Genomic DNA, 98552 nt, shown 5'->3' on the forward strand with positions numbered 1-98552 from the left:
GGACATGTACGTTCCTGCAAAGAAGATGTGAGAATTCTCTTTGAAGGATGGCATGTCCACACTTTTTTATCCATCCGTCGTAACTTCCGCGACTTCAAACCCGGCGCACGCTTTAGTCGGATGAGCCGAATTTAGTTGTTACCGACGGAATTGCGGTCGTAGTTTTTGCTGAATTGTGACTGTATGGATTTGGAACCTCCGATCGTCCTTTTGCAGAAAGAGGGCCACCCACTTTTCAGCTCGGCCTGCGGCTTGTTTTTCGGCCGATTCAACTACGATCCGGTCCTCGCAGAATGCCGCCACCGAGCATCGGGCTCATTCTGATCCGATTTTCGAATATCGGCGCAGTAGCGACCCCGGATGGAATCAAAGTGGAAGGTTTTCCGAAGACGGTCAGGCCGAAGATATCCCGAGTGGGTTGTCACGGGCGCAGAGCCAACCTTGACCGCGACGGCTGGCTTCCTCGGCGAGGTGTTCTGGGCTACCCGCTGCCCGCTTGAACACCCGCCCAAATCGGCTCACGACGTCGCACCAGACATGGGTATCCAAGCCCATACGTGTGAGGATCGGCCGCAAGTGCGCGGGGATCGCACTGACCTTGTCACTGCGGAGTTGACGTCCCGTCCAGTCGAGCTGTTACCGGCCTTTTTGATGTCGCATTTTTGGCCGAATTGAGACTGTAGGGATTTGGCGGTGATTTTGGCGTGTTGGCCGAATTGTTGCGAATTTTGGAGAAGGATTTCGCGCCGCACTTTTTGGCCGATTTGGTGTCGGAGAGCTGGATGATCCTGGACCGACTTTGTGAAGGATGGATGGCGCCGATTGATCTGCTCGGCGATTCGGACTCTTGATCGAAATCCGATTGCGATCGCTAGGGAACGATCAATGCCAACTGCGCAGCAAAAAGCTAACCACGCAGCAAAAATGCGATCGTTCTGAGCGAACGATCGCATGGACGTTGGTTCCAATTCGATGATGCTGAACCGATGCTCGGACTCAACTCACGATGTCAGCATTCGCACACAGTGACTGCCATCACTCACGATGTCTGCAAGGAATCGGAGTTGGCCGATGGCGTCGGATCGCCGAGGTCATCTCGGTAGTCTTCCAACCAACGACGCAGGATCGTGACCGCCGGGACGAAGTCGTGACCCTGCAGTAACATCAGGTCGATGTTGTTGGTGTTCTTCTGACAACAGAAGCAATGGGCCAAGTTGTTCTTCGGATTCACTGTCGCTCGCAACTCTTTGCAATGGGGACACTGAAAACGAAAGTAGCCATCGCTCTGCTTTGAAATCGGACCGTGCTGACCAAGTCGAGTGACCGTCAACTTCATCGGTAAGTCGTTGCGAAGAAATCAAATGGGTCAGGTCTCTTTGATGAGTACGCCACCAGATGCACTAACAAGATTAAGGTGTCCGGTACCGATTAACCAGACACTGCACCGGAGGTGAGCATTGAAACGGTAGCCGGACAAGAGTAAGGTGTCCGGTACCGATTATGATATATACCATCCTCTGCGCCGGAGTAAAGCAGTACTTTAACAGGCCACCGCACGGTGGCCTTTCTTGTTGGCGGACAGGAAGTCCGCCATCTTCTGCGGCACGAAGCCGCCCAGTCGTTGGTTCTTCCGGCCTGCGAAGCGGGCGACGCACACGACGTGCGTCGCGGCTGTTTCGGCTGGATGCCGCCGCCCTGGATAGATCGCTGAACGACGGCGACACGGATGTCGCCGCATGACTAAGCCCGGTGGCAGGATGCCGCCCGGCGACCCGGAGAAGATAACGGGACGGGGGTTGAATCGACTCGTCCACCTCCCTATTCTGGGGGCTCGTTCGCGAGCTGCTATCGAGTCATATCAATGCCACGTCAAAATCGAGATGACCGTGCCGGTCAAATCTATCATGCTCTGAATCGGGGTAATCAACGACAGGAAATTTTTCACAAGCCGGAAGACTTCCAGGCCTTCATTCGGGTGTTGGCCGAGGGACTTCAGAAATACTCCGTCGAACTGTTTAGTTTTACGTTGATGCCCAACCACTGGCATCTGGTTCTTCGCCCAGTCAAGGATGGGCAGATGGGACGATTGCTGCGATGGGTCACGGCGACTCACACCCTTCGCTACCGCGGTCATTGCCATAGTCGCGGCGGCGGGCACCTCTATCAGGGCAGATTCAAGAGTTTTCCGATCGCCGACGATGAGCACTTCTACGTCGCTTGTCGCTATGTGGAGCGGAATCCCTTGCGTGCCAAGCTTGTCGATTCCGCAAAAGATTGGCAGCATGGATCGCTCCATCGGTGGAATCAGCCGAAGGAGCCCGATCCGGCAATTCTATCGCGATGGCCGATACCTCGACTTCGGGGCTGGAACAAGCGAGTCGATACGGCGTTAACTGCTGGAGAACTTAAGTCGCTGCGAACATGCGTCGATCGCTCTCGCCCCTATGGCAGCGAGGAGTGGGTCGAAGAGATCGCCGAACGTCAGGGCTTGTGGCACCCGCTACGTCCGGCAGGCCGTCCACGCAAGCGTCCCCGGCCACAAAAGGACATCAAATGAACGATTCGACCCCCGTCCCGTTTTCTTCCCCCGTCCCGTTTTCTTCCCCCGCGTTGATGACGCTCGCGTACCACCGACAAACAACCTTGCCGAGCGGGCGTTACGTCCGTTGGTGATCCTTCGCAAGATCACGTTTGGTCATCGTAGTGAAGCGGGAGCGGACCAGATGGCGAAACTAATGAGCGTCGCCGAGACTGCGCGGCGTCATGGACATCGGGCGAGCGACATCTACTTCGAGTTGCTGACACGTCCACCCGATGCAGCATTGAAGCGGCTCTACGCCAAACCGGTTGCTTAAGCGGAGCGATGCGTTGGCGTCAAACGATTTTGTTCAATGCTTATGCGGTCACCTTCCGCCGCACAACGCTGCACGACGGACTACTGCAAAAGCAATTCAATTTGATTGAATTGCTTTGGTTTGGATGCTGCGCGATCTCTACTTTTCCGAACCCGACTACCGCAACCGATTTCTCCTATGCGACGGAAGTCAGTTTGAATGATCCCATTGCAACAAACCATGGGATCTTCCAAATTTGAATGCTTGTGCGGTCATCTCGAAGATCACTGGTAAATGCGAAGCTAGATGGCCGGGGACTAAACTGTTACCGTTCCCCACGCTCAAGAGTGCGCGGTCGATACGCGTGGTCAGTATCCCTCCGAAAAGCAGACGGGCATCCAGACCACCAAGAAGAAAATGTGCCTTGCAGCAATCTAATGAAGCCTCGTTTCAGTCCAACGCATCGGGCGAAACATTGAGCAAAGACGCCTGACCCATTTGCTTCTTCCCGGCAGTGCGATTGATCGTCAATTTCCATAGAAGCCATCCTAAGCCCGCGGGAAAACCTGGCCGTAAATAAAATTCTCAAAGTTATCTTCGCCGATGCATTGGCAGCCGTTCGCGGATGCTAAATCGATAGCTGATTTTGTGAACTTGCTGTTGGTGACGACCGAAGTTTGCGAGCATTGATGGAGCTTCATTCCGGCGACCACCTCTTGTACAGCGGAATTACCGACCGAGTGATAGTAGCCCTTTATTTGCACAGCCAAGCGTTTAGTCCCTGCAATTACAATGAGGTCAACGCCTTGGTCGCCCGTTGTCGGTGTTTCTTCGACCTGATATCCGAGATGCTGAAAAACTCTAGCAACGTAGTTTTCGAAATCGATTCCACGCAGTTCACGCCATCGCTCCTCGTAGAGAGTTTTCGACAGGTTGTCGAAAGCATTCTTGCGTCGAGTCTCGTCCTCCTGTGCTCTCTGTCTAGCAAGTTCAGGTTCCCAGGCGGACAGTTGAGAAAGTGTTCCGGTGATATCTCGGTTCACTAACTTCAGTGAATCCTGAAGTCTATCCAACTGTTGTTTCGCTTGGTTTTTTGCGAGCTCATGATGATCAACTCGTAATCTTGTCGTCTCGTCGCTTCCGCACAAAACGAAATAGTAGGCAGCGAATGCAACGGCAGCCGAAATGAGTCCGACGACAATGCCTGCGACGGGTTGTCTGAGGATTGCAGCGACGAAGGCGAACGGCAGAACCAAGGATGCAAAAAGGCCTCCAATCAAGACAAAAGTCCGCACGTCGTGCTCGTCAACCCAACGCCTGCATCGTTGCTTGGATTTTTCCCAAATTACCGCATTGCTGGAACGCTTAATCTGAGTCGCGGCTGATTTTTGTTCCGCCAGAATCGCATCCTGACTTGCTTGAAGGTCTGCCAGTTTCCCTTTGGCTTCTCTGATTTTCTGCTGGATCAATTCCGCGGCCCCACTTGGCAAGTCATCGGTTGCATATCGTGTGTCGTGTCGTTCTGAAATGAACAATCAGAGGCTAGTTCGCATCTTCGCAACTACTCTCCGCTGCGATAGCGGGAAGTTGCTCTTTAGGAAGCATTCCCGCAAATAGATTGTTGATTCTCTGCTTTGCTTCTGGATGTACAGTGACATCTTCGCCCTCGATTAGAAACACCTTGGAGCGACCCGCAAGAAAGATCGCATCCCAATTCAACCGATCGCGACCCAGTAAACGAACCGGCGTGGGCAAAACCTCCCAGGCGGGGTCAATGACGTTCGCTTTGTACTTGGCATCGTCGACGATAAATGGCTTTCCTTTCTTGGCGGCCAGAGTGGCATATCGCAAAACCGTCTCGCAAATGCTGTCACCGTACTTGCCCCAGACGGTGCCGACTGAATTGGTCGCAAGAGATGTTGACGCTAACTTGGTTTGATTGGCAGCGGTCTTCAGTTTGTTAAGAAAGCTCATGTTGCTACTCTGGTGGACAATTTGCCAATCGGGGTTTTGAGTGAAGTGTGAAGCGACGATCGTCTCTGAGTCCAATTTCGATCTGTTGCCTCTCAGTGCGGTGATAGCTGCGGAACTAGGACGGCTGATCCGTCGGTGTGAGTCTAGCAGATGCCGATGATCACGGGGGGGCGTCCAATAGCACCGAGCGCGGTTTCGGCGACATCGTGGGCTTGAGTGCCTTTTAGCGGTTAAGGCATGGCATGCGGGGACGTCGCATCCGAGCTACCGGTGCTGATCCATGATCGACTGAACGTGTTGGCGGAAATATCGTTGCTCTGATACGGCTACGTCATGGGCAAGTTCGATCCGCTGAGCGTGCTCGTTCACTCGCTCTGCGAAATCTACGTTCTCCACAATGTTTTCAATTATCATCGACGGCGGCGTCTTGAGCGTTTTTATTTCGCACCTCCCTTCACGCCACTTTTCGCCTTCTTGGGCTTCGGCTTCCTGCTTTCCACCATGCCCGAACATGCTTGCAGACGTCGCGTATTCGCTGGGGGTCGATGCCTTCACGGTAGACGTCGGCCATCGTTGCGTCAAAGTGTCCTATCACGTAGATGGTCGCGATTTGATCTTTGCAGTTGCCCCCGATGGTTTCGAACTTGTGCCGTGGCGAGTTGAACCCGACTCCTTCTCGGTAGCATCCGACCTTGGTTGTCAGTTTTTTGAACTCTGCGGATAGAGGCTCGGCGGAGCGACCTTCGTGAAACCACGCTTGACGTCGCTTGGTCACGGACACATTGTCTGCCAGCGAGTTAGGGAGATTCCCGTACCGGTTTTCGATCGCCACCTTCAACGCGGCTCTTGTCTCCGGCCACAGCCAAGCGGCTCGCTCCACGGCGGTTTTCTCTCGGAGTCCTTCGATCCACGCTTTTGAAAAGTCGATGCTCGAGATTTGCATTCTTCCGCAGTCTGCGTTCCCGTACCCGGCATTGATGCCCAATAGGATCATGGCGCGCATCTGGAAATTGGCGGCGTCGAGCAGTTGGTGCAGTTCCGCTGCCGAGAATAGCTTTTTCGGCTTGGTCGCTCGGTGCAATCGTTGTCGCTTCTGGCTTACCCGTTTGAAATTGGGGCCGGTGCGGAGCGGCTTGTTGACCAGTTCGACTTCGTAGGCGTATTTGAGCACGACTCCCAGTCGCGTTATCTCGCTGTTGATTCGCGTTGGTCCCCATGTCTTCGGAAACGATGACCGGTACCGAGCAAAGTCGGCCACTGTCAGCCCGTCCAGGAAACGACCCTTGCCGATAAAGTCCGCAAACCGCTTGCAAGCATCGTGGTAGTCGTTCAGCGTTCGCAGGGATAGGTCGCCTTGTTCCCGCTGCTGATCCTTGGAATCCAAGAACGTATTGCACAGCCTCGCGACGTCGGCCCGATCGTCGTTGCGTTTTGGATCCGCCCCGCCAAGCAGCTCGTCGCGGACTTCCAGCCACTCCTGCAGAGCAGTGTCGGGATCATCCCACGTCCCAAAGTAGTGGATCTTGCCACGCACCTTCGTGCACCACTTTCCGGATGCATGAGCCGTCAGCGGAATATCGGCATACGGTTTATTGGGCTTCTGCGGCTTCGCAGCGCGGCGATTTTTGGATAGACTGCGGGCATTCATGGCCAGGCTTCTGAAAAGCTTGGTGGTGGAGCCCGTTCGACGTTACCGCGTCGATTCGGGCGTTTTTGTTTGGCAAGCTATTAAACCGGTTGTAGTCTGGTTGTAACAAGCCTCGCAAAAACACGTCGCGCCCGTAGCTCAGCTGGATAGAGCATCGCACTTCTAATGCGACGGTCGCAGGTTCGAATCCTGCCGGGCGTACTTGCGGAAATAGGGAGTTAATGGTCGGCCGCAAATGCAATCAGTATTTTTGAAGGCAGAAAAGGCCGTTGTTTTAATTTCGAGCACCTCGATAGAGTCTGGCAAAATCCGCGACGCTGACAACGCCTTCATTGGTCAGGAAGACATCGAGATGACTGGGTGCGGTGTCGCCAGCGAGCAGTGCTAATTCGTCTCGGGCGGCCAGTGCGTGGGGAGTGAGTTGCTGGGCTGCGGCGGATTCCGCTGCACGGGTCAGTCGTGTTTTGGCTTGTTCGAGTATCTGCCCGCGATCACCCGAGAAGACTTCGGGATACCTCGCCATGGCGAGGCCCTCGATCAAGTTGGCCTTCAAATCGGCTGCGTCGAGTCGTTGTCGGCGCAGCAATTTGATCAGCTTTCGGAAATTCTTCTTTGTGTGCGAACTGGGATGCGATAGAAGCGAAAGCGTCGCGATCGCGCTGAGTTCGGCAATGAGCGTCTTCATGAGCTGATTGCGGTAGAGCACCGATCTGTCGCACTGCTGGGCGATTTGTGCGAGTACTCGCTCAGTTTGCCTGGGTTGGTTTTGGTAGATTGCACGAAGTAGGCTCTCAAACTGCATCCCCATGCCGAAAGCGTCTTCACCAATATCTTGCAAGCTCGGCAGTAGCTGCGAGTTTCGATCCCGCAGCGATTCCAGATCGTTCCGCATTAGGAATGCGACGGAGCTATAACCGAGGGAACCCATTGCCAGTACAAAGCAGTCGTTCATCGTCGCGCCCTCGGCTTGCATGTCCTCAACCATGTCCGCCAACGCGGTTAAATTACCCATCTGAAAATAGCACGCTGCTTCGAGGCAACTTGTATGGGCCAGTTCAAAGCCGTGGTGCAATTCGCTGTCGGCGTAACATTTGCGGGCTTGCAGGATATGTTGGGTCGCCTGTTGAAACTGGCCGCTCATTCCATTCGCCCACGCCAGCCCGCACTGAACGTCTCCGTGGTAGCCAGGAGGATCGTTTTCGCTCAGCGTCTCCTGGAGATGGGACAGGGTATGAGCCGCTGCGATACGTTTGCGACCCGGTCGGTAGGAATCGAACACGCAGGTGCCAATGATCAGCTCAATTTGTTCACCCCGCGATCCAAATTGACGGACCAGGCCGCGATTGAACACATTCAGTTCGGCCGCCAACCAATTGTCGAGCATGCTGAGGGGACGGACGAGGGCCCCGCAGACCGCGATCTGGTTTCCCAACAATTCAGGACGCTGAGGTGGCGCGTAGGAGTCGTCCAGATCCCGTGCCGATGTAAAGATAGCTTGGCGAGTCAACTGCCAAGCTATCGAGAGTTTCGTCGCCCATGCTTGCTTGCGTCGCGGCAGTTTCAACCTTGCCAAGAGTGGATCGAGACGGTCGACGGCGTGGGCAAATCTGCCCGAGCGGATGAAACACTGAACTTGCTCGAGTTCGGTATCAAGTTTGGCTTGACCCGAAAGCAGTTCAGCAAGCTCTTGGTAAGTTTGAGCTGCTTCATACAGGCGTCCTGATCGCTGCAGGCTCTCTGCCGATGAACGCAGTGCATCAATGCGATCGACACCGGAGCTGTAGGATGCGACGCTGCGATGCCAGCGGGCCGCCTCTAAATGAGCATACACCTGCTGGGCCTGCATGGCGGCTTGATTCGCCCATTTCACGAACTCGGGAATGTCGCCGGCTTGCTCATAATGTTCGGCAATCCGTCCAGCGGAGAGCGGAACATTGACTAGGCATTCGGCCCATAGTCGATGTAAGCGTTGTCGCTGCTCGGTCGGAATCGCCGAACGCAGTTGGATTGCGAGGCGGTCGTGCCAGACTCTAATAAATTGCTCATTGAACCCATCTCGGACAATCAGACGATTCTCGACCAGTTCATCGAGTTGCGTTTCGAGCAGTGCGGAGTTGTTCTCGATCGAGCACAATTGATCGAACGTGATTTGGCGTCCGGCGACGACGATGATATTCAATAAAGCTTTCACGCTCGGGCTGAGCTGATCACTACGATGTTGCCAAACATCTTCAATGGAGGGAGCGTCAAGCTGAGATGTGGCGGCGGAATGATTGTGGGAAGAGGCCTGGGGTTTTCGAGTTAGACAATCGTGTAGCAGTCCCGATGGCGATAGTTCACTGAGATAGGCCTCGAGCCGGTACGGTTGCCCCTCGATCTGCTCGTTCAGGGCTTCCAGACGGGCATCATCCAGTTCGATTCCCTGCAACTTCGCTTCGCTGCGGATTGCTTGAGAGGTCACCTCACTTGTCAGTGGCTCAATCGTGATGTTGGCATCGGGAGGGAATTGCTGTCGATCTCCTCCCGCCCGCGAGACGGTGATTAATCCCAGTCCTTGGTAGAGCGGCGGTCCCATGCGGCTGGAGGCGCTGGATTGGAAGTGGTCGAGGGTCCGGAGCGTGTCTCGGTCGGCCCATTGAACGTCGTCGATCACAAAGAAGACGGGGCCAACTTCGCGGAGTTGGTTGCAAACTTTGATTGCTGCCTCCAACCCGCCGGTGCGTTTGTCCGAGGTCACGATTGGCGGTTGCGACCAGTCGACTTCGAGAATTTCACCGAGTCCGGGCAGAACTCTTTGCAGAATGGACTCACTCACCGAGTCAACTTTGATTTTCTCAAATCCACCTCGGCGATAGCGGATCACAATCTCGTCGGCGATCTGGCTGAAGGCTTGCAGCGGGATCTGCTCGAAACGTTGGCAGCGAGCAACAAAGACCAGCGGCCAGGACTGGGACCGCAGCTCATCAATTGCCAATTGCAGGAAGGTGGATTTGCCGATGCCGGAGGTTCCGTCCACATGGAGACGCTTCACTTGACCGCCCAGTATGAGGTGGCACCAGCGTCGGAACTCAATGAGCTGCTCGGCGCGAGCAACTTTGGTGATTCTCTCCGCCCGCGTGGAAGCATGGCTTTGTGTGGAGATCGCAACCAGCGGCGTGCTCTCACGTCCGACACGCGACACAGCCATCGCGGTCGGGCGATCGGGAACCTCAGGTGACAGCATTTCGTGAACGCACTCGAGCAAGCATTCGGGGATATCGGAGTGAAGTCCGACCATCGCCGAAATAATGTATTCGCGATCGCTTTGGCTGCTCCGCTCATCGCGGGGGATCATGTCATCCTCGTGATCGGTCGTGGCCGCATCGCCCGGGTGGATCGGCGAGTTTTCCAAAGCGTCACGATCTCGACGACGCTGAGCGGAAGAAAACATTCGCAGCGCTTCCAAAGCGACCATGCCGAGACTGAAAATGTCGCTCGCGGGGCAGTAGGACTGGCGGAATAGCACCTCCGGAGCCACGTACATTGGCGTCCAAATGAGGTAGCTGCGAATGTTCTGCGGATCACTCTCAGCTTCGAACTCGCCGGCGAGGTCGCAATCGACAATGACAAAGCGATTGCCATCGTTTGTCATCATCAGATTGGTGGGTTTGATGTCTCGATGGACGAGCTGTTGGGCATGTATCCAATTTAAACCCGCTCCAACCTGACGGAGCATCTCGAGCAGACGCTCGCAACTCTCGTGCAGCGGCAGCGACTTCCAGCGGCGCAGTACCTGCACTAAGTTGTCGCCCTCGATCAACTCCATCGAAAACGCGAGTGCATCGTCATCCTGCAGGATCCGGTAAAGTCGTACCAGACCGGGGTGGCGTAGTTTGCACATTCGTCGAAAACCGGTCTTGGACCGGACCGCGTCTGCCGGATCAATTGTGGGGATCAGCTTCAACGCGACCGTTTTACCGGTTTCGGTTTCGCGAGCTTCATAAACCCACCCATGTGACCCGCAGTCGATCGCGCGGAGCAGTTCGAAACCAGCTACGATTTGACCAATTTTCCACGGCGAATTTTTCAGACGCGGACGCTGGGCGTGGCCTCGGGTCGCGTGGGCGCCATCGTTCTTGCTCTTTTGCGTCTCTTGAGAGCTGCTGGGACGCATCCAATCGTCACCGCTATAATCGTCCCACTGGGCCATGATTGCAAAAAACCTTGGTGATGAATATGGTGTGCAGTCATTCAATCATATTTCATGTACATCCGCTCCAGTTTTCGTTCGAGAAACGGAAAAAATGCCAGATATTGGCCTCTTTTTTCGCCTATCTCCGGCATTGACCGCGCGGCGGACAATCGATATTGTTGGGCTCGTCGTGAGCGGCGATTTCCAACGCCTGCTCTCAATGAGCACACGGTGGCTATAGCTCAGTTGGTTAGAGCGTCGGATTGTGATTCCGAAGGTCGAGGGTTCGAGCCCCTTTAGCCACCCTTTTCTTAAAAAATATCGAGTTCCTTGGCTGGAACGCCCGTCAGACCAGGTGACGATGGCCCCTTTTGGCAAAATCCTGATCGCCCTGGTAACGGTGACGGTCCTGCATGCCCACTTCAATTTAGGGATGCTGCGTTCCAATTCCGCTTCGGCGCGACCGGGAGAGGCTGCCGTTGGCAAGTCACTGCGTGTCGGTCATTTGCCCGTCACGTGTCATTTGACATGTCCAGTAACCAGCTGGGTGAGTCGGCATTCGCCTGATCATTCTGACTTCGTGTCGTGGCGATACACCAATTTTCCGGCGATGACGGAAGATATCGACGCCGGGAATTTGGATGCTGCGTTCATTCTCGCGCCCCTCGCGATGGTCATGCAACGCCAAGGTACCCCGGTCAAAATTGTGCATCTGGGGCATCGCGATGGAACGGCCATCGTCGTCCCCACGCAATCGACCTACCAGACGTTCGCTGATCTGAGAGGCAAACGCATTGCCATCCCTCATCGATATTCGAATCAGCGGATTCTGATCGAGAAACTGAAGGATCAATTTCAGTTTTCAGATGATGATATTACCCTGATCGATTATCCGCCCCCAGAAATGCCCGCTGGACTGCAGGCGGGACAGTTTGATGCGTACATCGTGGGAGAGCCGTTTGCCGCCAAAGCCGAAATGGATGGGTTTGGGCGCGTGCTCTATTTTACAAAAGATATCTGGCCGAACTTTATCTCCTGTGCTTTGGTGGTAACCGAGCGATTGATCGAGCGCGATCCCGATTTGGTGCGGGAGCTCGTCCAAGGAATCTCGGCATCAGGAAAATGGCTCGATGAGGGTGACGACCAGTTGATCGCTGGGATGGCCCCTCTGGGTAGCCAACGCAGTCGCGATGCGGCCAGCACCGTGATTCCCGAGGGATTCGGTCACTCGCCACGCATGCAAGCGGCTTTGATCGCAGCCCGGCAGGAGTACTACAACCAAGATCCAGAGCTGCTGAAATTTGTGTTGACACGGCCACCTGATCGGGTCCGCTATAGCCAGCTCGATCTCGCACGCGAGGATTTTGTTGAAATTCAACGCTACGCTGAGCGACTGGGTTTTTTCAGTTTCCGACCGGTGACAGCCGCCGATCCGTTCGGCTTTGACGATTATGCTGACCCAACGTTTGAAAAATCCGGAGTGTGGACGTTACCGCTGGCAGAGGATGCGGCGGAGCTACATCCTCTGAACAGGGATGCAGCTCGCTGGCAGGCTCAGCCGTGATGCGGGCGCGTTCGCTCCTGCTCGGCGTGTTAGGGATCGGCTTGTTTGCGTTGCTGTGGCAGTTGGCGACATGGGGTAACGGGCGCACGGATGTTCCGGGACCCTACCTAGCCGTCACCGGGCTTGCCGAGCTGGCTCGCGAGGGAGTGTTGTGGCGTTACATCATTGCTTCGGTTTTCCGGGTGATGTGGGGGTTCGCACTGGCGGTCGTGATCGGTATTCCCTTGGGGCTGGCGATCGGATGGTCGCGGTGGGTTCGCGAATTGCTTAATCCGCTGGTCCAATTGCTGAGGCCCATTTCGCCCATCGCTTGGCTGCCAATTTCCGTATTGGTGTTCGGTGGCGTGAAGTGGTGGGAGCCGAGCGACCTGTCGGCCATATTTCTAATCTTTTTGGCGTCGATCTTTCCGATCATCACTGCGGCGACTTCTGCCGTCGAAGGGATTGACGAAAAGTATCTGCGCGTGGCAACCAATTTCGAGATTGGCGGAATTGCGATGTTGTTCCATGTCATTCTCCCAGCGGCGCTTCCGCAAATATTGACGGGGCTGCGGTTGGCCCTCGGAATTGCGTGGGTCGTGTTGGTTGCTGCGGAAATGCTCGGCGTTCAATCGGGTTTAGGATTTCAGATCAACGATTCACGCAATAATCTGCGCTACGATCGGGTCGTCGCGGCGATGATTGTGATCTCTATCATTGGTATCGGTTTGGACTCTGCGATGGCGCGGATCGAGAATTCAGCACTTGCCCGGCGGGGGACGGCGAAGCGATGAATAGAGTCGTTCCCAAAATCTTGGTTGAGGACCTGTCACTTGAATTTCCCGCAAAGGACGGCACCCGCACGCAGGTGCTTCGTTCGATCGACTTGGAGGTGCAAGCGGGCGAGTTCATTTGCATCGTGGGTCCATCAGGATGTGGCAAGTCGACGTTGCTGAACATCGCTTGCGGGTTTCTCGCACCGTCGCGAGGGCGGGTGGTCGTTGATGATGTTCCCGTCACCAAACCCGATCGGCGACGAGTGTTCATCTTCCAGGACAATGCCGTGTTTCCATGGTTGACGGTCCGCGAAAATATTGGCTTTGGCCTGCGTGATCGGACTGCTCCGGAGAGCACCGCGACGATTCAGCGGTACATTGAAATGATTGGTTTGGCAGGGTTCGAGGACTCCTATCCGCGAGATCTTTCTGGCGGAATGAATCAACGCGTCGAGATTGCGCGGGCGCTTGCGTCGGATCCAGATATCTTGTTCATGGACGAGCCCCTCGGTGCGCTCGACTTCCTGACACGCCTGAAGATGCGAGCGGATTTGGTCGAGATCTGGCGACAGGAACGGAAAACGATTTTGTTCGTGACTCACGATGTGGAAGAGTCCGTTCAGTTGGCCGATCGGATCGTCGTGATGAGCAGTCGGCCGGCTGAGATTCGCTCGGTAATCCCGGTCAAGTTGCCGCGGCCTCGCAATCTGGATGATCCGGAGTGCCTGCGTATTCGTGACGAAGTCTTCCATCTCATGGGACTTGATCACTTTGGCAGGAGCGAGGAGTTGGATTCACCGAATGGGAAAATAGCACGCGGCCAAGATCCGGTTTGATCACGCCCCCGGGGGAAATTGCAGTCAATCCGAACGCCTGATCACCTCGGTTGCACCTAGAATCTCAGCTGTCATGCACCACAACGCAGTGGCCAGCGCGGCAGTGCTTGATAGCGAACCGGGAGAAAAAGTGCCATCCTGTTTCCGTCCGACCACGGGCCTCTCCGACCAGCGGGCCTCTCCGCCAGCGGGTCTCGATTCCAGACGTATGCTCTTCCGCTGTACTTGCCGGCGCGGCAATATCAGCTGGATCGAAACTGACCAGGACAGCGTCAACATCTTGGCCATCAACTGTATGCAGATTGGCCGCCGTTCCTAATCGGCTACCGACACGTGCGTGCGTGTGCACGAGCAAAGTCAATTAAAGCGAAGTGCGTGCGACGGAAACACTTGGAGGCTCTTTAAGAAATTTAGTCTGCACTCGGGTCCGTGCACCGTATCTGTCTCAGCGTGCGGCACTGCCGGCGCGATCGAATTCAAATCGCTGCAGACTCGCCGGTCCAGTCGTCTTGAGCGACATTTGGGCTTCATCGAGCCGAGGCGGGGTGCTCGTGACAATCAACAGGATGGCTCCATCGTCTATCCGCTGCTCGTACTTGGCTGCCGAATGCGAATTGATTCCAAAATGATTGGCCATCGCGAAGAGTCCGCGCGAGTTGACACGATCGGAGTCAACTTGGGAGGAGTTTGCGAGCTTGCCCGCTTCCGACATGACGGCACCAAGGGCAGCCCCCCCAGCGAGAGCTGCGAGTGGTCCCGCGATCATGATGGGACCCATGACCGAACCGATGGCCAACGGTGTGCCCACCAAAGCACCGATTCCCGCCCCGATCTCCATCGACCGTTCGACGCCGACGTCGCTGTAGGCCGCGCCGCTCCGGTCCACTTTATCGAGCGCTCGGGTGTGTCCCTTCCAAGCAACCGATATCGCATCGGCATGGAAATCCGCCTTACGCAGCACCTCTAAACCAACTTTAGCCGCTTGATGCGACTCATACTCCGCTACTAAACAAGCCGCTCGCATGACCTCAACCTTCCAATCGGGGGACGCAACTTACAGATAAAACCATACGCCGAAGGCGAGGGCAACCACTAACAGAACGACCAGGTAGCTCAAGCCAACCAGCCCAAACACACTCGCAGGAGAACGTTCGTCCAGGGTCATATTCTCGCCCTTGCCGCGCTCGCTCAACGGCACATCGGCATCACTCTCGTCTCGTCTACTTACTTGCACCATCTTTTCGGTCCCTTTCTATGACAGCGGGCTCACGTCGGTTCGCTTCAGAACGTGTGACGTTCAACGATTAAGGTGCAAATAAAGTGCCAGTTTCAATGTGTTGCTGAAGATTCCGGACCAACAGACTCCTTACGCCCCACCGTCCGGTCAGCGTGATGCCTGCAGCTCGTGGGCGTGGGGCGTCATTCTCAGCGACCTGCTATGGTCTTGGCGAGCTCCCGGTCGTGTTCGCCCATCCAACCGCCCGACTCGTTGCGATTGGGTGACGGTACAAATCCACGTACCGGGCGACGCTGTTTCCATCCCGTGCGGACTCTGTGGGCGATTGCCTCAAACGAAAGTTCCTCGCAATTCGCACCGGACGCTTCAACACTCATACCGCCTACGGCGACCGCCATTTCGAGTGCCGCTGATGGGTTGGCGTTGCGGGCGAGGGCGGCGAGGAAGCCAGCGATCGTGCGGTCTCCGGCGCCATTGGTGGACTTAACCCTCACATCGAAACAGGGTGCGTGAAGTTCGCGGCCAACCCACTCGTTGGTATCAAATTCGCCAGCACTGAAAACGCGAGTAATCCGACTCGCGTCCGATGTCGTTTTTAAATAAAGTCCCTGGTCGCCGAGTTTGAAGAGCACGACACCCGTCCCAAACGCGAGTAAACGATCAGCCGTGCGGCTGAGCAGATCGCGATGGAGTGACTCGATGTGCCCATCGTGCCCGACGAGATCAGTCTCATCATCATGTTCTGGGGCGAGCATGAACAGTATTTCGTCGAGGCTCGGCATGAAGCAATCTACATGCGGCAGGACGCGTTCGAGCCACACCGTCCAATTGATCTTTCCTGTGGGAGCGTTTGGATCGGGCATCGCCATATCGAGGGAGGTCGTGAGCCCTTGATCTTTCACTTGGCGAAACAGCTTGGCCATTTCAACGCCACCGTCCTGCCAGAACCGCTGCATCAGCGGTGGGTAGCCAAAATGAAATAGCTTCGCCCCACCGAGCTGGTCTAACTCGACGTCATCGGAAGAAAACGTGTCGTTCGCACCGGGGAAATGCAAAAATGAACGATCCACGCCCGGCGGCATAATGACAATCGAGTAACTTGTATGCTCCCCGTTGGCGACAATCATCTGCTGGGCAAGGTCGCTATCGGTTTCCTCTAGGATGCTAAGTATGTCGCGTCCGAATGAATCGTCACCAATCTTGCCCATCAAGGACGTCCGCACACCAAGGTGGTGAAGGGTAAGACCCGTATTGGCGACGCAACCGCCGGTCAGGTGAGTTGCCGGACCGACTACCTTTAACTTGCCGGCCTCAATGAGCGTGTTCGCGCTGGCGACTGAGTAATCCTCTGGAAACTCAGGGACAATGTCCAAGCAGATATGGCCGGCAATCACCACTTCCAGGTCACTGGGTTGCTGAACACCGACTGAGGTTGTCGCTTTCGTACGACTTGAATAGTCGAAGAATCGGTTGGTTGCCTGCATATCATTTTCAAGAGATCGGAATGGCCGAATGCCGAGACTCTCCAGGTCGTTATGATACGATCGGACCGCTTCAGCGGCGTCGTTCAACTGCCCATCGGCGAGATATCGTAAGTGCTTGATAAAGCTAAGTTGATGCTCGGAGTTGTTAATCATCCGGCCGTACAACGCCACGCGAGCACCGTACTTCTTAGCTTCCCAGAGTTGATGGAATGCATCAAAGGTGGTGCCTGAGGAACCACCCAGAATTCCCACGACGATTGACGAGTCGTAACTCACCAGTTGGTCCATCGCTGCCGGACCGTGGTAAACCATTTTCAAGAACAGGGGGCGTCCGCGCCGGGCGACTCCCGCGAGTGTCCGGACGATCTGATCGTTGACAAAAGCTCCGACATCTTCGATCGGATTGACTGGACAGTTTGGATCGAAGATCTCCAGGAAGTGCCGAAACTCTTTCCGTTCGGCCTCGAGGCAGAACTCGCGATAAGCGGCCAATGTTCGCGCGTCATGGACGGTATCGTTGTTGAAGGTAACTGAGTAGAGACCCAAATCGGCGCCGAGTTGGCGTTCACTTGGCAGGCAATCCGCTTTTCCACACTGGGCATGCTCGAGCAGGGCAGAACGAAAGGGCTGCGACGGCTCTTTACCATAGACGCCCCCACGAGCTAACCAGATCTCCGTGGTATCGTTGGCGCGAATCGCAGGCGTGACGCCCGATGCATCGAATAGACGTTCATCGATCGTGAGCACTTCGTTGGTGCTCACACTCATCAGCATGATATCGATCAGACCCTGCTGAGTGTTCTGCCGAATGATCTCGCGGAACTGCTGAAGGGTTCGGAACTGCCCTGTTTCTCGGTCTTTTCCCGTTGCTGCAATTCCAAACGCCATATCGGCATCTTTGGCATCAGCCAAGATAAACTCGTCGCACGCAGAGTCTTTTTGAATGCGAGCGAGCTTGTCGTCGAGTGTTTTTGAGGGCATGCTAGTTATGGTCGGAAGGTGAATTGGTATGGCGCATCTCGCGTCTGCATTCGATGGAGGCAAGCCATCAGGATCGAGCTTTTCGATCCGAACGTATTGGTAACGTTCGAGGTTCGACGAGTTTACCACACACGGTAACCCAGAGGCGTTGCCCGCTGGAGTTTGAGCGTCGTGACGACCTCCGCTAGGATTGAAGTTCACTCGGTGAAGGGAACTGCAATCGGCTTGATGCCGAACGTTTCTACCAGGACGGCATATAGCGCGGGTAGTACGAATAGCGTTAACGCCGTTGTGAACAACAACCCGATAATCATGCACCACGCCAAGCCGGTCCAAAGTGGTCCGCCGGCTATCGCTAACGGCAGCAGTCCGCCGACCGTCGTGGCCGTGGTCAGGAAAATTGGTAGCATTCGCTGTTTTCCTGCATCGATTAGACATTGTTGAAACGTTTGCCGATCGAGCTCAGGACGTTGAGCCGATTGCCGCTCAGCGATCAGGATATCTGCAAACTCGACGAAGATGATCGCAGTGTTCAATACAATTCCGAATAAGGCTAGGATGCCGAGCTGGGGCATGAAGCCGAGTGAGTTGTCGGTGATCGAAAGCCCCAACCAAGCTCCCACGAGGGCCAGTGGCAGCGTGCACAGAACCATCAATGGCTTGCTCCAACCGTTGTACTGAAAGATCAGACACAGAACGATCAGGACAAACGATACGGCGAAAGACAACATCATCTGTCCGCCCGATTTTTGACTTTCCTCATACGCCCCGCCCGCTTCGATCCAGTACCCGGCGGGCAACGAAGCGGTGAGTTCCTGCATCCCCGGCGATGCCAACACTCGCTCGACGACATCATTTCCGGTGACGCCCGGCAACATTCTCGCTGAGACTTCGATAACGCGGTTCATATCGCGTCGTTGTATTTTTTCGGGCTCCCAAGAAAAGCGAAAATTGGCCAGTGTCGAAAGTGGCACTTTACCCTTGTCGCCTTCGACGAATGCTTCCGGAAGTCCACGGATCGACTGCCGGCCCTCACGACGCAATCGGAAGTAGACTGGAACTTGGTGATCACCTTCACGGAACGTCGTTAGCCTCAATCCCGAGTAGTAGGAATTGAGCGTTTTGGCCACCTGCGCATTGGTTACCCCGGCCAAAGTTGCCCGATCTCGGTCGACGTCCACTTGGATTTGGTAGCCATTGATGCCCCACGAATCGTTGACGTTCCAGGTTTCAGGCTGAGATGCAACGAGGCGTTTTAAGCGGCCGCTGATATCACGCAGCACGGTGGGGTCCGCAAATCCGTTACCCACAATGCGAAACACGAGCGGGTCCGCTGGCGGACCTAACGAGAGTTTTACCGGTGTGACCCGGGCACCGACAATCGGCTCGATACCACGGTGCCGATTGCCTTGCAAACAGGCGATGCGCACCTCTTCGACATAGTCGGCGCTGTATCGCCCATCCTGGGTACGGACGAGAATCTCAGCAAAGTTGCGAGCGGGCGGCTCGGGGTTCCATGACAAGTTCCAGCGCGAGCCGCCACCACCAACCAGGGTGCGCATCGCACGCAGTCGGTGCTGTCCGCTCACAGTTTCCATGTCTTCACCGACGTCGCCTTCCACCTTGCTGAGTTTGCGGATCAGCTGTTCCACACGCTTTGCTACCTGATCGGTCTGTTCCATCGTTGCCGTCTCAGGCAACGTGACGTTGACAGCAAACTGATCACGGGCTGCCTCGGGGAAAAATTCAGAACTTACGGGCAAGGTCATGATCGCCACGCATAATACAGTCGTGGCGACGAGTGTGGTCCATTTGAATCGCACTGCGAGCGTTGCCAGAACGCCATACAGACGCTGGATCCAACTTTCGTGCGATGATGACTTGAGAGGCTTCGCAACAGATCGACGCAGACGATTGGGCAAGTACGCCTGTACCGCGTATGCCCAACGCACCGGAGGCGATGCTGGGGCGTCACTGCGTGGGGCACGGATAAACCTTCCGGCGAGAATCACACATAACGTCATCGCCAACACCCAACTCAATGCCAGCGTCGTTGAGACCGTCACCGGCAAACTATAGACGTACTCTTTGCCCCCACCTTCGAGCGTGAACATCATTGGGATAAACGCTGCCATTGTCGTGAGGGTGCCAACCAGCATTGGAATTGCGAGGGTATTGGCACCTTCGATCGCCGCCCGGTACGGAGACATGCCGGCGATCTGGTTCGTGCGGGCTTGGTCACACACCTGGACCGAGTTGTCTACCAGGAGACCCAGCGAGATGATGATGGCGGCGAGCGAGATTTGTTCAAGCTGAACGCCCATAATCGAAATCAAACCGATCGAGGCAATCACGACTACCGGAATATTGGCGGCCATCACGAAAGATGTGCGGAATCCCACCACGAGATACACCACGGCAATCACAATCAAAATCGCTTCGATCACATTGACGATCACTTCGCTGATCTTGGCTTGCACGTTCTCGGATTGATCGGAGACGGGGGTTGCCGCGATGTCCGGTGGCAGTCGTTTCTCGTACTCGATGAGTGCTGCCACACGTTGTTTGGAAGCATTGCAGACATCCACAATATTCTCGCCAGACCGCATCGTGACGGCAACCATCACTGCCGGAGACGACGTCTCGTGGTCGCCAAAGCGACAGATGTATCCAGGCGGATCTTCGTAGTCACGCTTGACACTCAAGCCGAGGTCAGACAGATAAACATTGTTCCCCTCGGTATCGGCATCGCCGCCATTGACGATGCCGGAGATTTGTTTGATTTCGTCAACGGCATCAAATTCGCCACCTGGTTTGACAGAAAAATAGCCTGCTTCGGCAGAGATTTGTCCGCCCGGTTGGATGATATTTCGCTGCGACACCAATCGCTCGAGTTCCTGGGTTGTCAATTTTTGTTGAGCCCAATTCCCCACGTCTGTTTCAATGAAAATTGCTTCACTGCGGACACCGAATTTCTCCACCTTGGCTACGCCCGGCAGCAATCGCAACGAATCCTCGATTGTCTCAGCGAATTGTTCCAGTTGCCGGGGCGTGTACCGATCACGCTCGGAGACAGTCTCTCTCTCGAACACAGGTATCTGATGAACCGCCAATAGTAAGACGGCTGTGTCACCGAACTGGTCGTTAACCACCGGGCGGATTGAGGGATCGGGCATCGGTGCCAGCGAAACTCGAGCGCGTACCTTGTCCCACACGTTCTGGATGTCCGCTGGCGGGATATCGTCGGCAACCTCGACGAAAATCGTTGATTGTCCCGTGCGAGACGTTGAGCGGACTGTCTCGACTTCTTCCAGGCTGACGACTGCCTGCTCGATTTTATCGGTGATCAGTTCTTCTACTTTGCGGGCGGGCGCCCCGGGCCAATGGGTCGAAATCACACAGACACGAATCGTGAACTCTGGGTCCTCGCGACGAGGCATCGAGAAAAATGTAATCGTTCCCCACACCATTAGCATCACGACGAGTGAGATCACGATTGACTTGTACTTCACGGCAACCGCAGCCAGACTCATTGTGATACTCCGTTCTGAACAGCGATCCGTTCACCATTTTGAAGAAAGTGCACCCCGCCGACAACAATCTGCGTCTCCGCGTCAAGGTCATGGGGCGTCGCAGGGGTGATCTGAATCTTGGATCCTGTCTTGAGGTTGTCTCGAATCATGGTGTTGACCAAAGTCTTGCGAGCGATTGTCACACCGTCCTGCTGCGCGACCACAAATAAGTATGTTCGGCCCGATTCCTCGTAGATCGCCTCTACCGGAACGAAGTAGCCAGCGGCGGGCGATTGACTGCTTAGATTGACGCGGACCAGGTCGCCTGGTCGCAGCATCCATTGAGGACCCGAATCGAAAACCAAAGACGTCCCATCCCAATCGTTGCGGGCACCATCGGGAAATTCCAATTGCCCTGCAAGCAGGCCCAGCGGAGGTGGCTCGTCGTGAAAACGAACCTCTCGAAAGACCCAGTTGCCCAGATACGGAATACGCAGATCGAGTAACTCCACCTGCCGCCTCGTCACCGAGGCCACTTCAGGGATCTCGTCTCCCGTTTGTACGTCGGACAAAAGCCACACAAACGAACCTTCTTCATTCGTCTCAATCGCGTCCTCCTCGATAAAGAATGAGTCGGTGTGGACATCGTTCAGCTTTCGCTGGGCGCCGATTACGGAGCGAACATCCAGAGGCCACACGTCCTGCGTGCGGGCAGCACTGGTACCGCATGCTGCTGCGGGCAGTTTCGGACGAGACTGGGTGTTGAGCACCAAGAGTGTCACAGTGAACGTGCGCGTCGCTGGATCGGCACTGGGAGCCACGACATAAACCAACGCCCGCATTTCATGAGGCTGATCCTCGTCGGTGATGAATGATATCGGCACCTCTTGACGGAGCTGCAGTTGTCGCGACTGCTCACCGGATACTTCAATCTCAACTTTGATCGGATCCATCATCTGTAGATTCAGTACCGGCGATCCAGCGCTGACAACGCTGCCGGGGACCACTTCGACGGACGAGACCTGACCCCGATAGGCAGCGTAGAGCGTTGTGTTTTCTAAATCGCGTTTCGCGTCTCGCAATCCTTGCTCGGCCTGCTTGATCTTCGCGAGTGCCGATTGCGCCTCCGCATCGGATTGCTTCAGCATCGCCTCGAGAGATGTCAGTCGATCGCGAGCATTCAGCATCCGGTTCTCAGCGAGGTCGAATTCCGCCTGTGACAGCGCATTCTGATCTTCCAATTTCTTCGCACGGGCGAAGTCGAGCTTTGCCAACTCCAAATCTGACTTGGCTGACTGGATATCCGAAGGGATTGACTCCTCTTTGCGAATCAACGCGACCTCGTGTTCAAGTTTGGCGACCTGCAATGCGGCAGCTGCCGACTCAAGAGCGACTTCGTAGCGATCCGGGTCGATTTGCGCAAGTGGAGTGCCTGGCGAAATCACTATTCCGTCGACGTCTTTTACCAATCCAAAAACGTTCTTGCCGGGCTCCAAAACCCACTCGACCCGCCCCGAGACCTCAAAACCCATGGACTCCGTTTTCCACGACTTGACGCTGCCGGAAACCACATTCGTTGAATCGGGAACCTCTTCTCGAAGCAACATGGTCGTCACCGGTCGTGGTGGCTTGGGCGGATACACGACCGGATCCCGCATGCAACCACCGAGGGCCAGCAGCACCAGGAAAGCGGGGATGAAACGGGAATCGAAAGCCGCCGTCCCGGTTTCCTCGTGCGTGCTAAATTTGGTTATGCTGCATCGGCTCACTGGATCTCCCCTCCGATCAAAACGTACTTGCCTCATCCAAAAGTACACCCTTCGGTTTACTTGGTCAACGGCAAAGTAAACTGACCAGTGCACCCCGGAAAGATGTCGATTCCTCAAAAGAGTGGCCACACAAGTCAATGATTGAACGCATGACCGACCGCAAGAGACGATTGATCATCGAAGCTGCGATGAGCGAATTTCAGACGGCGGGGTTCGACAACACCAGCATGGACCAGATCGCTGAGACCGCTGGCGTGTCCAAACGGACGGTATACAACCACTTCTCCAGCAAAGACGAATTGTTTGACAACATTGTCGAACAGTTGGTGGAGCGTGTCGGTGTGATTTCGACATTTGAGTATGACTGCGAAGCGGATCTGTCGGCGCAGTTGGTCGATATCTCAACGCATGTCACCCGCTCTGTTAGCGACGACGACTTCCAAGCGTTGGCCAGGGTGGTGATGTCACGCATGTTAACATCACCCGAACTCGGCCGCCTATTGACCGAACAGACCAACCAATTGGACAAGCAACTCGCAATTTGGTTGGCCGCAGCGAATGAGGCTGGGCAGTTGCATGTCGACAACGCCGAGATTGCTGCCGAACATCTCGTCGGTCTGCTCTTGTCGTACGCCTTCTGGCCAAGGTTATTTGGTGTCAAGAAACGCACCCATCGCACCCCCGCAAAGAAATACATTCAGGAGCTCGTGACGATGTTCCTGCGTGCTTATGCGGTACCAGATTGATGGCGGGCCGCGATCGTGAGAGCGTCGCGTTTGGAACCGTTTCAGGTGGTACCAGCTGTTCGACAAATTTGCCAGGCGATGCCGCACGTGTTCCTCAAGCCCAATGTGTCGGTTGGACAGGCCGGCAAAGGATCAGTCAATAACGAAGGAAACCAGCTCATCGAAACGCATCTACACCATTGCCGCGAGATTATTGAGACCGACTGGGGGGCGATCATGCGCATCCAGAGCGAAGTCTATTATGAGTTCGCACCTGAGTCCGAGGTAGTGATGCGGTCCAAGTTAACGCAATCGCCTGCCACATGCTTCGTGGCCACGGGTAGCAACAACTTGGTTCATGCGTACTGTCTCGCCCATCCGTATCCCCCCGATCGCGTCGCGGTGCTGGGGAGGGTCAACTCAGAGCGATGGGCCCCTTCCGCAAATCTCTATGTTCATGATCTCGCCGTGCAACAGGGGTCCACAGGTCGCGGCGTCGCCCAAGCCCTGTTTCACCACCTGACTTCAGTCGCGTTGGCTCATGGGTATCGAACGATGTCTTTGGTCGCGGTGCAACAGGCCGCTGGATTTTGGGAGAGAATGGGCTTCCTCTCCTCAACGGCGGTCACGATCGACGAGTCCTACGCGTCAGGCGCCATCTTCATGACTCGCCAACTGTAGGTGCGCCTCGACCCCCATTCCCCGTCGAGTTCCCGTTTGCCTAGAAGAGAATCCTCTCGATTGTCATCTGGCTGGCCTTGATCGGCACATGGACAGCAGTTCTCGTAGATACCGTCCACCGAGACTTTTTTCGCGAGGACGTCGGTGATGGCGATTGGAAACATCGCGATTGAGACAAATCATGTGAGCAGATGCTACGCGTCACAACGGACGCTTGCCCCAATAGCGGACTGCGACGAACAAGCACAAAAGTCCAGCTCCGAGACATACCCACACAGGAACTCCGCAGGCCACCGGCAGAGTGCCGGTGATAATGCAGACAGCTCCTCCCAACAGGGCGTAAGGAATCTGCGTGCGGACGTGCAGAAGGTGGTCGCAGCCGCACGCACGGCTCGATAGGACGGTCGTGTCAGAAAGCGGTGAGCAGTGGTCACCGAAGATCGCGCCTGCCAGGACACTGCTGAAGGTGGCCAGGGCCAAAGGTGAATTGACAGCCATCTCGCCGACAGCGGGAGTCACGTTCGCTTGCATATCCAGCACCAGGCTGACGGCGATTGGTGTCACGATCGCCATCGTGCCCCAACTGGTCCCGGTAGCGAATGCAATTCCGCCGGCAAGCAAAAACACGCAGGTAGGTAGCAGACGCAAGTCAATCTGGTCACTCAGGACACTCGATAGGTAGCCGCCCGTATCGAGTGCCTCCCGACCGGTCATCGCCGAGAGTGCCCAGGCGAGCCATAGGACGGATATGGCTGGCATCATCTGCAATGCACCATCGAGCAGTCCCTGGCCGAGCCGAACGAACGACAGACGCGAGAGAACCAATGCAAGCACCGCGGCGACAACGAGTCCACTGCCGCCACCGATCACCAGAGCCAAATAGGAATCCCCTGAACCGATCACGTCGCCCGCCCACTGGAGTTGGCTCATGGCGGTGGAGTGGCTCAGCGTCAACTCGGCATCACGACTGCCGGTGATCATCAATGTGGCAAGTACAGCGATCAAACAAATGGCGATGGGACCGAGTGAGGCCGTCGCGTCCTGCCATGTTGAGAATCGTGACGTGGAGTCTTGGGTTTGGTGCTGCGTGTCATCGACAGCAACCGGCTCAGACACGTCGTTGGAACGCTTCCGGAGTTTCTCCAAGGCCTCCTGTTCAGCCACTCTCATGGGTCCAAAATCGCAGCCAGTCCGAGCGATGATGAACACCAAGGCCAATGCAAACCAAGGATAGAAGCGATAGGGAATGCTTTGGATGAAGAAATCAAATACCCGAATGGATGATGAATCAGCGTACGAGGATGCGTCGATCCCTGCTTGGAGATAACTCAGCTCTGTGGCCACCCAGGTGCTGACTAACGCCAGCCCCGCGACGGGGGCTGCGGTCGAGTCAACCAAATATGCGAGTTTTGCGCGGGAGAGACCGAATCGATCGGACGTCGACTGCATCGTGCCACCCACCAACAGGGTGTTCGCATAGTCATCAAAAAATACAGCCAGACCTGTCGCTGCGATCAGCGTCTGCACCCCCTTGCGATCCTTGACTCGCCGTGCCAGCTGAGCGATCGCGCGCCGCATCGATCCCGCCACTTCAATCACCCCCACCATCATGCCCAACAGCAAGGTGAACGCCAGCACCATGAGGTGGTCAGGATCGGTAATCGATCCCATGATGCGGTCGCTGAAAATCTGAAGCGTGTCCATCCCCCAGCTGCCATCTGGGGTCGCCCGAGCCAGCAGCCCGGCGCCTACCAGCACGCCTGCCGCCAGCGGCAGCAAGACCCGCCGCGTCAGCAGTGCCAACGCGATCGCGATCAAAGGCGGCAGTAAGCTGGCAAATCCGTAGTGCAACTGGACGTCCTAGAGAGTGCAATGGAGCTGGGTTAGCGGAGCGTCTCCAGTTCCATTCCCATCTTCACGTCAGTGGTCATCTGCTGTTTCTGACCCGCCATCTCCACGTCCATCGTGGACTTGCTGGCAATCGTTAGCGAGGACTGGACTGGAATCAAGGATCGCGTTTCGATCTGCGAGGTGCCTTGTCCATCGGTATCCAGCGATGCCAATTTCAAAATCGTTCCCGGGGGCAACGCGGGGTTCTTAATTTCCTGGGGTTCCGCACTTTGAGCGACATCGATTTTCATGGTAAAGCCGCCCGTGCCCAGCTTCACGATTTCATGCGTGGATGTTTGCACCATGTGCATTCCGTTGGCGACTAGCTTTTGCGTGACCTTCCACTTGGCACCCAGTCCAATCGGTTCACTCGGTACCGGTGAACTAATCCGATTCATCGACTCTTTCATGCCATCGAGCATCTGCTTCATCTGCGGTGCCATGCCTTCAGGGATATTAAAATCAGCTGATTTGGTTATCCCGCGATCGGTTACGTTCGCCGAGCCAGTGGCACCTACCAGTGACTTGATCATCTCTTTGAGCATCGGGGCCATGGGGGATGGATTGTTCGGATCGTCAATCACCTCGGCGCCGGTATAGATGAAGCTAAACGTAATATCACCGTCCTCACTGATGTTCTCGACGGTGGTATCGAACGTTACTTTTTGCGCTGGGATATCTTGAGCAGGCATCGCGTTGCCCGCGATGGACATCTTCATGTCGATCGAGATCGTCATGACAGCGGATTGTGTCTCGCCAACACGCGGTGCATAGCGGATGGGTTGGAGGGGAGCTTTGCCGGCATCGATCAGTTCAACCTTCACAGGTTCAGCTGAGTCGGCGGCTTGTGTTGCCGTCGCATTCGTCATCGAAGCGAGTAGTAGTAGTGGTAGTATCCAAAAGTTCGTGCGGCGTGTCATCATCAACAATCCCAAAAGTTTAACGGGAGGTGGGGGAGCCCAAAGGCGGAGTGGATGGCAATAGTCTACCACGACGGCATTGGAAGGGGCGATTGGACTGGAGCGATTGGACTGGGGCGATTGGTATCCGACTGACATCACAGCAGGTCAGACGAACATAGCCGGGCGGCTACGTCGTCGACCGACTATGCGGAAGCTCGCGAAAACGGAATACCGGACGATCCGGAGGACTCATTTGACGACGAGATTCACCATCCGGCCGGGCACCGCAATTTTCTTTACGACCTGTTTGCCATCGATTGCCAGGGTAACCAGTTCGCTCGCCATGGCGGCGGCGATCATTTGATCTTGGGTTGCGTCTGGTGAAACGTTGATCTTTGTTTTCAACTTCCCATTGAGTTGTACTGGGATTTCGATACTGGACTCCACCAACGCCGCCTCGTCCCATTGCGGCCATGGCTGCAGTGCGATGGACTCGTCATGGCCCAGCAGACGCCATAATTCTTCGCACAGGTGAGGCGCATAGGGATTGAGCAGGACCAGGAACGTTTCGATCGCCTCGCGGGGTCGGGTTTCGCTGCGTGTGAAGTGATTGGAGAATTCCATCATTTTCGCGATCGCAGTGTTGAAACTCATCGACTCGGTATCTTCGGTGACCTTGCGGATGGTCTGGTGCAGTACGCGTCGCTGATCTTCGTCACAAGGCGTGTCGACGACTGCATCGCTGACGCATAACTCGTCGGCTTTTTCATCGACGACCAAACGCCAAACCCGGTCGAGAAATCCGCGTACACCGCCAACGCCGTTCATGACCCAAGGTTTGGTCGCCTCCAGCGGTCCCATGAACATCTCGTAGAGTCGCAACGAATCGGCACCGAAATCGCGGACAACACCATCAGGGTTGACTACGTTGCCGCGAGTCTTGCTCATCTTGAAGGCGCGACTGTCGACTTTAATCGCTGGATCCGAGACTAAGACAAATCCTTCGCCCTTCTTCTGCACATCGCCTTCGGCAATTTTGACAGATTCCACGGCGCGCCCGTCCTTGTTTACCCGGTTGCCCTCGGCATCACGGCGAACGTGCTGCGTCGAAACTGGATTGCCATCCCCGTCGACATAGCCAGTGAACTCCACTTCGCCGAGGATCATGCCTTGATTGACGAGCCGTCCAAATGGTTCGGGGCAAGTGACGTATCCGCGATCATAGAGCACTTTGTGCCAGAATCGTGAGTAGAGCAGGTGCAATACGGCATGCTCGGCGCCGCCGACGTACAAATCAACTGGCATCCAGGCGCGTTCGAGTTCAGGATCAATCAGACGCTCACGATTGTGGGGATCGATGTAACGCAGATAGTACCAACACGATCCCGCCCACTGCGGCATCGTATTGGTCTCGCGGCGATATCGCTTGCCATCAAGCTCGACGATCAACCAATCGTCATCGGCCTTGGCCAACGGCGGTTCTGGCCGGCCGTGCGGTTTGAAATCTTCGAGTTCTGGAAGCGTGACGGGCAGTTGGTGTTCGGGAACGCCGCGTTTGATGCCGGTCGGATTACCTTCGTTGTCCAGCTCGTGCAAAATGGGAAATGGCTCACCCCAAAATCGCTGGCGACTGAACAGCCAATCCCGAAGTTTGTAATTGACGGCTTGACGTGCGAGACCCTGCTCAACCAGCGAAGATGTCAGATGTGATTTCACCTCGTCGGTGGTTTTGCCATCGTATTGCCCGCTATTGATTGCGACGCCCTCGGCCACGAAACATGCTCGGCCTGCGAGGATTTCCTCGCGTTGAGCATGTTCAGCTGGTGGATCGACCACTGCGATCACTGGCAGATCAAAGGCAACGGCGAATTCAAAATCGCGAATGTCATGCGCCGGCACCGCCATGATCGCGCCGGTTCCATATCCGGCCAAAACATAGTCGGCGACCCAGACGGGGATCGACCGCCCATCGGCCGGGTTGATCGCGTGGGTGCCGGTGAAGACCCCTGTCTTCTTGCGATCGCCCTCGGTGCGTTCGCGATCACTCTTAAACGAAGCCTGCTCGCGGTAGGCATCCACTTCGGCTTTGCGTTCGGGGCTCACCAGAAGATCGATTAAAGGATGTTCCGGCGAAACCACCATGTACGTGGCTCCAAATAGCGTATCGGGTCGCGTCGTGTACACACGCAGCGCATCACGACCGGGTTGGGTCGGGAATCCGTTGGCAGCCCGCTCGCGTTTCCAGGCCACATACGGTCCGCGCGCAGCGTCGTTTGCAGTTGCGTCAGACGCAGCATCGGTCGGGTGGGCGCCCGGCTGCAGGTAAAAGTCCACCTCCGCACCGGTACTGCGCCCGATCCAGTCTGATTGGAGCTTCTTGATGCCCGCAGGCCACTGCAAATCCTCGAGTCCATCAATCAGGCGCTCAGCGTAATCGGTGATTCGCAACATCCACTGCCTCAGCGGAATGCGTTTGACAGGATGACCTCCCACTTCGCTCTTGCCATCGACGACTTCTTCGTTGGCCAATACCGTGCCCAGTTTGGCGCACCAATTCACCAATGCGTCGTCCTGGTAAGCCAATCGTCGCGAGTCGCGGTACAGTTCGATCGCGCGCTCTCCTTGAGACTCGACCTCCGCCGGAATGGGTAACTCCGAAATCGGGCGGCCTTTCTGCCCTGTGGTATCGAACCACGTGTCGTAGAGCAACAGAAAAATCCACTGGGTCCAGCGAAAGTAGCCCTCGTCGGTCGTGGCCAAAACGCGGTTCCAGTCATAGCTGAATCCCAACATTTTCAGTTGACGAGTGAAGTTATCTATATTCCGCTGGGTTTGTACTCGCGGATGCTCCCCCGTTCGAATGGCATGCTCCTCGGCGGGCAGACCGAACGCATCAAAGCCCATCGGATGCAGTACGAATTCACCGCGGGCGCGGGCAAATCGCGAGACGATGTCCGTCGCGGTGTATCCTTCCGGGTGACCGACGTGCAACCCATCGCCACTCGGGTATGGAAACATATCGAGGACGTAACGCTTGACGACGTCGCCGGATGCGTCGGAGAGGTCGGGCGTGGCAAAAGTTTGATTGGTTTCCCAATACGCTTGCCAGCGGGGTTCGATCTCGTTGGGGTTGTAGCGGACCATAACTTGTCTAAAGAGAAGTGTCGGAAAAAGGTTCGGTGAAAGATCGTTGCGGGTCGAATTAGAATCGCCTCACCGAGAAACGACAACGTGAAAGAGCCGCAGGCGCAATAAAAAAGCGGCCGACATCCGAAAATGTCGCCCGCTTTTCTTAGATCGCTCTAGCTTGGGGTCAATCCAGTACGGATTAGTAGCAGCAAGGAGCGGGAGTTGCGCAAGGGTCGCAGCAGCTGCGAGATGCTTTGTGAGCAGCGCACTTGGCCTTCAGGCGTGCGAACAGACCGCAGCGAGGTGCAGGCTCGCAGCAAACTGGTGCTGGCTCAGGACAGCAAACAGGTGCTGGCTCGGGGCAGCATACTGGTGCTGGTGCTGGCTCGGGGCAGCAAACAGGTGCTGGCTCAGGGCAGCAAACTGGTTCCGGAGCTGGGCAGCAGGTTGGTGCTGGAGCTGGGCAGCAAGTAGGTTGGGCACAAGCCGAACGCTTCTTGTGGAAAAAGCCGGCTTCGGCTTGAGGAGCAACAACGCTGCCAACAACGGCGAGCAAAGCAACTGCCAGGATCGTACGAATCATCGAATTCTCACCAAAATGGGGGGATGGGGTAATGCTCGTCGCTCGACGAGGCAATTTGGGGAGAGTTTAAGACTTGAAAGCATTGCGTCAACTAGGCGAAATATTCCGATGTTAACAAGTTAGCCATAATTGCCCATTCTATGGAGGGGATTCCTACATCGCCAAATTTTGTGAATTTTCTATCGCCGCACAGTGATATCCGCCGGAGCCGAAGGACTTTGGGGGCTCACGACGGACGGCGCCCTCGAGCGGCAGCCTGCTCACGACAGGCGGTGTCATCGTTCGACGATGGTCAGTGCGAATGCAAGTTGGGGTCGCGGTCGTGATGTGCTTGATCGACATGCACGTGGAGTTGGGGATGATGCTGGAAAAGCCAATCCCAACCCGCCTCGGTGACTTCGCAATCGTCCAAATACAGAGAGTCCAAATGCGGCAGACTCGCGAGCGTCTGCAGTCCCTCGTCAGTGACGGGCACGCCGATCAGGTGCAGCCCCCGCAGTGATTTCAGCTCGGCAATCGCTGTGCAGGCCTCATTGCCAAGTCGGGGTGAGCCCAGTCGAAGTTGCGTTAAGGCAGTTACTTTTTTTAGAGATTCAATCCCCTTGGAGCTCACTTGACACTGCGGCAGATTGAGCAGCCATAGTTTTTCGCAGCCCACCAACGCGGCGACACCTGCATCGGTGATCGGTGAGTGCCGCAGACGCAGTTGTTCCAACCCTGGCAGTTTGGCTAATGCGGTGAGCCCTTCGTCGGTCACCACACCTTGGTCGGCAACTACCGTGTCGAGACCGGTCAGCAGCTGCACCGGCAAATCCTGCAACATGCCATCAGAGATTGGGACGTCGGCGAATAGCAAACGTGTTGAATCACCCGCGACGACGTTGGCAACTTGCGCTGCGAAGTCGGGGTGCCCCTGTCCGCTATCGATACTTTCTTCACCAGTGGCCCCCGTGACGTCGACTGCGGACTCACTCTGACGCCGCAGGAAACTTCCCATGACAAAGACACAGGCCACGATCACGATTAAACCCACGATCAATCCTTTGGGGCTCCAGCGACGGCGTCGGGAGCCAGTTGGACGAGAGTCTGCATCGATTTTGGAGGTGACGGTATGCGTGTCGGGTGGTGATGTCACTGGTTTGAATGGCGACGGGTTCATGAGCGGCGGGATGCCCACACGGTGAGGGCTGTAGACACACAATAACTACAATTCAATGAATTCGTAACGCGGCGCCCATTCGTCGCGCGGGATTTCAGTCTGCAACTGCTAGTTTGCAAGCGGCGAAAAACGGAGGTCAGGTTGGTGGACGGTGCACCGGGGCGCCCAACATCGAACACCCCGGTGCAGCTAAGGATTTCGTTGGGAAACTGAACTGCCGAGAAGATTGACCCAGTAATCTTCGCGACAGGATACGCATTTCCGTCAGCAGAGCTGATCGAGAAGCAATTCCCGCAAATCAACGACTCAACAACGAAAACCAAATGTGTGTGGTTCGGAATTCAAAGTGAGGTATCAATTGCGAGGATGGGCTGTCAACGCGACTTTGAAAGTTTCTGCTCAAATCTTTTGACCTGCTCGTGCAAATGCCACTGACCGGGATCATCGATCACGCAGCTTCGTTCAATCTGGGCAGCCTCATCGAAATTGCCTCGGCGGGCTAATATCTCGGCAAGCGTGTCACGATAGATCGCACTATCGGGCTCGAAACGGACGGCATGTCGGGATAACCGCAGGGCATCGTCCAGCTCGATGTTATTGACGGCGGCGCCCCAGGCGACGTTATTCGCGATGACAGCATCGACTGGAAAGGTTTTTAGATGGATATCAGCAGCCTGGATCATGCGTTTCAATTCGGCAGCAGCGAGATCCTCCAAACCCAGTTCACTCAGTCTCGGCAAAATTGACTCTGCGGTCGTAATATCCATCGCATCGAGTTGTCGCAGTCGATCGAGCAGTTGCCGCACCGTTTGGGCAGCTGCCGCTGGCGGTTTCGCAGCCGTTTGCGAGAGGGCCAGTTCCAGTTTTTCACGCGCGAACAAGCGAGGGAAAACGAGATAGAGCTGCGGCCGCAGACTGATGCGATCGAGCGTCTGAACGAAGGCGATATCGACCCATGTGATCGCTTGGTGGCGCAGCTCCAGGTCGCGGGCGCTGAGGTCGCCGATCGATGGGGCGTCTACCGCCGATTCCGTCGTCTCAAGTCTGGAAGCAGTCGCTCTCAGGACGAACCCCTGATATTTTCTCGCTATATCGAACATTGACTGCGTCTCGTCAAATGTCAGAGCCGTCATCACCAATGTTGAGCGGTAAACCTGATCTGCGATCTGCCACTGGCCAAGATCGGCGAGCACGTCCGCGATCTGTTGCCGCATATCGGTCGATGGGGTGCATGCCATGGCCCGTAACTGCCGTAGAAGTTCCTCGGCGGTTCGCTGATCGCCCACATCGCGAGCGGCCCGCCACTGTTCGCCGACGGCCGTCACGGCAGTAATCACGTCATCGCGAAAGCGTGGATTCCCCTCGCTCGTCGACATGGCCACCGCATTCCAAATGACTTCGTAGAGGTCACCACTGATCGCGCTGGGGCCACTGAGTCGGTACTCTTTTGCCAGCGTCAGGGCGCCTTTAAGGTCGCCACTACTGGATAGCCGTTGTAGAAACGGTTCGGCTAGATCAGGCCGACCGTGGGCTGCAAACAACTCGCTCCAAACGTCCACGCTCGGCCGAAAATAGACATGCAGATCGGGTTCGTCGGCGACGCGGTGACGGAGGGTACCATCGCGGAGGCTGCGGGCCAGTTCGGAAACCAAATCAGCGTGTCGGCGCCGATCAACATCGTCGGCACGGGCGATTTCGCAGGCGATCTGAAATGCCTCGATCGTCGTCGCTTGAGGACGTTGCATTTGCACAAACCGTTGCAAAATGGCCAACACCTGATAATTATCGTTGACGGTGATTTGGCTTATCGCATTGCGACTAATAATCGTTGATTCTGTTTCCCAGTCGCGCATCCCCAATCGGATCATCCAATCCGAATGTGTGGTCCATAGCAGTGACAACAAGACATAGTCGCGAATTAGGTATGTCGACGAGCTTTGCGGCCGTTTGACGCGCAAGTCCGGCAGTGATAAACGGTCGGCGATACGCCACGCCGCGTCATCTCGATTAACGCCATCGAGTAACCGAATCAATGTGAATAGTTTTTCAATCTCCGGGGCAACTCCTGTCTCCGCTGAGGCACCGGCCTCAGCCACACGCAGGGCGTCACCTGAGTTGGATGCGTCAAATAACTCTCGTTGGGCGGCGATCGCCTCATCAATCCAAGTCTCCAGTTGTGTATCGATTTGGTCAACGGGAAAGCCTAGTCGATCAAACGCGTCCGCGTTGCGTGAAGCGTTAGCAGCGATCATCGCGGCCGCGGCGGGATCATCCCTTCCGATGACGCTGAGCCCAGCATCGATTTCACCGTGGATCAACAGCGTACGCCATGCCAGCGCGCGGGCATCGGCAACCGCAGACGCGCCATTTTCGTCATCACCGAGAGCTTTTAGATTCGCGGTCAAACCGGCCACCGCTTGCGCCCGAATATCCATCTCAAGACCGCGGTCGGCAGCGATCAAGGCGGCAGCCCAGTGACCAATTGCGTCTTCGTGGTAGCGGGCAAGTTTGTCGGCGAGGTCATACGTTGGTGCCGCATCCGAGTCGGCGTCGCCTGCCGCGTCGATGAGTTGCGAAGCGGCATATTCACATTCACGAGCAGACTGGGATGCGGCGGATGCCATCGGCAGCCACTGGGACGTCAGCATTTGCACGGAGCGGACGAGCGTTTGCTGGCGTGGGGCGAATTCGGCGAACACGGCATCATTCTGTTCCATGTTACGGCTTTGGTCTGCCGCCCGCGCCGCCTCCATGGCTGCGTTTACCTCACCGGCTAGGAGGTTCAGCAAAACCTGGGTGCGCTGAGTCAAAATGCTATCCCAATTCTTAGCGGACTCCGGCAATCGCATCTCGGCGACTGGTTCGTCGGACGTCGCGAACAATTTCGCCCAATCGTGGCGACTCACGGCCATTGCCGAGGTGCTACTCGCAGCATCAAGGAAATCTAAGAAGGACTTGGGCGTCTTGGATCGCACCGCGGCCCGCGCGTAGATCGGAAACCGTTGATCGAGCGTGATGCTCACACGCGCTGAAATCGATTCAAAGTCGAGCGTGCCATAGGATTCGTGCATGGCAATTGTCGCAGCGGCAAATTGCCCAGCTTCGAGTAAGTGTTCGATCGCCTCAATGGGCGCGAGGGCGGCAAGTTGGTGAGCGAGTTCAGGAGGTGTGTCCGACAAAATACCTCTTTGCCAGCGGCCAAGTATCCACCGCGCCCGCTCCGCCGTCTCCGGGTCGTCATCGCGGGCTGCCACGATGATCGCCTCTCGATATTTGTCTCGATCACGCCATAGCTCCAGGGTTGAGCGACGTCGCAGCGAGAACTCTTCGCTCCCGAGGGGACGCGAAGCCTCGTTCGCCACCACTCCAGCCACAGAAACCTGTTCGGGGGTACCCGTGGACTCGACTTCGTCGGATGCAAAGGCACACGCTGCGATCGTCGCCAACGATAGAGAGCGGAGAAAAGTTTTAGCGGAACGCTTCATATTCAACAGCAGGCTGGGGGGCAAAGAATGGCAGAGGCCAAAATCTCGCGATGTACGTAGAACGTTGATTCTATCATATGAACCCTTCGTTCTGCCCGTCCCGCCGTTGGTGGCCGCGTTTGTTACTTGCCCCGCGACTCGACACTGCCTATTAATAGCTCGACGCCAAAGAGGAGTTGCCGACCTGAATACGGGGTCGATGGTGTGTTTCACATCTGAACATCGTGAAACATCGCCGTACCGATTTCTCTTTCACGCGCAGCGGAAGCGCAAACCGCCTGGAAAATCGAGATCGATGCGATGCTCGCACTTGTCTCCATTTCCTCCCAATCGACTCGACCGCACCTACTCAGGTGGGCTTGTTCGGGTTGGAGGGGATGAAGCAAATATTTCCGGGGAGGTTTTTTGACCGGGCACCAATTGTGACCTACGTTTGCTCAGCCGCGTCTTCTCGAGTGTCGATCACGCGGCCTTCCCCCTCCCCGCCTGGGCACTCCAATGGAATTTTCGCATGGAAATCTTGCCAACCGCATTGAGTCGCCACCCCCGTTGGTGTTGTCGCCCGGGTATTGTGCTGGGATCGTGGGTTCTGCTCAATGTCGTCACCTTGACGTCGCCCTTAACGACATTTGCAGAGGAGCATGGGTCGGTTCCCGCCGTGACTGTTCCGAGCGGCGAAACTGCAGAGACGATTCCTGCTGGTAGTTCCTCCCTCAACGATTCGTCAGCTCGGGACCGCTCACTCGAAGCCGGTTTAGAATTAGAACAGGCCGAGCAATGGGGCGACGCGATCGACCACTACGATGCCGCGACACGAGCATTTCCCGATGATCGGATCCTGTATCAGCGATTACTGATTAGCCGCCTGCATTTCGATGTCATTCGACGTTATGACGATCGCACGTACCTGCAAAGCGTGCGTGAAATGTCGACGTCGCAGACGTTGGATCTTTACAGTGAAATCCTTGCAAACCTACAGACGCACTATGTTGACACGATCGAGTGGTCCCGCGTGCTCTTGCACGGGACGGCTGCCCTGGAGGTGGCGTTGACTGAGCCTGCATTCGTCGATCGAGTCGTCGATCCAGATCGCCGTGACCGCATCGAAGCGTTTCGACAAGCGATTCATCACCGCATCGCTGACCGATCCACACAGAGCCGTTTCGATTTGCGAGCAACCGTGAATTTGGTCGCGACCATGGCTCATGAGGAACTCGGCATCTCCGGGACTGCGACCGCGCTGGAGTACGTCAGTGGAGCAGTTTCGACGCTTGACACGTTCACTCGTTTACTTTCGCCAGGTCAGCTCGATGAGATGTTTTCTACCATCGAGGGTAACTTCGTCGGTTTGGGTGTCGAACTGAAGGCGGGGGAGGACTCTCTTTTGATTCTCTCGGTCATCCCAGGTGGCCCCGCTGCTGAAGCTGGAATTATCCCCGGCGACCGTATCTTGGCGGTCGGCGGAAACCGCACTGACGAACAGGAACCAAACTATGTCGCTGATTTGTTGCGAGGTCCTGAAGGCACCGCAGCGGCGTTAACGATTCTCTCCGCTGATCAAACCGAACGCCAACTCTCTGTCACCCGGCGACGGGTGGATGTTCCCTGTGTGGAGAATGTTCACATTGTCGATTCAGCCCGCCACATCGGCTATTTCCGGTTGACTAATTTTCAAAAATCCACCCCTCGCGAAGTCGAGCAAGCGTTGTGGACGCTGCACCGCTCCGGCATGCGATCGCTGATCATGGACCTCCGTGACAACCCCGGCGGTCTGTTGTCGGCGGCCGTGGAAGTGGCCGATCGCTTTCTCAGTGACGGACGCATCGTGACGACGCGGGGCCGCAATGCTCGTGAGAATTTCGACTATGCCGCCCACCGGCCGAATACTTGGGACGTACCCATGGCAGTGCTGATTGATCGCAACAGTGCGAGTGCCAGTGAGATTTTCTCAGGTGCGATTCACGACAGTGAGCGGGGCGCCGTGATCGGTGAAACCAGCTACGGCAAGGGAAGCGTGCAAGGGATCTTTCGAATGCAATCAGGGAAATTTGGTCTCTGCTTAACGACGGCAAAGTTCTACTCGCCCAGCGGCAAAGCGATCAGTCGCAATGGGGTGGAGCCCAACGTCGTCGTACCGCCGACCTACATCGCGGCCCGCCCTGACAAAGATGGCCGTGTTACGACCGAACTCGATGATGCCGTGCTGCAAAAGGCCATCGAGTACCTCGGTGGGGGCGGCCGCTGATCCGTTTAACTCGTCGCAATCGATAAAACCTGCCAAATTCACTCAACCCTCCCAACCCGAACGCCCGATACCACCATCGGGCGTTCGTTTTGCGCGAACGGCTCGCTTGGTATGTCCTTGCTAAACGGACCTTGGTTGAATGAATGTTGCGATGAACTCACAATCCCGTCGAATGAACGCTGGCCCTACGGCCGGGGCGCTGCTCGCAATCGCTCTGTCGAGCAGCCTTGCGATGCCAGTATCAGTAACGGCCCAGGTACGGACCAAGCTACCTGACCGCGCAACCTACAATCCTGCCGGACCTTCAACGCCTCCGTCACAGCCCATGGGCGCATCCGACGAGGCTCAAGTGGCGGGCGTCACGGACGAATCCATCGCCGCATCCTTGCGGCAGTCACCGCTGCGGGAAGCCGATGGCAAGATCGAGCCAGTCAATCTTCGTCCGCTGCCTTCTATGGTTCCGCGGGGCAAAGCACGCGTTCTCGCTCTGGCCGACGACCGCGGCAGCGACCCGCCAGCGGAGCCTCCTCAATCGGCTACGTTACGACCAGCTTCGTATGTTCAGCCCCGGAAAGTGCAGTCCAGCTCAAATCAGATTCAGACGCCAGCCCAGCGGCGGGTAGTCGGCTACGACTCACAGCAACACATCCGTCGTACCGCGAGTCCTGGACCACAAACACTGATTCAACACGGTCAGTCCGAAGAATGGATTGAAGGCGGGGTCATTGGATCTGGATCGACCCAGTGGGCCCATGACGGCAATATGGGACCGATCCGGATGGGAAATTACAGTGGATGCAACGCCTGCGACGGCGGCGGCTGTAATAGCTGTGATAGTTGGGGTGGTGATTGCAACAGTTGCGATGGACTCGGCTGCGACGGATGCGGTCAATGCCGTGACTTCAGTAACGCGTCGTTGTCCTTTGATCCCTGTCGCTGGTTTGGCTCCATCGAACTGCTGCTGCTCTTTCGCGAGGGCGATTCCATCCCGGCGCTGGTCACGACGAGCCCGACGGGAACGACTGCTGATACGGCGGGCCAACTTCCTGGTGCCACAATTCTCGCCGGTGGCGAACAAGCGTTCAAAGATCTCACCGCTGGCGGACGACTGACCATCGGTACCTGGCTGGATGATCAACGCAATCGTAGCCTCGTGTTCCGGGGTTGGACTGCGACAGAGGCAGACTTGTCATTTTCCGCTCGGGAGGGCATTAACGCAGGACCGATTCTGGCGATTCCAACCACCAATGCCGGTGCGGCTGACGCAGTCCTGATCGCATATCCCAACTCCAACGAAAATTTTGGCCGGTTCGGTAGTGTTAATCTTAGCGCCGACAGCAATGTCTACGGCGGTGATATCTCGGTGCGTCAATTCCTGACGGGCGGGTTGGGCACGACTTTCGATGTGCTCTACGGCTACCAATACATGGGCCTCGACGAAAACCTGCAACTCTCCACGTCCAGTACCAAGACGCAAGATCAATTCCCCGACCAGGTCGGTAACAACCTGAGCACGTTTGATCAGTTTGAAGCGAGCAATCAATTTCACGGGGGCCAGTTCGGATTCGCCGGAGCCTATCGTGAGGGATGCTGGAGTTTCGACTGGCTGGGCAAGGTCGGGTTTGGACAGATCAAGCGTCAAGCTGAGCGGCACGGACGATCCGTAATCACCACCGACACGCCGCCACCGGCGGTCAACGATACCGGATTGTTAGTCAGTGACGCCAATACGGGATCGTACTCATCGAGTACCTTCGGGTGGGCACCGGAGTTTGATCTCTCAGTCGGCTGGCACAAGTATCCGCGATTCGACGTGACGTTCGGCTATAACATTATCGCGATGACCGATGCGGTGCGTCTGTCTGGGATCATGGATCCGACCAACACGCTGGACACTCCCCGATCGAGCGTCAACTACGGGACATTCATGGTCCAGGGAATCCACTTCGGTATCCGGCACGTCTGGTAGGCGGGAAGCGATGTCGCTTCTCGTTGCAGGGCTTTCAAAATCTATCCTGACGCTGCGGAGATCGTGCTTCCGTGGAGCACGCCGATCAGCCTGCCTACCAGGCCGGTGGTAGTCGAAATCCGTCACTGCCAAGATTGATAATCGACTCAACGTCGAGCGTGCCGTAGCGTGAGTACCCCGTGTGTACGATCAGATTCGGCAGAATGATGGCATCCCCCTCGTGATGAGTGTGGCCACACAGAACAGTGAAGAATCGATCGGGATTTTCATCAGCAGCTTGCCGCAACGCTGCTCCGACGTGCCCACAGACGAAGAATGGAGCCCAGTTATCATCGGTGATGTGCCCCTCGTACCAACACGCCTCACGAAAGGGAGGTACATGAGTCGCGATCAGCACATGCCGCACCTCGGCCGGCAGCGCTACCAATTTCTGCTGCAGCCGCTTACTACTATCGAGGCCCTCGCGCTGTAAAATCGTCCGCCAGGTTTCCGGTGCATCAGCACGGAAATCTTGGATCAGTTCAAAGTCACTGAGCCGAACTGTGGAATTGAGATAGTCGCCCTCACTGGCGTCCCCCCAGCCGTCGTCGCCCAGCAGGACAGAGTCGGCCGTGAGGAACACTGGGCCGCTATCGGTGAGGTAGTGCAGATGGTCGTAATCACGGGCTAGGTCAATCATGAGGCGACGCGTCTCTGCGATTGACTTACCGTAGAAGTCATGATTGCCCAGGACAAAGTAGATCGGGCGATCAAACGTCTCCACCAGACACCGAAGTTGATAAGCGACATCATCGCCTTCCGAAATATCTCCTGTCGTCACCAGCGCGTGCGGTGCAAAGGCAATTAAATCATCCGCCCAACGACGCCACGTCTCCAGTTTCGCATGGTCAAAATGCGGATCGGTGATCCACGCTAATCGCATCGACAGGTCCGTCCCGACACCGTCGGCGGCAGTGGGATTGATGCGACGAAGCAATGGAGAGCGTTCAGCGAGATGAGTTACGGGTTCGGACAACAGGCACTGGAAATCAGGGGCCAGGGTCGCGTGGTGACTCCTGAACCCCCATTTCGTCAGAGCCTTGATTATGCCATGGCGACGAGACCGGCGGCCTCGGCGAGTTCTTCGGCCTTATCTGTCTTTTCCCAAGTGAACGCGTCGCCTTCACGACCAAAATGGCCGCCCGACGTCGTCGCTGTAAAGACAGGGCGACGAAGTTGCAGGTGATCGATAATCTGGCCAGGCTTCAACTGGAAGTGTTTGCGGACGAGTTCGCACAACTTCGCATCGGCAATCTTGCCGGTACCCTCGGTGTCCACGTGCACGCTCACGGGGTCGGTAACGCCAATCGCGTACGCCAATTGAACTTCGCATCGCTCTGCTAAACCCGAGGCGACGATGTTCTTAGCGATGTAGCGGGCCATGTAAGCAGCACTCCGGTCAACCTTGGTGGAGTCCTTGCCGCTGAACGCACCGCCACCGTGACGTCCCCATCCACCGTACGTGTCCACGATGATTTTGCGACCCGTCAATCCACAATCACCATGCGGGCCGCCAATTTCGAACTTGCCCGTGGGGTTGATGTGATACTTGATGTCGCCCTTGTCGAGTTCCGCTGGAATCGATGGCTTGATCACATTTTCGATGATGAATTTTCGAATTTCTTCGTTGCTGACGCCTGGTGAGTGCTGAGCACTGACGACGACGGTATCGATGCGTACCGGCGTGTTGCCCTCGTACTCCACCGTCACTTGACTCTTATTGTCCGGTCGCAACCAATCCACTTCTTTATTGAAGCGCGCTTCGGTGATGCGGTTAATGATGCGATGCGAAAGGGCGATCGGCAGTGGCATCAACTCGGGGGTGTCGCCACAGGCGTATCCGAACATCAGCCCTTGGTCGCCCGCACCGATTTCCTTGCCAGTCTCGTTGGAGTTCACCCCTTGGGCAATATCGGGGCTCTGCGCATCCAAGCGAACCTGAACTTCGCAGTTCGCGCCATCGATACCTGTGTCCGCGTTGTTGTATCCGACCGCGAGGATGGTATCGCGAACGATCTTTTCGTAGTCCACATCAGCCTTGCTGGTGATTTCACCAGCGACCACTGCCAAGTTCGTGTTGACGAGCGTTTCGCAGGCAACGCGGCTGTGCGGATCTTGAGCGAGCAACGCGTCCAAGATACTGTCGGAAATACGGTCAGCCAGCTTATCGGGATGCCCCATGCTGACCGATTCGCTGGTGAAAAGATAACGACCTGACTGATTACTCACTACTGAAAACTCCGCGGATTCGGTCCCATGCGGTATCGTGCGTCTCACGATTTTAAACCGCTGGCGACCAGAAGGGTCTGGACAGGGGCCTCTCCGATTCGCACGCTCCCAAACAAATTGAGAAAAATCGTTGCGTCGCCAGACCCCCTAGCAGCCACTACCATAATCTTCCGCCGCAATCCTGAAAACCATCGAATTTGCCCGTTCGCACGATTATTGCAATGGCTTAAGGTACGCTGTTAGCCATTCGAAACGGTGCCGCGAAGGCGACGTTTATTGGCTTCGATACGATCCCAGCACGAGAGACCACTCATGAATTCAGTCATTTTCAAACGGCTCATCTTCGTTATTTCGCTCCAGATGCTGACCTGGACGAGCAGCTTAGTGGGCGAAGAACTGCTCTTTCCTAATTCGGATTTTGAGTCTGGAACGCTGCAAGGGTGGACCGCTCAGGGCGATGCTTTCACGAACCAGCCCACCGAGGGGGACAATCCCCAAGCTCGAAACCGCGAGTCCAGTCTGCATCAAGGCAAGTACTGGATCGGCACCTACGAGCGATTCGATGGGAAATCGGGGGCCGCCGGCCAGATCCGCGGTGATGCTGCCACCGGGACGCTCACGTCGCAGGAGTTCACGATCGCCCGCCCCTACATCACGTTCAAAATCGGCGCTGGAAATCTTCCTGGGGAAACGGGTGTGAATTTGATTGTCGGTGACCAGACGATCGAACTTGCGACGGGTATCGATTCAGAATCCATGATCACGATCAGCAAAGACGTCTCTGAATTTATTGGCAAACCCGCGCGACTGGTCGTCTTCGATCGTGCCACGGGGGGGTGGGGACATATCAACGTCGACAACTTCACTGCGACTGATAACCCGGTGGTCGACGAACGGAGCAAGTTCGCGCTGACACCCGGCATCTCACCGGAAGCCTATCCGGACACAGGCTACGATCAACTCCGGCGACCCCAATTCCACTTTAGCTCGCGACGCAATTGGCTCAACGACCCCAACGGCATGGTTTACGACGGCGGGAAATACCACCTTTTCTTCCAACACAATCCGCATGGAACCTCGTGGGGTAACATGACCTGGGGCCACGCCACCGCCCCGGACATGTTGCACTGGACGCAGCACGACCACTCCCTGCTGCCCTACTCGGTGGACGCTCAGGCGGGAACGATCTTTTCCGGTACCATCGTGACGGACGACAATAATTCACTAGGGAAACAAGTTGGTGATCCCAAAACCCTCGTCGCCTTCTTCACCTTTGCGACCAAGCCAAAGTTCTACCAAGCGATGGCGTACAGCACCGACCTCGGCGAGTCTTGGACGTACTGGAACGAGGGTCGCGCCGTCGTGCCGAATCAAGGATTTGACAATGGAGAACGCGACCCCAAAGTTTTCTGGCATGCGGCAAGCCAGCAGTGGGTGATGGCATTATGGGTACAACGCGATCCCGGACGAATCCGCTTTTTCACATCGGACAACCTCACCGATTGGAAGTTCGCCTCCGACCTCATGCGGGATTGGGCATTTGAGTGCATGGACGTGGTCTTCCTGCCGGTCGACGGTGATGAAAACAACATGAAATGTGTGATTTATGACGCCAGTTTTGACTACGAAATTGGCTCCTTCGATGGAGAGCAATTCACCACCGAGTCAGGGCCGTTCCAGGCTGGCGGTGGAAATTTCTACGCAGCACAGACGTTTTACAATCAACCGCAAGGGCGAGCGATCCAGATTGGCTGGATGCGAGGAGGCCCCAATGCGGCGGACCTCTACGACGTTCCCTTCAACCAACAGATGTCGTTTCCCTGTGAGCTATCCCTCCGCGATACTGATCAGGGCATGAGATTGTTCTATCAACCAATCGAAGAAATTCAAACGCTCGTCGAGTCAACACACGATAAATCCGATGTCGATCTACCCGCAGGCGAAAACCTCATCGCTGATTTGGCACCACTGGACCTCATCGACATGACAGTCGAGTTCGATCCGGGAACGGCAACGTCGCTGGTGTTTGACCTGCCCGGCGTTCAGGTGACCTACGACTCAGCGACGGGAACATCCACCTATACGGGCGTCGATAATGAGGGCAACAGTCAAATTCACACACTGCTACCCGATTTGAAGCCTCGTGACGGCAGGGTGCGATTGCGATTCCTGGTTGATCGAATCTCATTGGAAGCTTACGCATTCGATGGCGAGGATTTCCGCGCCGTGTACACGTCCCCCAACACGGCGCCGAAAACCAATTCGATTCATGCCGTTGGAGGGACCGCTCGTATCCACGTCTTGAAAATCAATCGACTCAACTCGATTTGGAAGTAAATGGCTCAGAGGCGGGCTGGATTGAAAGGCGTGGACGGCACTCTTCCGGACGCGTGTTTCCGTAACTCCGCTCGCATCCGATCAATTACGCGTCGAGAATTTGCGTCCGGATCCACGGCTAGATTGTTGAACTCGCCGGGATCGGTGTGGTGATCGTAGAGTTCGACACCGTGTTCGCCTTCGCCCCACTCGGTGAAACGATAGCGGTCGGTGCGAATACTGCACCCCATCACGGGCTTTGCCAGCCGATCATCGGCTGGTCGTAAGACTTGAGTTACCGCAAATCCGCTCCAATCACATTCGGGATCGCTCAGGAGGGGGCGCAGACTTCTGCCGGCGAGATGTTCCGGTGCTGCGATGCCTGCGAGATCGGTAAGTGTAGGATAGATGTCGACGAATTCTACGATGCGGCGACAGGGACCGGTGGCCCAGAATGTATCGGTCGACCCCTCCGCTGCACGGATAATCAAAGGGGCCCGCGCCCCTTGCTCGAACAAGGTCCGTTTCTGCCAGATACCGTCATGCTCGCCCAAGTGATACCCATGGTCGCTCCAAAATACCACGATCGTGTTGTTGGCGATGTCCAGATCGTCGAGCGCATCGAGCAGTCTGCCCACTTGCGCATCAACGAACGAAACGCATGCGTAATATGCTTGGGTCGCCTGCAGTAATGTTGGCTCATCCAACCCGTAGTTGGGGATGGGGCAGTTGTGTGCGAATGCAGCGGCAGGAATGTCGTCACGATCGTCCGCAGGCGAGAATGGCAGTCGCATTTCCTCGATGGGGTACATGTCAAAGTACTTCTTCGGGGCGACATACGGCGTGTGAGGACGAAAGAAACCAACCCCCAGAAAGAACGGTTCGTGTTTCTGTTCACGCATGATTTCAATCGCGTTGGTTGCGACCATGCCGTCGGTTTGTTCTTCGTCGGTTCCGTTGGCAGCTAACCAACTCAGTGCCCCACTGATGGCGCGATGCGGCTCGGCATTGAAGATCAATGTTTCGTCGTCTTTATCGCGACCTTTCGGGTTGACCGTTCGGTTCCACGATGGAGGATCGTCAAACCCATCGGTGCCAATGGCCGCGGGCACGTTATAGTGATAGATCTTACCAACGCGAGCAGAGAAGTAGCCCGCCTGCTGAAACGCCTGTGGAAGGGTTACCGCATCAGGTACTTCATCGCGAAAATGACGATCCAAGTCATAGACGTTGATGGTGTCAGGACGCAGGCCCGTCATCACCGAAGCCCGCGTGGGATTGCACAGCGGCAATTGGTTATAAGCACGCTGGAACGAAACACCGCTGGCCGCGAGCCGATCAATGTTCGGTGTTCGGGCGAGAACATCGCCATAGCACCCCAGCGTGCAGGCTAAATCATCGACCGCGATGAAAAGCACATTCGGTTTAGAATTTGCGTCTGTCGGCGAGCCGGCCAACAGCGCCGGGGGCGAGAGCAAGATCGCAAGCAGAACGACTCGCAAGTTCGAAACGATACGGCCTGCGGTCACTATCGAGCTCATGGTCATGTTCGCCATAGAAAGAGGTTCATTGGTGAGTTCACTCAGCCCAATAGTCCACGACCACAACCTTCTCCAAGTGCGGCTTCAGGGTTTTTCCGAACGCTTTGTGAGCTGGGTGAGGCAGGTACTCCGCTCGCCCCGCCTCATCGGCAAACGTCAATAAGAAGCAATGTGTCAGACCGTCATTAAGACCTTCAGGGCTGTTGTTCAGGCCATGCTCGAACGCCACGATCGAAGGGATTTCGCTCGGTAGTTTTTTGAATGCGTCGACGACGCCTTGGACGTCCGCTTCGCTACTGGAGTCCTTGAAGCCAAACATCACCATGTGACGCAGTTGTTTGGCGGCGGGTTTGGCTTCGGAGCCAGTTGCGGTGATTTGCATGGTAGCGACTGCGAGTAGACCGAGGGCGAGTAGGGTAAAGAGAGTTGACTTCATGATCGATTCGTCTCACGGAAGGAGGTGCAGTTAGAAGGTGGGAAGCGGCCTACATCATAGTCAACTCCACGTCGGCGAGCGCCCCCAGAGTCAGGCCGTCGTCCCGCTTGATCGCGGCTGCCTCGCCATTCCTGGCACGCCTCAACATCACACCCTGACCGGGATGACGCCAACAGAGCACGCCGACGCGTCGGTCTGCACATCAAACACAGTCTTCCAAAAAAGCACCGTGCGTCCTTTTTTTCGCTTGACGGGCCTGCCGACCGAGCGTACTATCATGGCGGTACACCCGAACGCTAGAAAGGTGGCGGTTAATCATGTTTTTCACGGTCGAGCCCTCCAACGGTGTCGCGATTTATTCGCAGATCGTTCGTCAGATTAAATTTGCGATTGCCGAGCAGACGCTGCGCCCGGGCCAGTTGTTGCCGAGCGTCCGGCAGTTGGCGACGCAGCTGGCGGTCAATCCCAACACGGTCGCCCGCGCCTATCTCGAATTGCAGTCCGACGGGATTACGGAAACGCTCCGCGGTCGCGGAGTTGTTGTCTGCAAGGGTGCGTTGGACCGCTGCCGGAAACAACGCAAATCCATCATTGCCGCCCGCGTGGAGAGTGTGCTGACCGAAGCGCTGCACGGCGGGCTGACTGCAGATGAAATCCGCAGCATCGTTGAGCAGCAGCTCGGATCGCTCGAGGGTAGCGTGGCTAAGATCTCGTCACCGCCCGACTAAGCCGATTCGGCGTTTCAGCAACCTTCCCATATCTCATTCGCTCATCACCGCCCCGAGGCCCCAGCCATGACATCAGTGATCACCGCCCAGAGTTTGACGATGCGTTTTCGCGGTTGCGATGCGCTTCGCGGAGTCGATTTTGCAATCGAACCGGGAAGTGTTTTCGCGCTGCTGGGAGAGAATGGAGCTGGGAAAACAACCATGATTCGCATCATGACGGGGTTTCAGAAGCCGACTTCGGGCGAGTGCACGGTGTGCGGAATCGATCCCACACGCCATCCCCTCGAAGTTCGCCGGCGCGTCGGGTATGTCTCCGATGCCCCGGCGCTCTATGACTGGATGAGTGTAGGCGAGATTGGATGGTTCACCGCCTCATTCTTTCCCGATGGGTTCTTGCCCGCGTATCGTGAATCCATCCGTCGCTATGAGATCCCCGAGGACCGCAAAATCCGGCACTTGAGTAAAGGGCAGCGCGCGAAAGTCGCCCTCTCGCTCGCCCTCGCCCATGATCCAGAATTACTGATTCTCGACGAACCTACCTCTGGGCTCGATCCGATGGTCCGGCGTGACTTTCTCGAGAGCATGATCGACCGCGCCGCATCGGGGCGAACCGTGTTCTTGTCGAGTCACCAGATTAGCGAAGTCGAGCGAGTCGCGGACACGATCGCCATTCTGCATGAGGGCAAGCTCCGCGTTGTTGCGCCGCTGATCGAGCTCAAGCAGTCGATGACTGAGTTGACCGTCAGTCTGGACGACCCACTGGTAGCGATACCGTCAATCGACGAGCCAGCCGAAGTGATGTGTGATGAATTGCTTGGCCGGCAACGGCGTATGGTCGTGCGAAATTTCACACCGGAGATGCATGCGAGGTTGGCCTCGGCGACGGGTGTGGTCAGTGTGCATGAACGCCCTCTATCGCTCGAGGAGATTTTCATCGCATGTACAAAGGGCTCTCTTTCTCGTCCCCAGGGTGACTCGGACCCAGCCGCAGTCACGCCGCAGGCAGCCGCGATGGAGGTCACGATATGAACGCAATCTCATCTCCTCTGCGTGGCTTGGTTTGGAAAGAGACGCGCCAGATTGTTCCCTTGGTGCTAATGTTATTGGCAGTTGCGCTGTGCTTGATCACGCTGTGGTCGATCCTGGATGCGCCTCAAACGATTGCCCAGTTTGGTCACTACATCCCGCTGCTGCTACCAGCACTCTTTGCCGCTGGCGCGGGCGCCATTCTCGTCGGCCAAGAAAAAGAAACACGCACGATGCTGTGGTGCTCAACGCTGCCCATATCACCGGTGACGATCGTCGGCGTGAAATTCGTCGTGGCGCTGGTCGGCCTGTTGTTGATGTGGTTTTGCTGCGCGTTCATCGGCATCTTGATTGGTGACAATCGACTGCCTGGGAACGAGGGAGGAGTGGCGAATACGTTGTATTGGTTCGCCCATAGTCTCTTCATCTTGTGCTGTGGCTTTTACACGGCGTGGCGGATGAAAAGCACCTTTCCCAGCCTCGTTGCCTTAGTACCGTTGGCAGCTCTACCCTACGTGGCGACATCTCTGTACTTCGGTCTGTTTGTCGAGGACCGCTACATTTCGCTGCAAGAGGCCGCCTGGTTGTTAACCACGACATCGGCGATTGGCTGCGTCGTGATGGGGTGGCTCGCTTACCGAGCGGGAATTCACGCTCTGTCGCCAGCGACTCCCGAGCTTGAGGAGAGCGGCGCACGCCATTGGCTGGCTGCGTGGCGTCCCGCCAACTCCTTGCCGGTTCCGGAGACTCCCTTTCGCTATCCGCTCAGCTCGTTGGTATGGCAATCGATTCATCACAATCGCATGACGTTGGCGGTCCTCGTGATCCTGATTTTATTGGGCTGCACGGCCTTTGGAAGCATTGGCAGTGAACAGCACACCCGCCTGTGGGAGAACGTGTTGGCACTCGCGATCGTCGTCGGTGCGATCGCAACCTCTTGGCTGGGCGTGTTTGTGTTCCACGGTGACGGTAGCGCGAACCGTTTGCGGTTTCTCGCCGATCGCGGCGTTTCGCCAACACGGGTTTGGATAGGTCGCCATCTGATCGGCGTCAGTGCGATCTCTCTAGGCATGGTCGCATTTTTGATTTCGTCCTGCTTTTCGCTGCGAAACTCGCGTCTCGAGTATGGCTATTTTGCCCCCTCGATGGCGATGGTCGGCTGTGTTTTGTGGATCATCTACGTCGTGTCGCAAGCGACGAGTCAATGGATTCGGATTCTCGCTGCCTCCGCGTTTATCGCTCCCGTTCTCGCCGGTGTTGCTGTGGTTTGGCTCTGTGGGGCGGCGACCATGTATGACGCACCATTTTGGCTGGTGTCGCTGTGTAGTCTACTGCCGATGTTGGCGACGTGGATGATGATGCGGCGGTTCATGGACGACGCAGCCAAGTGGCCGATTTGGTTATGCGGCGCGGTGACCACCCTCCTCTTTTTATCGCTGCCGGTCGTGCCTTTTGTGATCGACGTGGCCGCCTTCCCCGGGATCTCGCCTGCCGCCAAGGCCGCGCTAATTGCCAGGACTCGGGCCGTTCCAAATCCTGGGGATTTTCAACCCATGATGAGCACTATTTCACCACTTCAGAAACTGCAAGTCGTGCAACCCCAAGACGATGTCGCCATTACGGAAATTGTCCGATCCCAAGGCTTTCTTCCTCAGGACTATCTGTCGATCGGCGATCTGGATGCTGACACACACGTCCCGCTGCATGCCGATCTCGGCATTCTCGCCCAATCAATTGAGTATGCCGAGTATTTCAGGTATCTCGTCATGCAAAACTCGGAGGATGCGGACGCCGTCGAAGGATTTGGAAAATGGATCGATGCGTTGTCCGTGATGGCGTCACGATTGCGAATGAGTGCGCGTTGGTACGATCAAGAAGTAGCCGATCAGGTCGAGATGTGGTTGACACAGACTTTGTCGCGTGAAGAACTCCAGCCACTCCGATCACGCGATTTTTCGCAGCGGGCAATCGCAGTCATTTCAGATCAGGAGAATCGGAATGCGGCCCGGCGGCGTGCGGTGCTGCTGAGTTTTCGTGACTTTGAGTCAAACCGAGCCGACGAAGAACGCGACGATTCCCTGGGAGGATTCCGCGAATATGAGATGTTCCAGTGGGTTCCACAACAGAAGCGGCACTGGATCTATGATCGCTTGATTGATCGGTTAGCTGTCGACGCCCTGGAGCTGATCGATGCAGGGGAAAGCGGCCAGGACACATTGTCGATCCGCCGGAAACTACACGACTTGATGGTTGCACCCACCACTCCATTCGACCAGGGGCCCTACGGCGCTCACCAGAACCAGATCCAACCGTCCTTTGGATATGGGGCAACTCGTTATCCCGCATCGACCTGGTATGACGCGTGGGAAGGCCAAGCGAAACAACTGGGAAATTAAATGATTCGACATCAATCGGCACGCCGCGACGAGCACGAATCGTCGAACAATCTCGACTCGGTCAAACAAGTGACCCTCTTCATTTCCGCGAGTAATTGAAATGGCAAATCCCCACCTCTCGCCAAGCCGGCGTAGCGAAACGAGCTATTTGGCGCTAGTTATCGTCCCACTGATCATCGTCATCGGCCTGCTGATGTTTGGGTTAGTTCAAGAATGGTCGGCTCGTCGCTATGTCAACGCAGAGTTGGCGACGCTCCGCGCAGCAGGGCAGCCACTCGACAAGGCAGCATTGATTGCGGAACTCAACGGGCCCCCAGTGCAGCCTAGCGACGCGACCTGGGAGGACCTCAACGACGTGATCGTGTTTCTTGAATACAAGTACCGCGAGGCATTTCGACTCCTGAATCCTTCCGGGGAGCTGGTGCCAGCGGGACGTGATTGGCCTGCGGAGGGACTTGCTGAAGACTACCACCGGGAAGCGGCTCCGCTGATCGAGCGGATTCGCGAACTACTCTCCAGTGCAGACATGCCGCCTCCTCCCAGCGGTGCGTACGCAAGTAGGAGTCTGTATGGAATACCAGCCTGGAATGGCGATGATTTGTTGTTCCGTGAGTTTGCCTACGCCTACCATCGTGGCGACAGCGAACTCGCTATCGAGCTGATCGAACTATATGTCAACTTCTACCGGCGTATCATGGGCGTCGAGAAGATGGGCCCGCCCCAAGAATTGATCCATCGCTCGCTCGAAAGCGATTTCTGGCAAGCGGACGATCTGCGTCGACTACGGAAACTGTTAAACGATCGCGTTGATGGAGAGAAATCATGGCACGCCGTGCTCGACCGAGAGCTCGTGGAGTTGCTTGAGGACGTGCGCATGGTTAATGAGGGGGATGAGGTTGGCTCCGACGTGCTGCCCTTTGGCGTGCCATCCACTCGCGTTGCCTCGCTCCTGCGCTCCTACGCCGATCTGGAAAAACTGCAGGGCGCAGGGACTCGCCAGCACGTGCAGTCCGTCAGCGCCATTGATGCTCGGAATAATCGTGAACGAGGCAGGGCAGCGGTCGAGAGTCTTGCCGCAGTGCCATGGTCTACTTTCGATTTCAACACTCATTTCCGCCGCATGGAAGGAAACGCAGCCAGCATTGCGACGCAGCTCATGAGCCAGCGGCGGTTGCTGGTAGCGATCGCTATCAAGCAGTTTCAATTGCAGGCAGGACGCTGGCCAACATCTCTCTCCGAACTTGCGACCGTCGGCCTGACGTCACGCGACTGGGAGATGGTTGATGGAATCGATTTCGGTTACCGCGTCGATGCTGACGGCGAAACGGCTCGCGTGTGGCGTTTCACGCAACCCTACGACGGCGTGTCGCCAGACCTGTTCGACAAAGGCTTCCGTTTTCCACCCTTGCCGCCCAGCGACATGGTCTTGAATAAATCGGCAATCCAGGATGCTGAAACAGAGATTCGCTAGGGATTGTTAACGCTTCTGTTTTGGTTTGCAGTGCAAGTTGGGAGTTTAGGGTGGGAGTTTAGGGTGGGAGTTTAGGGTGGGAGTTTAGGTTTCGCGTTTAGGTTTCGAGTCTCGGAGAGACTCGGCTACTCAGGGAAGCATTTGTGAGCTGCAGACGCACCTTGATCGGCGTATACTGCAGCTTTCCCTTCGCGCCCTCTCTCTCTGCTTCACACCGCCATGGTCACACCGCCCCCTCGCGAAACTGCTCCCAGCGAACTTCCGTCCGATGATCTTGCGTCCGCTCAACAGTTGATCGCAAGCGTCAACGAAGTGAAGGACCAAGTGAGCCGAATCGTGGTCGGACAGAGCGAGGTTGTCGAGCAATTGCTGATTGCAATTCTGGCCCGCGGGCACTGCTTGCTCGAGGGCGTGCCCGGCCTGGCAAAAACACTGATGGTGCGAACCCTGGCTTCGTCGATGAGCCTGGACTTTCGTCGTATCCAATTCACTCCCGATCTGATGCCGGGGGACATCACGGGGACTGACATCATTCAGGAAGATCACGAGACGGGGCGTCGCGAAATGATCTTTCGCAAAGGGCCGATCTTCACGCAGATGCTACTTGCCGATGAGATCAACCGCACGCCGCCCAAGACGCAAGCGGCATTACTCGAAGCGATGCAGGAACACGAAGTGACCGCGGGCGGGCACACCTATCGCTTGTCCGAACCGTTCTTCGTCTTGGCGACGCAGAATCCGATCGAACAGGAGGGCACCTATCCCTTGCCCGAAGCTCAGCGTGATCGGTTTCTGTTTCATGTCGTCGTGGCCTACCCGAGCCGTGACGAAGAAGTCGAGATAGTGGACCGTACGACATCGGGTGAGCTTCCCGACGTCAAGCATGTGATCAGTGGTGAAGATATCGTGCGGTTTCAAGCACTCGTCCGCCGGGTCCCGCTACCCGACCACGTCAAGCATTGGGTCATCGACCTGGTCCGCGACGCACGGCCAGGCGAAACGGATGCTAAGCCTTGGGTGCGGGAGTGGATTCAGTGGGGGCCCGGACCGCGGGCGAGTCAGCAATTGGTGCTCGCATCCAAAGCTCGGGCGTTGTTGCAGGGCCGCACCCACGTATCCATGGACGATGTTCAGGCTCTCGCACTGCCCGTACTGCGGCACCGGATCGTACCAACTTTCGCCGCCGAAGCCGATGGAATCTCCGTCGCTGATTTAGTCGCGCGCTTAGTCAAAGAACACCGGGTACCCGAAGCAAGTTTGTTGTAATCCAGCGGCAGAGCCCGTTACCCGCTGTGAGTAGCCGAGTCTCTCCGAGACTCGGAGTTTTCTTACCGAGACTCGGAGTTTTCTCTCCGAGACGCGGAGTTCTTAAAGGCGGAACTCGCAAAGAAATCACCAAGCCGCTGCATTACTCGCCGCAAACCGATTGACCTCACGGTCTGCTGATGCAATCGATCCGCCATCAGATTTCCATCTTGAAATTAATTTTACTTTCTCGGCATCACGCGATGGAAATGCAAATAAACCTCTCGATCAACGACTCGGCGCACGCCCTCGACCAAACACTTCGGTTCGTTGTCGCGTTCGCCTTCAGCAATGATCTTTTCGATTGGCGTGCCGGGGGCGACGGAGAAAGTGCGTTGGTTGATCGTTTGGTTGCCCGCGTCGAGTTCGGGGATGATGAAGTGACACGTCGCGCCAAAAGTCAGCATGCGGGCGTTATTGGCGTCATGGTATGGTCGGAAACCCGGAAACCCTGGCAGCAGGCCGTGGTGCAGATTGATGATCCGGCCGCCCGCAAATTGCCAACAGACGTCGGCGGGAAGAACTCGCATGTAGCGGGCCAGGATTAAATAATCGACCTCGAATTCGTCGAGCGTTCGAATCAGTGCGTCGTTATCCGCCCCGCCCTGGTCATCGCCGATCATGCGGAATTCCGAATGAAATTCTTCGGCCAGCGAGGCCAGTTTCTTTCGATTCGAAATCACCACAGGCACGTCTGCCGCGATTGTTCCCTCTGCCACAGCTTGCAGAATCGCGCGCGGCGTGTCTTCGACGTACGTACATGCCACGGCGAGTCGCGGCCGTGCCGACGAGCGTACATCGGGACTCCATACGCGGATGGAAAGCCCCGTGTGCTCTCCGATTTGACGCATCTCGGCCTGCAGCTGCGACAGCGACACCTGACCCTTGGCCACGGACATCTCGTCAAACTGTATACGACACAACATCGCGAACAGTGACTGTTCGTCGTGATCGTACATCTGAATCTCGGCGATCCGCGCCCCGCGGCCGGTGAGATGGTGAATGATCGGGTCAGCCAATCCGGTGTGATCGGGACCGAGAGCGGTGATGACGACTTCCATGGGCGGGGGCAGGGGCGGGGGTGGGGGGAAAGAGGGAGGGTGCGGGCATTTTTGAATTCTAGCTCAAATCTGCCGGTACAGCGGAGCGCGGTCTCGTATTGGCCGGCAATTGCGCTATCATGAGAGGAATCGACTCGGCGTATCCAGACCATTCTTCTCCGCGGCATCATTCGGTGATGATCCAAATGGCAAAATCAACAGCAAAACTAGATTCCTCACCCGCCACGGTGCGGCAGCGGATTCGGCGCCGGAGTGATCTGCCCAAGGGTGAAAGTCTCTGTGATCACTGCACCGCCAAATGCTGCCACTATTTCGCGTTGCCGATCGATGAACCGGTCTCGCGAAAAGATTTTGATTTTATTCGTTGGTACCTACTCCATGATCGAGCCAGCGTGTTTGTCGATGAGGAGACCTGGTACCTACTGGTCCATACCACATGCAAGCATTTGCAGGCGGACAACCGTTGCGGAATCTATGAGACCCGCCCGCAGATTTGCCGCGAATACACGACAGACGATTGTGAGTTTGATGACGACTGGTGTTACGAACGATACTTTGAGACCCCCGAGCAGATCGATGAGTACGCGGACGCACTGTTTGGTCCTCAGTTCGAACAGGTGGGACTCCGCAAGCAGGATATGATCCGCAGTCGTCGCCCCACCGGTCTACCGGTCGTGTGAGTGCCCCTTGTAACCGGACCGTTCCGTCGGTCCAGGTTCCTACGAAATATTCCCTTAATAACGCCGCGATCGGTCGATCAAGAAATCAAGATGGCTACTACACCGAGGACGTCGACGCACGAGGGTCAAACCCCGTCCGCTCGCGAAATACTTGCTCAGGTGTGGGGATTCGACGACTTCCGACCGATGCAGGACGAAGCCGTCAACGACGTGATTGCCGGCCGTGACAGCGTCGTGGTGTTGCCCACTGGCGGCGGAAAGTCACTCTGCTACCAAGTCCCGGCATTGGTTCGTGAGGGGATGGCCGTCGTCGTCTCACCGCTGATCTCGTTGATGAAAGACCAGGTCGATGCGTTGGTGAGTAACGGTGTCGCGGCGGCCCTGGTCAACAGCACTCAAAGCGACGAGCAAAAGCGTGAAACCGCCGCCCGAATCCGCAGCGGAGAAATTCGGTTGCTCTATCTCGCTCCCGAGCGGCTACTGACCAACCGCACTCTTGATTTCCTAACCACGATCCCGATTTCATTTTTCGCGATCGATGAAGCTCACTGCGTCAGCAATTGGGGACACGATTTTCGTCCAGAGTACCGCGGTTTGCGAATCTTGAAACAGCGGTTTCCACATGCTTCCGTTCACGCCTTCACGGCCACGGCATCGGAGCGGGTGCGTGAGGATATTGCCGGGCAATTGGAACTCCGCGATCCGCATATCTTAGTCGGCAGCTTCGATCGCCCCAACTTGACCTACCGCATGCTCCGTCGTGACAACGCGCTGAGGCAGATCATGAGCGTCGTCGAACAGCATCCCGGTGAGTCCGGGATCGTGTACTGCATCACGCGGAAGGAAGTCGAACAGACCTCGGCAGCGCTTGCTGCCGAGGGCGTCTCGGTCCGCCCCTACCATGCCGGACTCGACGATCTGACACGACATGGAAATCAGGAAGCATTCATACGTGAGCAGGTGGACGTGATCGTAGCTACGGTTGCGTTCGGGATGGGCATTGACAAATCGAATGTGCGGTTCGTCGTTCATGCGGGCATGCCCAAATCGATCGAGCACTACCAGCAAGAGAGTGGACGAGCGGGACGAGACGGCTTACCGTCACAGTGCACTCTCCTGTACAACGGTGGTGATCTGATGACGTGGAAACGCATCCTTGAAATGGGTGATCGATCCAACTTTGACGAGGCCATGGCGAACGTAAACTCAATGGCTGCCTTGTGCTCGGGCGTTCAGTGCCGTCATGCCGCCATCGTCAACTATTTCGGTCAAGAATTCGATGTTGAGAACTGCAATGCCTGCGATGTCTGTCTGGGCGAGCTCGACATGGTGGAGGATCCGATCACCCTCGCGCAAAAAATTCTCTCCAACGTCGTGCGACTGCAGGAGCGGTTTGGGGTGGCCTACAACGTCAAGGTACTGACGGGATCACGAGATCAGAAAATCACCAGTGCCGGGCACGATCAACTCAGCACCCATAATCTGCTCGGCAACGAGTCGACGGCCAACGTCCGGACCTGGATCGAACAATTGATCTCCCAAGGGTTTCTCGAGCGAACGGGCGAGTTCAACGTCTTGCGATTGACACCGCCGGGCCGCGACCTATTGCGACGCCAGGGAACGGTGACCTTGACTCGCGCAGCCCCCGCTTCCGCTGGCCGCCCCTCAGCACGCTCAACAGCGGACTCGTGGGAGGGTGTCGATCGTGGCTTGTTCGATTTGCTCCGCGCAAAACGAAGTGAGTTGGCCACCGAGCAAAACGTACCCGCCTATATTGTCTTCGGCGACGCTGTCCTTCGCGATCTCGCCCGGCTGCGCCCCACATCGCTCGCAGGTCTCGCGCAAATTCGCGGTATTGGTGAACGCAAACTGAAGGAGTATGGCGAGATTTTTCTCAACGAGATCGATGCGTATTGCCAACAGCACGAGGTGCCGCGGGACATGGTCATCCCACAGGACCACTCGCTTGCTGCCCCAGCGGCTGCCAAGCCGAAAAGCATGAAGGGCGCTATTGCTCAACGCGAGGCGGATGCCTGCTTTGCACAAGGTCAATCAATCGAAGCCGTCGCAGCAAAGATGGGACGAGCTCAGTCGACTGTGCGAGGTTATTTGAACAATTATATCCGCGACGCCAACATCACCGACCCATCGCCATGGGTTTCCACGCAGAAGACGACGGCAATCGAAGCGGCCATTCACGCGAGCGAGGATGGCCGGCTCAAGCCAATATTTGAAGCCGTCGAAGCTGACCAGACGATTCGCGAGCCAGTCGGCTACGACGACATCCGCATCGTGGTGAGCTGTTGGCAGAACCGATCGGATCGGTGAAAAATCCACCCCGCGATGCCTGGGGCTGGTTCAGTCTTACCCCGTGGCCATACAGCCGGTTCTCAGACCCGGAGGGGATTGCTGCGACTGTCCAGGCCAATGCACGGATTACTTTGTTGAGCTCGCAGGCGGAGGGAGACCGATGTCGACGGTTCGTTGGATTGCGGGTACGTTTTCACGACGTAGATTGTCGCTCCCAGGGCCGCGCCGCCAGTGATGATCCATTAATCTATGTTTTCATCTCATATTTACTCAATCGCACCAGTCATGTTTGCACTCTGTAACGAAACTTTCCGCGACACGCCGCTTTCCGATGCAGTCCGCTTGACGGCCGACCTTGGCTATACCGGCTGGGAAGTCGCTCCCTTCATGCTGGCCGATCACGTTGATGCGATCGGACGGGAGCAGCGGGCTGAGTATCGCAAGACCGTCGAGGACGCGGGTCTGAAGATCATCGGTCTGCACTGGTTGCTCGCCGGCACGCAGGGCTTGCATTTGACGACACAGGATGCGTCGGTGCGACAAAACACAGCGGACTATCTGAAGAGTTTGGCCCGGTTGTGCGGGGACTTGGGGGGAAACCTGATGGTGCTCGGTTCGCCACAGCAGCGCAACCGCACCGAAGGGCAAACGCCTGAACTCGCGATGGCGAATGCAGCCGAGGTACTGCGGCAAGTCGTCCCCACCTTGCATGAGCAAAACGTGCGGATTGCTGTCGAGCCGCTTGGTCCCGAAGAAGGTGATTTCCTCAATACTGCCGACGAAGCCTGCGAACTGATCGATGCGGTCGGCGACCCCAGCATCGGATTGCATCTTGACGTCAAGGCCATGAGCACCGAAGCGGAGCCAATCGAGCAGGTCATCCGTCAGCACGCCGACCGGATGATCCACTTTCACGCCAACGACCCCAACCGCCTGGGGCCAGGAATGGGCGACGTCAAATTTGAACCAATCCTGCAAGCACTGCGTGACGTGAACTACGATGGCTGGATCAGCGTCGAAGTGTTCGACTATTCACCTGGGGCTGAAACGCTGGCGAGAGAAAGTATCCGCAACCTGCGGGCAGCAAGTTAATTCCTGGTCAAGTCCCACGCGTCGAACCACGTCGTGTCGGTCGGTTGCATGTCGAATTTTGCCTCGAGTCGCTCAGCCATGTCCACGAGGTGGCCCGCGCCGTAAAAAACGGCGACCGAATTGGCACCCTCGTCAAGTTCTTCTTTCAAAATTTGAAATGCTTTTCGATTACGGCCTTTGATAATCGTATTTTCACCGTTGGCGTCGCTGACGCCGGCGGTCACCAATTCGATATCCAAGAGTTGAGACGCCATGGCCTGTTTAAGCATCTTAGCGCGATCTTTGCTGAAGAATGCCATGATGAGGTCGACGTCGCCGCCTTTGGCTTGGGTTGCCATCCCTGCTCCCATCATCCGGGCGACCATTTTCCAAACACTGTCGCCCCGTCGCTCAAGGTCTTTGACGAATTCATCGGGGCTCATATCCGCATGGCGAAAATTTTCAGCCATATAATCGATTTTTTCGAGCTGATATTCAAGATGAAGCATATCCTTCATCCCGCTTTGCATTGACGAGAGCAGCGAACGACGCTGCTGCAAATCTTCAGGGCGGATGCGTGTTCCGTCGGGAGCCACCAGTTCGTAGAGCACCTTGTCGTAGCTGCTAAGTTGCTCTTTGAGCGCCTGGTAATACTCTGCTTGGCCTACGTGGATCACTCCCACGAGATCGACGCTCTGCCCCTCGTAAGCCGTATCGGGCTTCCCTTCGAAGTGAACGATCGCCGTTTGCAGAGCAACGGGAGTCCCGTCTGCGTCACGCTTGATACGAACATATTGACTGGCGTCTGCTTCGTCGCCGTCTGTTGCTGGCGAGTCAGGCCCCGCTTCGAGCGGGCCGTCGGATTCCTCGCTGGCAGCGGCCGACTGCTCTGCTGGAACCGGCGGAGCCACGTTGTCCTGCGCCATGGCGATACGCGCCGCAGCGAGCTGCCATCCGATCAGCAGGATCGTTCCGGCGATGCAAACAATTTTTTTAAGGTAACTCGGCACGCGGGTACTCCGGTAGCGGGATTTCGTGATAAACTCGAATAGATACCATCCTAGCACACACCAATCCATTTTCGGATAGCTCTGGACGGGTAATCGTCGCGGTTTCCACTGGGGTGTTGCATTGCCTCGAGTGGACACATGAAGCCATCGTCGCCAAAGCAATTTAGCGTACGTGCCCTCGCGGCGAGCCTGTCTGCGACGCAAATCGAGCCTGGAAAACAATTGGCGCGTAAATTGCTGACGATGGCCTTCGCAACGTGATTTCCAGGCCCTTGCGACGAAAGTACATCCATGTCCACCGCACCACTTCACCACCCGTTGACCGATTCATTCCCACGCCGCGGACACTCTGAGAATACTGCTTGGTCGGGGTCGGTTGGCTCGACCGATGTCAGTCAGGTCTCGCGGCGAACCTGGTGGTGCATGTTTTTCGCGAGTACCACGGCGCTGCTCACCAGTGCCTACCTGGCCTGGTCCTCCCTCACATCATCGCCCATCGCCGGCTGTAGCGGAGGAAGTGTGTTTGATTGCAACCACGTTCTCCACAGTCGTTGGTCTTCAGTAATGTCGATTCCCGTCAGTCTGCCCGCGATGGCTACTCACGGTCTCATTCTGGGAATGCTGTGTTGGAACGCGACGACGGCTCGCAGCTCACAGATTCGTTGGCGATTAGTCGGTTTCGCTGCGTTGCTCGCCGGCGGCGCAGCAGTTTGGTTCACCGGTTTGCAGATTTTTGCCCTGGGGCACCTCTGCAAATACTGTTTGGTGGCCCACGCTGGCGGTCTCGTCGTCGCGGGGGCGTTCCTCTACAGTCGTCCTGTTTCAAAGACGGCGTTGAAGTGGATTACCTTGGCGGCAGCTGGTTCACTGGCGGGCTTGATTGGTGTGCAATATGCCGCAGAGCCACCGCAAACTTTCGAAATTATCGAATATGACACGCCGCAGCCTGCTGTGATTGATCCGGCCGTGCCAGCGAGCGACGAGGGGATGGGCGATGATGATTTCTTCGCCCCCCCAGCATCGGCAAACCTGCAGTCCGCACTCGAACTCCGCATCGACCGCTGGCAATCCGAGTCGCTGCCTCGGCTCGTCAACGCAATTGCAAATCCCGCGACACTCTTGATGGCTCAGGTGGAGGCGGCGCCGGAAAAAACCAAAGCGACGGCGACGATCCTCAATGGCATCAAACTCCATACCGACGCGTGGCCGTTGGTGGGCGACCCCGACGCAAAGATGGTGTTCGTGGAAATGTTCGACTACACGTGTTCACACTGCCAGGAAACTCATAAGTCGCTCGCCGCCGCTTGCAAACACTTCGGCGACGACCTCGCTGTGATCACATTGCCGGTCCCCATGGACCAGAGTTGCAATTCAACGGTCCGCTCCACGTCGGCGGAACATCGTGATGCCTGCAATCTCGCCAAGCTCGCCGTCGCGGTTTGGCTGGTGGATCATGCGAAGTTTGCCGAGTTCCATGACTACTTGTTCGAGTCCAAACCGAACTACGCAGCAGCGTTGACTCATGCGTCGACCGTTGTCGACAAGGACAAACTTGACAGCGTGCTAGCTGGTACAGTGCCGAGCGATTACATCAGCAAACACGTCTCGCTCTATAAGCGGGCGGGTGCTGGCACGATTCCAAAGATGCTGTTTCCCCGCACGACCACCGTCGGCGCAGTGTCATCCTCGCAAACGTTGATCGACATGATCAATCGCTACCTGTGATCAGTCGATGAACCGTCGGGTAATGTCGCTGTAAGCGTCAACCCGGCGGTCTCGCAAAAACGGCCAGTGGGTGCGGACAACATCCATTTCAGCTAGCTGACAGTCTGCTGTGATCACTTGATCGCTGTGGTCATCGCCGCGAGATAAAATTTCGCCCCGAGGTGACACGATAAACGAGTTACCCCAAAACTCGACTTGTCCCTCGATTCCAACTCGGTTGGGCGCCCCTAAGAAAATGCCGTTGGCGATCGCATGAGCACGCATGCTGGTCATCCATGCATCAAGCTGGCCGGCACCGTACTCGTCTTTCTCCTCGTCAATCCAGCCAATGGCCGTGGGATACAGCAGGATGTCCGCACCGGCGAGTGCGAATAAACGGGCCGCTTCGGGATACCACTGGTCCCAGCAAATCCCCACCCCTAACTTGGCGTACCGCGTCGTGATGATATTGAAGCCATTGGGGCGATCTCGGGGTACGTCGATATCGCGACGCGCCACATCACCGGGAGCGAAATAAAATTTCTCATAGTACAGTGGATCGTCAGGAATGTGCATCTTGCGATACATGCCGGCAATCGAACCGTCGGCATCGAGCACGACCACGCTATTGTGATAGACTCCTGCGGCGCGTTTCTCGAATAGCGGGCAAACGATTACCACCTCCAGTCGACGGGCCAGTTCGGCGAGCGCATCGGTAGTCTTGCCCGGTATCGACTCGGCGAGATCAAACATCCGATGATCTTCGGCTTGACAGGGGTAGCAGGTTGCAAATAGCTCCTGCAGACAAATCACGTGGCCACCCTGTCGGGCGGCCGGATCGACAGATTCGGCGGCCTGTTCGACCAATTCCGTGGCGGCAGCCATGGTGTCAGAATGGTTTCCTCGCCAGCGCATTTGCACCAGCGACAATTTCACAGCGGATGAATTCATAGCGATGGAAGTCTATTTTGTAACGGGGACCGGTACCGATGTCGGTAAAACATACTGCGCGGCCCAATTTGTTGAAACGTGCCGTGCTGCGGGCAGGCGCGTCGGTGTCTACAAACCGGTAGCGAGTGGTTGTGAACTCGGTGACGACGGCGAGCGACTCGCCAGCGACGCCAGCGTTCTATGGCATGCCGCAGGGTGCCCGAGCACGTTGGACCAGGTTTGTCCGCAGCGGTTCATCGCGCCACTGGCGCCCCCTCAAGCCGCGATCGCCGAAGGCGTGGAGGTTGACCAAACATTGCTGATGACCGGTGTCGAGGCATGGGCGGCCGGTGGTGAGGACGCCTCCCAACACCCATCGACGGTATTCGATGTGCTTGTCATCGAAGGAGCTGGCGGCTTGTTCAGCCCTCTCGCCACCTCGCTGCTCAACATCGATTTTGCACTGCAACTGAAGGAGCGATTCCCCCAGATGTACGTGGTGCTAATCGCAAGAAACCGCTTGGGTGTGATCCACGAATGCGTCGCCACAGTTCGCGCCGCAATTGCGACGGGGTTGAGCATCGACAAAATCGTGTTGAATGAATTTGCAAACGAGGCGGATGAATCGATTGCCACTAATAGTCAACAGGTTGAACATTGGACGGGCTGTCCCGTGGCGGAGATGTCGCTTGAGACCATTGTCCCGAGCGAGTAGTTTGGCGATAGATGGTCGGCTCGAGAGACGCGGACCAGCGCCAGTCGCCCGGTATGGTAAAGAGTTGGCGGACGGTCGCGATCCCGACCGAGTTGGTCATCCACACATCACATCGGACTCTTGAGATCGTGTTTCCTGCGCGTGACGAAATCGGTGCCGCGTGAGTTGTTCCCATGCTGCATCGCGACCGCAGTTCATGAGCCGCTCAGGCCTTCGGAAATCAAACCACGCGACTTCGGCAAGATCAGGACGAATATGAATATTCGCCCATTGCGATTTTTCTCGGCGTAAGATTTGTTCTCCGATATCTTGCATGCGCATCATCACATCGAGGGCTGATTCGAAGTTTTCGATGCGAGCATTGTGCTGGCCGATATCAATTGCGATCGTCATGTCGGTGGCATACGCGCTGGCCACCGTACTGGGGATGGAATCAACGACGCCGATATCACACAACAGCATCCCATTGTGCTCCACCGGAGGAAAAATTCCGGGCAAGGCCATCGATGCATGAATTGCGGTGCGTAGTGAACCCGACTCCAGTACCACCCGGTGACCACTGCGGAGGTCAGCGGCGACAATACTCATGGGCGTAGGCAGATCCGAAAAATCGATGTCGGGAACGAGTTCATCGATGGACGTGGCCAAGATCACACCAGGCATCAGCGACTGCTGGGTAACCGCACGGGTTAACCGGCGGTGAGCTGAGTAGAGATACTTGGCGCGTTCATACCACGCGACGATACCGGTCGACGGGTTCTCATCCGACACCCCTGTCGAACCGAATAGCTGAGCCTGATGGCGTCGAAATTCTGGTGAAGTGAGAAACCTAATCACACGAGACTGAACTCGGCGGATGTCCGTTTCGAGGGAGCACATGGCGCCAATCAACGCTCCGATACTGACACCGACGTAACGCTCCGGGTGAATTTCGGTCTGGGTAATTGCTTCCAAAGCACCGAGGTGTGCCAGTCCTCTTGCCCCGCCACCGCCCAATGCGATCACCGCACTGCGTCGGCGAGAAAAAGGTGCCTTGGGAAGTGGAAGGAAAGGAAGGAAATCGCGAAAATTCATGACTCCGATTCCTCCTTGTATGGCATTAAAATCTCGCCTGACTGCACCCCCTCGAGGGCGGACCAACCCTGTTCAGCGATAGTGGCACCTAGTTGGGTCACAAGTCGAAAATCACGATCGCTTTCCTTGCCGCCGAGCATCTTCCGACGCAACTCACGACAAACCACATCGCCCGCTGCTCTGGTGGTGGCATCCTGACTGCGACTGGCGTACAAGCTCGTAACTAACACAACCACCGCGGACTGAATGTCGAGTGATAACGCAGACATCCGACACTGCCGATCGGCGAGTTTCAACTGATATTTCCGCATCGTTCCACTGACGTTCAAGCCACTGGACGACAGATACTGACGCGCGAAAAGTACGTGCTCCTGGAGCTCGGCGTTGGCAACATGCTCGTGACTCCAGTGGGCTGATCGGAGCGATTGGCTGGCGTACCAACCTGCGTACTTCATCATCGGCTTCCGTAGCGCCCAGGCGTGAGTGGGGTTGAACGGATTGGGGGCTTTCACACCCAGATCGTTGAGTGCATGACCGATCGGTTCAAAGTATTCCTTGCCATGTTGTTTGACCATCGATTTGAAGAACGCCATTCCGAGCATCTCACCTTCACCCTCATAGATGCACGGCGCCAAAAAATCATGCACGTTGTCACCAAACAAATGACCTTTCAGAAATGACCTGCCGCCGTGCGTCTTCATGAACAATTCGATCGCGGCCTCCTTCTGCATCTCGCTACCGAAAATTTTGGCGATGATGCATTCCATTTCACCACGATAGCCTTGGTCGAGTAGTCCCGCACACCACGCTGTCAGGGCATCGCAGGCGACGATCATACCGGCGAGTCTGCCGACGCGGCGACGCACCAACTCACGACGTTCGATCGCCAGACCATACGTCTCCCGGTAGGCAGCCCAGGGGAGAATTTCCGCCAGCATCCACCGCATCGCGCCAGCCGCATTGGCACACAGAGAAACCCTGCCCAGATTCAGCCCATGATAGGCGATCGTCAGTCCATCACCCTGGCTGGGAACAAGCAGGTTTTCTTTGGGAACGCGAAAGTTCCTAAACACCAAGCCGTTGTTGTGGGCACGCCTGAGTGCGTAAATGTCGTAACGGTTCAATGAGAACGAGTCGTCAGTTTCCATGGGTAGATCAACCACCAGCACGCTCGGCTCGCCATTGATCTTGCAAACCAATCCGATCGTGCGTCCAGGGACAGCGTTGGTGATGAACAGTTTCTCGCCATTGACGACGTACTCGTCACCGTCGAGTACCGCCGTCGTCCGCAACGCAGTCAGGTCACTGCCCGCGCCTGGTTCGGTGAGCGCGAACGCGGACAGTGCCCGTCCGTCGGCGAGTTTGGGTAGAAACCGGGACTTCTGCTCTTCGTTGCCGAATGACCGCACCGGATCAACTGCACCGATACAGCCATGCACCGATGCCAATCCCGCAACGGTGGGATCGATCGTGGCCATGCGAGTGATCATATCGGCGAACTCGCGCATCGTTGCTCCACTGCCGCCGTAGTCGCGATCGACTAGCAAGCCCCAATATCCCACTGATCCCAATTCTGCGATCACCTTATTGGTGATCTTGCCGTCACTGCCAAACAAGGTCTCCTCGTTTCGATGCTTGCGGACGATCGTCAGGGCTTGCTCAACGACCAATGCCACCGAAGGTGATGAACGCAGCGGAATCGACTCAAACAACGCAGTGTCATTCTGTTTTTCCCAAACCGCTCGGTGTACGGGGCTATTGACGGTTTGGTACCGGGGCGCGAAAAGCGCCTCGACTTCGTCATCGGCGCTGTCCAACACACCGGTTCGCTTAGCTTCGTCGGCCGACGCGCCGCCAAGCCGCAAGGCAACTTCCGCAAACGAGTCTGCTTTAGCCGGTTTCTTGTTGTGAGGAGTCGGTGTCCCCTCGGCATCCCCGCTGGCAGGAGTCGATGACGGATGTGTGGGCTGCTCAGTTGACGGCTCGTCTCGAAAATCGGTACTCATCGTATGCTCCTTGAGGAAGAAGAGTCGTTACCACGCCACTTGCGTTGCGATTCGGTCGTACTGAGCGAACGCTCGCGAACGTAAAACCGTTGATCCGCCGCAGACATTGCTGCAATCAATTCAGGTGGCGAAAAACGATTGCCGTGTACAGTCTGTAACCGTTTCAAATTCTCATGTACGAGTTTCACTCCGATGCCATCGATCACGCGTAAGGGGCCACCACGATGGGGTGCGAATCCCGTGGCCAAAACCATCGCGAGATCGATCATCCAATCTTCGCGTACGATCTGCTGTTCTTTGCATAACACGGCTTCGCGCAGCATTGGGTAGACCAACCGACGTTGAATCGTGCTCAGCCCATCGTTGGCAAAGCCATCGTCTGGTTCTAAACAGACCGGCGAAGATAACGCTGCGACTTTGTGCGGAACCGATTTGCCATCCTGATATCGGTAGAACCCGCTACCTGCTTTCTTGCCGATATCGCCCCGCTGGACCATGTCCGTCAAGACATCGACGACGGGGTCGAGCCCCTCAATCACGTGGCCAAGTGACGAGGCGACGTGTTTCGCGATATCGACTCCCACCTGGTCAATCAGCTCAAGCGGTCCCATCGGCATCCCAAAACGGCGTAGTTCGCGGTCGATCTCCGCTGGCGAATAGCCCTCACCAATCATCAACACCGCTTCACCAAGATAGGGAAAGAGAACACGGTTGACGAGAAATCCAGGCGAGTCCTTGGTAACGATTGGCGTCTTGCCGAGTGAACGCACGAACGCGACCAATCGTGTAATCGTGTCGTCGTTGGTCACTGCGCCGCGAATCACCTCCACTAATTCCATTCGATGCACCGGATTGAAAAAGTGCAATCCTGCTACACGTTCGGGATGCGTGGTGGAGGTCGCGATCGCATCAACCGAGAGCGAAGAAGTGTTGGTCGCGAGAATGCAGTCGGTCGCAACGAGGCCATCCAGGCGAGCAAATATCTGCTGTTTGATATCCATCCGCTCGACCGCCGCCTCAACGACCAAGTCACATAGAACGATTGCATCGTCATCGGTCGACATCACGACCCGATCGTTGAGTTCACGGCGTTTCTCGGCACCCAGCCGATTTCGATCCGCGTAGGTCTTCATCAGTTTCTCAAGCCGCGCGCGGCCCTGCTGAGCAGCGGATTCGTCGACTTCGCGAAACGCAACGTCGTATCCATGCGTCGCTGCAAATTGTCCAATCCCTGCACCCATAGCCCCTGCACCGACCACACCCACGCGACGAATTTCGTGAGAGTGAATGTCTGCTCGCTCGGCATGGGTTGCCCACGTCTTGATATCTCGCGCCGACTCTCGTGCAAAGAAGAGATTCAGCAGATTGCGACATGTGGGAGTAGCGAGCAGTTTTACGAACTCGCTACGCTCAGTCACATAACCAGCACCCTGCTTTTGCAATCCAGTCTCGATGGCATGTACCGCTGCGGGGAGTGCGGGGTACTGTTCCGCCTTGGAGCGAATCTTCGCGCGAGTTTTGTGAAGTATCCACGTCCGGGCCGGTTTGGCACATTCAAGAAAGCGCAGCAGTCGCTTTCTAAGAGGCCGTTGAGTGCGAACGTCACCACGCAAAATGTCCGCGATAAATTGATTCACACCGACTTCCCAGTCTTCAGGTGTGATGGCGCGGTCGACCAATCCAATCTTCGCCGCTGCATGCGCCGACAGCGTTTTGCCTTGGAGGATCATACCCAGGCTCTGCACTAGCCCAACCTGCCGTGGTAACCTCTGAGTGCCCCCCCAACCCGGAATCACACCGAGTTTGATCTCGGGCAGCCCAATCTTGGTGCTACTATTGTCTCGCGCGACACGGTAGTCACACGCCAAAGACCATTCCAACCCGCCACCTAGGCAGGGCCCATGGATGACCACCAAGGTTGGTGTTTTCAAATGATCGATGCGATGGAATAACTGTTGCCCTGCATCGATAAGTCGACCCGCTTGCGCCGGACCGCTGATCGATGCAATATCGCGAACATCGGCGCCAGCGAGAAATCCGCTTTCCTTCTCGCTACGAAAAACCACCAAGCGAAGGTCCGAACGCGATTCGATATCACTGACGATTGCCTCGAGTTCCTCCATGACAGATTGCGTCAATACGTTCATCGGACGCTTCGGGACGTCGATCGCCACGGTCATCACACCGGCCGAGTCGGTGGATACGTGAAAGGCGTCGTACGGCTTCTCTCGGAAATTCATGATTGTCTCCTGGTAGGTAACGAACGTTTCACGGCGTTTCCACAACGATTGCCATTCCCTGGCCACCACCAACGCAGAGCGTGGCAAGTCCTCGGTGTTTGCCCTGATCATGAAGAGCGCGGAGCAAAGTCAGTACCATGCGGGTGCCCGTGGTGCCCACGGGATGGCCCAGTGCGATCGCCCCGCCATGAACGTTGACCCGGTCCATCGGCAATTCACCCACCGCGCAGTCCTGGCCGAGTTCCTGTTGAGCAAATGACTTGGACGCCATCGCTCGCTCGCAGGCGATCACTTGCGCAGCAAAGGCTTCGTTGATCTCGATCAAGTCAAAATCGGCGAATGACAGTCCCGTTTGCCGAAACAGTTTGGCCACGGCATATACCGGTCCCAGTCCCATCCGTCGGGGATCGCAGCCTGCGATCGCATATGCTGTCAGGCGACCGAGCGGGGGACGAGCGAAACGTTCCAGACCGGACTCGGACGACAGCACCAGGGCTGCCGCTCCATCGGTAATCTGGCAACTATTGCCAGCCGTGACGGTACCGTCGCGGGCAAAGATCGGCCGCAACTTTGCGAGTTTGTCGGCGGTTTGCCCTGACCGAATGCCATCATCCTGATCGCATCGGCCCCCATCAGGCAGAGACACCGTTGTGATTTCACCTGAAAAGAAACAACGCTCTTGGGTCTGCGCGGCTTTGATATGGCTTGCTGCAGCAAATGTGTCTTGCTCCTCGCGGGAGACATTGTATTCGGTGGCCAGTAGTTCGGCGGTTTCGCCCATGTTCATGCCACTGACAGGATCGGTTAGACCTAGCTCGATACCCGCGATGGGTTGGAAGTGACGGGGGCGAAAGTCTTTGAGCACCTTCAATCGGGCCATCACGGTTTTCGCACGCGACAAGCGTGTCCACACACGGGCGGCGTCGGGGCTGACTAGCAGCGGGATCTGCGACATCGATTCCGTGCCGCCTGCGACGACAGCGGAGGCGCCCTCGTAATGGATGGCATTGCAACCCGCGACGAGGGACTGCATCCCCGATGCACAGTTGCGGTTGACCGTGTGGGCGATGCGAGATTGCGGCACCCCGGCCTTCAACGCGATCACCCGCGCGATGTTCGCCGCATCCGGTGGTGAAGACACGTTCCCGAAAATGACCTGGTCGATCGCTTCAGGAGCCAGCCCACAGCGCAGCAGTGACTGTTCAACCGTCAGACGCCCTAATTCCACCGCCGAGACGTTCGCGAGTCTACCGAACGCCTTGGCGAATGGAGTGCGAATGCCGTCGATAATCGCGACAGGGGTAAACGCCATAGTCGTTTTTGACATCGTCATGAGCTTGCTCCGGGAAGATTCTCAGACTCTGATTCTCGCAGTTTTCTACGGATGACTTTCCCTAAAAAGTTCTTGGGCAATTCACCCTGGCACTGCTCATACACGCGGGGTTGCTTGTGTTTGGATAGATGCATTTTGCAATGCTCTCGTAGCACATTTTCATCCCAGGTTGCTCCTGGTTTGAGAACGACAATGGCTTTGACCACCTCGCCGCGAAGTTCGTCAGGCTGGCCGACCACGGCGGCTTCCGCAACGCCGTCGGCGGTTTGCAATACGGCTTCGACTTCGACCGGGTAAACATTGAATCCGGACGTAATAATCAAGTCCTTCTTGCGTCCCACAATGGTGTACCGACCACTCCGATCGCGGCTCGCCAAGTCTCCGGTGCGCAACCACCCATCTTCGATGGCAGCTTGCGTGCGTTCGGCGTCTCGCCAATACCCGAGCATCACCTGCGGTCCCCGGACGACCATTTCGCCGACGACGCCACACCCCAGGTCGTCGAGGCCGCCGTGCTCATCGACGATTCGGCATTGAGTTTCGGGCAGCGGAAAACCGATCGTGCCATAGCACGGCTCCGCGTAAAGATCGCCGACATGCGTGACCGGCGAAGCTTCAGACAACCCGAAGCCCTCCACGACCAACCCACCGCAATGAGACGCAAAGGTTTCGGCAATGTCCGCGTCCAGCGGAGCTCCGCCGGAGATCACCCAATTGACCGACTTCAAGTCCGCGGGGTAGTCGTCGAGTCGTTCATTCATCGCAGCCAACATCGCTGGAACGGCGTGCAGGACCGTCGGGCGATGCTGGACCATCAGCGAGATGACTTGACGGACGTTGAAGCGATGGTGCAGTACCAGCGTGGCCCCCATGGCCGCACCACCCATTACCATCGCCGACATCCCATAGCTGTGGAAAAACGGCAATACCGCCAGCATGGTGTCCTCGGCAAACCTTCGCCGAGTCCACATCAATTGCTGCCAAGCATTCGCTACCATGTTTTCGTGGCTAAGCGTGACGGCCTTGGGAACACCCGTGGTGCCACCGGTCGGCAAAATGTATGCGGGATCGGTATGCGGATTGATTGGTACTGGTTTCCACTCCCGCTGCGTGTTCGCAATCTCTTCTCGCAGCCAATGATGAGCATGGTCGGCAGGCAACGACCACATCCCCAGTCGCTGTTGACGCATCCACAAGTAGCCGATCTGTTTGAAGGCAGGCAAATGTTCACGAATGGATACATAAAATGTGTGATCTAGTTTGGCTTGGCAGGGGGCGAGCAAATGGGCGAGCATGTCCAGCGTTACGATCACCTTGCACCCAGTTTGATCGACGAGTTTGTCAATCTCCTCCGCAGCCATCAATGGACTCAGCGCTACCGTCACGCCGCCTGCCCGCCAAACCGCGTTCGCCGTGACGATGAATTCAGGCACGTTGGGCAGCAACACAGCGACGCGATCACCAGGTCCGATACCGTAGGCCTGGAACATCGCAGCGCAGCGTACGATGTCATAGTTGAGTTCCTCATAGGTCCAACTCCGCTCGCCATAGATCACGGCAACACGGTGCGGAATCACGTCGGCAGCGTGCCGTACCAAGCCAAATGCTGGCAGGCCCTCGTAACGCTCGATCGCCGCCGGCTGAGCAGGCTGTCGGCCTAGGATGGCGGCGGGCAACCGTGCCGCGAACACATCGCGAACGTCTACTGAATCGTCCGTGTTTGACCCAGGGACAAGGGCATGCGGTACGGGGAGGACATCACCCATCACTCGATTCCTGTTCAGAGAGTTGGATCTATCCGAAACAGGAATTCCCGACGACACCGCTTACGCAATTCGCCGCCAACGCAACGATCGCGAAAGAATGCTGGGCCCATTTCGAATACAGGTCGTCCCTGACGTACTGCGGCAAACGGGGCCCGGTTGACAGGCGGTCCGCTCCGCTCCTGTGGCGGCGTCCAGCGCGGCGAACCCTGACATGATCAAACCGAGAGGGCTCGAATTGCCGAACACCTCACTATACGCAGTGAGTCGAACAAAGGAAAGGATATTCCCTTAAAAAACTTGCTGCGAGAAAATAGGCAACGCAATAAGGTATTGGCTCCGCTGCCCCAAGATCGCAATTATGGCGAATGGGCGCTCACCGCCGTGCCGCCCCCAGCAATTGCAGGCCGCCGCCGATTTCCGCTGTACCCGGTCGAGCGGTTCTAAAACATCATCCTCGCCGGGCCTGTTCCGCCAGTGATTGGGCTGCGGCATCGTCGCGTGAGTAGGCGTCCCAGCAGGCTGTGCTCATGGTCGGCATGGTCCGATGATGATGGGGGTTCCACCGTTACGACTCGGTCCGCAGAGAATGATCCGTAAATGCTGAGTGTGCCCCGTTGTCCAATCGCAACTCGTACTTGTCGCCAGCAGGGAGAGCAGCAACGTTTCCATGGTTTTATGAACCTCACTCCTAGCCTACGATAGCCCGCTTCAAGCTTGAACGATGCAAGCGACGGCAACCATGACGAAGGAAGTATGATGACTATTCGGTGGGGACTGATCGGGGTCGGCGACATTGCCAACAAACGGGTGGCGGCGGCCATCCAAGCGGACCCGCTTTCGGATCTGGTGGCGGTTTGCCGGCGCAGCGAAGCGCAGTTGCATGATTTTGCGGATCAGTTCTCGGTGCCCGGCCGTTTCACGAACGCCGATGATCTATTGGCGATCGAAGACCTCGATGCTGTTTACATCGCCACCCCTGTCGATTGTCATCTACCGCAGACCATTGCTGCCGCCGCCGCTGGCAAACATGTCCTCGTTGAAAAACCAATGGCGCTCGATCCGGATCAATGCGATCAAATGATTGCCGCTTGCGATCAGGCGAACGTCCAACTCGGTGTAGCGTACTACCGCCGATTTTACCCGGTCGTGCAGCGAATTAAGCAATTACTCGATGCTGGTAAATTGGGGCGCATCCTGTCGATTGCCTGTGTGACTGGAAATCCTAATCGATTTCCTGCCGATGATTGGCGTGTGATCTGCGCCCGCGGTGGTGGTGGCCCACTGATGGATATCGGGAGCCACCGCATCGACGTGTTTCTGCAGCTGATGGGTGACATCGACGCCGTCCAGTCCAGCATGATGGACGCTCCCGATTTCGAAGCCGAGCAGGTTGCCACCGTGATGCTTGGGTTTCAAAACGGAGCTCATGGTGTACTGCAGTGCTTTTTCGGTACCATCAATTCGCCCGATCGACTTGAGATCATTGGTACCGATGGCCGCATTACCGTAGAAGACCTCAATCAAGGCGACCTGACGTTGTTCACCGCCGACGGAGTTACAGTCGAGTCACACCCACCGGCGAGTAACCTGCATCGCCCCCTGATCGAGGAGTTTTCGCAAGCGGTGTCGGAAAACCGCAGCCCGGCAATTTCGGGGCGGACCGGCAGGAAAACGAATGAGATTATGCAGCGAGCCTACGAGCACGATCGTTCTCGTCGAGCGGGCGCGTGACTGCGATTTATTTTCTGAAAACACTCACGCAGCCCACTCAAACAGTCCGACCAATACAACCAGACCCACCTCTCGAACGACGCAAAATCAGATTTGATGGATCCGTTTTTCTTGAGTCAAAACCTAAAAAAAATTGCGTGATTGCTTTGGTACTAAGCGAGACCGCATGCATTTCTTGGCACGTCGCGATTTCATGCAACGTGCGAACCTAGAAAACCGAGAGGTTCGTAACGATGGCAGACGGGAGTAGGCGACCGCCCACATTGCCGCTGATGTGCCTTAGCATGTTTGCGGTGACAGCGACAATCGTGTTGGCGGATACCCCCTCAACCATGGCTGAAGGTCGTGAGTATGTCAACTCTGAGTTGCCATCGCTACTCAGTGAATGGGTTCCGACAAACGACCATATGCTTGATTCGACAGCGGACACGATTGGCTCGCTTCTCGACGACAGTCACGCGTCGCGCATGGACGTCGACGCGGGTGATGTCGTGCCGCTGCTAACCGATGGTGCTCAGCAAGTTTACATTCCTGCAGGGTCGACCTCGCGGTCCACCAGCGAACAGCGGGAGTGGATCGTCTTGCCGGATGGGTTACTGTGGCATTCGTATCTCGCGGGCCCCCAAGAGCCGCGTATTTCGGCGCTGCTGCTCGCCGATGAGAAGGGCGGTTACTTTTGGGATGCCACGCTCGGCGGACGCGTCGGTTTCTTGCGATACGGTACGCCCGGAGCGAAAGATCCACATGGCTGGCAGTGGGATCTCGAGGGGGCCGCGATCACACGGCTGAACCTGCTCGAACAGACTGATGTTGAATCCGTAGACTATCGTTTCGGAACGGAACTCACGTGGGCGGAAGGGCCGTGGGCAATGAAGGCTGGCTACTTCCATATCAGCTCACACGTTGGCGATGAATACCTCGTTCGAAATCCGACCTTTGAACGTATTAACTACGTGACTGAATCGTTGATCTGGGGGATCAGCTACAAGCCGACCGAGCCCACTCGAGTCTACGGGGAAGTGGCGTATGCCGTGCACCGTTCCGGTGGAGCTCGACCGTTCCAATTCCAAACCGGAGCGGAGTGGACACCACCACCGAACCGACCCCGAGGGATCGCCCCCTTTGCGGCCGCCAACCTCGGATTCTTCGAAGCCACCGAGTTCCATATGCAGACGACAATCCAAGCCGGTTGGGGATTTCAGGGGCCACAGTCAGGCCGACGACTGCGGTTCGGTCTGCAGTATGGGGACGGTCCCAGTAACCAGTTCGAGTTTTACACGCTGAGTCAGGAATACCTGGGCTGGGGCATTTGGTTCGACTACTAGGTATCGAGCGAATGGGTATCAATCGGACAATCCTCGTCGTATCTCGATTCCGCGACGGTTGTCTAACGCATCGCTTTGGCGCGGCCAGGGAGAGCTCTGCCAGACGGTTCCAGCTTAAACCGAAGCTGCGACATCACTCGTGAAAGCTCACCGCAACGCCCTGAGCGGCGGGTGGCCTGACCAGCGTGCGACTATCGCAACGCAGGTTCATCGCGAACAGCTTCGCTGACCTGGAACGCGGACGATTTCTCATATCGGAATCGCGGGTCTGAAATCAGCCCAGCGGCGCCGTCGGCCACCAGCGGTGTGCGGTTGGGTGCCGCCCAGGCCAAGCGATCTTCTGAGTCGACCTCTTCGAGATGTTCCAAGAGAATTCGCCGTACTTCAAAGATCGACTTTCCAGTCATGTGGAGGCTCGTGTGAGTGGCATCAACGACCAGTTCACTCTTCACGTCCTCCATTTTAGCGCTGGCGTATTCAACCACTCCGTCACCTTTGTAGTTGCGACCGGCCAGCATCGGTGGATCGTGAAGCACTCCAATGATGTTGTGGTAGCGAATCTCCGGCGATGTTTTCGCACGTAACAACACCGGGAAAATAGGCGAATCGGGTGCGAGTGAGTCCACCGCATTGGCTTCGGTAAGCAGCCTCGTGTCGCGGAAAAAGTTCGGATTGGCCCGAATCAGACGTGTGCTCGTCGAGAGTGCCATCTTCGGCAGTTTGATGATCTTGCCTGCCAACCACCGCGTCGCGCTATTGGCTAGATCGCTGCCCCGATGCGGGGTTCCGATGGTGATCACCCGACTGATCGATTGATTGGGGCGAAACTCCAACGCACTGACGAGCTTATTCACGTCTTGCGGCGGTCCGCGCAGTTTCTCTTTAGGTTGATTGCTGACAAGATTCCAGAAATCATCACCACTGTCGATCGTTTGCATCCGCGAAACCAGACCTCCCATGCTGTGTCCGACTAACACCATGTTGTCGACAGCACGGTCCCGTCCGGTTGGATCGAACGTCTGTCGCATCGCGAAGAGGTCACTCCGTAACTGCGTGGCGCTTAACCAGAACGGTTGTCCGGAGGGGTAGAGATAAAACCAAAATTGATAACGTTCACGGACCTCGGGGAAACTCCGCAAATCGTTGAACATGTCCATCCATGTTAGGGGGCTCGACCACAGCCCATGGACCATCAGTACTGGAATGCGGTTGGGATCGTACGGTTCGAGCATGTACAAGCCACGCTTCTGCTGGGCATCGTCGGGATCGAGTAATCCCTCGGTGGCGCGGTCGCGTTTGCGGTATTCCGGGCTGTCGAGAAAATAGGCTAGCGGCGTCGTTAAGTCTGTTTCCAACGGTACCCAGTCGCCGCCGAGTTTGATTTGATTGGCCCGTAAGGGATCAAAGAATTCGAGCACACAGACAGGGGTCTCGTTGGGGTCGTCCGACACCGGCGTGATCTGAGGGACATGATGACTGGCCAAACGAACACTGGATTGTGCGTCCGGTAACAGGTCTCCCGACCCCGCGTAGCCCGGACCGATATCACCTTCGGTCGAACAACGCAACAGCGCCGTCACCGCATAACTGAGCCCCTCGGGGTAATAGTCCTCTCGCGTATCCTCACCTCCACGAGGTTTCCGCACGGCAATCAGTGGCACGCCGAGCCCGAACGTCGTGTGGCGATTGCGAAGCGTTTTAATATCGAAGTCGCTGACGAACTCATAGCGATCAAATTCATCGGGCTGCCAGCCCCCACGCATCTCAGTGCGAATGATGAATTTGCGGTCTGCCGTCTGGATCGTGTAGGTATGCCCCGGACGCAGTTGATTCTCTGCGCACAGCACCCGCAGCAAATCTTCGAGCGATTCGTTGTATAAATCACAAACCGCGCGGAACTGAGGGTCGTATTCGTTGCGGACGTCGGATAACTGTTGACCAAACAGATATCGATAACTAGTCGTCAGCGCAATACCGTAGTGATTCATCGCTGTGCTGGTTTCGCCACTGCGCTCAGCGATTTTACCTTCGACATAGGCCAGTTCAGCGACGGCATAGGTCAATTCAGGATCGAGGTTCTGGCGATTGAGCGTCCGCAGCTTGCCGATGCAACCATTGCTATCCATTTGATAGGTGTCGCTGAGCCCATAGCGACGCAACGTGTGTTGGGTGCGACTGCTGATTTCGGGGCCTTTCCGCCCCAACAGCTGCAAAGAACTTTCGAGCGCATTGGCACGGATGGGCCGGTCTTGCAGATATCGCGCTGTGACGCAGCCTGTCGAAGTGCAGACCCACACCATCGCTGCCATCACGAATGACGACCGAATTCGGCTCACCACAGTGGGCAGAGGTAATCGTTTCGAGGGCGCGTGACAGTCCATGCGCGAGACACTAGAAAGAATTGTAATGCCATGTCAACGAAAGATAGGCAATCTACGTCGACAAACCTCGCATCGCAAATGCTCCGACTAAAAAGGGACAGGCAATATTTACTTGCTCAGTTTTCTCGCCAGCGTACGATAGAACTGGTTGCGAGTGCATTGCGACCGCCGACATTCCTCTTTCCGGAGTCGATGTGATGCCTCGTCAAGCTCGTGGTGAAGTTTTAGACCCGTCCGAAGTGCAGGTGGTGCATTGCATTCAGAGATGCGTGCGACGTGCGTTTCTTTGCGGTGACGATCCGCTGACGGGGACCTCGTACGAACATCGGCGTGGCTGGATTCGTGATCGCCTGGAGTTCCTGGCTTCGGTCTTTGCGATCGATTGCTTGACTTTTTCGGTGATGCACAACCACATTCATCTGGTCCTACGCAGTCGGGCGGATGTGGCGGCAGCTTGGTCGGACGAAGAGGTGGCCCGGCGTTGGCTGCGATTATTCCCCCGGCGGCGAAACGAGGACGGTTCGCCTGCGGAGCCCACGAAGCCGGAGTTGGACATGATCCTCAACCAACCCGAAGTGTTGTCGGAACGTCGCACTCGACTGTCCGATATCAGCTGGTGGATGCGGTGCACCGCTGAGAACATTGCGCGGAGGAGCAATGCTGAAGACGAGGTTCGCGGGCACTTTTGGGAAGGTAGATACCGAGCGCAAATTTTGCTCGATGAATCCAGTTTGCTGGTGTGTGCGGCGTATGTGGACCTGAACCCGATTCGCGCGGCTTTGGCGGAGACTCCGGAGACCAGCGACTACACCGGAGCGAAGGATCGGATCGACGATTTGAGCGAGCGGCACGATCGGAGTCGGCCTAGCACCCACGATTGGGAGCGGAGTCGTGCTCGGCGTCGCAGTGGGTGGATGAGTCCAATCGAGATTGACGAACGATCTGACGCGACGGGACCGGTAGTCGAGGCGTCAGGGCGTCGAGCGAGCAGTAAAGGGTTCCTGCCGGTATCGATGGTGAGATACTTGGAGTTGCTTGATTGGACGGGCCGCCAATTGCGTGCTGATAAGATCGGCAGCATTCCAGCCCATCTGACTCCGATCTTGCAGCGAATCGGATTGGACACGCATGGCTGGTGCGATGTGGTGCGGAAGTTTGGGCGCATCTTTAAGCGTGCGGCCGGCACGCCTGAGAGTCTTGCGAGTGAAGCGTGCCGTCGCGGCCAGGGCTGGCTTTGTGCTCGAGATAATCCGCTGGCCCTTTCCTCGGTCTAACCGCAGTCCAGACCGGCAGCATCCGAAGTTGCTGTGGGGTGCATGCTGCGCGGTAAGTCACTGCGAGGAGATCTTTGCGCAATCGATCTTAGCCAATGAGCCGATTTTACCGTTGGTGGTCTCGGTGGTCGCACTTGTTTGGACGGAGTAGCACCTCGTATGCAGTCCGCGGACCTCGCCAGAAATAGGGTGGCCCTTTTTGATTACTCGTACGATCGAAATCGCGTCTTCACGATGCTGGATTACTCCGGGATGGACTGGAGGGAGATGATGCTAGCGAATTGCGCGACAAACCTCGCCCTATCTGGCGATAAAACGCGAGCGAGAGAACTGTATCGTCATTGCCTCACGCTGTACCCCGATAGCCGACTGGCGAAGCCCGCACTGCTTTTCCTTGGGCCCGAAGATCCTGCGGACAACCATGGCGACGAGACGCAGTAACGTGGCCATCGCTCATGTTGACACTCGCGTTTGCCGCAGATGAGTTTCACTGGGCGAGAGGAACCAACCGCATGTCGGCCACCGTCGATTTTTAAGTTGCTCAAGAAGGCCAACCTCAACCAAGCTGACCAAGTGCCTCGCCCCCCTTAGCGACGCGTTCCTACAACCCCCGTCCCCCGTAGTCCCCGTCCCCTGTAGTCCCCGTCCCCTGCAACCCCCGCCCAGTGCAGTTTTCCGCTGGAACCAGCAACCTGCGTGCTTAGTAGAGCGTTGCGATCTCCTTCGGGGCTCAACCTTCCGATTCTGGAATGGACTCAATCGACTGCCGCTCCGCTGCTGGCGACGCCTGCTCGGGAACTTGGCGGTCGATAACAGGGCTGCCCCAACTCACCTTGAAATCCTCTTTACATGCCGTGCACGCTACGTCGCTGCCGAGAATTTCGTCGTCGACGACCTGCGGCGCCTCGCAGTGCGTGCAGAGCACCCGGATCAGACCATCCGGCTCCACTAGGGCCGCCAGTTGCTCGTCGGTAATGCCGGGCACTTCGATGTCGCCGGGCAGCATGGTCATCAGTAGTTCTCGGGTGATCTCAGGAGCCGCTGCGATCCGGTTGGCCAGTCGACGGACGCTCCGCTCAAACGAATTACGCGATGTCCGCCCATTGCCAAAGTGGCGGTCACGATTGACGTACAAGTGTGTGAATCCACGCAGCAGGCGGCGCCGCGTTTCGCCAGGCAATTCATATTTGGCTTTCGATGCGATCAATTCGTAAATGCGACACAAGGCTTCGGGATCGTAGTCGTCAAAATGCATCGTCGTACCGACTCGCGAACTCAGTCCTGGATTACTGCGGATCATCGTCGTCATCTCGCGTGGGTATCCCGCTAGGATCACAACGAGACGTTCGCGTTGATCTTCCATCCGTTTAAGCAATGTCTGCACCGCTTCACGCCCGTACTGATCCTGACCATCTTCGTCGACCAACGTGTAGGCTTCGTCGATGAACAAGACCCCATCGAGTGCTTCATCAATCTTCGCGTTAGTCTTTGGGCCGGTCTGTCCGGCGTACTCCGCCACCAGCCCGCTGCGATCTGTCTCGACAAGGTGCCCTTTCTCGAGCACACCGAGTGCACCGTAAATCTCGGCAATGATTCTCGCGACGGTGGTTTTGCCCGTGCCCGGATTACCCACAAACGCCATGTGCAAACTTGGACGCATCGTCGGCAACCCCAGCTCGACGCGTTTGCGTTCCATATTCAAAAAGTTCGCCAGCGTCTGAATTTGATTCTTGACCGCATCGAGGCCTATTAACCGATCGAGTTTCGCTCGCGTGTCGGCGAGTCGCTCTTCCGGGGTCCGCTCGTCGGTTTCTTGGGGGGACGCTGTCAGCTCGTCGGGTTTCGCCTGGTCGGCTGCTGGCGTTGTGGTTTTTCCACCACGGGAAGACGTGGCCATTGGCATCGACTGGGCTGATTGGTCTTGGTCGGACCCAGATGGATCAGCACTGCCCTCCCGCAGCCGTTTGGCTTCACCACGCAGCCAAGCGATCGCGTCGCGGGCGTGGTCGATATCGGCCTGGTGATCGCCTTTACTGGGAGCGAGTGGGGGGGTCGGAGCAGACTGCTCCCATGCAGCTGGCACGGACTCCTGGGCTGATCTCGCCATCTTCTCCGCATCGTGCAGTTCATTCTGAATTTTCCGTATCCGGTCCCGGTCGGCACCATCTTCATTACCGTCAATCACTGCGATCATCGTCGCCAAGCGGGCCGCCATGGTCTCCACCTCGCCCCAGGAATCACGCAAGGACGGAACTTCGAGAAACGGTCTTACCACGTCGTACCAGCTCAAGTCACGTGCCGTCTGCAGCAGCCAATCCATTGATTCACGTAGGTGTGTGCCCATCACAGGCTGATTCCATAGGTGCTCCAGCAGCACGCGTCCGAGCTGTCGCTGTTGCATCGTCTGCACACTCGGATCCGGCAGCGTCTCAGCGAACACCTTCATGACGAAGCCCTGGTGCAGGGCATCCATTTGCGCGGCCATGTCGGTCGAAGAGTCGGCATCGGTACCAGCTAACCATCCGTAGCTACCATCGGCGAGCTTACCGGCTTCAATGTAAAGATGTTGCGTTTGCTCAAGCGCTTCGCGGAACAAACGGATCGAACGCAGGATGGATTCGTCGTCGGGGCCAGACATGAACATGGACTTCCGGAATTGAGCGGAGGAGGTGCGCAAATCGCATGGCCCTAAGTATTTGAAGATCAAGGCCTTGCGTCAATCACACAGAGGATTCGTCCCGTTGTGATCACGATCCCCGTCGGCTATACTATGCGCCTTCGTCACGGGCATGTTTCGTGGCGATTTTGCACAGCTTTTCTCACGCATTTCTACCGAGCAGACACTTGGCTGACGACGGCGATAACTCAGACGACATCGACAATCTCGACGACGACTCGGGCGTGAACGGCGAAAGTGGCGACGCCACGGCATCCGGTAACTCCTCGACCGGCGACTCTTCCGCTGATGACAGTTCCGCGGGCGGCTCGGTTGCGGCCGGTGGCGGTAGCGGTACGGGTGGTAAGCCACCACGGACCGGCTTCCCTGGCGACGGCACACCCGAGGGTGGTCGTGATGAATCAGGTGGATTCAGCGCACTGAGAATGGTCGATTTGCCGATCGAGGACGAGCTTCGTGAAAGCTACTTGACCTATGCGATGAGTGTCATCGTCAGCCGCGCTCTGCCGGACGTTCGCGACGGTCTCAAACCGTCCCAACGCCGCATCCTCGTGGCGATGAACGACCTCAACCTCGGCCCTGGCAGCAAACGCGTCAAATGCGCGAAGATCTCCGGTGACACCTCGGGTAATTATCACCCGCACGGCGAAAGCGTGATCTATCCGACACTCGTGCGGATGGCGCAAGAATGGAACATGCGGGCGCTACTGATCGATAAGCAGGGTAATTTCGGTAGCGTCGCCGGGCTGCCGCCTGCCGCCATGCGGTATACCGAAGCGAGAATGTCTGCGGTCGCGGCGCAAATGCTCGACGATCTCAAACTCGACACCGTCGATTTCGTCCCCACATACGACGAAGCTCGTACGGAACCGACCGTTCTGCCTAGCCGGTTCCCCAACTTACTGATCAACGGATCAGGCGGGATCGCCGTCGGGATGGCCACCAGTATTCCGCCGCACAACCCCACTGAAGTTTGCGACGCACTGATTAAACTCGTCGATGACCCCGATACGTCCATCGACGAGCTGTGCGAAATTATCCCGGGCCCGGACTTTCCCACCGGCGGCATAATTTGCGGCCGGGCCGGTATCCGCCGCGCCTACAAGACCGGGCGCAGCACGATGGTGGTGCGTGCGAAATGCCAGGTCGAAGAGATGCGGGGCAATCGTAGCCGTATCGTCGTCACTGAGATCCCCTACCAGCAGTACCGCGACCGAATCATCGAAAAGATCGCCGCGCTGGTCAACGGCGACCGCATCAAGGGCATTTCGGGCATTCGCGACGAGAGCGATTTGAAGGAGCCCGTGCGGCTGGTTATCGAGCTCAAGCGGGGTGAGGATCCAGACGTCATCCTGAACCAGCTCTATCAGTTCTCGCCGCTGCAGGACACGTTCTCGCTGATCTTCCTCGCGCTTGTCGATGGCAAGCCGCGTGAGCTGACGCTCAAGGAGATGCTCGCTGAGTTCCTGCGACACCGCGGCACGGTGATCCGTCGCCGCACCCAGTTCCTGCTCGCCCGCGCTCGCCGCCGCAAGCACACTGTCGAAGGCCTCCTGCTCGCACTTGCCAATATCGACGAGATCATTCGCACGATCCGCACCTCACGCACCCAGCCGGAAGCGAAAGAGCGGTTGATGTCGATCCAGTGTCCCGCCGCCATGCTCGAGCGGGCACTCGGTGAGGACGGCTTCAAGCAATTCACCAGCGAACGGGGCAAGGCGGACAGCTACACCCTGACGAGTGTCCAGACGGATGAGATCCTGCGGATGCGGCTCGGCCAATTGGTTAACCTCGAGCAAGAGAAACTCTCGGGAGAGCACGCCGAATTGCTCAAGGAAATCATCGACTACCTCGATATTCTCGCCACGCCGCAACGCGTCAGCGACATCATCAAGGAAGACCTCGAAGAGATGAAGCGTCGCTTCGGCGACAAGCGACGCACCGTGATCAGCCACGAGGAGCTCGGGAATATCGATCTCGAAGACCTGATCACCGAAGAACCGATGGTCGTGTCGATCAGCCACCGCGGCTACATCAAGCGAACCCCGACGAGCGTTTACAACACGCAGCGCCGGGGCGGCAAGGGACTCAAGGGTGCCAAGAGCGATGACGAGGATCCCATCGAGCACCTCTTCGTCGCCAGTACGCACGCCTACCTGTTGTTCCTGACGACAACCGGGAAGGTTCGCTGGCAAAAGGTCTATGACATTCCCCAGCTCGCCCGCGATGCCAAGGGCCGGGCGATCGTCAATCTGCTGCAGATGGAACCGAACGAGCAGATTGCTCAGTGCCTAGCCGTTCGTGACTTCAATCAACCGGGGCACTACGTCGCCATGGTGACGCGCAGCGGACTGGTTAAGAAAACACCGCTGGAGCAATATAGCCGGCCAAAACGTGGCGGCATCATCGCAATCAAATTGCGTGAAGATGACGAACTGGTAGATGCCGTCGTCGTGGGCCCGAATGACGAGATGATGCTCGTCACCGCTGGCGGGATGGCGATCCGGTTCCGCGAATCCGATTCCCGCCCGATGGGCCGCAATACGTCAGGCGTCAAAGGCATTTCGCTGATTGGCGACGACCGCATCGTTGGTATGGTCGTCACCAGCCCAGAAGCCACCCTGCTGACCGTCTGCAAGAATGGCTACGGCAAACGCACACCATTCGGCCCCAATGCCATCGACGCCCCCGACGGTGGTGAGAATGACGATGATGCGGCGGACACGGGGGCTGACGATGAGAACGCTGCCACCAGCGGCTCGGCTCGGTACCGAACCCAAAAACGTGGCGGCAAGGGCCTGCGGGACATCAAGACAAGTGAGCGAAACGGGAAGGTCATCGGCATTGCCCGCGTGACCGACGAGGACGAGCTTTTCATGATGACCGCCAAGGGAAAATTGCAACGGATCGCCGCCTCGGATATCAACGTCATCGGACGGAACACCCAAGGCGTCCGCATCATGAGCGTCGACAAAGGCGATGAGCTCATCGCCGTCGTCCGTGTCCCTGCGGAAGAAAAATCCGAAGACGGAGCTCCTGTAGCGCCGGCGACCGAGACGGAGCCGCCAGCCCAAGAGTAGTGGCGGACCGTCGTCCTGAGCGGTCACGCCGGACGGGTTGAAACCCTGTCCGCGTGTCGGCCCGAACGGCGTTGCTCACCGGGCGTGCATCTTCCAACCAACTTGGCCGACCAGCGGCGCTAGTACTTCATCCTCCCCAGCGGAGTTGTTGTGCGTTGCGCCTAGCGAAGCAGGGGCCAGGGCAGCGATCAAGCTGGCCCGGGGCCTCAAGGTGCACCGCGACCCCACGCCGTCGAAGGCCGGCTCTCCCTGGGCCAGGAAAAACGGCGGCCTTTCCGGTAAGGATCAAGCCAAGATTTTGTCTCGAACAATCCTGGCCAGCGATCGACTATGCCACCGGCTCGTAACCCCAGCCCTTCAGCTTCCCGCTGGCAAACTCGGCAAACCGGTTCTCCTCGATCGCCGAGCGAGCTTCTCGCATTAGCCGACCGTAGTACACCAAGTTGTGATGCGACAGCAGGATTGGACCGAGCATCTCGTTGGCATTAAAAAGATGCCGTAAATAGCCGCGGCTATGGCGACACGCCAAGCAGGGGCAGTCATCCATGATCGGGCGAGTATCCTCGCGGTGCACGGCGTTTCGCAACTTCAGCGGCCCATCATCGGTAAACGCGAGCGCATTTCGCCCGTTTCGAGTCGGCATTACGCAGTCGAACATGTCGATCCCGCGAGCGATATTCTCAATCAGATCACGCGGTGTCCCCACGCCCATCAAATAACGCGGCTTGTCGGTCGGTAGGTACTGGGTTGTGATGGCCGCGGTGGTGTACATTTCCTCCGGCGTTTCGCCAACGCTGAGGCCCCCCACCGCATAGCCCTCAAACGGCATCGAGGCCAGTTCCGTCGCACATTGTTGACGCAGCACGGGATCGAGCCCACCTTGCACGATGGCGAACAAGGCCTGCTCGGGGCGGTCCGCCGCCTCCCGACAGCGTCGTGCCCAGCGAATCGATCGAGCCAACGCATCCTCGACCTCAGCGGCCGATGCCGGCAACGCGATCACGTGGTCGAGCACCATGGCCACGTCACTGCCCAGTGCCTGCTGGATCTCAATCGAATGCTCGGGCGTCAAGACAATCTTCGCCCCATCGAGGTGCGACTGAAATGTTGCGGCCTCCTCCGTGACCCGATTGAGCGCCCCCAGTGAGAACACTTGGAACCCACCAGAATCGGTCAGGATCGGGCCGTCCCAGCCACACATCGCGTGCAGTCCACCCAGCTTGGCGACCGTCTCATGTCCAGGCCGCAGTCGCAAGTGATAGGTGTTACCCAGGATCATGTCGGCGCCCGTCGCAGCGACTTGGTCGATGGTCAGGCCCTTGACGGTCCCGACCGTGCCAACCGGCATGAACGCGGGCGTTTGCACGTCACCACGGGGCGTGTGTAGCACACCCCGGCGCGCGCCATTGCTTTCTTGCAGCAGGTCGAAGTGAAACACTCCGATCAATCGCCACGCATTTTTAAGCCGAGATCAGCAAGCTTCTCACGCACTTCGTTCAGGCTCGTCACGCCGAAGTTCTTGCACTCGAGCATGTCATCACCGGTCTTGCGGATCAGCTCACCGATCGAGTTAATCTGCAGCCGAGTCATGCACTTGCGGGCCCGCACCGACAGGTTCAGATCAGCGATCGGACGCTCGAGCAACGCTTGCTCGTCAGCGGACATGTGCGAGGTATCGATCGGTGGATCGCTGGCCTTCTTCTCGCCCGCGAATTGTCCCAGCGACAAGCCCTTCTGCTGCAGCATCTCGCGAATTTCGACGAGGCTGGTCTCGCCAAAGTTCTTGCTGCCGAGCAGTTCTTGCTCACTATGACGGGTCAGCTCACCAATGGTTTCGATGCCCATCTTCTGCAGGCAATTGCGGCTGCGAACACTCAGTTCAAAGTTCGTGACCGGCATGCTGAGGATCTGAGTCAAGCGATCGTTGCGACGCTGGGCCTCTTCGTCATAGAGCATATTGCCCGTTGCTGACGCGTCCTTCATGTACAGCGAAGTACGCGGGTGGCCGGGGAAGCAATCCAGGATACGCTTGTAGCACAACTGTGCCTTGTCGTATTCGTTGCGATCCTCATACATCACGCCGAGGTTGGTCAGTGCGCCCAGGCCGGTTGGGAACGCTTTAGCAGCACGCTCGTAGAGCTGCAGAGCCTCTTCGTCGTTACCAAGACGATCATTCTCAAGGGCAAGTCCAAACAGAGCACCCGCGTGATTTTCGTCGGTCGACACAGCCCGCTGGTAGAGGTTGATCGCCTCATCCATCCGGCCACCGATCAGCGCTGCCGTCGCGGCGCGTTGGTACATGTAGTCGGCGGTCTGCTCGGCGGGGCCGAAGATATCGTCGAGGATATTCATCGCCTCTTCGATCTCGCCCGAATAGCGTTTCGCTTCGGCGACACCGATTTTGCACTGGTCTTCGTTGTATCCAGAGACCTTGGCATTTTCGTATGCCTTGATGGCCTCGTCGTACTGGCCCAGTTCAAAGCGGCAGCGAGCGGTGTAGAACAACGCCATCGCGCTGCCATCGGCGGCAGTCAGCGTGTCCAGGGCTGCTTGGAATCGACCCAGCAAAAACTGGCACACGCCCATTTTGGTGCGAGCCGCCGGAGTCAGTACGTCGTCCTGTTCCAATTCTTGCACGGCGTCGCGAAGTTCCGAGAAATGTCCGTAGTTCTCGGTAATCGCCTTGCGAATCTCACTGACTTCATTCGGCCCGAAGGCATTGCTCGTGAGTACCAATTGCTTCAAGTCGAGCACATCGAGATCGACTTCGCTCATATGTGAGATTCCCAAAAGGAAAGGAGTTGTTCGCAATACCGACACGATTTCGCCGACGAATCCCTCCCGCGAAAGGAAGCGGATTCGAATGCATGAAGCCAGCGGCCGGATTTGAACCGGCAACCCTCGCATTACGAATGCGATGCTCTGCCAATTGAAGCTACGCTGGCGATTGCGAAGGGCGTAGATTATCGAAACTCCAGCAAAGTCGTCAAGCGGTCCCCCTCGGGCGAAAAATTTTTGCCGACCGTCCCGGCGGCCCCAGAAAAAAATATCCTGCGCAAAGGTGAACTCCCCCTTGCCAAGCGACCGCGAAATCTTTACTCTCCCCGTCCCGTGGCAGGCCACCAGCGACTGCGAGAAATCGCCCCGCCCGACCAGCCCATGCACCCCTAGCTCAATTGGATAGAGCATCGGTCTACGGAACCGAAGGTTAGAGGTTCGAATCCTCTGGGGTGTACTCTCTTTTTTATCGTGATTTGCCGACTTAAACGGCGACCGGCGGACGTCCGCCGAGCACACTTTCAAGACGACCCAAACGGGAACTTTCCCGTTTGGCTTTTTCGAAAGGTGCATCCGATGCCAATCTTGACGAAATCCATTCCAAAATACCGCAAGCATTCCAGCGGTAGTGCCAGAGTCACCTTCAACGGACGTGACTACCTTCTCGGTCCCTGGAACAGCAAAACGTCGATCCGCGAATACGATCGAATCGTTGCCGAGTATCTTGCAAGCGGCCGAAGTCCCACATTCGGCATCGAATCCGAATCCTACACCGTTGCCATGTTGATCCGCGACTATTTGCGGCACTGCAAAGCGTATTACGGGACGGGAGCGTCCAGCGATTACCACAACACGAAATCCGCGGTAAGGCTGCTGCGAGACCTGTACGCTGAGCATGATGCTGCCGAAGTTGGTCCAGTGGCGTTCAAGGCGATCCGGCAAAAGCTGGTCGACACGGGACGCACCCGCCAGGGAATCAACAAGTCGATGAGGCTGATGCTGCGAGCGTTCAAGTGGGGAGCGGGTGAGGCGAAGATCCCAGCAGAGGTGTTCGAAACACTACGCTTGATTCCGTCCCTCAAGCGGAAGCACACCGACGCGCCCGAATCCGAAAAGGTTACGCCGGTAGCCGATGAAGTTGTGGAAGTGACAATCAGCGAGCTCTCCCCCATCGTTGCCGACATGGTGCGGTTGCAGCGATTGATCGGTTGTCGTCCCGCGGAAGTCTGCAACCTCACACCATCATCGATTGATCGATCCGATGACGTTTGGGTGGCGACATTGGCCGAGCATAAAACCGCTCACCACGGACACACTCGCACTCTGTTCATAGGTCCCAAGGCGCAAGCGATCCTCGAGCCGTACTTGTTACGTGACGACGACCTTTGCTTGTTTCGCCCCTGCGATGCAGTAGCACTGCGTCGCCAGCGTGACTCAGAAAACCGAACAACACCGCTGTCGTGTGGGAACCGCCCTGGACTAAAACACGATCAAGGAGGGTTGAAAGGCAGGAAAGCGAAGAAGACACCGGGCCGTGCGTACACAACATGCAGTTACCGTCGTGCGATCCACAACGCCTGCGACCGAGCGTTCCCGGCACCTGCACCGCTGGCGCAGCGACTGGGGGAGTCCGTCACCGCACATCGCCGCCGTTTATCCGAGTCACAGTTGAACGATTTTAAATCATGGCAGTCCGAACACAGGTGGTCTCCCAATCGGTTGCGTCATGCTAAGGCGACCGAGACGCGAAAGGCATTCGGACTGGAAGCAGCACAAGTCACGCTCGGTCACAGTTCCGCCGACATCACCCAAAACTACGCTCAACGGGATGAGGAACTCGGCAAACGAGTCGCACGTCAAGCAGGGTGATTTGATAACCTGAAGCTAGCATCGGCCCGGGACTAACTATTCTGAGATGCGTCGACCGGTGGCGATTCTCTTTCCCTCCACCGGTCGGCGTGTCACCGACGCCCACCAAAGGAAAGAGAAACACGATGGATGAGCGACACGAGCAGCAATTCCTACGCGACAATCAACATTACTACAAAAGGCAAGGGCGTAGCACTGCACCTGGACCGACACGATGACAACAACCACGAGTAAATACCCAAAGGAATTCTTAGCCTTTCGATTGGGGAGGCTAGTGGTACAACTACCGAGAACGATCGAAGTCGCATACTTGATCGACAGTTGTCCACTTTCTAGCGTCTGCTTTGACTCCAGTGACCGGCCTCATGTACGAGATGAACACGGTAGCCTTGACCGAGTATGGGCCGACTTGGAAACGACGTTGCAGCAACTGTGTGCCAATGGCCAGGACACTGTAAAGGAGGAGGCTGAAAAAACTTTGAAGGCTCTTGCTGAAGTAATGCACCAAGTGACAGATGGCCTCCAAAATGGTGAGGCCGCTCGACTTGCGGAATACCACAGCGAGATCAGCGATATATCGCTTGAGTATTCACGCGAACAGTTTTTCGAAAGCCCTCTGAGTAAATTCCTGGTGAAATTCCGAGGTGAGGAAGGACAACCTCCGAAACAGGACGAAATCAAGTCTCCGCTCAGAAGTGAATCCTGGGATGGACTCAAAAGATGCATCGACGCACTTGTGTCTCGGCTCGATGAATTATCTAGGTTCTTCCACATTGGTCGGTCGTTTGAACAAGGCTGTGAACCCATTCGAGTCAAGGAATCAGTCGAATTCGTCGGTAAGTCTTGGAACGAACTATATCGTAAACTTGCTAGCGACGTGGACGAGCAGATATCTATTTTGACAGGTCTTGGTCTCGAAACATCGGGCTTGGCGTGGAGTTCAGCACCAAAACTTGATTTTGAAATGCGTCTTTGGACGACCGCGTCAGAAATCGAAGAGCGGCTGAAGTCATTTGGAATAAATGAAGTCCAACCTATCGAAACAGAGGCTTCAGCTAATCCGTTTGAAGCCGATCGGGCGGAGCTGAGATCTTCGCAACAGAAAGCCTTGTTTGATTGGATGGTGAAACAGCGAATTGGTGGCACGTTCAACGAACTGCGGAGGGTCCCAGGCGCATGGAGTGACAGGGAGGAAATAACTGACGACGGCATTGATAGGAAGCTAAAAAAGATCCGTGACAATCTACCAACACGACGATGGAAATTTGTAATTAGCCGGCGTGGCTGCGAATTCACCTGGCTATTGCGTAACGGCGAGAAACGCAAATAAAGGTACTACGGTACCGTCAAAAGTACCCTGAGGAGTACCGCACCGTGTGCGAGCATTTGTGAAGTTTCACTTCTTAACGCTCAGGAGTCACGCGAAATGCGGATCCCAAACGACGAACGCTCCCTCCCTCTGGTCGATGCGGTGCAAGCCGCCACTGGCCGCAGGCCCCATCTATCGACCGTTCTGCGGTGGTGCCAACGACGCAACCGCTACGGCATCAAGCTCGAATCATGGATGCTCGGAGGCCGCCGCTTCACGTCCGTTGAAGCCGTCAACCGGTACAACGAGCGAACTACGGAGGCTGCTGACCCTGGCATGCCATCGTCCACGACAGGACAGCGGTCCAAGGCACACAAGGATGCTCAGCGTGAACTTGACCGGGAGTTTGCCCCAAAGCGTATTTGATCCCGTTCAGCATATTCCAATGATTGCTCCACGATAAATACGGATGGACCAAATTATCACCTCCCGCCAGGCGATCACGCGATTTATCGCCGCTCAAACTGCTGCAGCGACAAAACCTCGATGACCGGGCAACCGGCAACCCCCTGACGCTAACAATTGCGAGTCAGGCCAGGGGTGTTGCCGGCTGCCTACGTTGGCAACCAAGTTTTTAGATTTTCATGAATATGGGAAAAGACGATGAAACGCTCAAAAGACGAAACCAAACAACAAAAGAAAACCCGCAAGACACGGGTGAAGGTGCCCATCCAGGCTCCAAAAGTTCGAACCCCACAGGAACCAAGCACGATGGAAGATCACTACAAGTTGGTAGCGCCCGATAAACCAAAGATGTCTGAGCGGATGTCGCATCGGTTGACGGACGAGGTACTTCGCGGGATGACCAAGCAGCAAGCAAAGGAACATGTTATCACAAATTGGGAAGACCTTTCCGGCAGCAGCGAAGAAGGGATGGCTCAATACAAATTGCACGGTCGGATGGACAAAATCAGTTGGAATTCACCGATTCTGACTTTCAGCATCGAGCGACACGGAGGTTTGGTGATGGGGTCAAGTCGCGCTGACGTTCATTATTGGAAAGTTAACTTGAAGGAATGCACCGCTGAGATAGAACGCAAGTCGTACCGCCAAATTGACAAGATGGCACCACGTGTCCGTATCGCTCCAATCGTCGATGAGATTGTTGCCGCGTTATTGAGCGGTTCAACCGACGAACGTATCGAATGGAAGGAAAATGGCGAAGCTCACGTGCTGACGTCCAAGCAGCTTTTCCCCGGCAGCTCCGGTTATAGCGAGACGGTTGGGGGGAGACGAAGGAATTTTCGGGATAAACTCAAGACCCGTTTGGCAGAGGTTGGGTGGACATGTGAGCATGGACGCGGGATTGAAATCTGTACTCGCTTGACAGGGAACCACGACTCGCCGTGAACTTCATGTCCGATGAAATTGAGTGAACCGCACCACTTTGACGAGAAACTACAAGAGTTGAGCGGTCAAGATGCCGTGTCGGGCTAGCTTACCCTGCTTGAAATCTTGGCCGGTGGTAAGCAATTCGCCAATACGGATACCGACACGGTGTGTCGCGATCGTTTGACCCAACGGAGGAGCCGTTGGGTCAAGGCTCACGTACGGATCTGTGCGAGGGGCGGCTGGCAACAGCAGTCCCTACCGCGATTCTTAAAAAATCTTCCACTGTACTCCGACCCACCTTTCCGTCCGATGAGCCCTAGAAAAGCGAGCAAGACCGATTCGTTACGTCGATGTCATTGCATCAGCCACGCATACTGGCTTTCTTGCTCGCCGTGGGTTGGATGTTTTGGTTGTCGGTTTCTGTGGCGACTTCGAGGTGGACCGATGTGTTTGCCTCGCAGTCGAGTTTGTCGGTTTGCGTTTTGACGTTGCTGCTTTGGTGGATCGTGTTGTGGTGGCTGTTGGTTGATGGAGTTTGCGTTCGTTGCCTTTGTCACGGCGCCCTCGACGGTCGTTTTCAGGGCGTGAGCTTCCTTTCGCAGGCGACTCTTCCGCTGATCACTATTCTCTTTGTCGATAGCGGTTAGGAATTGAGCCAGTTTAGCGGTGGTGGCCGGTGGCGTGGTTGCTTGATCGGTGGTCGACCAGGGGCGGTTTTGCGGTTGCTTGTTTTGATGGGGCGATCCTGGATCTCGCGGGCGGCGGCGTAGATCGAGAGCTGTCGATGGATGCCCCATAGATCCAAGGCGTTGCCACTGCGATGGCACTTAAAACAACGAAAGATATGCCGCTCAATATTGACTGAGAACGCTCGAGGGGCGTTCGGTGGGGTGCCGTTGCCGGCTGGCGGGGAGGTCGCGGACGCAGAAGGGGCAGGGGCCGCGAAGCTGACCTCCAACTCGACGACTCGCTGTCCAGGACATCCAAACCAATACGTCTTCAATGCGTAAAGAGACGCGTAACTCGCGATATTTGATCGCTCATCGAAGTGGCATTTGACGGGAAGCCAAAGCGGGGCTATCTGTTAGGATTGCGTTGAACTCTGCTTCGCCGCAACTTGCTTTCGTTCGGTGCGGTGCTGTCGATACGACTTACCTTCGAACCGAATCACGATCGCACTGTCGACGATGCGGTCAAGCATCGCAATCACCAGTGGTGGGTCTCCTAGGTATTCGCTCCAGTCGCTGAAGTCCACGTTCGTAACGCACGCAGTTGAGCCGCGACCACTGCGGGCATCGACGACCTTGTAAAGCAGGCTCGCTGACTCGGGGTATTCGCGACGCTCCAGTCTGTCGAACCCGAACTCGTCGATAATAGGAAGGTCGAAACTCGCGTAGTAACGGACCTTGCGTGTCAACGTTTTCTCGCCCATCGCAGCGGTCAACTCTTCCAGCAGCCTGGCACTGGTCACGTAATCAACTCGCGAACCGAGCGCACAGCCGTCTGGGTTCATGCGAGTCTTACGAGGCCAAACTTGATTGGTCGCGAAGAAATTGCATTTCGTGAGCACGAATAGTTCGTTTACCTCAGGTATCATTGCTGTTCGACTCAACCCTCCAAGTCCGGCATCGCGCGACGCATGAAGTCGTCGAACATGGGAACGGTAAACGCGATCTCGCCGTAGTTGGGGCTGTAAATCATTCCTTTTTTGATAAGACTCGCTCGTCGTGGTCCAAGACTGGTCACTTTGAGTTCCATCGTTTCAGCAACGTCACCCATTCGGTATGGCCCCTCGCCAAGTTCGGCCATCGCGCGAAGGAGCTTCTTCTCTCCCGGCTTGAGCCGATCGAAACGTACTCGGAAAAAGTTCTGATCCAATCGCGGCATGACGACTGCGGAAGCTGTCTCAACGATGTCAGTGTCAATCGGGGACGTCTGTGCTGAGTTCCAGCATTGGTAACCCCACTCTTGCACGAAATACGGATAGCCGTGCGTCAAACGAAAGACTTCTTCGAGGGCGGATTCCGTGAAGGCGATACCAGAATCGGCGGCGGGTTGCTGCAATGCCTTCGCGGCGTCTTCGCGATCGAGCGCACCAATCTGTGGGAAGTTGAACAGCCGTTCTGCGTAAGATTTGGAATCGCCAGCAAGACGGGGCAAAATTGGTAAGCCAGCGCCAAGCAAAACGAACGGAAGTTGCTTTTGTTGAAGCTTGTGCATGGCCATGATCAAAGCACCAAGTTCCTTCTCATCGAAGTACTGAAGCTCGTCGATCAACAACGCAATGGAAGTCCCACAGTTCTTGGCGGCTTCGCCAATCACAATGAACAGGTCGGGTAAGTCCAATTCCATATCACCGCTGTCGGCGGTTCCCTTCTCAGGCTCGATGTCCAGTCCGATGGAGTACTCGCCGGAAGTTAGTTTGATCGAGCCGATGAACGCTCGAAGCACGGCGAGGCCCCGTTTGACCGCTGCATTCATTCTCGCTGTGCGATCCAGCTCAAACAGGAGCTTGCGAAATTGAGGCGCCAGCAGATCGCCGAGGCTCTTTCCTTCGTGTGCTTCGACAACGATTGTGCTGTAGTCGAACTCCAATGCGATGCGTTCGATCTCGTTAAGCAGAACTGTCTTACCAACCCCCCGCAATCCAGTCAGTAACATACTCTTTTCGGCCCGGCCCTGGCAAACACGACCAAGCAGAATCCGAGCTTGCTCGATCACAGGTTCGCGTCCCACTAGCTCCGGCGGGGGTGCTCCCGCGCCGGGGGAATAGGGGTTTTTCAATGGGTCCATGCGTTTTGCCTAGAGAATTAGCGACTTATTCGATGTTATACCACAATCCCGATATAAGTCGATAGAACTCCTAGAGCTCGGTTGGGACGTAAACCGAGCGCACAACCATTGGGCTGATAGATAAAGAAAAAGCCCAAACCCCGACCGGAACTATATCCGGTCGGGATTTGGGTGATCTTTTGTCTTACAGCGAGATGCCTGGTGTCACTTTGGTGCCGGGAGTTTCGGGGCGTCACAGTTCTTTTCTTCCATTCGTCTGGGTGCATCGTTGACGAACAGGTATTCAGTTAGCACCGCATCGGATAACTCCAGTCGATGTTCCACATTCCGATTGTTCCAAAGCAACAACATGACGATCGCCAGCGGCAAGACGCACGCGATTAACATTCCGGTTGCATAGATGGAGTTGGCGACGATTGGATCGCGGCGTTCTCTTGCGTCCCAGGTTCGTCGGTCTTGCTCGAGTTCGTAGCGTCCTCGACTCAGGGTTGCCTGCTCGTTTGTCAGCGACTGCTGGACGCTCAGGAACTGATCGGTTTGGTCGCTGGTCAGACCTGGCTCGCTTCGACCTCCGTCGCCGCATCCGGCGATGGCGACCCATACGACGGCCAGGACAATTGGGGGTGCTCGCTTCATTCTGACTCCTCTCATATTCGGTTTCTCGATTCATCACGCGTGCTAGGATTTCGCGAAGTCCACTGACACGTTTTCGTTCGATAAATACCAGCATTGTGGTAATCACTAGAGAAAACGTCAGCGTGAGAATTACAGCGAAGTTGTAGTTCATCTCATCGCCTCTTTCGTTGTTTCGATTGGCTGACAACTGGAATCGAGCTAAACCGATTGAAGGTTGTTCTTCAATTCGTCGATCAGCGACGAGGCTTCAGTGATGGTCAACGCCGAGAGTGAAGTCACGCCAAATCGGTCGTGCAACGTACGATTGAGTTCGACACCCTGACGCTTTGACATCGCCGAGATGGCATTGACCTGCTTGGTCGTGGCGAGCCGGGGATTAGAATGCTGCCGGGGTGGTTGCGCAGGTGGCGGGTGTGATTCAGCTTCACAGACAGGATAGAGTCGTTCCAGTTGCCTTCGGCAGCGACGGATCGCGTTGAGAACTTGAGTTTCGTCGGCGAGCGAAGCGATCGGAACACAAACCCGGACAACTTATTCGGATTGCCCGACATCGTTTTCGGTTGCGATACCGATGGTCAGTAGGTTACGCAAGGTTCATCTCCTTGGTTGGGGGTAGTAAAGTCGCCAGCGAGGATCATTTCGCTGGCAAGTAAATTGAGAGTCAGATCCCGGTCGAGCGGCATGTCGCGTACCTTCGTCGGAATGGAAAGACCTGGCTCGCCATCGACGACATTAGAAACTGTTATCCGATCCGGATGACGAGCAGCTTCGTCGCTTCGACAAGGGACGCAAGCCGAAAAAGAAGGTCAGCAACGAGGATTGGGAAAGCGAAACGGATCCTGATTCGCGGATCGGCAAGATGAAAGACAGTCGTTTTCACTTGAAGTACAAAGCGGAAAACGCCGTCGACATGGGAACGGAAATCATCGTGGCAGCCGAGGTTTATCATGGTGATGTCGGCGACACCAAGACGATCCAGGATACCGTCAACACGGCGAAGACGAATATCCGTGAAGCGAAGACTGGCTGCGAAGTGAAAGAGGTTGTCGCGGACAAGGGATACCATGGCGAGCAGACACTGGATGCACTTCAAAACGACTCGGATGTCGCGTCAGTCCCGCAAACGCTGCGAGCGTCGACCGTGGTAGTCCGTTTTCGCTCTGCGTCGCCTTCCGTTTCTGCATGAACGGGTTGAAACCATGGATATCGGGCACGGCCTGACGCTGATCCGATGCGGCGGGCACTTTGACGGCGGAACCGTGATGCACTGGCCTGATGGCGCAGACGTCAAAGGCGTCATCCTAAGCGGCGATATCTTGCAAGTCGTTCAGGACCGTCGCTGGGTGAGCTTCCTGTACAGCTATCCGAACCTAATTCCGCTTCCGGCCTCGACGGTGCGACGGATTGTCGATTCCGTCGAGCCGTTTGAATTCGACCGAATCTACGGAGCTTGGTGGGGTAAGGTGGTCGGTATCGATGCGAAGTCGGCGGTGAAACGGTCGGCTGAGCGGTACATTCGTGCGATTCACAAGGATTGAAGAGAAACAATGTCTGATCAGTCTGTCCGAGAACATGTCCATTATCTTCTGAAGGGCGGTGGTAGGCATGTGAGCCAATGCCTTCGTCGTTGATGGGTGACAAGTGAATGTCGACCAAGCCCCCGAAATGAACGACGGCGTAGACTCCTTCGTGGTCGGATGCGGTTTCATAGGCGATCCATGCATTGTCGCAATCGGAAACGAAAGCAGGATTGTTCGGTATTGCCAATTCCGGCGGGTCACCCCAGATTTTCGATTTTTGCTTCATCTAATTTGACTCAGGGAACCGTTGCCGTTAACGACTTACATGGAAAAACTGAGCAGTGCCAAAACGCGTGACACACGACTCCGGTTCGATAAAGTGTCATTCTCCGTCGTGCCGACGATGCGTAGCCTTCACTGTGAGCCCACGTGATAGTTTTCTCTGCCATAAGAGGACCCCGACACAGCCGATACGGCACCAGTTTCAGCGACTTTCTGCTTGAGTTCGCGGCCGCGTGTTTCCCTTGCTCAGCGACGAACTGCCGAACTTATCGCGCACTGCATCGGAAACCGCATCCAGCTTTCGTTGCTTACTGCGATTACTCCGCAGCGTGCTCGGGTTCGAGAAATAGCAGAGCGGGTTTAGCGAGTCGACTTTCGGGGTAGAGAGTCAGGCAGTGACGATAGAGGTCTCGGGCCCTAGCTTTGTCTCCAGACAGGGCCAAATTGGTCGCGCAGTTCGCCAGCATCATTTCACGCCAATCCAGGCCTGAGTAGTCGAACATTGTTAGCAGGCGATAGCGATCGTAAAAACGGTTCTCATCGAAGAAGTGATATCCCTTCTCGAACTCTTCGGCTGCCTCACCGTATCGTTCTTCCCCCATCAACTTCAGTCCAGCGGATTGAAATCGCTTGCCCCGACGAGGTGAAAAACGCAGCAGCAAGTACACTGTGAGGCCCAGTACAACTCCGGGTAGTCCGAAAAAATAGGCACCAAGGCCCTGAAAGGAAATCAGGATCATCAAGACGATTGTCAGATGCCACCAGGATGTCGTCCGAGCAACGAGCGGTTTAGGCATTGGTGAGCAGATCTCCAGAATAGTTGATTTAGCCGGGACAACGAATCGCAATCGATTCGCACTTCGGGTGTCGAAATAGCCCAACTTTGTCCGTTGGGCTGATCGCCAGACATACCCATAGACCGTGCTTACAGCATTGTCGTCACACAGTATCCACAGTGGTTCACGAATCAGAACACTGAATCGCCACTGCCAATCTAGCTGATGCGACTCGTGTCGTGGCGTTCAGACTTCCCAGCCTGCGAACCGTATCTGAAGCGACTGGACGCGTGGCCCTGAGAGTTCTTCGACCTCAACTACAGATCCCATTCATATCAATTCATCGGAGCCGTCTCAAACGCTCGGCTAAACGAATCGCGGAGCCGGTTGTGCCTGGGCTGATCTGCCGGGCTGGAAGCTGACTCGCTTTGATCGTCGTCAACATCCTGCGTGACCGATTTCATCGCCTCGACCATACGCTTTGTAAAGTTGACCGACTTCATTGATGCCAGAGCGTTCAATGATCGCATGTGGCGGTTGAACGCCGACTCGATCTTCTTCAGTCGGTGCTCGCTGATCTGGACGTTGTCTGCGGGACTCTTGGCTTCACGGCCTTCGTGGAAGTAAAGCTGCAGCCACGTCGCGAGCGATTGGTCGACCAGCATCTTTTCCACTACCGTACCGTTCGTCTCCGCCATGAGCTCGCGCTTGTGCTCGGCCATCTTCAGCAGCAGGCATTCCCGCCAGAAAAGATTTTGTCCAGCAATCAGGTCGATCCACTGAAGTTGCGTCTGCGACGCCAGGTCGCCGCAGGCCCAGACATACTCCGGGTGCTTCTGCAAAATCCGTCGCAAGGCTGGAATTGCCGAAGGATCACCCTGACTAGCGGCTTCGCGTAGATCCGCGAATGAAGGCTCATTGTCCTCCGTCGCGGTAGGAACGTTTTCATTGTCGACTTCGTTTGCTTCAATCATCTTTAAGGTTCTCCATCCTCGGGATCGTTGGTTGGCGTAGCCGATTGAAAGCATGAGGGTATGTGTCACATCGTTGGTGCTGCGAAGGTGCCGTTTGAGCAGCGATTCTGCAGCAGCAGTTTGCTGGCGTTCTTCACTCAGTTGGCGTCGGACCGCAGTCTTTTGCTCCAACCACAGTGACTCAACTTCGGCCAACATGCCGTTGCCGAGGTACTTTTTGCGAATGCGTCCGTCCGACAGACGCACGCTCCGGTAAAAATACCTCTTGTCGCCGCCTCTAGTTTCCCAGCCCACCTTGTACTACTCTCCCAAAAGCCCCAAATCGGTAAAAACCGGATTTTAACACGGGTGATTGTACCAGATTCGATAAGTGAACTCCAAGAGCATGATTGAAGGAAAACATGAAAAAGACCAAACGAGAGAATCCAGTCGAAGCAGCGATCAAAACAATTGAGCAGCGTTACGACATCGGGAAGGACATTCTGAAAGCATGTGGCTCAACTTCACCGCTTGGACGGATAGCCAAACTGGCCGAACAACACGGTATCAATCGTGACACCGCTCAAAAGCTACGTGCGATGGCATCGCGGGACACGGGTTACATGAAGAGCGAGCTGAACACGTGGTTCAGGCTGTTCAGAAAAGAGAACCATGCCCTCTCGATCAGCCATTTTGTCAAGCTGGTCAGCGTTCCCAAGGGGAAAACGCGTGATCGTCTAACTCAGGACGCTCTGACCAACCGCTGGAGCAGTCACCGGCTTCAGAAAGAGATCATCGCGGTACAAGGTCGCCGGCAAGAAGGTGGCCGCAAGCCGACAGTCGTTTCAGGCAAGGC

General features: G+C 56.4%; 74 protein-coding genes and 4 tRNA genes. 37 read left to right on the forward strand and 41 right to left on the reverse strand.

Annotated features, from left to right (window positions below):
* Nucleotides 1-1039: 1039 nt before the first annotated feature.
* On the reverse strand, nucleotides 1040-1336 hold the full coding sequence (locus tag Poly21_RS25025; protein ID WP_146409815.1) for a hypothetical protein: 297 nt from the start codon (nucleotides 1334-1336) through the stop codon (nucleotides 1040-1042).
* 525 nt (nucleotides 1337-1861) lie between these two features.
* Here Poly21_RS25025 and Poly21_RS25030 point away from each other — a divergent pair.
* Both Poly21_RS25030 and Poly21_RS28515 read left to right on the forward strand, forming a co-directional pair.
* Nucleotides 1862-2557 (forward strand): transposase, encoded by a 696-nt coding sequence (locus Poly21_RS25030; protein ID WP_146409816.1) that lies wholly within the window; start codon nucleotides 1862-1864, stop codon nucleotides 2555-2557.
* Nucleotides 2445-2855 (forward strand): IS66 family transposase, encoded by a 411-nt coding sequence (locus tag Poly21_RS28515; RefSeq protein WP_146409817.1) that lies wholly within the window; start codon nucleotides 2445-2447, stop codon nucleotides 2853-2855. Before Poly21_RS25030 ends, Poly21_RS28515 begins: the two co-directional genes overlap by 113 nt.
* Before the next feature lie 527 nt (nucleotides 2856-3382).
* Here the strand turns inward: Poly21_RS28515 and Poly21_RS27980 are convergent.
* The 4 genes from Poly21_RS27980 to Poly21_RS25050 all read right to left on the reverse strand — a co-directional run bounded on the left by Poly21_RS27980 (nucleotide 3383) and on the right by Poly21_RS25050 (nucleotide 6456).
* Nucleotides 3383-4369, reverse strand: a complete 987-nt coding sequence (locus Poly21_RS27980; RefSeq protein ID WP_302120565.1) for a restriction endonuclease — start codon at nucleotides 4367-4369, stop codon at nucleotides 3383-3385.
* Nucleotides 4370-4376: 7 nt separating this feature from the next.
* Nucleotides 4377-4808, reverse strand: a complete 432-nt coding sequence (locus Poly21_RS25045) for a hypothetical protein (protein ID WP_146409818.1) — start codon at nucleotides 4806-4808, stop codon at nucleotides 4377-4379.
* 264 nt (nucleotides 4809-5072) lie between these two features.
* Nucleotides 5073-5222, reverse strand: a complete 150-nt coding sequence (locus tag Poly21_RS27985; protein ID WP_302120566.1) for a hypothetical protein — start codon at nucleotides 5220-5222, stop codon at nucleotides 5073-5075.
* A 40-nt stretch (nucleotides 5223-5262) separates the two neighbouring features.
* The gene (locus Poly21_RS25050; protein WP_146409819.1) at nucleotides 5263-6456 is read right to left on the reverse strand and encodes a site-specific integrase; all 1194 of its coding nucleotides are present in this window, start codon (nucleotides 6454-6456) and stop codon (nucleotides 5263-5265) included.
* 127 nt (nucleotides 6457-6583) lie between these two features.
* Between Poly21_RS25050 and Poly21_RS25055 the strand changes: the two genes are divergently transcribed.
* Nucleotides 6584-6657 (forward strand) — tRNA-Arg (locus Poly21_RS25055).
* Between the two features lie 73 nt (nucleotides 6658-6730).
* On the opposite strand, the gene Poly21_RS25060 is transcribed toward Poly21_RS25055, so the two are convergent.
* Entirely contained in the window at nucleotides 6731-10645 is a 3915-nt protein-coding gene (locus tag Poly21_RS25060) for a serine/threonine-protein kinase (protein ID WP_146409874.1), read from the reverse strand.
* Nucleotides 10646-10858: 213 nt separating this feature from the next.
* Between Poly21_RS25060 and Poly21_RS25065 the strand changes: the two genes are divergently transcribed.
* The 4 genes from Poly21_RS25065 to Poly21_RS25080 all read left to right on the forward strand — a co-directional run bounded on the left by Poly21_RS25065 (nucleotide 10859) and on the right by Poly21_RS25080 (nucleotide 13782).
* Nucleotides 10859-10932, forward strand: a tRNA-His gene (locus Poly21_RS25065).
* Nucleotides 10933-10988: 56 nt separating this feature from the next.
* Nucleotides 10989-12191: an ABC transporter substrate-binding protein gene (locus Poly21_RS25070; protein ID WP_146409820.1), complete on the forward strand. Its 1203-nt coding sequence runs from the start codon at nucleotides 10989-10991 to the stop codon at nucleotides 12189-12191.
* Nucleotides 12191-12964 (forward strand): ABC transporter permease, encoded by a 774-nt coding sequence (locus tag Poly21_RS25075; protein ID WP_146409875.1) that lies wholly within the window; start codon nucleotides 12191-12193, stop codon nucleotides 12962-12964. Before Poly21_RS25070 ends, Poly21_RS25075 begins: the two co-directional genes overlap by 1 nt.
* Nucleotides 12961-13782 carry an ABC transporter ATP-binding protein gene (locus Poly21_RS25080; protein WP_146409821.1) on the forward strand — a complete coding sequence of 274 codons (822 nt, stop codon included), beginning with the start codon at nucleotides 12961-12963 and terminating at the stop codon, nucleotides 13780-13782. Before Poly21_RS25075 ends, Poly21_RS25080 begins: the two co-directional genes overlap by 4 nt.
* 445 nt (nucleotides 13783-14227) lie before the next feature.
* Here Poly21_RS25080 and Poly21_RS25085 read toward each other — a convergent pair whose 3' ends face one another.
* The 5 genes from Poly21_RS25085 to Poly21_RS25105 all read right to left on the reverse strand — a co-directional run bounded on the left by Poly21_RS25085 (nucleotide 14228) and on the right by Poly21_RS25105 (nucleotide 22765).
* Entirely contained in the window at nucleotides 14228-14806 is a 579-nt protein-coding gene (locus Poly21_RS25085; protein WP_146409822.1) for a hypothetical protein, read from the reverse strand.
* Between the two features lie 30 nt (nucleotides 14807-14836).
* Nucleotides 14837-15019 carry a hypothetical protein gene (locus Poly21_RS25090; RefSeq protein ID WP_146409823.1) on the reverse strand — a complete coding sequence of 61 codons (183 nt, stop codon included), beginning with the start codon at nucleotides 15017-15019 and terminating at the stop codon, nucleotides 14837-14839.
* 188 nt (nucleotides 15020-15207) lie between these two features.
* Entirely contained in the window at nucleotides 15208-17484 is a 2277-nt protein-coding gene (locus Poly21_RS25095) for a carbohydrate kinase family protein (RefSeq protein ID WP_146409824.1), read from the reverse strand.
* Nucleotides 17485-17681: 197 nt separating this feature from the next.
* On the reverse strand, nucleotides 17682-21017 hold the full coding sequence (locus Poly21_RS25100; RefSeq protein ID WP_146409825.1) for an efflux RND transporter permease subunit: 3336 nt from the start codon (nucleotides 21015-21017) through the stop codon (nucleotides 17682-17684).
* Nucleotides 21014-22765, reverse strand: a complete 1752-nt coding sequence (locus Poly21_RS25105) for an efflux RND transporter periplasmic adaptor subunit (RefSeq protein ID WP_302120567.1) — start codon at nucleotides 22763-22765, stop codon at nucleotides 21014-21016. The genes Poly21_RS25100 and Poly21_RS25105 overlap by 4 nt, the downstream gene beginning before the upstream one ends.
* A gap of 149 nt (nucleotides 22766-22914) precedes the next feature.
* Between Poly21_RS25105 and Poly21_RS25110 the strand changes: the two genes are divergently transcribed.
* Nucleotides 22915-23511, forward strand: a complete 597-nt coding sequence (locus Poly21_RS25110; protein ID WP_302120568.1) for a TetR/AcrR family transcriptional regulator — start codon at nucleotides 22915-22917, stop codon at nucleotides 23509-23511.
* A 78-nt stretch (nucleotides 23512-23589) separates the two neighbouring features.
* Nucleotides 23590-24171: a GNAT family N-acetyltransferase gene (locus tag Poly21_RS25115; RefSeq protein WP_146409828.1), complete on the forward strand. Its 582-nt coding sequence runs from the start codon at nucleotides 23590-23592 to the stop codon at nucleotides 24169-24171.
* Nucleotides 24172-24372: 201 nt separating this feature from the next.
* On the opposite strand, the gene Poly21_RS25120 is transcribed toward Poly21_RS25115, so the two are convergent.
* The 3 genes from Poly21_RS25120 to leuS form a co-directional block, all read right to left on the reverse strand.
* Complete coding sequence (locus Poly21_RS25120; protein WP_146409829.1) at nucleotides 24373-26022, reverse strand: Na+/H+ antiporter NhaC family protein; 1650 nt, start codon at nucleotides 26020-26022, stop codon at nucleotides 24373-24375.
* Nucleotides 26023-26054: 32 nt separating this feature from the next.
* A complete protein-coding gene (locus tag Poly21_RS25125; RefSeq protein ID WP_146409830.1) occupies nucleotides 26055-26984 on the reverse strand; it encodes a hypothetical protein in 930 nt (309 codons plus the stop codon).
* A 228-nt stretch (nucleotides 26985-27212) separates the two neighbouring features.
* On the reverse strand, nucleotides 27213-30107 hold the full coding sequence (gene leuS, locus Poly21_RS25130) for a leucine--tRNA ligase (protein WP_146409831.1): 2895 nt from the start codon (nucleotides 30105-30107) through the stop codon (nucleotides 27213-27215).
* Between the two features lie 234 nt (nucleotides 30108-30341).
* On the opposite strand from leuS, the gene Poly21_RS27990 reads away from it, so the two are divergent.
* A complete protein-coding gene (locus tag Poly21_RS27990) occupies nucleotides 30342-30566 on the forward strand; it encodes a hypothetical protein (RefSeq protein WP_302120569.1) in 225 nt (74 codons plus the stop codon).
* A 401-nt stretch (nucleotides 30567-30967) separates the two neighbouring features.
* Here the strand turns inward: Poly21_RS27990 and Poly21_RS25140 are convergent, their stop codons facing one another.
* Nucleotides 30968-31810 carry a leucine-rich repeat domain-containing protein gene (locus Poly21_RS25140; RefSeq protein WP_302120570.1) on the reverse strand — a complete coding sequence of 281 codons (843 nt, stop codon included), beginning with the start codon at nucleotides 31808-31810 and terminating at the stop codon, nucleotides 30968-30970.
* Nucleotides 31811-32208: 398 nt separating this feature from the next.
* The gene (locus Poly21_RS25145) at nucleotides 32209-35319 is read right to left on the reverse strand and encodes a tetratricopeptide repeat protein (protein ID WP_146409834.1); all 3111 of its coding nucleotides are present in this window, start codon (nucleotides 35317-35319) and stop codon (nucleotides 32209-32211) included.
* Between the two features lie 511 nt (nucleotides 35320-35830).
* On the opposite strand from Poly21_RS25145, the gene Poly21_RS25150 reads away from it, so the two are divergent.
* Entirely contained in the window at nucleotides 35831-37564 is a 1734-nt protein-coding gene (locus Poly21_RS25150; protein ID WP_146409835.1) for a S41 family peptidase, read from the forward strand.
* 151 nt (nucleotides 37565-37715) lie between these two features.
* Nucleotides 37716-39533 carry a BBP7 family outer membrane beta-barrel protein gene (locus Poly21_RS25155; protein ID WP_302120571.1) on the forward strand — a complete coding sequence of 606 codons (1818 nt, stop codon included), beginning with the start codon at nucleotides 37716-37718 and terminating at the stop codon, nucleotides 39531-39533.
* A gap of 94 nt (nucleotides 39534-39627) precedes the next feature.
* Here Poly21_RS25155 and Poly21_RS25160 read toward each other — a convergent pair whose 3' ends face one another.
* Both Poly21_RS25160 and metK read right to left on the reverse strand, forming a co-directional pair.
* Nucleotides 39628-40548, reverse strand: a complete 921-nt coding sequence (locus Poly21_RS25160; RefSeq protein ID WP_367302578.1) for a metallophosphoesterase family protein — start codon at nucleotides 40546-40548, stop codon at nucleotides 39628-39630.
* A gap of 68 nt (nucleotides 40549-40616) precedes the next feature.
* Complete coding sequence (gene metK, locus Poly21_RS25165) at nucleotides 40617-41801, reverse strand: methionine adenosyltransferase (RefSeq protein WP_146409837.1); 1185 nt, start codon at nucleotides 41799-41801, stop codon at nucleotides 40617-40619.
* Nucleotides 41802-42113: 312 nt separating this feature from the next.
* Between metK and Poly21_RS25170 the strand changes: the two genes are divergently transcribed.
* The gene (locus tag Poly21_RS25170) at nucleotides 42114-44138 is read left to right on the forward strand and encodes a glycoside hydrolase family 32 protein (protein WP_146409838.1); all 2025 of its coding nucleotides are present in this window, start codon (nucleotides 42114-42116) and stop codon (nucleotides 44136-44138) included.
* A gap of 5 nt (nucleotides 44139-44143) precedes the next feature.
* Here Poly21_RS25170 and Poly21_RS25175 read toward each other — a convergent pair whose 3' ends face one another.
* Together Poly21_RS25175 and Poly21_RS25180 are read right to left on the reverse strand one after the other, a co-directional pair.
* Nucleotides 44144-45658, reverse strand: coding sequence for a sulfatase (locus tag Poly21_RS25175; protein ID WP_436967526.1), 1515 nt, complete (start codon nucleotides 45656-45658; stop codon nucleotides 44144-44146).
* 37 nt (nucleotides 45659-45695) lie between these two features.
* Entirely contained in the window at nucleotides 45696-46094 is a 399-nt protein-coding gene (locus tag Poly21_RS25180) for a Dabb family protein (protein WP_302120573.1), read from the reverse strand.
* 317 nt (nucleotides 46095-46411) lie between these two features.
* On the opposite strand from Poly21_RS25180, the gene Poly21_RS25185 reads away from it, so the two are divergent.
* From Poly21_RS25185 to Poly21_RS25205, 5 genes are all read left to right on the forward strand, one after another.
* Nucleotides 46412-46822 carry a GntR family transcriptional regulator gene (locus Poly21_RS25185; protein WP_146409839.1) on the forward strand — a complete coding sequence of 137 codons (411 nt, stop codon included), beginning with the start codon at nucleotides 46412-46414 and terminating at the stop codon, nucleotides 46820-46822.
* Between the two features lie 66 nt (nucleotides 46823-46888).
* Nucleotides 46889-47851 (forward strand): ABC transporter ATP-binding protein, encoded by a 963-nt coding sequence (locus tag Poly21_RS25190; RefSeq protein ID WP_146409840.1) that lies wholly within the window; start codon nucleotides 46889-46891, stop codon nucleotides 47849-47851.
* The gene (locus Poly21_RS25195) at nucleotides 47848-50244 is read left to right on the forward strand and encodes a hypothetical protein (RefSeq protein WP_146409841.1); all 2397 of its coding nucleotides are present in this window, start codon (nucleotides 47848-47850) and stop codon (nucleotides 50242-50244) included. The genes Poly21_RS25190 and Poly21_RS25195 overlap by 4 nt, the downstream gene beginning before the upstream one ends.
* Nucleotides 50245-50344: 100 nt before the next feature.
* Nucleotides 50345-51715, forward strand: a complete 1371-nt coding sequence (locus Poly21_RS25200) for a hypothetical protein (protein WP_146409842.1) — start codon at nucleotides 50345-50347, stop codon at nucleotides 51713-51715.
* Nucleotides 51716-51934: 219 nt separating this feature from the next.
* Complete coding sequence (locus tag Poly21_RS25205) at nucleotides 51935-52981, forward strand: AAA family ATPase (protein ID WP_146409843.1); 1047 nt, start codon at nucleotides 51935-51937, stop codon at nucleotides 52979-52981.
* Nucleotides 52982-53202: 221 nt separating this feature from the next.
* Here the strand turns inward: Poly21_RS25205 and Poly21_RS25210 are convergent, their stop codons facing one another.
* Nucleotides 53203-54081, reverse strand: a complete 879-nt coding sequence (locus Poly21_RS25210) for a formyltransferase family protein (protein ID WP_146409844.1) — start codon at nucleotides 54079-54081, stop codon at nucleotides 53203-53205.
* Between the two features lie 185 nt (nucleotides 54082-54266).
* On the opposite strand from Poly21_RS25210, the gene Poly21_RS25215 reads away from it, so the two are divergent.
* From Poly21_RS25215 to Poly21_RS25225, 3 genes are all read left to right on the forward strand, one after another.
* Nucleotides 54267-54761, forward strand: coding sequence for a YkgJ family cysteine cluster protein (locus tag Poly21_RS25215; protein ID WP_146409845.1), 495 nt, complete (start codon nucleotides 54267-54269; stop codon nucleotides 54759-54761).
* A gap of 90 nt (nucleotides 54762-54851) precedes the next feature.
* Complete coding sequence (gene recQ / locus Poly21_RS25220; protein ID WP_146409846.1) at nucleotides 54852-57089, forward strand: DNA helicase RecQ; 2238 nt, start codon at nucleotides 54852-54854, stop codon at nucleotides 57087-57089.
* Nucleotides 57090-57356: 267 nt separating this feature from the next.
* The gene (locus Poly21_RS25225) at nucleotides 57357-58163 is read left to right on the forward strand and encodes a sugar phosphate isomerase/epimerase family protein (protein WP_146409847.1); all 807 of its coding nucleotides are present in this window, start codon (nucleotides 57357-57359) and stop codon (nucleotides 58161-58163) included.
* Here the strand turns inward: Poly21_RS25225 and Poly21_RS25230 are convergent.
* Entirely contained in the window at nucleotides 58160-59068 is a 909-nt protein-coding gene (locus tag Poly21_RS25230; RefSeq protein ID WP_146409879.1) for a TraB/GumN family protein, read from the reverse strand. The genes Poly21_RS25225 and Poly21_RS25230 overlap by 4 nt on opposite strands.
* Before the next feature lie 375 nt (nucleotides 59069-59443).
* On the opposite strand from Poly21_RS25230, the gene Poly21_RS25235 reads away from it, so the two are divergent.
* Nucleotides 59444-60877 carry a vitamin K epoxide reductase family protein gene (locus Poly21_RS25235; protein WP_146409848.1) on the forward strand — a complete coding sequence of 478 codons (1434 nt, stop codon included), beginning with the start codon at nucleotides 59444-59446 and terminating at the stop codon, nucleotides 60875-60877.
* On the opposite strand, the gene Poly21_RS25240 is transcribed toward Poly21_RS25235, so the two are convergent.
* Nucleotides 60878-61807 carry a carbon-nitrogen hydrolase gene (locus Poly21_RS25240; RefSeq protein ID WP_146409849.1) on the reverse strand — a complete coding sequence of 310 codons (930 nt, stop codon included), beginning with the start codon at nucleotides 61805-61807 and terminating at the stop codon, nucleotides 60878-60880.
* Between the two features lie 4 nt (nucleotides 61808-61811).
* Here Poly21_RS25240 and bioD point away from each other — a divergent pair, with 4 nt between their 5' ends.
* Complete coding sequence (gene bioD, locus Poly21_RS25245) at nucleotides 61812-62501, forward strand: dethiobiotin synthase (RefSeq protein ID WP_146409850.1); 690 nt, start codon at nucleotides 61812-61814, stop codon at nucleotides 62499-62501.
* Between the two features lie 96 nt (nucleotides 62502-62597).
* Here bioD and Poly21_RS25250 read toward each other — a convergent pair whose 3' ends face one another.
* From Poly21_RS25250 to Poly21_RS25270, 5 genes are read right to left on the reverse strand one after another with little or no spacing between them, the layout of a single operon-like run.
* Nucleotides 62598-63575, reverse strand: coding sequence for a patatin-like phospholipase family protein (locus tag Poly21_RS25250; protein ID WP_146409851.1), 978 nt, complete (start codon nucleotides 63573-63575; stop codon nucleotides 62598-62600).
* Nucleotides 63572-65581 carry an acyl-CoA dehydrogenase family protein gene (locus Poly21_RS25255; RefSeq protein ID WP_146409852.1) on the reverse strand — a complete coding sequence of 670 codons (2010 nt, stop codon included), beginning with the start codon at nucleotides 65579-65581 and terminating at the stop codon, nucleotides 63572-63574. The genes Poly21_RS25250 and Poly21_RS25255 overlap by 4 nt, the downstream gene beginning before the upstream one ends.
* On the reverse strand, nucleotides 65578-67821 hold the full coding sequence (locus Poly21_RS25260; protein WP_146409853.1) for a 3-hydroxyacyl-CoA dehydrogenase NAD-binding domain-containing protein: 2244 nt from the start codon (nucleotides 67819-67821) through the stop codon (nucleotides 65578-65580). The genes Poly21_RS25255 and Poly21_RS25260 overlap by 4 nt, the downstream gene beginning before the upstream one ends.
* Before the next feature lie 28 nt (nucleotides 67822-67849).
* On the reverse strand, nucleotides 67850-69154 hold the full coding sequence (locus tag Poly21_RS25265) for a thiolase family protein (RefSeq protein ID WP_302120581.1): 1305 nt from the start codon (nucleotides 69152-69154) through the stop codon (nucleotides 67850-67852).
* On the reverse strand, nucleotides 69151-70920 hold the full coding sequence (locus Poly21_RS25270) for an AMP-binding protein (protein ID WP_146409854.1): 1770 nt from the start codon (nucleotides 70918-70920) through the stop codon (nucleotides 69151-69153). The genes Poly21_RS25265 and Poly21_RS25270 overlap by 4 nt, the downstream gene beginning before the upstream one ends.
* 753 nt (nucleotides 70921-71673) lie before the next feature.
* Here Poly21_RS25270 and Poly21_RS25275 point away from each other — a divergent pair.
* Nucleotides 71674-72651, forward strand: a complete 978-nt coding sequence (locus tag Poly21_RS25275; RefSeq protein ID WP_302120584.1) for a Gfo/Idh/MocA family protein — start codon at nucleotides 71674-71676, stop codon at nucleotides 72649-72651.
* A gap of 293 nt (nucleotides 72652-72944) precedes the next feature.
* Entirely contained in the window at nucleotides 72945-73976 is a 1032-nt protein-coding gene (locus Poly21_RS25280; RefSeq protein ID WP_302120586.1) for a DUF1207 domain-containing protein, read from the forward strand.
* Between the two features lie 191 nt (nucleotides 73977-74167).
* Here the strand turns inward: Poly21_RS25280 and Poly21_RS25285 are convergent, their stop codons facing one another.
* The gene (locus Poly21_RS25285; protein ID WP_436967527.1) at nucleotides 74168-76285 is read right to left on the reverse strand and encodes an esterase/lipase family protein; all 2118 of its coding nucleotides are present in this window, start codon (nucleotides 76283-76285) and stop codon (nucleotides 74168-74170) included.
* 269 nt (nucleotides 76286-76554) lie between these two features.
* Here Poly21_RS25285 and Poly21_RS25290 point away from each other — a divergent pair, with 269 nt between their 5' ends.
* The gene (locus Poly21_RS25290; RefSeq protein ID WP_146409856.1) at nucleotides 76555-77631 is read left to right on the forward strand and encodes a transposase; all 1077 of its coding nucleotides are present in this window, start codon (nucleotides 76555-76557) and stop codon (nucleotides 77629-77631) included.
* Between the two features lie 234 nt (nucleotides 77632-77865).
* Nucleotides 77866-78072 (forward strand): hypothetical protein, encoded by a 207-nt coding sequence (locus Poly21_RS25295; RefSeq protein ID WP_302120588.1) that lies wholly within the window; start codon nucleotides 77866-77868, stop codon nucleotides 78070-78072.
* Nucleotides 78073-78361: 289 nt separating this feature from the next.
* Here the strand turns inward: Poly21_RS25295 and Poly21_RS25300 are convergent, their stop codons facing one another.
* The gene (locus Poly21_RS25300; protein WP_146409858.1) at nucleotides 78362-80269 is read right to left on the reverse strand and encodes an AAA family ATPase; all 1908 of its coding nucleotides are present in this window, start codon (nucleotides 80267-80269) and stop codon (nucleotides 78362-78364) included.
* A gap of 206 nt (nucleotides 80270-80475) precedes the next feature.
* Between Poly21_RS25300 and gyrA the strand changes: the two genes are divergently transcribed.
* The gene (gene gyrA, locus Poly21_RS25305; protein WP_146409859.1) at nucleotides 80476-83388 is read left to right on the forward strand and encodes a DNA gyrase subunit A; all 2913 of its coding nucleotides are present in this window, start codon (nucleotides 80476-80478) and stop codon (nucleotides 83386-83388) included.
* 328 nt (nucleotides 83389-83716) lie between these two features.
* Here gyrA and tgt read toward each other — a convergent pair whose 3' ends face one another.
* From tgt to Poly21_RS25330, 3 genes are all read right to left on the reverse strand, one after another.
* Nucleotides 83717-84826 carry a tRNA guanosine(34) transglycosylase Tgt gene (tgt, locus tag Poly21_RS25310; RefSeq protein WP_146409860.1) on the reverse strand — a complete coding sequence of 370 codons (1110 nt, stop codon included), beginning with the start codon at nucleotides 84824-84826 and terminating at the stop codon, nucleotides 83717-83719.
* Between the two features lie 5 nt (nucleotides 84827-84831).
* The gene (locus Poly21_RS27995) at nucleotides 84832-86163 is read right to left on the reverse strand and encodes a tetratricopeptide repeat protein (protein WP_302120590.1); all 1332 of its coding nucleotides are present in this window, start codon (nucleotides 86161-86163) and stop codon (nucleotides 84832-84834) included.
* 96 nt (nucleotides 86164-86259) lie between these two features.
* A tRNA-Thr gene (locus Poly21_RS25330) sits at nucleotides 86260-86333 on the reverse strand.
* 216 nt (nucleotides 86334-86549) lie between these two features.
* Between Poly21_RS25330 and Poly21_RS25335 the strand changes: the two genes are divergently transcribed.
* The 5 genes from Poly21_RS25335 to Poly21_RS25355 all read left to right on the forward strand — a co-directional run bounded on the left by Poly21_RS25335 (nucleotide 86550) and on the right by Poly21_RS25355 (nucleotide 90754).
* Nucleotides 86550-86623, forward strand: a tRNA-Arg gene (locus Poly21_RS25335).
* Nucleotides 86624-86742: 119 nt separating this feature from the next.
* Entirely contained in the window at nucleotides 86743-88035 is a 1293-nt protein-coding gene (locus Poly21_RS25340; protein WP_146409861.1) for a site-specific integrase, read from the forward strand.
* A 409-nt stretch (nucleotides 88036-88444) separates the two neighbouring features.
* Entirely contained in the window at nucleotides 88445-89365 is a 921-nt protein-coding gene (locus Poly21_RS25345) for a hypothetical protein (protein WP_146409862.1), read from the forward strand.
* Between the two features lie 96 nt (nucleotides 89366-89461).
* Nucleotides 89462-89770 carry a DUF1580 domain-containing protein gene (locus Poly21_RS25350; RefSeq protein WP_146409863.1) on the forward strand — a complete coding sequence of 103 codons (309 nt, stop codon included), beginning with the start codon at nucleotides 89462-89464 and terminating at the stop codon, nucleotides 89768-89770.
* A 237-nt stretch (nucleotides 89771-90007) separates the two neighbouring features.
* Nucleotides 90008-90754 (forward strand): hypothetical protein, encoded by a 747-nt coding sequence (locus tag Poly21_RS25355; protein ID WP_146409864.1) that lies wholly within the window; start codon nucleotides 90008-90010, stop codon nucleotides 90752-90754.
* Between the two features lie 48 nt (nucleotides 90755-90802).
* On the opposite strand, the gene Poly21_RS28000 is transcribed toward Poly21_RS25355, so the two are convergent.
* Nucleotides 90803-90952 carry a hypothetical protein gene (locus Poly21_RS28000; protein WP_302120593.1) on the reverse strand — a complete coding sequence of 50 codons (150 nt, stop codon included), beginning with the start codon at nucleotides 90950-90952 and terminating at the stop codon, nucleotides 90803-90805.
* A 134-nt stretch (nucleotides 90953-91086) separates the two neighbouring features.
* On the opposite strand from Poly21_RS28000, the gene Poly21_RS25360 reads away from it, so the two are divergent.
* Complete coding sequence (locus Poly21_RS25360; protein ID WP_146409865.1) at nucleotides 91087-91383, forward strand: hypothetical protein; 297 nt, start codon at nucleotides 91087-91089, stop codon at nucleotides 91381-91383.
* Here the strand turns inward: Poly21_RS25360 and Poly21_RS25365 are convergent.
* The 5 genes from Poly21_RS25365 to Poly21_RS28005 all read right to left on the reverse strand — a co-directional run bounded on the left by Poly21_RS25365 (nucleotide 91380) and on the right by Poly21_RS28005 (nucleotide 94498).
* Nucleotides 91380-91739, reverse strand: a complete 360-nt coding sequence (locus tag Poly21_RS25365; protein WP_146409866.1) for a hypothetical protein — start codon at nucleotides 91737-91739, stop codon at nucleotides 91380-91382. The genes Poly21_RS25360 and Poly21_RS25365 overlap by 4 nt on opposite strands.
* Nucleotides 91740-91820: 81 nt before the next feature.
* Nucleotides 91821-92249, reverse strand: a complete 429-nt coding sequence (locus Poly21_RS25370) for an ATP-binding protein (RefSeq protein WP_302120595.1) — start codon at nucleotides 92247-92249, stop codon at nucleotides 91821-91823.
* A gap of 95 nt (nucleotides 92250-92344) precedes the next feature.
* Nucleotides 92345-93529 carry an ATP-binding protein gene (locus tag Poly21_RS25375; RefSeq protein WP_146409868.1) on the reverse strand — a complete coding sequence of 395 codons (1185 nt, stop codon included), beginning with the start codon at nucleotides 93527-93529 and terminating at the stop codon, nucleotides 92345-92347.
* A gap of 204 nt (nucleotides 93530-93733) precedes the next feature.
* The gene (locus Poly21_RS25380; RefSeq protein ID WP_146409869.1) at nucleotides 93734-94165 is read right to left on the reverse strand and encodes a hypothetical protein; all 432 of its coding nucleotides are present in this window, start codon (nucleotides 94163-94165) and stop codon (nucleotides 93734-93736) included.
* A 198-nt stretch (nucleotides 94166-94363) separates the two neighbouring features.
* On the reverse strand, nucleotides 94364-94498 hold the full coding sequence (locus Poly21_RS28005; protein ID WP_302120598.1) for a hypothetical protein: 135 nt from the start codon (nucleotides 94496-94498) through the stop codon (nucleotides 94364-94366).
* A gap of 526 nt (nucleotides 94499-95024) precedes the next feature.
* Here Poly21_RS28005 and Poly21_RS25385 point away from each other — a divergent pair.
* The gene (locus Poly21_RS25385) at nucleotides 95025-95351 is read left to right on the forward strand and encodes a transposase (protein WP_302120600.1); all 327 of its coding nucleotides are present in this window, start codon (nucleotides 95025-95027) and stop codon (nucleotides 95349-95351) included.
* A 13-nt stretch (nucleotides 95352-95364) separates the two neighbouring features.
* Nucleotides 95365-95703, forward strand: coding sequence for an MBL fold metallo-hydrolase (locus tag Poly21_RS25390; RefSeq protein WP_302120602.1), 339 nt, complete (start codon nucleotides 95365-95367; stop codon nucleotides 95701-95703).
* 581 nt (nucleotides 95704-96284) lie between these two features.
* Here Poly21_RS25390 and Poly21_RS25395 read toward each other — a convergent pair.
* The gene (locus tag Poly21_RS25395) at nucleotides 96285-96764 is read right to left on the reverse strand and encodes a tetratricopeptide repeat protein (RefSeq protein WP_146409870.1); all 480 of its coding nucleotides are present in this window, start codon (nucleotides 96762-96764) and stop codon (nucleotides 96285-96287) included.
* A 314-nt stretch (nucleotides 96765-97078) separates the two neighbouring features.
* On the reverse strand, nucleotides 97079-98011 hold the full coding sequence (locus Poly21_RS25400) for a hypothetical protein (RefSeq protein WP_146409871.1): 933 nt from the start codon (nucleotides 98009-98011) through the stop codon (nucleotides 97079-97081).
* 107 nt (nucleotides 98012-98118) lie between these two features.
* Between Poly21_RS25400 and Poly21_RS25405 the strand changes: the two genes are divergently transcribed.
* Nucleotides 98119-98552: hypothetical protein (locus Poly21_RS25405; protein WP_146409872.1), on the forward strand; the 434-nt coding region annotated here is incomplete at its 3' end.

This window comes from Allorhodopirellula heiligendammensis, from assembly GCF_007860105.1.
In the GTDB taxonomy this organism is placed as follows: domain Bacteria; phylum Planctomycetota; class Planctomycetia; order Pirellulales; family Pirellulaceae; genus Rhodopirellula; species Rhodopirellula heiligendammensis.

Excerpts from the sequence above, each read along its gene's own strand:
- Poly21_RS25025 (WP_146409815.1), bottom strand. The coding sequence starts at position 1,336 with ATGAAGTTGACGGTCACTCGACTTGGTCAGCACGGTCCGATTTCAAAG.
- Poly21_RS25030 (WP_146409816.1), top strand. The coding sequence starts at position 1,862 with ATGCCACGTCAAAATCGAGATGACCGTGCCGGTCAAATCTATCATGCT.
- Poly21_RS28515 (WP_146409817.1), top strand. The coding sequence starts at position 2,445 with ATGGCAGCGAGGAGTGGGTCGAAGAGATCGCCGAACGTCAGGGCTTGT.
- Poly21_RS25045 (WP_146409818.1), bottom strand. The coding sequence starts at position 4,808 with ATGAGCTTTCTTAACAAACTGAAGACCGCTGCCAATCAAACCAAGTTA.
- Poly21_RS27985 (WP_302120566.1), bottom strand. The coding sequence starts at position 5,222 with ATGATAATTGAAAACATTGTGGAGAACGTAGATTTCGCAGAGCGAGTG.
- Poly21_RS25050 (WP_146409819.1), bottom strand. The coding sequence starts at position 6,456 with ATGAATGCCCGCAGTCTATCCAAAAATCGCCGCGCTGCGAAGCCGCAG.
- Poly21_RS25060 (WP_146409874.1), bottom strand. The coding sequence starts at position 10,645 with ATGGCCCAGTGGGACGATTATAGCGGTGACGATTGGATGCGTCCCAGC.
- Poly21_RS25070 (WP_146409820.1), top strand. The coding sequence starts at position 10,989 with ATGGCCCCTTTTGGCAAAATCCTGATCGCCCTGGTAACGGTGACGGTC.
- Poly21_RS25075 (WP_146409875.1), top strand. The coding sequence starts at position 12,191 with ATGCGGGCGCGTTCGCTCCTGCTCGGCGTGTTAGGGATCGGCTTGTTT.
- Poly21_RS25080 (WP_146409821.1), top strand. The coding sequence starts at position 12,961 with ATGAATAGAGTCGTTCCCAAAATCTTGGTTGAGGACCTGTCACTTGAA.
- Poly21_RS25085 (WP_146409822.1), bottom strand. The coding sequence starts at position 14,806 with ATGCGAGCGGCTTGTTTAGTAGCGGAGTATGAGTCGCATCAAGCGGCT.
- Poly21_RS25090 (WP_146409823.1), bottom strand. The coding sequence starts at position 15,019 with ATGGTGCAAGTAAGTAGACGAGACGAGAGTGATGCCGATGTGCCGTTG.
- Poly21_RS25095 (WP_146409824.1), bottom strand. The coding sequence starts at position 17,484 with ATGCCCTCAAAAACACTCGACGACAAGCTCGCTCGCATTCAAAAAGAC.
- Poly21_RS25100 (WP_146409825.1), bottom strand. The coding sequence starts at position 21,017 with ATGAGTCTGGCTGCGGTTGCCGTGAAGTACAAGTCAATCGTGATCTCA.
- Poly21_RS25110 (WP_302120568.1), top strand. The coding sequence starts at position 22,915 with ATGACCGACCGCAAGAGACGATTGATCATCGAAGCTGCGATGAGCGAA.
- Poly21_RS25115 (WP_146409828.1), top strand. The coding sequence starts at position 23,590 with ATGCCGCACGTGTTCCTCAAGCCCAATGTGTCGGTTGGACAGGCCGGC.
- Poly21_RS25125 (WP_146409830.1), bottom strand. The coding sequence starts at position 26,984 with ATGATGACACGCCGCACGAACTTTTGGATACTACCACTACTACTACTC.
- leuS (WP_146409831.1), bottom strand. The coding sequence starts at position 30,107 with ATGGTCCGCTACAACCCCAACGAGATCGAACCCCGCTGGCAAGCGTAT.
- Poly21_RS27990 (WP_302120569.1), top strand. The coding sequence starts at position 30,342 with ATGCTTTGTGAGCAGCGCACTTGGCCTTCAGGCGTGCGAACAGACCGC.
- Poly21_RS25145 (WP_146409834.1), bottom strand. The coding sequence starts at position 35,319 with ATGAAGCGTTCCGCTAAAACTTTTCTCCGCTCTCTATCGTTGGCGACG.
- Poly21_RS25150 (WP_146409835.1), top strand. The coding sequence starts at position 35,831 with ATGGAAATCTTGCCAACCGCATTGAGTCGCCACCCCCGTTGGTGTTGT.
- Poly21_RS25155 (WP_302120571.1), top strand. The coding sequence starts at position 37,716 with ATGAACTCACAATCCCGTCGAATGAACGCTGGCCCTACGGCCGGGGCG.
- Poly21_RS25170 (WP_146409838.1), top strand. The coding sequence starts at position 42,114 with ATGAATTCAGTCATTTTCAAACGGCTCATCTTCGTTATTTCGCTCCAG.
- Poly21_RS25175 (WP_436967526.1), bottom strand. The coding sequence starts at position 45,658 with ATGAGCTCGATAGTGACCGCAGGCCGTATCGTTTCGAACTTGCGAGTC.
- Poly21_RS25180 (WP_302120573.1), bottom strand. The coding sequence starts at position 46,094 with ATGAAGTCAACTCTCTTTACCCTACTCGCCCTCGGTCTACTCGCAGTC.
- Poly21_RS25185 (WP_146409839.1), top strand. The coding sequence starts at position 46,412 with ATGTTTTTCACGGTCGAGCCCTCCAACGGTGTCGCGATTTATTCGCAG.
- Poly21_RS25190 (WP_146409840.1), top strand. The coding sequence starts at position 46,889 with ATGACATCAGTGATCACCGCCCAGAGTTTGACGATGCGTTTTCGCGGT.
- Poly21_RS25195 (WP_146409841.1), top strand. The coding sequence starts at position 47,848 with ATGAACGCAATCTCATCTCCTCTGCGTGGCTTGGTTTGGAAAGAGACG.
- Poly21_RS25200 (WP_146409842.1), top strand. The coding sequence starts at position 50,345 with ATGGCAAATCCCCACCTCTCGCCAAGCCGGCGTAGCGAAACGAGCTAT.
- Poly21_RS25205 (WP_146409843.1), top strand. The coding sequence starts at position 51,935 with ATGGTCACACCGCCCCCTCGCGAAACTGCTCCCAGCGAACTTCCGTCC.
- Poly21_RS25210 (WP_146409844.1), bottom strand. The coding sequence starts at position 54,081 with ATGGAAGTCGTCATCACCGCTCTCGGTCCCGATCACACCGGATTGGCT.
- Poly21_RS25215 (WP_146409845.1), top strand. The coding sequence starts at position 54,267 with ATGGCAAAATCAACAGCAAAACTAGATTCCTCACCCGCCACGGTGCGG.
- recQ (WP_146409846.1), top strand. The coding sequence starts at position 54,852 with ATGGCTACTACACCGAGGACGTCGACGCACGAGGGTCAAACCCCGTCC.
- Poly21_RS25225 (WP_146409847.1), top strand. The coding sequence starts at position 57,357 with ATGTTTGCACTCTGTAACGAAACTTTCCGCGACACGCCGCTTTCCGAT.
- Poly21_RS25230 (WP_146409879.1), bottom strand. The coding sequence starts at position 59,068 with ATGGCGCAGGACAACGTGGCTCCGCCGGTTCCAGCAGAGCAGTCGGCC.
- Poly21_RS25235 (WP_146409848.1), top strand. The coding sequence starts at position 59,444 with ATGTCCACCGCACCACTTCACCACCCGTTGACCGATTCATTCCCACGC.
- Poly21_RS25240 (WP_146409849.1), bottom strand. The coding sequence starts at position 61,807 with ATGAATTCATCCGCTGTGAAATTGTCGCTGGTGCAAATGCGCTGGCGA.
- bioD (WP_146409850.1), top strand. The coding sequence starts at position 61,812 with ATGGAAGTCTATTTTGTAACGGGGACCGGTACCGATGTCGGTAAAACA.
- Poly21_RS25250 (WP_146409851.1), bottom strand. The coding sequence starts at position 63,575 with ATGAATTTTCGCGATTTCCTTCCTTTCCTTCCACTTCCCAAGGCACCT.
- Poly21_RS25255 (WP_146409852.1), bottom strand. The coding sequence starts at position 65,581 with ATGAGTACCGATTTTCGAGACGAGCCGTCAACTGAGCAGCCCACACAT.
- Poly21_RS25260 (WP_146409853.1), bottom strand. The coding sequence starts at position 67,821 with ATGAATTTCCGAGAGAAGCCGTACGACGCCTTTCACGTATCCACCGAC.
- Poly21_RS25265 (WP_302120581.1), bottom strand. The coding sequence starts at position 69,154 with ATGACGATGTCAAAAACGACTATGGCGTTTACCCCTGTCGCGATTATC.
- Poly21_RS25270 (WP_146409854.1), bottom strand. The coding sequence starts at position 70,920 with ATGGGTGATGTCCTCCCCGTACCGCATGCCCTTGTCCCTGGGTCAAAC.
- Poly21_RS25275 (WP_302120584.1), top strand. The coding sequence starts at position 71,674 with ATGATGACTATTCGGTGGGGACTGATCGGGGTCGGCGACATTGCCAAC.
- Poly21_RS25285 (WP_436967527.1), bottom strand. The coding sequence starts at position 76,285 with ATGGCAGCGATGGTGTGGGTCTGCACTTCGACAGGCTGCGTCACAGCG.
- Poly21_RS25290 (WP_146409856.1), top strand. The coding sequence starts at position 76,555 with ATGCCTCGTCAAGCTCGTGGTGAAGTTTTAGACCCGTCCGAAGTGCAG.
- Poly21_RS25295 (WP_302120588.1), top strand. The coding sequence starts at position 77,866 with ATGCTGGATTACTCCGGGATGGACTGGAGGGAGATGATGCTAGCGAAT.
- Poly21_RS25300 (WP_146409858.1), bottom strand. The coding sequence starts at position 80,269 with ATGTCTGGCCCCGACGACGAATCCATCCTGCGTTCGATCCGTTTGTTC.
- Poly21_RS27995 (WP_302120590.1), bottom strand. The coding sequence starts at position 86,163 with ATGAGCGAAGTCGATCTCGATGTGCTCGACTTGAAGCAATTGGTACTC.
- Poly21_RS25340 (WP_146409861.1), top strand. The coding sequence starts at position 86,743 with ATGCCAATCTTGACGAAATCCATTCCAAAATACCGCAAGCATTCCAGC.
- Poly21_RS25350 (WP_146409863.1), top strand. The coding sequence starts at position 89,462 with ATGCGGATCCCAAACGACGAACGCTCCCTCCCTCTGGTCGATGCGGTG.
- Poly21_RS25355 (WP_146409864.1), top strand. The coding sequence starts at position 90,008 with ATGAAACGCTCAAAAGACGAAACCAAACAACAAAAGAAAACCCGCAAG.
- Poly21_RS25360 (WP_146409865.1), top strand. The coding sequence starts at position 91,087 with ATGTCATTGCATCAGCCACGCATACTGGCTTTCTTGCTCGCCGTGGGT.
- Poly21_RS25370 (WP_302120595.1), bottom strand. The coding sequence starts at position 92,249 with ATGAACCCAGACGGCTGTGCGCTCGGTTCGCGAGTTGATTACGTGACC.
- Poly21_RS25375 (WP_146409868.1), bottom strand. The coding sequence starts at position 93,529 with ATGGACCCATTGAAAAACCCCTATTCCCCCGGCGCGGGAGCACCCCCG.
- Poly21_RS25380 (WP_146409869.1), bottom strand. The coding sequence starts at position 94,165 with ATGAAGCGAGCACCCCCAATTGTCCTGGCCGTCGTATGGGTCGCCATC.
- Poly21_RS28005 (WP_302120598.1), bottom strand. The coding sequence starts at position 94,498 with ATGTCAAAGCGTCAGGGTGTCGAACTCAATCGTACGTTGCACGACCGA.
- Poly21_RS25385 (WP_302120600.1), top strand. The coding sequence starts at position 95,025 with ATGAAAGACAGTCGTTTTCACTTGAAGTACAAAGCGGAAAACGCCGTC.
- Poly21_RS25390 (WP_302120602.1), top strand. The coding sequence starts at position 95,365 with ATGGATATCGGGCACGGCCTGACGCTGATCCGATGCGGCGGGCACTTT.
- Poly21_RS25395 (WP_146409870.1), bottom strand. The coding sequence starts at position 96,764 with ATGCCTAAACCGCTCGTTGCTCGGACGACATCCTGGTGGCATCTGACA.